Origin of the sequence: Heyndrickxia acidicola (assembly GCF_001636425.1) — a bacterium.
Lineage (GTDB): Bacteria > Bacillota > Bacilli > Bacillales > Bacillaceae_C > Bacillus_AE > Bacillus_AE acidicola.
In genome coordinates this window covers 1,702,310-1,817,652 of the sequence record NZ_KV440953.1, presented here as the reverse complement: position 1 = coordinate 1,817,652, position 115,343 = coordinate 1,702,310, and the positions used below count along the sequence as shown (strand labels likewise).

General features: G+C 40.0%; 103 protein-coding genes, 1 pseudogene and 1 other annotated feature (2 of these 105 running past the window's edge). Of the genes and pseudogenes, 100 read left to right on the top strand and 4 right to left on the bottom strand.

Annotation, left to right across the window (positions count from 1 at the left end):
* The 21 genes from A5N88_RS08515 to A5N88_RS08420 form a co-directional block, all read left to right on the top strand.
* Positions 1-526, top strand: partial view of a 2-dehydropantoate 2-reductase gene (locus A5N88_RS08515; protein ID WP_066264836.1) — the 3' portion only. It extends 371 nt beyond the left edge of the window; only the last 526 of its 897 coding nucleotides appear in the window; its start codon lies off the left edge, out of view; it ends in the stop codon at positions 524-526.
* A 402-nt stretch (positions 527-928) separates the two neighbouring features.
* Complete coding sequence (locus tag A5N88_RS25450) at positions 929-1,087, top strand: hypothetical protein (RefSeq protein WP_198160205.1); 159 nt, start codon at positions 929-931, stop codon at positions 1,085-1,087.
* A gap of 210 nt (positions 1,088-1,297) precedes the next feature.
* Positions 1,298-2,917 (top strand): bacillithiol biosynthesis cysteine-adding enzyme BshC, encoded by a 1,620-nt coding sequence (gene bshC / locus A5N88_RS08510; RefSeq protein ID WP_066264835.1) that lies wholly within the window; start codon positions 1,298-1,300, stop codon positions 2,915-2,917.
* 221 nt (positions 2,918-3,138) lie between these two features.
* On the top strand, positions 3,139-3,570 hold the full coding sequence (mraZ, locus tag A5N88_RS08505; RefSeq protein WP_066264834.1) for a division/cell wall cluster transcriptional repressor MraZ: 432 nt from the start codon (positions 3,139-3,141) through the stop codon (positions 3,568-3,570).
* 53 nt (positions 3,571-3,623) lie between these two features.
* Positions 3,624-4,565: a 16S rRNA (cytosine(1402)-N(4))-methyltransferase RsmH gene (gene rsmH, locus A5N88_RS08500; RefSeq protein WP_066264830.1), complete on the top strand. Its 942-nt coding sequence runs from the start codon at positions 3,624-3,626 to the stop codon at positions 4,563-4,565.
* A gap of 14 nt (positions 4,566-4,579) precedes the next feature.
* A complete protein-coding gene (gene ftsL / locus A5N88_RS08495) occupies positions 4,580-4,945 on the top strand; it encodes a cell division protein FtsL (protein WP_066264829.1) in 366 nt (121 codons plus the stop codon).
* Positions 4,942-7,134: a penicillin-binding protein gene (locus A5N88_RS08490; RefSeq protein ID WP_066264827.1), complete on the top strand. Its 2,193-nt coding sequence runs from the start codon at positions 4,942-4,944 to the stop codon at positions 7,132-7,134. Before ftsL ends, A5N88_RS08490 begins: the two co-directional genes overlap by 4 nt.
* A 284-nt stretch (positions 7,135-7,418) precedes the next feature.
* Positions 7,419-9,335: a stage V sporulation protein D gene (locus tag A5N88_RS08485; protein WP_066264825.1), complete on the top strand. Its 1,917-nt coding sequence runs from the start codon at positions 7,419-7,421 to the stop codon at positions 9,333-9,335.
* A 307-nt stretch (positions 9,336-9,642) separates the two neighbouring features.
* Positions 9,643-11,109 carry a UDP-N-acetylmuramoyl-L-alanyl-D-glutamate--2,6-diaminopimelate ligase gene (locus tag A5N88_RS08480; RefSeq protein ID WP_066264824.1) on the top strand — a complete coding sequence of 489 codons (1,467 nt, stop codon included), beginning with the start codon at positions 9,643-9,645 and terminating at the stop codon, positions 11,107-11,109.
* The gene (locus A5N88_RS08475) at positions 11,102-11,560 is read left to right on the top strand and encodes a hypothetical protein (RefSeq protein WP_066264820.1); all 459 of its coding nucleotides are present in this window, start codon (positions 11,102-11,104) and stop codon (positions 11,558-11,560) included. Before A5N88_RS08480 ends, A5N88_RS08475 begins: the two co-directional genes overlap by 8 nt.
* A 5-nt stretch (positions 11,561-11,565) precedes the next feature.
* Positions 11,566-12,540, top strand: coding sequence for a phospho-N-acetylmuramoyl-pentapeptide-transferase (mraY, locus tag A5N88_RS08470; RefSeq protein WP_066270373.1), 975 nt, complete (start codon positions 11,566-11,568; stop codon positions 12,538-12,540).
* The gene (murD, locus tag A5N88_RS08465; RefSeq protein ID WP_066264819.1) at positions 12,541-13,896 is read left to right on the top strand and encodes a UDP-N-acetylmuramoyl-L-alanine--D-glutamate ligase; all 1,356 of its coding nucleotides are present in this window, start codon (positions 12,541-12,543) and stop codon (positions 13,894-13,896) included.
* Positions 13,897-13,991: 95 nt separating this feature from the next.
* Positions 13,992-15,092, top strand: a complete 1,101-nt coding sequence (gene spoVE / locus A5N88_RS08460; protein ID WP_066264818.1) for a stage V sporulation protein E — start codon at positions 13,992-13,994, stop codon at positions 15,090-15,092.
* Positions 15,093-15,655: 563 nt separating this feature from the next.
* On the top strand, positions 15,656-16,762 hold the full coding sequence (murG, locus tag A5N88_RS08455) for an undecaprenyldiphospho-muramoylpentapeptide beta-N-acetylglucosaminyltransferase (RefSeq protein ID WP_066264817.1): 1,107 nt from the start codon (positions 15,656-15,658) through the stop codon (positions 16,760-16,762).
* 218 nt (positions 16,763-16,980) lie between these two features.
* Entirely contained in the window at positions 16,981-17,829 is an 849-nt protein-coding gene (locus tag A5N88_RS08450; RefSeq protein WP_066264815.1) for a cell division protein FtsQ/DivIB, read from the top strand.
* A 505-nt stretch (positions 17,830-18,334) separates the two neighbouring features.
* Positions 18,335-19,621: a cell division protein FtsA gene (gene ftsA, locus A5N88_RS08445; RefSeq protein ID WP_066264814.1), complete on the top strand. Its 1,287-nt coding sequence runs from the start codon at positions 18,335-18,337 to the stop codon at positions 19,619-19,621.
* Positions 19,622-19,753: 132 nt separating this feature from the next.
* Complete coding sequence (gene ftsZ / locus A5N88_RS08440) at positions 19,754-20,902, top strand: cell division protein FtsZ (RefSeq protein ID WP_066264813.1); 1,149 nt, start codon at positions 19,754-19,756, stop codon at positions 20,900-20,902.
* Positions 20,903-21,475: 573 nt separating this feature from the next.
* Positions 21,476-22,402 carry a sigma-E processing peptidase SpoIIGA gene (gene spoIIGA, locus A5N88_RS08435; RefSeq protein ID WP_066270371.1) on the top strand — a complete coding sequence of 309 codons (927 nt, stop codon included), beginning with the start codon at positions 21,476-21,478 and terminating at the stop codon, positions 22,400-22,402.
* A 62-nt stretch (positions 22,403-22,464) separates the two neighbouring features.
* Complete coding sequence (gene sigE / locus A5N88_RS08430) at positions 22,465-23,184, top strand: RNA polymerase sporulation sigma factor SigE (RefSeq protein WP_066264812.1); 720 nt, start codon at positions 22,465-22,467, stop codon at positions 23,182-23,184.
* A gap of 606 nt (positions 23,185-23,790) precedes the next feature.
* Complete coding sequence (sigG, locus tag A5N88_RS08425; RefSeq protein ID WP_066264808.1) at positions 23,791-24,567, top strand: RNA polymerase sporulation sigma factor SigG; 777 nt, start codon at positions 23,791-23,793, stop codon at positions 24,565-24,567.
* A gap of 299 nt (positions 24,568-24,866) precedes the next feature.
* On the top strand, positions 24,867-25,145 hold the full coding sequence (locus A5N88_RS08420) for a YlmC/YmxH family sporulation protein (protein ID WP_066270369.1): 279 nt from the start codon (positions 24,867-24,869) through the stop codon (positions 25,143-25,145).
* Positions 25,146-25,369: 224 nt separating this feature from the next.
* Here A5N88_RS08420 and A5N88_RS08415 read toward each other — a convergent pair whose 3' ends face one another.
* Positions 25,370-25,921 carry a 3D domain-containing protein gene (locus A5N88_RS08415; protein ID WP_066264807.1) on the bottom strand — a complete coding sequence of 184 codons (552 nt, stop codon included), beginning with the start codon at positions 25,919-25,921 and terminating at the stop codon, positions 25,370-25,372.
* 258 nt (positions 25,922-26,179) lie between these two features.
* Here A5N88_RS08415 and pgeF point away from each other — a divergent pair, with 258 nt between their 5' ends.
* From pgeF to pyrE, 19 genes are all read left to right on the top strand, one after another.
* Positions 26,180-27,007: a peptidoglycan editing factor PgeF gene (pgeF, locus tag A5N88_RS08410; RefSeq protein ID WP_066264806.1), complete on the top strand. Its 828-nt coding sequence runs from the start codon at positions 26,180-26,182 to the stop codon at positions 27,005-27,007.
* Positions 27,004-27,672, top strand: coding sequence for a YggS family pyridoxal phosphate-dependent enzyme (locus A5N88_RS08405; protein WP_066264805.1), 669 nt, complete (start codon positions 27,004-27,006; stop codon positions 27,670-27,672). Before pgeF ends, A5N88_RS08405 begins: the two co-directional genes overlap by 4 nt.
* Before the next feature lie 18 nt (positions 27,673-27,690).
* On the top strand, positions 27,691-28,164 hold the full coding sequence (locus A5N88_RS08400; protein WP_066264803.1) for a cell division protein SepF: 474 nt from the start codon (positions 27,691-27,693) through the stop codon (positions 28,162-28,164).
* A gap of 5 nt (positions 28,165-28,169) precedes the next feature.
* Complete coding sequence (locus tag A5N88_RS08395) at positions 28,170-28,427, top strand: YggT family protein (protein ID WP_066264802.1); 258 nt, start codon at positions 28,170-28,172, stop codon at positions 28,425-28,427.
* 182 nt (positions 28,428-28,609) lie between these two features.
* Positions 28,610-29,386: a YlmH family RNA-binding protein gene (locus A5N88_RS08390; RefSeq protein WP_066264800.1), complete on the top strand. Its 777-nt coding sequence runs from the start codon at positions 28,610-28,612 to the stop codon at positions 29,384-29,386.
* Between the two features lie 226 nt (positions 29,387-29,612).
* Positions 29,613-30,122, top strand: a complete 510-nt coding sequence (locus A5N88_RS08385) for a DivIVA domain-containing protein (protein WP_066264799.1) — start codon at positions 29,613-29,615, stop codon at positions 30,120-30,122.
* A 68-nt stretch (positions 30,123-30,190) separates the two neighbouring features.
* Positions 30,191-30,421 (top strand) — a binding site (T-box leader).
* Positions 30,422-30,578: 157 nt separating this feature from the next.
* On the top strand, positions 30,579-33,338 hold the full coding sequence (ileS, locus tag A5N88_RS08380) for an isoleucine--tRNA ligase (protein ID WP_066264798.1): 2,760 nt from the start codon (positions 30,579-30,581) through the stop codon (positions 33,336-33,338).
* Between the two features lie 162 nt (positions 33,339-33,500).
* Positions 33,501-33,782 carry a TraR/DksA family transcriptional regulator gene (locus A5N88_RS08375; RefSeq protein ID WP_066264797.1) on the top strand — a complete coding sequence of 94 codons (282 nt, stop codon included), beginning with the start codon at positions 33,501-33,503 and terminating at the stop codon, positions 33,780-33,782.
* A 967-nt stretch (positions 33,783-34,749) separates the two neighbouring features.
* Positions 34,750-35,259 carry a signal peptidase II gene (gene lspA, locus A5N88_RS08370; RefSeq protein ID WP_066264795.1) on the top strand — a complete coding sequence of 170 codons (510 nt, stop codon included), beginning with the start codon at positions 34,750-34,752 and terminating at the stop codon, positions 35,257-35,259.
* The gene (locus A5N88_RS08365; RefSeq protein WP_066264793.1) at positions 35,231-36,136 is read left to right on the top strand and encodes an RluA family pseudouridine synthase; all 906 of its coding nucleotides are present in this window, start codon (positions 35,231-35,233) and stop codon (positions 36,134-36,136) included. Before lspA ends, A5N88_RS08365 begins: the two co-directional genes overlap by 29 nt.
* Before the next feature lie 177 nt (positions 36,137-36,313).
* Positions 36,314-36,856, top strand: a complete 543-nt coding sequence (pyrR, locus tag A5N88_RS08360) for a bifunctional pyr operon transcriptional regulator/uracil phosphoribosyltransferase PyrR (RefSeq protein WP_066264792.1) — start codon at positions 36,314-36,316, stop codon at positions 36,854-36,856.
* Positions 36,857-37,167: 311 nt separating this feature from the next.
* Positions 37,168-38,052 (top strand): aspartate carbamoyltransferase catalytic subunit, encoded by an 885-nt coding sequence (locus A5N88_RS08355; protein ID WP_066264791.1) that lies wholly within the window; start codon positions 37,168-37,170, stop codon positions 38,050-38,052.
* Positions 38,053-38,067: 15 nt separating this feature from the next.
* Positions 38,068-39,354 carry a dihydroorotase gene (pyrC, locus tag A5N88_RS08350; protein ID WP_066264790.1) on the top strand — a complete coding sequence of 429 codons (1,287 nt, stop codon included), beginning with the start codon at positions 38,068-38,070 and terminating at the stop codon, positions 39,352-39,354.
* Positions 39,348-40,442 carry a carbamoyl phosphate synthase small subunit gene (locus A5N88_RS08345; RefSeq protein WP_066264789.1) on the top strand — a complete coding sequence of 365 codons (1,095 nt, stop codon included), beginning with the start codon at positions 39,348-39,350 and terminating at the stop codon, positions 40,440-40,442. The genes pyrC and A5N88_RS08345 overlap by 7 nt, the downstream gene beginning before the upstream one ends.
* A complete protein-coding gene (gene carB, locus A5N88_RS08340) occupies positions 40,435-43,647 on the top strand; it encodes a carbamoyl-phosphate synthase large subunit (protein ID WP_066264787.1) in 3,213 nt (1,070 codons plus the stop codon). Before A5N88_RS08345 ends, carB begins: the two co-directional genes overlap by 8 nt.
* The gene (locus tag A5N88_RS08335; RefSeq protein WP_066264786.1) at positions 43,644-44,417 is read left to right on the top strand and encodes a dihydroorotate dehydrogenase electron transfer subunit; all 774 of its coding nucleotides are present in this window, start codon (positions 43,644-43,646) and stop codon (positions 44,415-44,417) included. Before carB ends, A5N88_RS08335 begins: the two co-directional genes overlap by 4 nt.
* Entirely contained in the window at positions 44,414-45,355 is a 942-nt protein-coding gene (locus tag A5N88_RS08330) for a dihydroorotate dehydrogenase (RefSeq protein ID WP_066264784.1), read from the top strand. The genes A5N88_RS08335 and A5N88_RS08330 overlap by 4 nt, the downstream gene beginning before the upstream one ends.
* Positions 45,333-46,037: an orotidine-5'-phosphate decarboxylase gene (gene pyrF, locus A5N88_RS08325; protein ID WP_066270365.1), complete on the top strand. Its 705-nt coding sequence runs from the start codon at positions 45,333-45,335 to the stop codon at positions 46,035-46,037. Before A5N88_RS08330 ends, pyrF begins: the two co-directional genes overlap by 23 nt.
* A 3-nt stretch (positions 46,038-46,040) precedes the next feature.
* On the top strand, positions 46,041-46,676 hold the full coding sequence (gene pyrE / locus A5N88_RS08320) for an orotate phosphoribosyltransferase (RefSeq protein ID WP_066270367.1): 636 nt from the start codon (positions 46,041-46,043) through the stop codon (positions 46,674-46,676).
* An 86-nt stretch (positions 46,677-46,762) separates the two neighbouring features.
* Here the strand turns inward: pyrE and A5N88_RS08315 are convergent, their stop codons facing one another.
* Positions 46,763-48,469 carry an Rqc2 family fibronectin-binding protein gene (locus A5N88_RS08315; RefSeq protein ID WP_066264780.1) on the bottom strand — a complete coding sequence of 569 codons (1,707 nt, stop codon included), beginning with the start codon at positions 48,467-48,469 and terminating at the stop codon, positions 46,763-46,765.
* Between the two features lie 198 nt (positions 48,470-48,667).
* On the opposite strand from A5N88_RS08315, the gene A5N88_RS08310 reads away from it, so the two are divergent.
* The 17 genes from A5N88_RS08310 to spoVM all read left to right on the top strand — a co-directional run bounded on the left by A5N88_RS08310 (position 48,668) and on the right by spoVM (position 66,584).
* Complete coding sequence (locus A5N88_RS08310; protein ID WP_066264778.1) at positions 48,668-51,346, top strand: calcium-translocating P-type ATPase, SERCA-type; 2,679 nt, start codon at positions 48,668-48,670, stop codon at positions 51,344-51,346.
* A 98-nt stretch (positions 51,347-51,444) separates the two neighbouring features.
* Complete coding sequence (locus A5N88_RS08305) at positions 51,445-52,320, top strand: YicC/YloC family endoribonuclease (protein WP_066270360.1); 876 nt, start codon at positions 51,445-51,447, stop codon at positions 52,318-52,320.
* 57 nt (positions 52,321-52,377) lie between these two features.
* The gene (gene remA, locus A5N88_RS08300) at positions 52,378-52,641 is read left to right on the top strand and encodes an extracellular matrix/biofilm regulator RemA (RefSeq protein ID WP_066264776.1); all 264 of its coding nucleotides are present in this window, start codon (positions 52,378-52,380) and stop codon (positions 52,639-52,641) included.
* Positions 52,642-52,652: 11 nt separating this feature from the next.
* Positions 52,653-53,270 carry a guanylate kinase gene (gene gmk, locus A5N88_RS08295; RefSeq protein WP_066264774.1) on the top strand — a complete coding sequence of 206 codons (618 nt, stop codon included), beginning with the start codon at positions 52,653-52,655 and terminating at the stop codon, positions 53,268-53,270.
* On the top strand, positions 53,270-53,476 hold the full coding sequence (gene rpoZ, locus A5N88_RS08290; protein WP_066264772.1) for a DNA-directed RNA polymerase subunit omega: 207 nt from the start codon (positions 53,270-53,272) through the stop codon (positions 53,474-53,476). The genes gmk and rpoZ overlap by 1 nt, the downstream gene beginning before the upstream one ends.
* A gap of 117 nt (positions 53,477-53,593) precedes the next feature.
* Positions 53,594-54,802 (top strand): bifunctional phosphopantothenoylcysteine decarboxylase/phosphopantothenate--cysteine ligase CoaBC, encoded by a 1,209-nt coding sequence (gene coaBC / locus A5N88_RS08285; RefSeq protein ID WP_066264771.1) that lies wholly within the window; start codon positions 53,594-53,596, stop codon positions 54,800-54,802.
* Complete coding sequence (gene priA / locus A5N88_RS08280; RefSeq protein WP_066264769.1) at positions 54,799-57,204, top strand: primosomal protein N'; 2,406 nt, start codon at positions 54,799-54,801, stop codon at positions 57,202-57,204. Before coaBC ends, priA begins: the two co-directional genes overlap by 4 nt.
* Positions 57,205-57,242: 38 nt before the next feature.
* Positions 57,243-57,728: a peptide deformylase gene (gene def, locus A5N88_RS08275; protein ID WP_066264768.1), complete on the top strand. Its 486-nt coding sequence runs from the start codon at positions 57,243-57,245 to the stop codon at positions 57,726-57,728.
* Positions 57,725-58,681, top strand: a complete 957-nt coding sequence (gene fmt, locus A5N88_RS08270; protein ID WP_066264767.1) for a methionyl-tRNA formyltransferase — start codon at positions 57,725-57,727, stop codon at positions 58,679-58,681. The genes def and fmt overlap by 4 nt, the downstream gene beginning before the upstream one ends.
* A complete protein-coding gene (gene rsmB, locus A5N88_RS08265; protein WP_066264765.1) occupies positions 58,671-60,008 on the top strand; it encodes a 16S rRNA (cytosine(967)-C(5))-methyltransferase RsmB in 1,338 nt (445 codons plus the stop codon). Before fmt ends, rsmB begins: the two co-directional genes overlap by 11 nt.
* A 2-nt stretch (positions 60,009-60,010) precedes the next feature.
* Positions 60,011-61,105, top strand: coding sequence for a dual-specificity RNA methyltransferase RlmN (gene rlmN / locus A5N88_RS08260; protein ID WP_066264764.1), 1,095 nt, complete (start codon positions 60,011-60,013; stop codon positions 61,103-61,105).
* A 5-nt stretch (positions 61,106-61,110) separates the two neighbouring features.
* Positions 61,111-61,872, top strand: a complete 762-nt coding sequence (locus tag A5N88_RS08255) for a Stp1/IreP family PP2C-type Ser/Thr phosphatase (RefSeq protein ID WP_066264763.1) — start codon at positions 61,111-61,113, stop codon at positions 61,870-61,872.
* A complete protein-coding gene (pknB, locus tag A5N88_RS08250) occupies positions 61,866-63,839 on the top strand; it encodes a Stk1 family PASTA domain-containing Ser/Thr kinase (RefSeq protein ID WP_066264761.1) in 1,974 nt (657 codons plus the stop codon). The genes A5N88_RS08255 and pknB overlap by 7 nt, the downstream gene beginning before the upstream one ends.
* 21 nt (positions 63,840-63,860) lie before the next feature.
* Complete coding sequence (gene rsgA, locus A5N88_RS08245) at positions 63,861-64,742, top strand: ribosome small subunit-dependent GTPase A (protein WP_066264759.1); 882 nt, start codon at positions 63,861-63,863, stop codon at positions 64,740-64,742.
* Between the two features lie 2 nt (positions 64,743-64,744).
* Positions 64,745-65,404 (top strand): ribulose-phosphate 3-epimerase, encoded by a 660-nt coding sequence (gene rpe / locus A5N88_RS08240; protein WP_066264752.1) that lies wholly within the window; start codon positions 64,745-64,747, stop codon positions 65,402-65,404.
* Positions 65,405-65,653: 249 nt separating this feature from the next.
* Positions 65,654-66,304 (top strand): thiamine diphosphokinase, encoded by a 651-nt coding sequence (locus A5N88_RS08235; RefSeq protein WP_066264750.1) that lies wholly within the window; start codon positions 65,654-65,656, stop codon positions 66,302-66,304.
* A 199-nt stretch (positions 66,305-66,503) separates the two neighbouring features.
* Complete coding sequence (spoVM, locus tag A5N88_RS08230; protein WP_058002606.1) at positions 66,504-66,584, top strand: stage V sporulation protein SpoVM; 81 nt, start codon at positions 66,504-66,506, stop codon at positions 66,582-66,584.
* A gap of 352 nt (positions 66,585-66,936) precedes the next feature.
* Here the strand turns inward: spoVM and rpmB are convergent, their stop codons facing one another.
* Positions 66,937-67,125: a 50S ribosomal protein L28 gene (gene rpmB, locus A5N88_RS08225; protein WP_066264748.1), complete on the bottom strand. Its 189-nt coding sequence runs from the start codon at positions 67,123-67,125 to the stop codon at positions 66,937-66,939.
* Between the two features lie 225 nt (positions 67,126-67,350).
* Between rpmB and A5N88_RS08220 the strand changes: the two genes are divergently transcribed.
* The 24 genes from A5N88_RS08220 to rnhB all read left to right on the top strand — a co-directional run bounded on the left by A5N88_RS08220 (position 67,351) and on the right by rnhB (position 91,282).
* Positions 67,351-67,713, top strand: coding sequence for an Asp23/Gls24 family envelope stress response protein (locus A5N88_RS08220; protein WP_066264747.1), 363 nt, complete (start codon positions 67,351-67,353; stop codon positions 67,711-67,713).
* An 18-nt stretch (positions 67,714-67,731) separates the two neighbouring features.
* On the top strand, positions 67,732-69,408 hold the full coding sequence (locus A5N88_RS08215; protein ID WP_198160203.1) for a DAK2 domain-containing protein: 1,677 nt from the start codon (positions 67,732-67,734) through the stop codon (positions 69,406-69,408).
* A 194-nt stretch (positions 69,409-69,602) separates the two neighbouring features.
* Positions 69,603-70,265, top strand: coding sequence for an L-serine ammonia-lyase, iron-sulfur-dependent subunit beta (gene sdaAB / locus A5N88_RS08210; protein WP_066270355.1), 663 nt, complete (start codon positions 69,603-69,605; stop codon positions 70,263-70,265).
* Between the two features lie 105 nt (positions 70,266-70,370).
* Positions 70,371-71,249, top strand: coding sequence for an L-serine ammonia-lyase, iron-sulfur-dependent, subunit alpha (gene sdaAA, locus A5N88_RS08205; RefSeq protein WP_066264746.1), 879 nt, complete (start codon positions 70,371-70,373; stop codon positions 71,247-71,249).
* Positions 71,250-73,298 carry an ATP-dependent DNA helicase RecG gene (recG, locus tag A5N88_RS08200; RefSeq protein WP_066264745.1) on the top strand — a complete coding sequence of 683 codons (2,049 nt, stop codon included), beginning with the start codon at positions 71,250-71,252 and terminating at the stop codon, positions 73,296-73,298. It abuts the gene before it with no gap.
* A gap of 104 nt (positions 73,299-73,402) precedes the next feature.
* Positions 73,403-73,978 carry a transcription factor FapR gene (gene fapR / locus A5N88_RS08195; RefSeq protein WP_066264743.1) on the top strand — a complete coding sequence of 192 codons (576 nt, stop codon included), beginning with the start codon at positions 73,403-73,405 and terminating at the stop codon, positions 73,976-73,978.
* 121 nt (positions 73,979-74,099) lie between these two features.
* Positions 74,100-75,092: a phosphate acyltransferase PlsX gene (gene plsX, locus A5N88_RS08190; RefSeq protein WP_066264742.1), complete on the top strand. Its 993-nt coding sequence runs from the start codon at positions 74,100-74,102 to the stop codon at positions 75,090-75,092.
* Positions 75,093-75,106: 14 nt separating this feature from the next.
* Positions 75,107-76,048: an ACP S-malonyltransferase gene (gene fabD, locus A5N88_RS08185; protein ID WP_066264741.1), complete on the top strand. Its 942-nt coding sequence runs from the start codon at positions 75,107-75,109 to the stop codon at positions 76,046-76,048.
* Positions 76,049-76,052: 4 nt separating this feature from the next.
* Positions 76,053-76,796 (top strand): 3-oxoacyl-[acyl-carrier-protein] reductase, encoded by a 744-nt coding sequence (gene fabG, locus A5N88_RS08180; protein WP_066264740.1) that lies wholly within the window; start codon positions 76,053-76,055, stop codon positions 76,794-76,796.
* A gap of 520 nt (positions 76,797-77,316) precedes the next feature.
* A complete protein-coding gene (locus A5N88_RS08170) occupies positions 77,317-77,550 on the top strand; it encodes an acyl carrier protein (protein WP_066264735.1) in 234 nt (77 codons plus the stop codon).
* A gap of 187 nt (positions 77,551-77,737) precedes the next feature.
* Positions 77,738-78,478 carry a ribonuclease III gene (gene rnc / locus A5N88_RS08165; RefSeq protein WP_066264733.1) on the top strand — a complete coding sequence of 247 codons (741 nt, stop codon included), beginning with the start codon at positions 77,738-77,740 and terminating at the stop codon, positions 78,476-78,478.
* A 51-nt stretch (positions 78,479-78,529) separates the two neighbouring features.
* Positions 78,530-82,093, top strand: coding sequence for a chromosome segregation protein SMC (smc, locus tag A5N88_RS08160; RefSeq protein WP_066264732.1), 3,564 nt, complete (start codon positions 78,530-78,532; stop codon positions 82,091-82,093).
* Between the two features lie 61 nt (positions 82,094-82,154).
* Positions 82,155-83,144 carry a signal recognition particle-docking protein FtsY gene (ftsY, locus tag A5N88_RS08155; RefSeq protein WP_066264730.1) on the top strand — a complete coding sequence of 330 codons (990 nt, stop codon included), beginning with the start codon at positions 82,155-82,157 and terminating at the stop codon, positions 83,142-83,144.
* Between the two features lie 151 nt (positions 83,145-83,295).
* Entirely contained in the window at positions 83,296-83,625 is a 330-nt protein-coding gene (locus A5N88_RS08150) for a putative DNA-binding protein (RefSeq protein ID WP_066264729.1), read from the top strand.
* 15 nt (positions 83,626-83,640) lie between these two features.
* Positions 83,641-84,984: a signal recognition particle protein gene (gene ffh, locus A5N88_RS08145; protein WP_066264728.1), complete on the top strand. Its 1,344-nt coding sequence runs from the start codon at positions 83,641-83,643 to the stop codon at positions 84,982-84,984.
* 126 nt (positions 84,985-85,110) lie between these two features.
* Positions 85,111-85,383 (top strand): 30S ribosomal protein S16, encoded by a 273-nt coding sequence (gene rpsP / locus A5N88_RS08140; RefSeq protein ID WP_066264727.1) that lies wholly within the window; start codon positions 85,111-85,113, stop codon positions 85,381-85,383.
* A gap of 12 nt (positions 85,384-85,395) precedes the next feature.
* Complete coding sequence (locus A5N88_RS08135) at positions 85,396-85,629, top strand: KH domain-containing protein (RefSeq protein ID WP_066264726.1); 234 nt, start codon at positions 85,396-85,398, stop codon at positions 85,627-85,629.
* A gap of 353 nt (positions 85,630-85,982) precedes the next feature.
* Positions 85,983-86,369 (top strand): YlqD family protein, encoded by a 387-nt coding sequence (locus A5N88_RS08130; protein WP_066264724.1) that lies wholly within the window; start codon positions 85,983-85,985, stop codon positions 86,367-86,369.
* Positions 86,370-86,380: 11 nt separating this feature from the next.
* Complete coding sequence (gene rimM / locus A5N88_RS08125) at positions 86,381-86,899, top strand: ribosome maturation factor RimM (RefSeq protein WP_066264721.1); 519 nt, start codon at positions 86,381-86,383, stop codon at positions 86,897-86,899.
* A complete protein-coding gene (gene trmD, locus A5N88_RS08120; protein WP_066264719.1) occupies positions 86,896-87,642 on the top strand; it encodes a tRNA (guanosine(37)-N1)-methyltransferase TrmD in 747 nt (248 codons plus the stop codon). The genes rimM and trmD overlap by 4 nt, the downstream gene beginning before the upstream one ends.
* A 129-nt stretch (positions 87,643-87,771) precedes the next feature.
* A complete protein-coding gene (gene rplS, locus A5N88_RS08115) occupies positions 87,772-88,116 on the top strand; it encodes a 50S ribosomal protein L19 (protein ID WP_066264717.1) in 345 nt (114 codons plus the stop codon).
* 923 nt (positions 88,117-89,039) lie between these two features.
* Entirely contained in the window at positions 89,040-89,579 is a 540-nt protein-coding gene (gene lepB, locus A5N88_RS08110; RefSeq protein WP_066264715.1) for a signal peptidase I, read from the top strand.
* A 20-nt stretch (positions 89,580-89,599) separates the two neighbouring features.
* Positions 89,600-90,469 carry a ribosome biogenesis GTPase YlqF gene (gene ylqF, locus A5N88_RS08105; RefSeq protein ID WP_066264714.1) on the top strand — a complete coding sequence of 290 codons (870 nt, stop codon included), beginning with the start codon at positions 89,600-89,602 and terminating at the stop codon, positions 90,467-90,469.
* A 45-nt stretch (positions 90,470-90,514) separates the two neighbouring features.
* Positions 90,515-91,282: a ribonuclease HII gene (gene rnhB / locus A5N88_RS08100; protein WP_066264712.1), complete on the top strand. Its 768-nt coding sequence runs from the start codon at positions 90,515-90,517 to the stop codon at positions 91,280-91,282.
* 814 nt (positions 91,283-92,096) lie between these two features.
* Here rnhB and A5N88_RS25790 read toward each other — a convergent pair.
* Positions 92,097-92,857, bottom strand: a pseudogene (locus A5N88_RS25790) (DUF2515 family protein).
* Positions 92,858-93,084: 227 nt separating this feature from the next.
* Between A5N88_RS25790 and shc the strand changes: the two are divergent.
* The 19 genes from shc to fliJ form a co-directional block, all read left to right on the top strand.
* Entirely contained in the window at positions 93,085-94,956 is a 1,872-nt protein-coding gene (shc, locus tag A5N88_RS08090; RefSeq protein WP_066264711.1) for a squalene--hopene cyclase, read from the top strand.
* A gap of 38 nt (positions 94,957-94,994) precedes the next feature.
* Positions 94,995-96,569 carry a hypothetical protein gene (locus A5N88_RS08085; RefSeq protein WP_066264709.1) on the top strand — a complete coding sequence of 525 codons (1,575 nt, stop codon included), beginning with the start codon at positions 94,995-94,997 and terminating at the stop codon, positions 96,567-96,569.
* Entirely contained in the window at positions 96,566-96,856 is a 291-nt protein-coding gene (locus A5N88_RS08080) for an EscU/YscU/HrcU family type III secretion system export apparatus switch protein (protein ID WP_066264708.1), read from the top strand. Before A5N88_RS08085 ends, A5N88_RS08080 begins: the two co-directional genes overlap by 4 nt.
* 574 nt (positions 96,857-97,430) lie before the next feature.
* The gene (sucC, locus tag A5N88_RS08075; protein WP_066264707.1) at positions 97,431-98,591 is read left to right on the top strand and encodes an ADP-forming succinate--CoA ligase subunit beta; all 1,161 of its coding nucleotides are present in this window, start codon (positions 97,431-97,433) and stop codon (positions 98,589-98,591) included.
* 57 nt (positions 98,592-98,648) lie between these two features.
* The gene (gene sucD, locus A5N88_RS08070) at positions 98,649-99,551 is read left to right on the top strand and encodes a succinate--CoA ligase subunit alpha (protein WP_066264706.1); all 903 of its coding nucleotides are present in this window, start codon (positions 98,649-98,651) and stop codon (positions 99,549-99,551) included.
* A 119-nt stretch (positions 99,552-99,670) separates the two neighbouring features.
* Complete coding sequence (gene dprA / locus A5N88_RS08065) at positions 99,671-100,543, top strand: DNA-processing protein DprA (RefSeq protein ID WP_066264704.1); 873 nt, start codon at positions 99,671-99,673, stop codon at positions 100,541-100,543.
* A gap of 906 nt (positions 100,544-101,449) precedes the next feature.
* A complete protein-coding gene (gene topA / locus A5N88_RS08060; RefSeq protein WP_066264700.1) occupies positions 101,450-103,525 on the top strand; it encodes a type I DNA topoisomerase in 2,076 nt (691 codons plus the stop codon).
* A gap of 604 nt (positions 103,526-104,129) precedes the next feature.
* Positions 104,130-105,032 carry a tyrosine recombinase XerC gene (xerC, locus tag A5N88_RS08055; RefSeq protein ID WP_066264696.1) on the top strand — a complete coding sequence of 301 codons (903 nt, stop codon included), beginning with the start codon at positions 104,130-104,132 and terminating at the stop codon, positions 105,030-105,032.
* 39 nt (positions 105,033-105,071) lie between these two features.
* A complete protein-coding gene (gene hslV / locus A5N88_RS08050; protein WP_066264694.1) occupies positions 105,072-105,614 on the top strand; it encodes an ATP-dependent protease subunit HslV in 543 nt (180 codons plus the stop codon).
* Positions 105,615-105,749: 135 nt separating this feature from the next.
* Positions 105,750-107,147 carry an ATP-dependent protease ATPase subunit HslU gene (hslU, locus tag A5N88_RS08045; protein WP_066270352.1) on the top strand — a complete coding sequence of 466 codons (1,398 nt, stop codon included), beginning with the start codon at positions 105,750-105,752 and terminating at the stop codon, positions 107,145-107,147.
* 268 nt (positions 107,148-107,415) lie between these two features.
* The gene (codY, locus tag A5N88_RS08040; RefSeq protein ID WP_066264692.1) at positions 107,416-108,195 is read left to right on the top strand and encodes a GTP-sensing pleiotropic transcriptional regulator CodY; all 780 of its coding nucleotides are present in this window, start codon (positions 107,416-107,418) and stop codon (positions 108,193-108,195) included.
* 780 nt (positions 108,196-108,975) lie between these two features.
* A complete protein-coding gene (flgB, locus tag A5N88_RS08035) occupies positions 108,976-109,368 on the top strand; it encodes a flagellar basal body rod protein FlgB (RefSeq protein ID WP_066264690.1) in 393 nt (130 codons plus the stop codon).
* A gap of 2 nt (positions 109,369-109,370) precedes the next feature.
* Positions 109,371-109,826 carry a flagellar basal body rod protein FlgC gene (flgC, locus tag A5N88_RS08030; RefSeq protein ID WP_066264689.1) on the top strand — a complete coding sequence of 152 codons (456 nt, stop codon included), beginning with the start codon at positions 109,371-109,373 and terminating at the stop codon, positions 109,824-109,826.
* A 17-nt stretch (positions 109,827-109,843) separates the two neighbouring features.
* Entirely contained in the window at positions 109,844-110,158 is a 315-nt protein-coding gene (gene fliE, locus A5N88_RS08025) for a flagellar hook-basal body complex protein FliE (RefSeq protein ID WP_066264685.1), read from the top strand.
* A 48-nt stretch (positions 110,159-110,206) separates the two neighbouring features.
* Positions 110,207-111,808: a flagellar basal-body MS-ring/collar protein FliF gene (gene fliF, locus A5N88_RS08020; RefSeq protein WP_066264684.1), complete on the top strand. Its 1,602-nt coding sequence runs from the start codon at positions 110,207-110,209 to the stop codon at positions 111,806-111,808.
* Positions 111,809-111,820: 12 nt separating this feature from the next.
* Positions 111,821-112,834, top strand: coding sequence for a flagellar motor switch protein FliG (gene fliG, locus A5N88_RS08015; RefSeq protein ID WP_066264682.1), 1,014 nt, complete (start codon positions 111,821-111,823; stop codon positions 112,832-112,834).
* A complete protein-coding gene (fliH, locus tag A5N88_RS08010) occupies positions 112,827-113,603 on the top strand; it encodes a flagellar assembly protein FliH (protein WP_066264681.1) in 777 nt (258 codons plus the stop codon). The genes fliG and fliH overlap by 8 nt, the downstream gene beginning before the upstream one ends.
* Complete coding sequence (fliI, locus tag A5N88_RS08005; RefSeq protein ID WP_066264680.1) at positions 113,590-114,900, top strand: flagellar protein export ATPase FliI; 1,311 nt, start codon at positions 113,590-113,592, stop codon at positions 114,898-114,900. The genes fliH and fliI overlap by 14 nt, the downstream gene beginning before the upstream one ends.
* An 11-nt stretch (positions 114,901-114,911) precedes the next feature.
* Positions 114,912-115,343 carry the 5' portion of a flagellar export protein FliJ gene (fliJ, locus tag A5N88_RS08000; RefSeq protein ID WP_066264679.1) on the top strand. Its footprint extends 18 nt past the window's final position, so 432 of the gene's 450 nt are visible here — the first part of the coding sequence; the start codon lies at positions 114,912-114,914; the stop codon falls past the right edge of the window.

Sequence of the window (115,343 nt, the reverse complement as noted above, 5' to 3'; positions counted from 1 at the left end):
ACATGGTGCCCTGAGAATGGCTCCGGCTGAAGTTTCACATAACGGAATTGGAAAAACCAATGTAGCTCTTTATAAAGGGAACAAAAAAACCCTTGAAGAATTACTTTCTATAGAACAGCGGAATTTCTGCTTTCATTTTGAACGTGATTTTAACACTATGCTTGTACGGAAGCTCCTTGTCAATGCACTTATAAATCCTTTGACAGCCATATTGAATGTACCAAATGGCGAACTCATTGCCAATAAGCATTATTATCATCTTTATTTGGAGTTATTTAATGAAATAGTGCCTGTATTTCCTGGAATTGACAAGAATGAAATGCTAAACGAAATCACAGCAATTTGCAAAAAAACAGCAAAAAACAGATCTTCCATGTTAAAAGACTTGGATCACCATACGGAAACTGAAATTGACAGTATTCTTGGATTTATACTCGAGAAAGCCGAGGCATTAAAGATCAAATTGCCAATTACCCTTGCCATTTATCAGATGGTAAAAGGCAAGGAAGAAGAAAAAGAAGTGTAGTTTCAGCGCTTTTAATCTAATCACTTTGGCCTTGATAATGGTCCTTGTGGTTTAACCCCACAATCTAATTGTTTCGCAATGTGCAAAATTCCTTCTCAGTTAACAGCAAGTAAGGTTTCCGATGCCCGCGGAAAGCGAGTGCCTGCAGCGGAAATCAACCAGCAGGAGAATTGGTGCACATCCGAAGTTACAGCCCAACCCAACGGTGATGGACATCCGAATTCAATCGAATTATAAGGCAGGAGATTTCTGAGGGATATTCATGTAGAAGAGAATGCGATTAGAAGTTTTACTAACCACCCGTGGAAAGAGAGAGCCCTGAAGTGAAAGTCAATCAACAGGAAGACTAGAACGCAACCAACAACTCATTACAGTCCAATGTAGATTTGAAACTTATGTTGATTGAAGCGAAAGGCACGAGGCTCCTGCGGGAAAAGCAGGCATAGGGAGACCCCGCAGGAGCTTGCGACGAGGAGGCTCCCGGCCGGCCGCGGAAAGCGAGTGCCTGCAGCGGAAATCAACCAGCAGGAGAATCAGTGCACATCCGAAGTTGCAGCCTAACCCAATATTTATGGATATCCAAAATTGTCAATCTATTTGTAAAAACTCCTGCTTAAAGTAAAAAATAGAAAAAGGCAATTATTCAAAGGGGTATCTGAACAAGGTTAAAAGACTCAGCCATTTAAAAAGCAATTATTTTTCTTTTTCCCCCTAAGAATGCTATACTCTAGGAGGTAAAATATCGTACTTCAAGAAAGGAAGAACCGTTTTATGGAACTGGAAAAGATTACAATTCCAGCAACAAACCGTTTTGCTTCCCTTTACATAGAACAAATGGAGCCTGTAAAGGATTTTTTTCATTATGACATAAAAAAAACCTCGGTTTTTAAAGAGAGATATGCGGACTTACAGGAGAGGCATTTTCCACGCGAAAGCCTTGCACGATGTATTGAAGAGTACATGAAAAGATATCCTTCTTCCGAGCAGATAAAAGCGTCATTAGATAAATTGAAGCAGGAAGATTCAGTTGTTGTTATTGGCGGACAGCAAGCAGGTTTATTGACAGGACCGCTCTATACGATACATAAATTAATTTCTGTATTAAAGCTGGCAGAGGAACAGGAGAAAGCGCTCCAGAAGCCAGTAGTCCCTGTTTTCTGGATTGCAGGGGAAGATCATGACTTTTTAGAAATAAATCATGTTTTTGTAGAGCATAACCGTTTGCTGAAAAAGTTCAGTTATTCTGAGGGGCCAATGGAAAAGAAAATGGTTTCGGATGTGATATTCGATCAAAACCAAATGAAAAAATGGCTTCATAAAGTTTTTGAACCATTCGGTGAAACACGATATACAAAGCAGGTTCTGGATTTTGCTGAGCAAGCTGCTGCTGCCTCCAAAACCATCGTTGATTTCTTTAATTTTATTATATTAAAGCTATTTAAGAAGTATGGTTTACTGGTCATTGATTCAGCAGATCCTTCGTTAAGGAAAATAGAAAAAGCATACTTTGAGGAGTTAATTCAAAAGCATGATCGTATTACACGGGCTGTATTGGATCAGCAGGAACAAATTCAAGCGTTTGAATTCCCACCTGCCATTGAATTATATGAGAATGCGGTTAATCTCTTCTATTATACTGGGAAAGAAAGACTTCTTTTGGAGTATGATTCACAGCACGAGGCTTTTAGGACAAAGAATGGAGACTATTCTTTTTCGAAGTCTGAAATTATTGACTCGTTAAATGATAGGCCTGAGGCTTTCAGCAATAATGTGGTGACTAGGCCTTTAATGCAGGAATGGCTGTTTCCTACACTTGCCTTTATTGCGGGGCCGGGTGAAATTTCCTACTGGGGTGAACTGAAGCTCGCTTTTGAAACGATGGGTTACAAGATGCCGCCCATTGTTCCGAGAATGAATATCAGTTTTGTGGAATCTTCTATTGAAAGAGATATCCGGCAGCTTGGACTATCCGTTCAGCAGGTAGTTCTAAAGGGAGTACAAGAGGAAAAGATTGATTTCTGGAACTCGATAAAGGACGTATCCATTGAACATATTCTGGAAGATATTAAAGCACATCTTGAAACCAGCTATGAAAAAATTGAGGAGAAAACCACTAAAGGCTTAAGTCCTCTAGTGAAAAAGAATCTTTCTTTCCATCTTGGCCAAATTGATTTCTTGCAAAGAAAATTTGACCAAAGCCTGCAAGAAAAGAATGATCTTTCGCTGGAAAGGTATGACAGAATTGAGCGTTCATTGCGCCCTCAAAATGGCCCTCAGGAGCGAACTTGGAATTTGTTCTACTATTTAAACAAGTATGGTCTTAACTTTATTGAGGATTTAATGGAATTGCCTTATGAATTTGACGGTAGCCATAAACTGATTCACATATAAATTTCATTTTTTAAAGGTCCGTTTCTCCGTCTATTAATCGGAGGGCGGGCTTTTTTTTGAGATAGAAATATTGTCTAGTGGAAATTGAAATACTTGAGTCAACAGACAAGAAAGCTTGATTTTAAAAGAAGGAATTAATTCCCGGAGAAAGAATATTAATTATAGGTGGTGAAAGGTGGGGGATTGTGGTACATTAATTATAGAAAGTGGGGGTAAGGGCCATGTTCATGGGGGAATATCAACATAACATCGATCCGAAGGGCCGTATTATCATACCGGCCAAGTTTCGCGAACTTCTTGGTGACAATTTTGTCATCACAAGAGGTCTTGACCGATGCTTATTTGGATACCCCATAGACGAATGGAAGCAAGTTGAAGAAAAGCTAAAAGCCCTCCCGTTAACCAAAAAAGATGCCCGTGCCTTTACACGTTTCTTTTTCTCTGGGGCTTCTGAATGTGAGTTGGATAAACAGGGGAGAATTAACATTCCCTCTCCGCTTGTCAGCTATGCGCAGCTAGAAAAAGAATGTGTTGTTTTAGGAGTTTCCAATCGAATTGAGATTTGGAGCAAGGATTTATGGGGAGACTACTTTGAAGAGTCTGAGGAATCCTTTGCCGAGATTGCTGAAAATATGATTGGCTTTGATATATAGACCAGAACATAAGCTATGGCATTCTTTCAATATCGATTGGAAAGGTGATGTAAATGTTTAATCATACTACTGTATTGCTCAAAGAAACGGTGGATGGACTAAATATCCGCCCGGATGGAATATATGTGGACTGTACCCTTGGAGGGGCAGGACATAGTGAATATATACTATCCCAACTATCAGCTGAAGGACAATTATTCGCGTTTGACCAGGATGATACCGCGATTGAGAATGCAAAAAAGCGGCTGTCGCCATTTGAAGCAAACGTAACATTCATTAAAAGCAATTTCCGCCATATTAAAGAGGAGCTTGAAAACAGAGGGATAACATCGGTTGATGGCGTTTTGTATGACTTAGGAGTTTCCTCTCCTCAACTGGATACACCAGAACGCGGTTTTAGCTATCACCACGATGCTCCACTGGACATGAGGATGGATATGCAGGGAGATTTAAGTGCTTATGATGTCGTGAACCACTGGCCATTTGAACAGCTTGTCCGCATCTTTTTCAAATATGGTGAAGAAAAATTCTCCAAGCAAATTGCCAGGAAAATAGAAGCGGCCCGCGAAAAAGCCCCGATTCAAACAACAGGTGAATTAGTTGAACTTATAAAGGAAGGAATTCCCGCTCCGGCAAGAAGGACAGGCGGACATCCTGCAAAAAGAGTCTTCCAGGCAATCAGAATAGCGGTAAATGATGAACTGGCCGCATTCGAGGAATCACTAAAAAATGCTATTGACATTTTATATCCGGCAGGCCGTATCAGTGTCATTACCTTTCATTCTCTGGAAGATCGTATTTGTAAGACGATCTTTAAAGAAGCGAGCAGCGGGCCTGATTTACCTCCAGGACTTCCGATAATACCTGATGAATATAAGCCTGTATTAAAGCTAGTTAATCGAAAGCCTATCGTACCAAGTGAAGAAGAACTTAATCTAAATAATCGTTCAAGATCAGCCAAGCTAAGAATAGCTGAAAAAATAAAATTAAGTTGAATGGAGGTAGAAAGATGAGTAACTTAGCAAGGAAACAACAGCTTCAGCACGATTTAGAACCCCAAAAACATATAGAAATTCAGTCAACCCCTCTACATAAGCGGGCACGCATAACACTTGGCGAAAAATTATTAGCAGCATTTTTTGCAGTCTTTGTTTGCTTTATGGCGGTTAAAATTATTTCCGCCCAGGCTGCCATCTATCAGGTCAATAAGAATGTACAGGACGCCCAGACAACAATACAAAACCAGCAGAAAGTGAATGAAGGTCTTCAAACACAAGTAAGTGACCTCAGCCGATACGATCGTATTGCCCAGAAAGCGAAAGAATTGGGTTTGAAATTAAATGAAAATAATATCAAGGTTGTTGACAAAAAATGAAGCAAAAAAGACCAAATATGAACAAAGGAGCAGCCGTTATTTTTGTGTTTTTCGGTCTGCTCTTTTTTGTATTGTTTGCGAGGATTTTCATCATTGAAATCACAGGGCAGGTAGATGGAAAAGTACTGGCAGCTAAAGCAGCTCAAAAATATTTACGATCTAACGTTATTGAGGCAAGCAGGGGGACAATTTATGACCGCAATGGGGATGTACTCGCTGAGGATGTCCCGTCCTACACACTCATTGCGATTCTCGACAAAAGGATGACTGTGGATCCTAAAAACCCAAAAAATGTAGTAGATCCCCGAATGACAGCAGCGAAGCTGTCGACTGTAATCAATATGCCTGAAGATCAAATTTACAATCTTTTAACGAAAAAAGGTGTTTTTCAGGTGGAATTCGGGAAAGCAGGGAAGAATCTTTCCTATGATATGATGACTAAAATAGAAGCCCTAAATTTGCCTGGCATCACGTTTATGCCTCCTGAGGCCCAGCGCTTCTATCCGAATGGCTCCTTTGCATCTCATGTAATAGGGTATGCACAATCAGTGGAGGATAGTAATGGCAAATCTAAACTCGTGGGTGAAATGGGTCTTGAAAAAAGCCTTGACAATCTGCTCCAAGGCTATAATGGACGGGTTCAATATGAAGGAGACATGTGGGGATATATCATTCCCGGCAGTAAAAAGAAAGTGGAAAAGCCCAAAAACGGCGATAATGTCTATTTAACGCTTGACGATAAGATTCAAAACTTTATAGAAGATGCCCTGGATAACGTTCAGCAGAAATATCATCCAGCAAAAATGATTGCAGTAGTTGCTGATCCGAAAACAGGTAAAATTCTGGGGATGGGACAAAGGCCGACATTTGATCCTGCGACCCGCGAAGGATTAAGCAATTCATGGCATAATGAAGCGGTGGAAACAACCTTTGAACCAGGTTCTACTATGAAAATCTTTACACTGTCTACAGCCGTTCAACAGGGTGTATTTAATCCAAATGAAAAGTACAATTCAGGGAAATTTTATGTAAAAGGGGTCCCAAATCCTATTAAAGACTATAACTTTGGAATTGGCTGGGGAAAGATAACCTATTTAGAAGGTTTGCAAAGATCTTCAAATGTGGCATTTTCTAGTTTGCTGGACAAGATTGGCCAGGACACATTCCTTAGCTACTTGCATCGTTTTCACTTTGGCCAGCCTACAGGGATTGATTTGCCAAATGAAGCATCCGGCCAAATATTGTACAAGTATCCAATTGAACGATATACAACAACATTTGGACAGGGAACATCGGTAACAGCTATGCAAATGGTTCAGGCAGCTACTGCTGTAGCAAATGATGGGAAAATGATGAAGCCATATATCATTGACAAAATTGTTGATCCGAATACCGGCAAAGTAAAACAAACTAAGCCAGAAGTGGTTGGCAATCCAATTAGTGCAGAAACGGCCAAAACGGTGAGAGGCTACCTGAGAGACGTAGTTGCCAAAAAGCCTGGGACGGGTATGGTATATGACATTCCCGGCTATCAGGTTATCGGGAAAACCGGAACTGCCCAGATGCCGAATCCAAATGGCGGAGGCTACTTAAAAGGCTGGAGCAACTATGTATTTTCCTTTTTAGGCATGGCTCCAGAGAATGATCCAAAACTGCTTGTGTATGTTGTTGTACAGCAGCCTCACTTAGATCAAAATACACTGGAGAGCGGATCAACTCCGGTAAAAATGATTTTCAATCCGGTAATGAAAAGCAGTCTTCAGTACTTGAATATAAAACCTGATAAAATGCAAACTGCAGCGGTAACCAAGATTCCGGACGCTTCTGGCCTTAACATAACAGACGCTGTAAATATGTTTAAAAAGGCAAAGCTAAATCCAATTGTACTTGGTAAAGGAAACACTGTTGTCAGCCAGAGCCCGAATGAGGGAGAACCTTTATTAGAAGGGGAAAAAGTATTTATAAAAACAGATGGTCAAGCATCAATGCCTGATATGACAGGGTGGTCAAAACGCGATGTTATTAGTGTTTCTGAAATGCTGGGCTTAAATCTCTCAATGAATGGGGAGGGATTTGCCATTAGTCAAAGTGTCTCTCCGAATTCCCCTGTTCAAGAAGGTGATCCTTTGGAAGTAAGCTTTCAAACGCCGGATGCAGAGTCTCAGTCAAACACAAATAAAAACAATTAATAGGAAAGAATGTTAAATGAGCATACTTTGCTTTTCATTTATAGCAATAAACAACAAGCCCTTCCAATGTGGAAGGGCTTGTTCTATTGAAAATCCTCTCTGCATATATTTTAATAGTGTTTTTTAGGGGGCTGTATGAGAGAAATAATTGCCATCAGAACGTTTCTGATTCAGTGGGGGAGTAAGGGAACAGTACTGTAACGAAGATGGATTTATTAGTGAAAATTGGAACAAGCTTAGCGTGAAAAGGGTGATTTGCAATTTTATGAAAGGGGATGACCCAAATGGTGAAACGGGTATCCAGTGTTACCGTAAGAAAAAGGCTGGTCGCGATATTGCTTGCAGGTCTGTTCGTTTTTGTCGTAATTGATGCCCGTCTGGGATATGTTCAGTTTGTATTAGGGGATATGCTGACTAATAAGGCGAAAAACTCATGGAGCAGGGAAATTCCATTTGAACCGCAAAGAGGTGAAATATTGGATCGTAATGGAATCCCTATTGCAGCAAATCAAAGTGCTCCAACCGTTTACGTTATTCCAAGACAAGTAAAAGACCCTGAAACGACAGCTCAAAAGCTTTCTAAGGTTTTAAATATATCAAAAGAAACCATTTATAAGCACCTTACTGTAAAAGCGTCAATTGAAAGAATCAAAGAAGCCAGGAAAATTACCAGTGATAAAGCAAACGAAATTAGAAACTTAAAACTAAAGGGTGTCTATATTGCTGAGGATTCAAAGAGATATTACCCTTTTGGGAGTTATTTATCGAATGTACTTGGTTTTACGGGTATTGATAATCAAGGACTTACTGGGCTTGAATATACGTATAACAAGGAGCTGGAAGGTGATGCAGGTTCGGTTCAATTTTATTCTGATGCAAAAGGTAAAAGAATGCCCAATATGTCGGATGATTACCAGCAGCCCACTGATGGACTTGATCTAAAACTCACGATTGATTCTAAGGTTCAAACGATTATTGAGAGGGAACTTGATAACGCTGAAAAAAGATACCATCCAGACGGCCTCATTGCGATTGCTATGAATCCCAATACCGGGGAAATCCTTGGTATGTCAAGCCGCCCAAATTTTGATCCAGCAAATTATCAAAATGTTCCTCAGGAGGTCTACAACCGGAATCTTCCTATTTGGAGTACGTATGAGCCGGGTTCCACTTTTAAGGTAATTACTCTGGCTGCAGCACTTCAAGAAGGAAAAGTAAATCTGGAAAAAGATCATTTTTATGATTCTGGTGCCGTAAAAGTTGGAGGAGCCACCCTCCATTGCTGGAAGAGAGGAGGGCATGGCAGCGAGACCTATCTTCAGGTAGTGCAGAATTCTTGTAACCCGGGATTTGTTGCATTAGGAGAAAAACTTGGTAAACAAACTTTATTTAAGTACATTCGAAATTTTGGATTTGGGCAAAAAACAGGAATTGATTTATCAGGAGAATCAACGGGAATACTCTTTAACTTGAATCGAGTGGGACCTGTTGAACAGGCAACTACTGCTTTTGGCCAAGGGGTATCGGTAACGCCGATTCAGCAGGTAGCGGCTGTATCCGCAGCCATTAATGGGGGGATATTGTACCAGCCATATATAGCTCAGGAGCTGGTGGATCCGGAAACAGGAGATGTTGTGATGAAAAAAACACCTGTTGCCAAAAGAAGGGTTATCTCAGAAAGCACTTCCAAGGAAGTAAGGTATGCCCTTGAAACAGTAGTAGCGCAGGGTACCGGTAAAAATGCTTTTGTTGAGCAGTATCGAATTGGAGGGAAGACTGGTACAGCACAAAAGGCAAAGAACGGAAGATATTTGGAAAATAACTATGTATTATCATTTATAGGCTTTGCCCCTGCTGATAATCCGCAGATTGTGGTTTATCTTGCAGTTGATAATCCAAAGAATACGGTACAATTCGGCGGCCAGGTGGCAGCTCCAATAGCAGGAAATATAATTGGTGACAGCCTTAGGGCTATGGGGGTACAGCCGCGAAAAAATCAAATTGAAAAAGAGTATACCTACCCTCAAACTCCGATGGTGAAAGTGCCAAATCTTGTTGGGCTTGATAAATCAGAGATAGCAAATGAATATTATAATTTGCAGCTTGATGTAAGCGGAGATGGAGATACGGTTGTCAGACAGGCTCCGGAGGCTGGAGTGAAGGTGGAGGAAGGATCTACCATTCGGGTATATATGAAATAATGCGGAGGGCGGCAACTTATCATTGCCGCCTTCTTGTTTAGGCAATGACTTTATTATATTTATTTTTGTACTGCTAACTGCTTGTTTTTAGCTGATTCGAGTGAAATGGCTGTTCCACTCGAATGAGCTAAGAAACAACAGAAGCCTTTATCAAAGTCTGGGCAGCAAAAAGTATTAAAAGCGTAATAGATTAATAAAAGATTTTCTTGTAAAATAGACATGGACTGTTTTTTTGTATCAGGTATAATGGTATCGGCAGTCGAATGAGTTATCATGTTCTGTTGATAGTATAGGAAGGATTGACAAGATGAAGTTACATACACTTTTAACCGCTTTGCCTTTTGTAAAAGTACCAGAGGCAAATCCAGAAATAGAAGGGATTTATCAGGATAACAGAAAAGTAACAAAAGGCAGCTTATTTATCTGTATTAAGGGACTGACGGTTGATGGACACAAGTTCGCTTCGGAAGCAGTCAAAAAGGGTGCTGCAGCCATTATCTCTGAGAAAGAACTTGATGTCGATGTACCCGTTATTGTCGTTAGAGATACAAAACGTGCAATGGCTGTCCTTGCTGATGCTTATTATCAACATCCAACAAAAAAGCTTCGTATGGTAGGTATAACGGGAACCAATGGAAAAACGACTACAAGCCATTTAATTGACCAAATTTTTCAGGATGCAGGTGAAAAAACCGGCCTTATTGGAACAATGTATATCAAGATTGATGAAGAAAAAATTGAAACAAAGAATACAACCCCGGACAGTCTGACGCTGCAGCAAACGTTCGGAAAAATGGTGAATAATGGAGTAGCTTCTGCTGTTATGGAAGTTTCTTCGCATGCACTTGACCAGGGCAGGGTGTATGGAATTGATTTTGATATTGCTGTTTTTACTAATCTTACACAGGATCATCTTGATTATCACCATACAATGGAAGAGTATTTATACGCAAAAAGCCTTTTGTTTTCTCAACTTGGCAATACCTATGAAGCAGCTAAGCCCAGATTTGCTGTAATAAATAATGATGATCCGGCTTCTTTAAAGCTGCAAAAAGTTACAGCAGCCCATGTACTCACGTATGGAATTGACCATGAGTCTGACTTTCAAGCGAAAGATATTAAAATGAGTGCAGATGGTACAGTATTTACTCTTATTTCGCCTGAGGGAGAATTTCCTGTAATCTTGCAGCTGATCGGGAAATTTAGCGTGTACAATGTTCTTGCTGCTATAACTGCCGGGTATGCTGCACGAATCCCATTAGAATCCATCATTCAATCACTTGAAAGTATTCCAGGAGTCCCGGGTAGATTTGAGTTAGTAAAGGGCGGCCAATCCTACCCTGTCATTGTGGATTATGCCCATACACCTGATAGTCTCCAAAATGTTCTGCAGACGGTTCGACAAATCGCTTCCAAGAGAATAATTGTTGTTGTTGGATGCGGCGGAGACAGGGACCGGACAAAGCGGCCGATCATGGCGCAAATTGCAGTAAAGCTTGCTACGGATGCTATTTTTACATCTGACAATCCTCGTACGGAAGATCCGATGGAGATATTAAGAGAAATGGAAACAGGCGTTAAAGGTGAAGAATACACCGTAATCCCTGACCGTAAGGAAGCGATTAAGCATGCAGTGCAGATGGCAAGTGATGGAGATGTTATTATTATTGCCGGAAAGGGCCATGAAACCTACCAAATTATTGGTCAAACCATCCATGACTTTGATGATCGCCTCGTTGCATTACAAGCAATAAAGGAGCGTAAGAATGCTTAAGTATAAAGAGCTTTATCCGTTAAATAAGGGTACAAGGGGACTGAATGACCCATCCCTTCAATTTAATCATGTTACAATTTTTTCAGATTCCAAGCAGCCGAAAGGATTGTTCATTCCATTAGAAGGCAGCGGGAAGCTGGATGAAGCAATTGAAAATGGAGCCATTGCTTCTCTTTGGAAGGAGGGCTTGGCGCTGCCCTCCTATACACCAAATGATTTTCCAATTATTTATGTAGAAGATACGGCTTATGCCTACTCCTCTATAGCAGCGCAATACATCCAAAAAGTGAAACAAAAAGAGTGTGATATTATGACTAAATTTGAATTTTATGCACCACAGCTTCTTAATAAATCTCCTTTTACATATGATATAGCTGTAGAAGAAATGGGACATGATTTATTGGCGGCACTTAATCTGTTTGCTGAAGGCAAAAGGAGGGGAATAAAATAATGGGAATGATAGAGAAAGTTACATTATTTACAATAATACTAGGATTCTTGCTGACAGCATTGCTTTCACCCATTTTTATTCCCTTTTTAAGAAGGCTGAAATTTGGGCAAAGTATAAGGGAGGAAGGGCCTAAGTCCCACCAAAAGAAAACCGGTACACCTACAATGGGCGGAATTGTCATTGTATTATCTATTATCATAGCTACCTTGGTCATGACGGGGAAGTTTGCTCAGCCAACCGTAAAAACTTATTTACTTTTATTGGTTACAGTTGGATTTGGCTTGCTGGGCTTTCTTGATGACTTTATAAAAGTGGTGTTAAAACGAAATTTAGGGCTGACATCGAAGCAAAAATTGCTGGGGCAAATTATCATCTCTGTTATTTTTTATTTGATCTATAGGCAGTATCATTTTTCTAATGCCATCACCATTCCTTTTGTGCACACCACTATTGACCTTGGCTGGTTCTATGTTGTGTTTATTATCTTTTGGCTGGTTGGCTTTTCAAATGCCGTTAACTTAACAGACGGCTTGGATGGATTGGTGTCCGGTACTTCGGCTATTGCATTCGGAGCTTTTGCTATTTTGGCATGGAGCCAATCTCAATATGATGTTTCTGTATTTTCTGTAGCAGTTGTTGGGTCAGTTTTAGGCTTCCTTGTTTTTAACGCTCATCCTGCAAAGGTGTTTATGGGTGATACTGGTTCCCTAGCACTGGGGGGAGCAATTGCGGCTATTGCCATTTTAACAAAGCTGGAAATACTTCTTATTATTATTGGCGGGGTTTTCGTCATTGAAACATTGTCTGTAATCATTCAAGTAATATCTTTTAAAACAACAGGAAAGCGTGTCTTTAAAATGAGCCCCCTCCACCATCATTATGAGTTAGTCGGCTGGTCTGAATGGCGGGTTGTCGTAACATTTTGGGCAGTTGGGTTATTATGCGCGATATTAGGAATCTATATTGAGGTGTGGATGTAAGTGAAAACGATAAATGAGTATAAGCATAAAAAGATCTTAGTATTGGGACTTGCAAAAAGCGGTGTAAGTGCAGCTGCGCTTTTGCATAAATTGGGAGCCTTTGTAACGGTAAATGACAAAAAGCCTCTGGGGGAAAATCCCGAGGCTCAGGGCTTGCTAGAACAGGGAATCAAGGTGATTTGCGGGTGCCATCCTATTGAACTTCTGGAAGAAGGATTCGAGCTGATTGTAAAGAATCCGGGTATTCCTTATACGAATCCTTTGGTTGAAGGAGCATTATTACGTGGGATTCCAGTTATAACCGAAGTGGAGCTTGCTTATAAAATTTCAGAGGCTGAGATGATAGGCATTACCGGTACGAACGGAAAAACGACAACCACTACCTTAATCTATGAAATATTGAAAGCTGATTCTGGTCTGAATCCTTTAATTGCAGGAAACATAGGGACAGTTGCTACAGAAGTGGCACAGATAGCAACAGAAGAAAATCAGATGGTTATTGAGCTATCATCTTTTCAGCTTATGGGAATCGAATCCTTCAGACCTCATATTGCCATTATTACGAACCTCTATGATGCACACTTGGATTATCATGGCACAAGACAAGAATATGCCAAGGCAAAATCGAATATTACGAAAAACCAAACGGAAGAAGATTTGCTGATCATCAATGCGGATCAACAGGAGCTTTTGGATCTGGTTTCTTTTACCAAAGCAAAGATCGTTCCTTTCTCTACAAAGAAATACTTGGAAAATGGCTGTTCTTTAAAGGATGGCTCTATCTCATTCCTTGGAGAAACATTAATCGAAAGAAAGGATATCGTATTGCCAGGAGATCATAATTTGGAAAATATTCTTGCAGCCGTTGCAGCATCCAAGCTGATCGGGGCAAGTGATGATGCGATTCGGAAGGTACTGACGACGTTTAAAGGAGTAAAGCACCGTACGCAGTTTGTAGATGTGATTGAAGGCAGGAAATTTTATAATGACTCTAAAGCCACTAACATCCTAGCCGCACAAAGTGCCCTAAATGCATTTCATGAACCTGTCATCCTGTTAGCAGGCGGACTTGACCGTGGAAATGGATTTGAAGAGCTAATTCCCTATATGAAAAATGTTAAAGGCATGATAACGTTTGGTCAAACAGCTGAAAAACTGGAAAAAGCAGGGCGTGAAGCGGGAATAGAATGGATTCAACGTGTCGATAATGTTGAAAAGGCAGTTACTGCAGCTTTTGATATTTCCATTCCTGGAGATGTCATCTTATTATCTCCTGCTTGTGCAAGCTGGGATCAATACAAATCTTTTGAGATTCGTGGTGATATTTTTATTGATGCCGTGCATAAGCTAAAGTAAGAGCTTGGACAAATGTTCTCCGTGCTTCATGATTCAACCCTCAGGCAGGAATAAAAGGAGACGGCTCTAATATTTCACTCTCGAGGTGTTGGACTTTGCCTTTGAAAAAATCGAACCCGGATTTTCTGCTTATTATTGTGACACTATCACTATTAGCAGTTGGACTCATTATGGTTTACAGTGCCAGTGCGATTTGGGCGGATTATAAGTTTGCTGACTCCTTCTATTTTGCCAAACGGCAGCTCCTTTTTGCCGGTATCGGTGTTGTCGCTATGTTTTTTATTATGAATGTGGACTATTGGACATGGCGGTCATGGGCAAAAATGCTTTTAATTATTTGTTTTGTTTTACTCGTCTTAGTGCTTATTCCGGGCGTAGGGCTTGTAAGGAACGGTTCAAGAAGCTGGATCGGTGTTGGAGCTTTTTCAATTCAGCCATCGGAATTTATTAAATTAGCGATGATTGCTTTTTTATCTAAATTCCTATCTGAGAATCAAAAATATATTACCTCCTTCCGAAAAGGTCTTATTCCGTCGCTTGGCTTAGTATTTATTGCTTTTGGGATGATCATGCTTCAGCCGGATCTTGGTACAGGCACGGTTATGCTGGGGACTTGTATTGTTATGATCTTCATTTCAGGTGCCCGGATTGCACACTTTGTCATGCTGGGATTGATGGGTGTAGCCGGTTTTGTAGGACTAGTTCTCTCCGCTCCATACCGTATGGAAAGGATTACTTCTTTCCTTGACCCATGGAAAGATCCGCTTGGGAGCGGATTTCAAATTATCCAATCACTTTATGCCATTGGGCCGGGAGGGCTATTTGGAATGGGACTTGGTGAGAGCAGGCAGAAGTTTTTCTACTTACCCGAGCCCCAAACAGATTTTATTTTTGCTATTTTATCTGAAGAACTGGGCTTTATTGGAGGGAGCTTTGTCCTTTTATTATTTGCCTTGATGCTTTGGAGAGGAATTAGGATTGCCCTTGGTGCTCCTGATCTGTATGGAAGTTTTTTAGCCGTAGGCATTATTTCTATGGTGGCCATTCAGGTTATGATTAATATTGGAGTGGTAACAGGCTTGATGCCCGTTACAGGGATTACGCTGCCTTTTTTAAGCTACGGAGGTTCATCGTTAACCCTCATGCTTTGTGCTGTAGGAGTATTGTTGAACATAAGCCGATATTCAAGACTTTAATTTTTTCAGGTTTAACAATCTAATCTCCGGGTAAAGTAATTATCGGACGAAAGTAGTTTATTAGCCTAAACATTGTAACAGAAGCCACGGTACAAAATAATTAAACAGCATAGTAAGCTGTGTAAAGGCTTGGCACTTAAGGTTTCTTTCCTTACCTTTTGAGCCGGCCTTATTTTATTGAGAGGCTTTGTTTGTATTTAAATAACTGCTCTTTTTTGTTCATTTATCTTTCAACTAAGCTGACAAGCAGAAAAGAGGGTCATTTTTCAAGAATGAACGAAAATACAACAGAGTTTTAAAAAGAATCTTTTCGCATACTTCGCTCCTAGATGCTTAAAAATCAGCGAATACAACGGTCTGACTGATTAGTGTGTTGAAAGTCATGGAAAAGAGAGAAAAATTATAATTGCTACAGTTCGTTTACATTCCTGTAATTATTCTTTTACTGCTGCCTCCAAGTGGTTTAGAATATAGTATTATAGAAGGTGATTAAAAAGATAGGTTGCATTTAAACATTTAAATGTATATAGATGTAGGTTTTGTATGATAACAGAGGTGAAATGATGAAGATAGTTGTAAGCGGCGGCGGAACAGGTGGACACATCTATCCTGCCTTGGCACTAATTAGAACAATAAAACAAAAACATCCCGATACAGAGTTCCTATATATTGGTACTGAGAAGGGCCTGGAATCGACATTAGTTACCAGGGAAAACATTCCTTTTAAAGCGATAGAAATTACAGGCTTTAAGCGGTCACTATCAGCAGAGAACTTTAAAACAATCACAAGATTTTTAAAGGGTGTAAGAGCTTGTAAAAAGATTTTGAAAGATTTCAAACCCGATGCAGTCATTGGAACAGGCGGTTATGTTTGCGGTCCGGTTGTTTATGCGGCAGCTAAATTAAAAATACCGTCTATCATCCATGAACAAAACAGCGTGCCGGGACTAACAAATAAGTTTTTAAGCAGATATGTGAATAAAGTAGCAATTTGTTTTGAATCAGCGAGACAGTTTTTTCCTGAAAAAAAAGTTGTGCTGACTGGCAATCCACGAGCATCTGAAGTATTGGGGAAAACAGACACAAGTGTTTTGAAAAGTTATAATTTGAGTGAAGGAAAGCCCACTGTGTTAATTTTTGGAGGGAGCAGGGGAGCAAGGCCGATAAATGAAGCTGTCATCAAGACGCTTGCACAATTCGCTCAAAAATCCTACCAAGTCCTTTATGTAACAGGTGATGTTCACTATGAAAATGTTAAGAAAGAAGCTTCGTTAATTGGTCAAAACCAAAATATTGCAGTGGTTCCCTTTATACATAATATGCCTGAAATTTTAAGGGCAGTGGAGTTGGTTGTTGCGAGGGCAGGGGCTACTACCATTGCTGAAATTACCGCTCTTGGCTTGCCGAGCATACTAATACCAAGTCCATATGTAACCAATAACCATCAGGAAAAGAACGCAAAATCACTGACTGAAAATGGCGCTGCTTCCATGCTTCTTGAAAAGGATCTAACTGGAAGTAAGCTTTTAGAGTCCATAGATGCCATCCTATTGGATAAGAATAAAGAAAATAAAATGAAGAATGCAGCTCAAAAGCTTGGAATTCCCGATGCTTCCGACCGTCTTTACAATGTGATGCGAGAATTATCCAGAACTAAGATGACGAAATAATTTCCAGGGAAACATTTTCAGATAAGATGTTTTTACGGTGTATCTTTAAAAAAGTATTTACAAAATCTACTCTAGGCTGTATAGAATAAAGAGAGATGTCTATAAGCCAGGCCTTTGATAAATAATGTGAGTTTTATTATTATATTATAATAATAAATTAACCATTCATGGGTATTAGTTTAATGGACGCATCATACCATCGGGAGGGAGAACGTCCAATGGAAAAAGGGAAAATAGTTTCTCTTGAAGACCGGATTCCGAAATTAAAGGAACAGCGTAAGCGCAAAACAAATAAAAGGCTTGTCCTTTTGCTTTCCATTTTTTTTATTTTAATATTAGTTATCATTTATTTTCAATCTCCTCTCAGCCGAGTTCATAATGTTACGGTTGAAGGAAATGCAGCTGTCTCATCCGCTGCAATTATAAAAAAGAGCGGAGTAACACAACAAACAAACATATGGAATCTTAATAAAACAAAGATAAAAGCAAATATACAAAAAATGCCTGAAATCAAATCTGCCAATATTTCAATACATCTGCCAAATAGCTTGGTAATTCATATTAAAGAATACAAAAAGATGGCATATGTATCGGATGGCAATCATTACTATCCAGTTCTGGAGGACGGTTCAATTTTAAAAGAATCAACGGGTTCCAAGCTAATGAACGCTCCAATTTTAACTGGATTTGAACAGAAAAAGTATTTGCAGGCAATGGTTGGACAACTTGAAAATCTGCCGGTTGAAATTATCAACTCTATTTCTGAAATTCAGTATACGCCTCAAAGCACGGACAGTTATCATATTACACTTTATATGAATGACGGCAATGAGGTCATAGCCACTATTCAGACTTTTGCTGATAAGATTGAAAATTACCCCTCCATAGTCAGTCAGTTGGATCCGAAGCAAAAGGGCATTATTGATTTAGAAGTAGGTTCATATTTCCAACCGTTCCCCAATAGCAGTAATGCGCAGAACAATACTGCCTCTGGAACAAACAGCAGTTCAGTTAAGAATAATAATGGTTCTGCTAAAAAAAATAGCGGAGCAGCGAAAAAGAAATAGTCTTTTAAATTGGGTCTGAGAGAGAAATAAGGACTATTTGCTAAGATTCGACTTTTTCTTACAATATTCCTATTAAATTTCCATTTTCTCTTAATATCCCTATTTACAAAATATTTATAAAACGAGTATATTTATAAGAGGTTCTTTTTTTAATATAATACTTGAAAAAAACTTTAGCTTTTCTAAGAATTCATATTAGTGTAGACTTAAATGAATAACTTTATAGTGAAATTGGTCTGCATTTAGTATGGAAAGTTATACATGAAACAGAGTACAATTTCCGTTGTATAGTAACTAGAAAAATCTGAAAAAAAATAGCTGTTTTAAAAGGGAATTTATCATTTTTGACGAATATTTCTATAGTAAATACCCTATAGGATAAATACATAGCTGATATAATTTCCTGGGACAGGAAGATATGTCGAAATACGTACGCAATATGGATGAATAAATCGAAAAATATTTGTGGTGAAAATAAAAGTGATCTAAAGGGAGGTGCCACTGTATGAGCAACAACGAAATATACGTCAGTCTTGACATCGGTACATCCACTGTTAAGGTGATTATTGGAGAAATGGTTAATGAAACCTTAAATATCATCGGAGTCGGGAATGTAAAATCTGAGGGTATCAAAAAGGGATCGATTGTTGACATAGATGAAACAGTGCATACAATTCGAAAGGCAGTAGAGCAAGCCGAGAGAATGATTGGCATGAATATTCAGGATGTCATTGTCGGTATCGCAGGAAACCATGTTATATTGCAATCCTGTCATGGTGTAGTGGCAGTATCCAGTGAAAACAGAGAAATTTCGGATGAAGATGTGGCAAGGGTAACAGACGCAGCCCAAGTAGTTTCAATTCCTCCTGAAAGGGAAATTATTAATGTCATCCCAAAACAATTCATTGTAGATGGGTTAGATGAAATAAGTGACCCTCGTGGCATGATTGGTGTTCGTCTTGAAATGGAAGGGACACTTGTCACGGGCTCCAAAACGATATTACATAACACCCTACGCTGCGTTGAAAGAGCTGGATTGAATATTACAGAAATTGCTTTGCAGCCTCTTGCAGCCGGAGCGATTGCCTTATCACAGGATGAACGCAACCTGGGGACAGTATTAATCGATATGGGCGGCGGTTCCACTACCTTGGCAGTGTTTGAACATGGTGAAATTAAAGCGACAACGGTTATGCCAGTGGGCGGAGATAATATCACAAAAGATTTATCGATCGTTCTTCGTACATCTACCGAGGATGCTGAACGTATTAAAGTGAAATATGGACATGCTTACAGCAATGATGCACTTGAAGATGAAGTTTTCAGTGTACCTATCATAGGCAGTGATCAGCATCAACAATTTAATCAGTTGGAGATTTCTGATATTATAGAAGCAAGAATGGAAGAAGTGTTCAGTTATGTTCTGCAAGAGCTTAAAAGGCTGAACATCGAAGATTTACCTGGAGGTATTGTATTGACAGGAGGCTCTGCCAATCTGCCGGGAGTGCTGGAATTGGCGCAAGCGGTCTTTCAAAATCGTGTGAGGATTGCGATACCTGATTATATTGGCGTTCGCGAACCCCAATACACAACGGCAGTAGGGTTGATAAAATATGCTTACAAGAATGCCAGATTACAAGGTCGAAATGTAAGTGCCTCACCAGTACAGATGGAAATGCCTGAAAAGAAACCAGTAAAAAAACCGCAACCAAAACAACAAAAAGAAGAAAAGCAACCAGATGAGAAACTTTCCGCAAAAATGAAGAAATTCTTTGGCTACTTTTTTGAGTAGATAAATGAGGTATCTTGGGTAACCAAAGAAATGAGATGCAGGAGATGGGTAATTCATTCTCCCGACCTCTAACATGGTACCGTTGCTGGTTAGTATCTTAGTGGAATATCGAAGAATTAGGAGGATTCTCTCATGTTGGAGTTTGATACAAATTTAGATTCTTTAGCGACTATTAAAGTTATTGGCGTAGGTGGCGGCGGTAATAATGCTGTTAACCGAATGATTGAACATGATGTTCAGGGTGTTGAATTTATCGCAGTAAATACAGATGCACAAGCTTTAAACCTATCTAAAGCAGAAATAAGAATGCAAATAGGAGCAAAGTTAACCAGAGGACTTGGAGCAGGTGCAAATCCAGAGGTAGGAAAAAAGGCCGCTGAAGAGAGCAAGGAACAGGTTGAAGAAGCTTTAAGAGGTGCTGACATGGTATTTGTCACTGCCGGAATGGGTGGAGGAACAGGTACAGGGGCTGCACCGGTCATTGCTAAAATTGCAAAGGACCTTGGGGCATTAACAGTTGGTGTAGTAACTCGCCCATTTACATTCGAAGGCCGAAAACGTGCTACACAGGCTGCCGGCGGTATTTCTGCAATGAAGGAAGCAGTTGATACATTAATTGTGATTCCTAATGACCGTTTATTGGAGATAGTGGATAAGAGCACTCCAATGCTTGAAGCGTTTAGAGAAGCAGACAATGTTCTGCGCCAGGGTGTCCAAGGGATTTCTGATTTAATTGCTACTCCTGGACTAATCAACCTTGATTTCGCTGATGTAAAAACCATTATGACGAATAAAGGTTCAGCATTAATGGGCATTGGTGTTGCGACAGGCGAAAATCGTGCAGCAGAAGCAGCTAAAAAGGCAATATCCTCTCCGTTGCTTGAAAAGTCCATTGATGGAGCGCAGGGTGTATTAATGAACATTACCGGCGGCGTTAATTTAAGTTTATATGAAGTTCAGGAGGCTGCTGATATTGTAGCATCTGCTTCTGACCAAGAAGTTAATATGATTTTTGGTTCAGTCATTAATGATAATCTTAAAGATGAAATTGTAGTGACAGTTATTGCTACCGGCTTTAACGAGGAAGTTTCTCAACAGCAGAAGCCTCAGCGTCCTGTTTTTGGACAATCTAAACCAAATGTAAGCCAAGGCATAAAACGCGAACCTAAACGTGAGGAAGCTCCTCAGGAACCTTCAAGACCGGTTAGTTCACAGCCTATGGAGGATGCGCTGGATATTCCTACATTCTTGCGTAACCGTAACAGAAACCGTAATCGCTAATAAAATCAATGATACTCTAATTAATAAAGAAGCAGGATCTCTCCATTTTAGGGGAAGATCCTGCTTTTTTTTAGGCTCTGTTAAAGGCTGTTTTCGCATAGATTGATGCTTTACGTAGAAAGAATAATTCCGTGAGTTGTCTGTTTTCTTGCATCTTTTCGTGAGCTCTTCCCAAATTTTAATACTGAACATATATTTTCAATGATATTTTTGGTCCAATAGCAACAAAATTTACAAAAAGAGCCTTGTTAAATAGCAATGTTGTTTGTAAATTTATGTTGATTGGAGCAGATAAGCGAAACTCTTGCTTAGAAAAGCGTGTTAGGGGAGACCCCCAGGAGCACGACGAGGCTTCCCTGCCATCAGCGATAACGAAATACCTGCAGCGTGCAGCGGAAATCAACAGGCAAGATTAACAGAGACAAACCTTTCAATAAATAGATTGACAAATTTCGAAACGATATATGAAAAGTTCTCCAATTTTACGCCCAGGAAATGACATACTTTTAAGGAGGATGTACGATATACTTTTTATAAATATTAGGAGGAATCATGCCGGGAAGGAGGAATGAATTGGTTGTTTACATGGATGTTATTTGGCTCTTAAATCTACTGGTCGATAGTATGCTGCTGTGGACTACCTCAATCATTTTGAAAAGAAAGGTTTCGTTGTGGCGTGTTCTTGCTGGGGGATTAGTAGGGTCTGTATTAATAATCTTGAGCATAACTCCTTTAGCTGTATATGCAGGCAGTCCTTTTGTAAAGCTGGGCTTTTCATTTTTGATGATTTTATCAGTATTTGGATTTAAGCGTCTAAAATACTTCTTTAGTAATCTCTTGACCTTTTATTTTGCGACATTTCTTCTGGGGGGAATATTGATTGGCACACATTATTTTTTGAATTTTAATCTTCAATTGAATTCCTCTATGTTTCTAGCGAGTATCAGAGGCTTTGGAGATCCTATTAGCTGGATATTTGTGATATTGGGTCTGCCGATTGCTTGGCATTTTTCCAAACAGAGAATTAACAGTTTCGAAATGGCAAAAATTCAATACGATCAAATTGTAAAAGTTCAGATTGAAATTAATGGTCTAAAATGTATTTTGCAGGGAATGGTGGACAGCGGAAACAATCTTTATGATCCTTTATCAAAAATGCCAGTTATGATTGTGTCAACAAGGAAAATTGAAGGCATGATGCCTGAGGATGTGTTAAAAATTACAGAGAATTCCGAAAGTGTTATGAATGGGACAGCATCGCTGCCTGCTGAATGGCATGAACGGATGAGATTTATCCCAGCACAATCTGTAGGAAAAAAACACCAGCTTTTGCTGGCATATAAACCTGATTCTATTGAGATTCAAACAAACCAGCAATGCTGGACTGTGAAAAAAGCACTTATATCATTTACTACTATGCAATTATCCAGTGATGATCAATTTCAATGCATTGTACATCCGAAAATGCTTACAGGCATTCCTAACAGCTCAGCCTCTTAAAAACATTTGCTATGTACTAATACTATACTCATATTCCCCGTAAATTAGAAGGAGGACAACGGATGAAAAATTTACGAATCAGGCTTTCGTATCTATGGTATAAAGTACTGGTCAAATTAGGCGTAAAAACGGATGAAATATATTATATAGGAGGAAGTGAAGCTCTACCTCCGCCATTATCCAAAGAAGAAGAAGAATTATTGCTGCAAAAGCTTCCTAATGGGGATCAGGCTGCGCGATCGTTATTAATTGAACGAAATTTAAGGCTGGTTGTGTATATTGCACGTAAATTTGAAAATACAGGCATAAATATTGAGGACCTGATTAGTATTGGCACCATTGGCTTAATAAAGGCCGTGAATACATTTAACCCCGAAAAAAAAATTAAGCTGGCAACATATGCTTCAAGATGTATAGAGAATGAGATTTTAATGTACCTAAGGAGGAATAATAAAGTACGCTCGGAGGTTAGCTTTGATGAGCCTTTAAATATTGACTGGGATGGAAATGAACTGCTGCTATCGGATGTATTGGGTACTGAAAACGACATTATTACCAAAGACCTGGAAGCAAATGTGGATAAGAAATTATTGTTTAACGCACTTCACCAGCTGTCTGCTAGAGAAAAACAAATTATGGAATTGAGGTTTGGTTTGCAGGGTGAAGAAGAAAAGACGCAAAAGGATGTAGCAGATATGCTGGGAATCTCACAGTCCTATATTTCCAGATTGGAAAAAAGAATTATTAAAAGGCTTAGAAAGGAATTTAATAAAATGATTTAATATTTTGTGGGAGACATCCATATAGTATGTCTTCCTTTTTTTTTTGAACAGGAAAAAAATTTTATTACGAGCTCGAAGCATCAAGCCAAACAGACCTCTGGTAATATTATTGCCCTATCGTTATGGAAGAAAGAACACATTTTTATGTGCCCTGGTGCAAGCATGGAGGTCTTTGTTTAAGTACACTATTGTTTTTTAGCTCATTCCTTTCTTTATTGTAAAATGAGCTAAAAACCGAGTAGTTATCAACATTGAAATTTAAAACAAATGGATTGGCTTTGTTACTGGACTCTGTTGCCTGATTATTGATTCAACACCAGTTGTTAATATGATAGATTTTGGTTCTATACACTTTTTTTCCGATTTCTCTTAATAGGAGCACGTTTTACCACGAGAGTAAAACTCATGTGGGGAATATAACAATCAATGTGTTAACCAATAAAAAAATATTTCTCATCATTTTTTCCATAAAACCCCTTTATTAAAACATTTTCACATAAACAAGCACGTTTTGAGAAGATGGTGAAGCAGGAACCTTATGCATAAATTTCCCACCCCAGGAGATACTTAATTTTGTACAGCAGCTCCTGTAAGGAGGGAAAAGACTTGAAGCGAAATAAAGTAGAAATTTGCGGAGTTGATACCTCAAAACTTCCCGTTTTAAAAAACGAAGAAATGAGGGAATTATTAAGGCAAATGCACGGAGGAGATTCATGGGCAAGGGAAAAGCTGGTGAATGGAAATCTGCGTCTTGTCTTGAGTGTCATTCAACGTTTTAATAACCGTGGTGAATATGTGGACGACCTATTTCAGGTTGGATGCATTGGTTTAATGAAATCAATTGACAACTTTGATTTAAGTCAAAATGTAAGATTTTCTACTTATGCAGTTCCAATGATAGTTGGTGAAATTCGCAGGTACTTAAGAGATAATAATCCAATACGGGTTTCACGATCACTTCGAGATATTGCCTACAAAGCTCTTCAAGTTCGGGAGCGGCTTATCAGTGAAACATCGAAGGAGCCGACAGCCGAAGAAATAGCAAAGGTACTGGATGTACCTCATGAAGAAATTGTTTTTGCCCTTGATGCGATTCAGGATCCTGTTTCGTTATTTGAGCCCATTTACAATGATGGTGGAGACCCCATATACGTGATGGATCAGTTAAGTGATGAAAGGAATAAGGATGTTAATTGGATCGAAGAGATTGCGCTTCAGGAGGGTTTAAGAAGGTTAAATGACCGTGAAAAATTAATAATACGGAAACGATTCTTTCAAGGTAAAACCCAAATGGAGGTAGCAGAGGAGATTGGTATTTCTCAGGCACAGGTATCAAGGTTGGAAAAAGCAGCAATCAAGCATATGAATAAAAATATACAATAGATAAGAGCTTCCTGTGAAAACAGGAAGCTTTTTTATTGAAGGTAAGCATAAAATTTTTTATTTAATAGGCTCTGTTAAAGCTGGAAGTGGATTGTACATCCATAATTGGAGCGGGTACCTTACAAGAGCTTACGAAAAGAGTCTCCACTACCGCCCGCGGAAAGCGAGTGCCTGTTACGAAAATCAACAGAGGGGTGCCCTCTTTTAAAAATTGAGCATGTCCTAACTTTTTTCATAAATAAATAGCAATTGCTGCATATATTTATTAGGGGGACGCAATCATGGAAAGAGGGATGGATATGGTTCGTATATCTGATTTTCAGGTTAAAGATGTTATTAGTGTGAGTGATGGGCGAAAACTGGGGAATATAAGCGATATTGATATTGATTTAGACACTGGGAAAATCGAAAACATTATAGTAGGTGGTTCAGGTAAAATATTGGGTTTTTTCGGCAAGGATGATGAGGCTGTTATCCCATGGGCCAGCATTGTTAAAATTGGAGCAGATGTTATCTTAGTACGAATGAGAGAGCAGAAATATACACAGCAGCAGCTCCAGGAGCCAAAAGAGCAATAATGTAGTCGAAATAATAATCATTCAAAAAGGTATTGGGTTTTTGTTTTCGAGTTTAAAAGAGGCATCAAATCAAAATGATTAAGATGCCCTGTCATGTTTTAAAGGGGTTGTTGTTAAAGGGACTTTGTTGTTTTTTAGCTCATTTCATTATTAGAAGTTAACATAGTCAAATAAAAAAACACCACGTAGGTGTTTTTTTATTTGAATTAGAAATTGGCTATTTATTAGTTATATACCTTAATGGTTACCGTTCTAGCACCCCATTGAAGAGCTTTTGACCTGCTTGATATAAAAAGATCAATTTTTTTTCCTTTAATGGCACAGCCTTTATCTCCTGCTATTGCAAGGCCATACCCTGGAACATATACCTTAGATCCTAATGGGATAATTTTTGGGTCAACTGAAATGACTTTTGCGTTTGGATGCTTCAATAAGTTAAATCCCGTTGATGTTACGCCGCTGCAGCCTTTGCAAGAAGCAGTATAGGCTGTGCTATTAACTGTTATGTATCGAAATGATTCCTTCGGCGAGCTCTGAGATGATGAAGATGAAGAAGAGGCAGAAGGATATAATTTAATCAGCTGGTTCACTTTAATCATGTCTGAGTTAAGGTGATTCCATTGTTTTAAATGGCTTATGGATACGTGGTATTTTTTGGAAATCTTTGAGAGAGAATCTCCGGATTTAACTTTATACACAGAAGCAGCGAAAGTCCCTTCAGATAATCCAAAAGAAAAGATTAATAGAGCAGCAATGGTCACTATTATTTTTTTCAATCGCGTTTTCTCCTTTTTTTATATAATGTAGGTACATCTTACCAATATAATGTGACAGGAATGTAACAAACACGTTCGAATTTCTTTACAATACTTTTACAACCGACATATTTCTTTAAACAGGGTTCTTTATAATTTGATAAATGAGGAAGAAATTGATAGTGGAAGATAGATTCATAGAATGAAAAACAACGAGTAATACTGGTATAATAAATGTACTAAAAGAACCGTTAATGGAGTTGGAAAGGGAGAGGGAAGATGCAGGAACCTTTTTTGAAACAAAAAGATGAATATTACATTATAAAAAGCTGGAATGATAGGAATAAAAAAGTGATAGCAGGTTTTACGACAAAGAACAATGGGGTAAGCAAATCATTTAATGGTACGTTGAATCTTGCTTTTCATGTGAAGGATAATCAGGAAGACGTTCAACAAAACAGGCACCATTTGGCAAGTGAATTGGGCTTTTCCATTGAGCAGTGGGTGAGTGCAGAACAAACACATGAAGTAAATATTAAAAAAATTGACGAAAGGGATAAATCGAAAGGGGCACTTGATTATGGCTCCAGTATTCCTCGAACGGACGGTTTTTATAGTGACAGTGAAGATATATTATTGACTATGTGCTATGCCGATTGTGTACCGATTTTTTATTTCTCGCCAAAGGCACAAAGGATTGGCGTTGTTCATGCTGGCTGGAAAGGCACCACAGACGGTATTGCGCAAAAAATGGCAGACATGTGGGCAGAAGAAGGCATTTCAAAAGAGGACATTTTGGCTGTGATTGGTCCAAGCATTTGCCAAAAATGCTATATAGTAGATGAAAAAGTAATAGATAAAGTTCAAAAATGGGTAATAGATTCTAAAGAAATGCCCTATAATGAAATTAGTACTGGACAATATGAACTGAATCTAAGAAAATTAAATCAAATTATCTTAGAAAATTCGGGAATTCCAGCAAGTAATATTTCAGTAACCGCATTATGTACAAGCTGTGACCAGGAAGAGTTTTTCTCTCACCGCCGCGATAAAGGCAATACAGGCAGAATGCTGGCTTTTATTGGGATGAAAGGAGAGTTGGCGTGAAGGTATTAGATAACCTCGCAGATATAGAAGAAAAGATTAGGATAGCCTGTGAGGCCTCAGGAAGGGATACAAAGGACGTAACCATTATTGCTGTTACAAAGTATGTAACCACTGAAAGAGCTTTGGAAGCTGTTGAAGCAGGCGTGCTGAATTTAGGTGAAAACCGGGATGATGGCCTCCTTGAAAAATGGAAAATCCTGAAGGATAGGCCAATCTGGCATTTTATTGGATCACTTCAAACAAAAAAGGTGAAAAATATAATTGATAAGGTTGCTTATATTCATTCTTTGGACCGAATATCTTTGGCACAGGAAATTGACAAAAGGGCTTCCGAGCCAGTAAATTGTTTTGTCCAGGTCAATGTATCGGGTGAAGAAACAAAACATGGAGTTAAACCTGATCAGGTGCTTAAGTTTATAAAGGAACTACAGAAGTTTGAAAAAATCAGGGTGATTGGCCTTATGACAATGGCTCCTTTGACCGACGACCAGACAGTCATCCGAAAATGCTTTAAGGAATTAAAGAAGCTGCAAAATGATATTCAGTCACTGCAATTACCGGCATCCCCTTGTACGGAGCTTTCCATGGGAATGTCAAATGATTACACAATTGCGATTGAAGAAGGAGCTACTTTTATTAGAATTGGAACGGCTTTGGTTGGCTAAAAATAGGAGGTGTGAAAAGTGGGATTAAAAACAAAGTTAAAAACCTTTTTCCTTCTTGATGAGGAAGAAAATGAAATTTTGGAAGAAGAAACGGTACAAAAGCAACCTGTTCAAGAGCCGATTAGGGAAACGATAAAAAGACAGCAGCCTGTAAATTCTTCACAGGCACCAAGGCAGAATGTTGTCAGCCTCCAAAGTGTACAAAAACAGAGTAAGGTTATTTTGGTAGAACCAAGAGTCTATGCTGAAGCACAGGAAATTGCGGACCATTTAAATAACCATCGCTCTGTGGTTGTAAATCTTCAAAGAATCCAGCATGACCAGGCATTAAGAATTGTTGATTTTCTAAGCGGCACGGTTTATGCAATAGGAGGAGATATCCAAAGAGTGGGAAGCAATATCTTCTTATGTACTCCTGACACAGTTGAAGTAACCGGAAATATTACTGAATTGCTCCAGGAAAATGATTTGCATGATTCGAGGTGGTCGTAAGCCAAATGGGAATGCTGCTGAGCCTAATAGTATATATTCTTCAAATATACTCATATGTATTGATCATCTACATTTTTATGTCATGGTTTAACCTTCGAAATACAACGGTAGGTGAATTTTTCGCCCGGATTTGCGAGCCATATCTTGAACCCTTCCGAAGGATTGTACCGCCAATTGGAATGATAGATATTTCACCAATTGTTGCATTTATCGTTTTGGATTTAGCGAGGAACGGAATCTATCAGCTATTTCAGTGGTTTTAAAAAAGGGCAGCTTTTAAAAGCGCCCTTTTCTTATTGAGCCAGTAAATTTTTATTGTAATCTTAAGCTAAGCGGAAAGCTGTGATATATACAGTTGGCGTGAATTAGCTTTAACAGTACGAAGTCCTTAAACAGACCTATACCTATACATTTACTATTTATTTTGTAAAGGAGAAGAAACCGGTTGGATACAATTTACCAGCATTTTAGACCAGATGAAAAAGAGTTTATAGATCAAGTGCTTAATTGGCGGCAGTCGGTGGAGAATACCTATTCTCCGAGGTTGACTGATTTTTTGGATCCTCGGCAGCAACTTATTGTTCATGCCCTTATAGGAAAGAATGATGACATAAAAATAAAAGAGCATGGCGGATATGAAAGTGCAGAGAGAAAAAGAGTCCTGCTTTTTCCGGATTATTATGTTCCAGAGGAAGAAGATTTCCAGCTCGCTTTAGTTGAAATAGATTATCCAAGTAAATTTGTGTCCATTGAACACCGGCAAATCCTTGGAACTCTCATGTCTATAGGGTTAAAGAGAGAAAAATACGGGGATATCTTGGTAGGGCAAGACAGGATTCAATTCTTTGCCGGAGAGGAGATATGCGAGTTTATTATCTCGGAAGTCCAGCAAATAGGAAAAGCTTCGGTTAAGCTTCTCAAAAAGTCTTTAGCAGAAAGGATAAATTCTCAAGAAGAGTGGATGGAAGTAAGTACTACGGCCAGTTCACTCCGTCTGGATGTTATTCTTTCAAGCATTTATAATATTTCCCGCCAAAAAGCGCAGGCATTGATCCAAAGAGGTCTCGTTAAAGTTAATTGGAAACAGGTGGAACAAACATCATTTACATGCGAAGAAGGAGATGTATTATCTGCAAGAGGCTATGGAAGAAGCCGAATTATTTCCATAGATGGCCAAACAAAAAAAGAAAAATGGCGATTGACTGCAGGCATCCTAAAATAATTTTGATTAAATTTGCAGGATATTCCCCAAAGCTGTCGAAATTCAGTATAATATAAATATGTGAAGAAAGTGTTATCGATAAAAAATTAATTAGCCATAATGCCTATTTTTACTTTCCCGTTTTTCTCTGTAAAAACTTCTGTAAATTAGGATGATTCAGTGCACATCCTTTTAAAGAGAAAAACAGGAGTGTAAGTATTTAAACTACTATTATGGAGGTGGCAATATGCCTTTAACGCCATTAGATATACATAATAAAGAATTCAGCAAGGGTTTTCGCGGTTATGATGAGGACCAGGTAAATGAATTTTTGGATCAAATTATAAAAGACTATGAATTGATGATTCGTGAAAAGAAGGAATTGGAAGAAAGGCTGGCTTCTTTAAATGAACGTCTTGGCCATTTTACTTCCATTGAAGAAACGCTGAATAAGTCCATTATTGTGGCTCAGGAAGCAGCAGAAGAAGTAAGAGGCAATGCTCAAAAGGAAGCAAAGCTTATCATTAGGGAAGCGGAAAAGAACGCTGACCGCATAGTGAATGAATCACTTTCCAAAGCCCGTAAAATTGCCTTGGATATTGAGGAATTGAAAAAACAATCAAAAGTGTTTCGTACCCGTTTTAAAATGCTTGTGGAAGCACAGCTTGATCTTCTTAAAAGTGATGACTGGGATACGCTTATGGAATTTGAGTTAGATGCTACAGAGTTTGATTTGGAAGAGGACGCGATTAAATAAAAAAAGAATCGGTCATTTAGGCTTGACGGGATAAAAACCTGTCACATATAATAATTTAAAATCATGATAATTAAACGATGACTGGGACAGTATATCTGTTTAATTCTTATATTAGCGAGCCGGTGATAGTGGAAGCCCGGCATAAGATAACAGCTGGAAGATCACCCATGAGTTCTTGACTTGAAAACCATTTGGTTAGTAGATAAAAGCGGGTCATTCTCGATATTGAATGATAAAGCGGACAATGACTATTCATTGTCTACCAGGGTGGTACCGCGGGAAACCTTCTCGTCCCTTTGTGGATGAGAAGGTTTTTTTTGTTTTTAGGGTAATAAAGAACATTCAGAAGCCTAATCAGTGCAGGAATGCATAAAGAAAATTTTGTCAATTATATGTAATGGCCTTATGATGATTCATTTTAACATAATTAGTTGTTTTATTTAGGAGGAGTAAAAGATGGAGTATAAAGATACCTTATTGATGCCTAAAACGGAATTTCCGATGCGAGGAAATCTTCCCAAAAGAGAACCTGAAATTCAGGAAAAATGGGAAAAGATGAATATTTACCAAAAAGTTCAGGAAAGAAATCAAGGAAAGCCATTGTTTATTTTGCATGACGGACCGCCTTATGCAAACGGTGATCTCCACATGGGCCATGCCTTAAACAAAACATTAAAGGACTTTATTGTAAGATATAAATCCATGACAGGCTTCAACGCACCGTATGTACCTGGCTGGGATACCCACGGCCTGCCAATTGAACAGGCATTAACTAATAAGGGTGTAAAACGAAAAGAAATGACAGTTGCTGAATTTCGAAAGCTATGTGCAGAATATGCCTATGAACAAGTTGATAACCAAAGGGCTTCCTTTAAAAGACTGGGAGTGCGCGGTGACTGGGAAAATCCGTATCTTACATTAAAGCCCGAATACGAGGCTCAACAAATTAAGGTTTTTGGAGAAATGGCAAGCAAAGGCTATATTTATAAAGGACTAAAGCCTGTATACTGGTCTCCATCCAGTGAATCAGCCCTTGCAGAGGCAGAAATTGAGTATCAGGATAAACGCTCAGCCTCCATTTATGTCGCCTTTAAAGTGAAAGATGGAAAAGGCGTGCTGGATAATGAAACAAAAATCATTATCTGGACTACTACACCTTGGACAATGCCTGCTAATTTAGGTATTTCAGTGCATCCAGATTTAAATTATGCCGTCGTTTTGGTCAATAATGAAAAATTTGTTGTGGCTGAAGCTCTTCTTGAAGAGGTTTCCAACGTACTTGAATGGGAGTCGCCAGAAGTGGTGAAAACTGTCAAAGGTCGCGATATGGAATATATTACAGCTGAACACCCTTTCTATGACCGCGAATCTTTAGTCATGCTTGGTGACCATGTTACAACTGAATCTGGAACAGGCTGTGTACATACAGCTCCTGGACATGGGGAAGATGACTTTATTGTTGGGAAAAAGTATGGCTTGGACGTTTTATGTCCCGTGGACGATAAAGGAAGAATGACAGCGGAGGCTCCAGGATTTGAAGGACTGTTCTATGATGAGGCTAATAAACCAATTACAGAAAAGCTTAAAGAGGTTGGCGCCCTTCTTAAACTGAATTTCTTTACCCACTCATATCCGCATGATTGGAGAACAAAGAAGCCGGTTATTTTCCGGGCAACTGCTCAATGGTTCGCCTCAATCGACGCTTTCCGTAATGAGCTTTTGGAGCAAATTAAAGAAGTGAAGTGGGTTCCATCTTGGGGAGAAACAAGATTATTTAATATGGTTCGTGACCGTGGGGATTGGTGTATCTCCCGCCAGAGAGCATGGGGTGTTCCAATTCCGGTATTCTATGCTGAAAATGGTGATGCCATTATTACAGAAGAAACAATCGAGCATGTTTCTGAATTATTCCGTGAGAATGGATCCAACGTTTGGTTTGAGCGTGAAGCAAAGGAGTTGCTTCCTGAAGGCTTTACCCATCCTGGAAGCCCGAATGGCCAATTCACTAAGGAAACAGACATTATGGATGTCTGGTTTGATTCAGGCTCTTCCCATCAGGGCGTGTTAGTTGAACGTGATGGACTTCAGCGTCCAGCAGATCTATATTTGGAGGGTTCTGACCAATATCGCGGCTGGTTTAACTCATCTCTTACAACCTCTGTTGCTGTTTCCGGCAAGGCACCGTATAAAGGAATTTTAAGCCACGGATTTGCACTCGATGGTGAAGGAAGAAAAATGAGTAAATCCTTAGGAAATGTTATTTTGCCTGGTAAAGTCATTAACCAAATGGGTGCCGAAATTGTTCGTTTATGGGTTGCATCAGTAGATTATCAAGCGGATGTTCGTGTATCTGATGCTATTCTTAAACAGGTTTCTGAAGTTTACAGAAAGATCCGTAATACTTTCCGTTTCTTGCTTGGCAACTTAAATGATTTCCAGCCTGATGCAAATAAGATCAGCTATGACCAGCTGCGCGAAGTAGATCAGTTCATGCTTGTAAAATTAAATCAATTAATCAAAACTGTTTGTACTTCCTATGAAAATTATGAATTCCCAAGCATTTATCATGCAATTAATAATTTCTGTACTCAAGATCTAAGTGCGTTCTATCTGGATTTTGCCAAAGACGTACTGTATATCGAAGCGGAAGATAATTATGAGCGCAGAGCGATGCAAACAGTCTTATATGAATGTTTAACAGTTCTTGCTAAATTATTATCACCTGTTCTTCCTCATACTGCTGATGAAGTGTGGGAATTCATTCCTGGAGTGGAAGGAGAAAGTGTTCAGCTGACGGATATGCCAGAGTACAAAGAGCTTCCGAATGCTTTAAAACTTGAAGAAAAATGGTCTAAATTCTTGGATCTTCGAGATGATGTATTAAAAGCATTAGAAGAAGCAAGAAATGCAAAAGTGATCGGAAAATCCCTGACTGCAAAAGTGACCTTGTATGTAAATAAAGAGATGAAGGAATTGCTGGAAAGCATTCATGAAAGTATGAACCAGCTCTTTATTGTCTCTGGTTTTGAAGTAAGAGGATCTAAGGGAGAAGCACCTGAAAATGCACTTGACCTTCAAAATGCTTCCATCGTAGTAGAAAAAGCAGAAGGTGAAACGTGTGAACGCTGCTGGATTGTTACACCGGAAGTGGGCAAAAATGAAAAGCACCCTACACTATGTCCGCGCTGTGCTGAAGTAGTGGAAAAAAATTATTAAAAGAAAAGCGTAAGCCGATTGCTAGTACAATATAAAGGAACCCCCAAAGGTAATTCTTTGGGGGTTTTGTATTATTTGTAACTTTTAGAAACAGTTACTCTTTAAACAATCCTAAAGATTGGGGATGATAAAATACAACAAACTGCATGGAGGGATAATGACATGAATGAGCAGCATGATGAACACTTTCGTTTTCTTCAAGCTTTAAAAGAAGAGTTAAGTGCATACGAGGCCCAAAATAAAAATATACAGCCCCTCATTCTGAAAGAACTGCAGGACATTGACAGTGCCTTATTAAAATTTCAGGAAGGAAGCTTTGGGATTTGCGAGATAAACGGAGATCCAATCCCGAGTTCCTGGCTGAAGAGTATCCCCACCATGAAAAATTCAGAAGAATGGAACCAGTTGCTTCAATATGGAAAGGTTACCATTCCTTTTAATTAATTATTAAGGCTCTTTTCGTAAATGTTTTTTCTATTGGGCACAGTAATATCAATATAAATATGTTCAATATTAAAACTTATGAAAAGCCTAAGTAAAGGTGCCACGAAGACAGACAACTCATGGAGTAATCCTTTATACGTAAAGCAAATCTATGTGAAAATAGCCGGTTACAATGTTGGTTTTAAACCTATGTAAAGGGGAGCAGAAAGCACGAGACTCCTGAGTGAAAAACTGGCCAAAGGGAGAGACCCCACAGGAGCTTGCAACAAGGAGGCTCTAGGCCGTCCGCGGAAAGCAGCGAATGCCTAAAGCGGGAACAATCAGCAGGATGGCCAGGCACTATTAATGTCTAGGTTAAAGAACAATGTAATATTGATAGTAAAGTTAAAAAAGAGCAGGGTGGGGAAAAGCGAATATTTGGCGTGGAAATAAACAGCAGGAAGAGCAGTGCACGCCCCATGTCTGTCTTAAACCCCAATATTTGAATTGAACCCAAAGTTGATTGAAGAGGAAGGCACGAGACTCCTGCGGGATCAGCAGGCCTTAGGAAGACCCCACAGGAGCTTGCGACGAGGAGGCTTCCGGCCGCCCGCGGAAAGCGAGTGCCTGCAGCGGAAATCAACCAGCAGGAAGAGCAGTGCACGCCCCATGTCTGTCTTAAACCCCAATATTTGATTGAAACCAAAGTTTATTGAAGAGGAAGGCACGAGACCCCTGAGGGATTAGCAGGCCTTTGGAAGACCCCACAGGAGCCTGCGGAAAGCATGTGCCTGCAGTGGAAATCAACCAGCAGGAACAGTAGTGCACTCCTCATGTCTTTGTTTCATCCAAAAAAGCGAGCAGCAATCAACAGAACCTTGCAGTGAATATTCCTAAATGGCGGAAATTATGCTAAAATGCAAAGGGTATAGAAAATACTGGACAGGTATAAGAAACCCTTGCCAGAATTAGCTAATCAAACTCGTACATGGGGGTATCCTTTGTGGTATATTTTTACCTGCTTGCTGCAGTCATTATTGCGGTTGACCAGATTACAAAGTGGTTGATAGTAAAAAATATGGAGCCAGGAGAAAGTATTAAAATTATCGAAAACTTTTTCTATATTACCTCTAGCCGTAACCAGGGGGCTGCCTGGGGGATATTGCAGGGGAAGATGTGGCTGTTTTATTTTATAACAGTTGTTGTCATAATTGGTCTAATTTATTTTCTTCAAAAGAATGCCAAAGGAAAACCTTTGCTTGGAATTAGCATGGCTTTTATGCTGGGAGGGGCTATTGGGAATTTTATAGATAGGATTGCCCGTAAAGAAGTGGTTGATTTTATCCATACTTATATATTTGGATATGATTTTCCAATATTCAATATTGCCGATTCCAGTTTAACAATAGGTGTTGTGCTTTTGTTAATTCTTATGCTGCTAGACGAACGGAAATCAAAGGAGAAATCATATGGAAATAAAGGAACACATCATTCTTGATACTGAGCGAAATGAGCGTCTTGACAAGGTGATAACCACTTTAAATGCGGAGTGGTCCCGGTCTCAAGTTCAGCAATGGATCAAGGAAGGAAATGTGACAGTGAATAATGCCCCCGTCAAGGCAAATTATAAATGCAATGAAAACGACAAAATTGTGATTCAAATACCGGAACCTGAATTATTAGATGTTGAACCGGAACAGATGGATTTAGATATATACTATGAGGATGCGGATGTTTTAGTTGTAAATAAGCCCAAGGGAATGGTTGTACATCCTGCTCCCGGCCATACACAGGGTACATTGGTTAATGGTCTAATGGGTCATTGTAAAGATCTCTCAGGGATCAACGGTGTACTAAGACCAGGGATTGTCCATAGGATCGACATGGACACCTCTGGATTATTAATGGTCGCTAAAAATGATTTGGCCCATGAAAGCCTGGTAGAACAGCTTGTGAATAAAACTGTTACAAGAAGATATAAAGCCCTTGTTCATGGCGTTATTCCGCATGATCATGGAACAATTGATGCCCCGCTTGGACGTGATCCTTTGGAACGGCAAAGAATGGCCGTTGTGGATAATGGTAAGCATGCTGTAACCCACTTTCAAGTGCTGGATCGTTTTAAACAATTTACTTTTGTCGAGTGTGTTTTGGAGACAGGAAGAACTCACCAAATACGCGTTCACATGAAATATATCGGTTATCCGCTAGTGGGGGATCCTAAATACGGCCCTAAAAAACCAATAACCGATGATGGACAAGCCCTGCATGCAGCAGTATTAGGCTTCAACCATCCGAGAACAAATGAATATCTTGAATTTGAAGCCCCGCTTCCAGAAGAATTTACTGATCTGATGGAACGTTTGAAAAAATAATCGTTGACAAAATGGGGATAGACATTTACACTATAAATTAATTAAATACCCTTTAACACAGTCCCGTGAGGCTGCAAAGGAATAATAGGTATTTGTTTTGTTTAACATGTATTTATGAGCCCTCTTGCATACTCACGAGAGGGCTTTTGTATTTTAAAAGTGAAGGGAAGAGTAATAATGCAAATGAAAGCCACTGTTCTAGATGAACAAGCTATACGCAGGGCTTTAACAAGGATTGCTCATGAAATTATAGAGCGTAACAAAGGAATAGAAAATTGTGTGCTTGTGGGTATTAAAACCCGTGGAATCCATCTAGCCAATCGATTGGCTGAACGAATCCAAAAGATAGAAGGTCAGGCAATCGATGTTGGCGAAATTGATATAACCCTGTACAGGGATGATCTATCAAAGAAAACCGTCAATGCAGAGCCTGAAGTAAAAGGCACTGATATTCCTGTTACGATTAAAGACCGGACAGTAATACTGGTTGATGATGTTCTTTATACAGGGCGTACGGTTCGAGCGGGGATGGATGCCTTAATGGATTTAGGAAGACCGGCACAAATTCAGCTTGCTGTCCTTGTTGACAGGGGACACAGGGAACTTCCAATCCGTGCAGATTTCATTGGTAAAAACATACCTACCTCCAGCTCTGAGAAAATTGTTGTGGAATTAACAGAGCAAGATCAATTAGATCAAGTAAGTATACACGAAAAATAACATATACGTCCTTTTAAAACAGTCCTGAGAGACTGGCAAAGGCGACCGGGAAAGCAAAGCTTTTCCTGATCAACCCTCTTTGCCTTTTTTATGGACAAAGAGGGTTTTTTTGCAAGGAAAAACTAAATAAAGCTACACCTTTTAAATAAAGTCCAGAGAGGCTTTCAAGGGTGATTTACAGTTGAAGAAAGCGAATGCTGGCTTCAGCCTGTTAACCAACACCCTAAAGCACTGGCAGGGTGTTTTTTTATGCCTATCTCTAGCGAATAAGCAAGACGCTTTCACTTTTCGTATGAAAGGAAGAAGTTTACATGAAGCATTTACTCTCCATATCACAATTAACCACAACCGAAATAACAGAAATACTTCATGATGCAGAAATGTTTGCCAAAGGAGACTGCCGGATTCAGAAGGGACTGGGATACGCGGCCAATCTATTTTTTGAACCGAGTACAAGAACAAAAAGCAGCTTTGAAATGGCAGAAAGAAAAATTGGGCTGGACATCATCCCTTTCGAAGCGAGTACTTCCAGTGTGCAAAAGGGGGAAACTCTTTACGATACTGTGAAAACTCTGGAAATGATAGGTGTAAATGTCGTAGTCATTCGGCATCCGCAAAATCATTTTTACCTCTCTTTAATGGAAAATATCCATATTCCCGTCATAAATGGCGGAGACGGAAGCGGCCAGCATCCTACACAATGTCTATTAGATCTTTTTACGATACAACAGGAATTTGGGGGATTCAAAGGATTGGAGGTAGCGATTGTTGGGGATATTTCCCATAGCCGTGTAGCAAGATCCAATCAGGAAGCATTAAATAGGCTCGGAGCAAAGGTCCTGTTTTCTGGCCCTCATGAATGGAGTGACCCATCATTTCAGGAAAATGGCCAATATATTGAACTGGACGAAGCGGTGGAAAGAGCGGATGTCGTCATGATGCTGAGGGTTCAGCATGAAAGGCATGGTGGATCAATCGGTTTCTCTCCGGATCAATATCATTTGAAATACGGATTAACAGCTGATAGGGAAAAGAGAATGAAAAAAAGCAGTATTATTATGCATCCCGCACCAGTTAATCGAAATGTGGAACTGGCTGATGAGCTGGTGGAATGTAAACGATCAAGAATCTTTAAGCAAATTCAAAATGGTGTGTTCACCAGGATGGCAGTCCTTAAAAGAGCGTTAGAATTTTAAAAGGCGGTGCAGATGATGGGATATCTTATAAAAAACGGCAATGTACATATGGAAAAAGGCGAAGCAATGCAGATGGATCTAAGGATTAAGGAAAATCTGATTGCAGAAATAGGGGGAAATTTACAACATGATGGAGAAATCATTATTGATGCTCAAGGCTATCTTGTATCACCAGGATTTCTCGATCTTCACTCCCATCTAAGAGAGCCGGGAGGAGAGCATAAAGAAACGATTGAAACGGGTACCAAGGCAGCAGCAAAGGGCGGTTTTACAACGATTGCATCCATGCCAAATACGAATCCTATATTGGATACTCCTGAGAAAATGGAGGATATGCAAAAGCGGATTAAAAAAACCGGGCTCGTACGAGTATTGCCCTACGCAGCGATTTCCACTGGACTTAAAGGTGGTGAGCTCACGGATTTCGAGGGCTTAAAAGCAAATGGAGCTTTCGCCTTTACAGACGATGGAGTAGGTGTTCAGAATGCGGGAATGATGTATGAAGCTATGAAAAGGGCCGCCGCACTGGATATGGCCGTCGTAGCCCATTGTGAAGATAACAGTCTGATATATGGCGGTGCCTTTCATGAAGGGGAGTTTTCAAGAGAACACACTGTGAAAGGAATTCCATCGATATGTGAAGCGGTTCAAATTGCCCGTGATGTCCTTTTAGCTGAAGCGGCGGGTTGCCATTATCATGTTTGTCACATTAGTTCAAAGGAATCCGTCAGGGTGGTGAGAGATGCAAAGAAAGCAGGTATCCGTGTAACAGCAGAGGTTACCCCGCATCATTTGCTTCTATGTGACCAAGACATACCTGGCCTTGACACGAACTATAAAATGAACCCGCCATTAAGATCAGAGGCTGACCGTAATGCCTTGATTGAAGGGCTGCTTGACGGAACGATTGACTTTATTGCGACAGACCATGCTCCACATAGCCAAGAAGAGAAGCAAAAGGGGATTTATGAATCTCCTTTTGGGATTGTGGGATTTGAAACAGCCTTTCCATTGTTATATACCCATTTTGTGGAAAAGGGTGTTTTTACCCTCGCTCAATTGCTTGAATGGATAACCGTAAAACCGGCCAGCGTATTCAGTCTTCCTTTTGGAAGATTGGAAGAAGGAAAGGCAGCAGATATCACGCTAGTGGATTTGAAGCATACGAAAGTGGTTGATTCTGAAAAATTTTTATCTAAAGGAAAAAATACCCCATTTAATGGATGGGAATGTAAGGGATGGCCTGCAGCAACGATAGTAAATGGAACATTGGTATGGAAAGAGGAGGGAGTTAAATGCTAAAGAAACAGCTGATACTTGAAGATGGGACAATTATGGTCGGTAAAGGTTTTGGAAGCGAAGATGCAACGGTGGGGGAAGTGGTATTTAACACAGGGATGACTGGATATCAGGAAACCATTACAGATCCTTCTTACTGCGGCCAGATTGTTACATTTACCTACCCTTTGATCGGAAATTATGGAGTTAACAGAGATGACTTTGAATCAGTCAATCCAGTTATTAAAGGTGTTGTAGTGAAAGAAGCGGCTGACTACCCAGTTAACTGGCGCAGCGAAATGAGTATTGATGAATATCTGAAGAAGAAAAACATACCGGGAATAGCTGGGATAGATACAAGAAAGCTGACAAGAATTATTCGCAGCTTTGGTACGTTAAAAGGGGCTATCTGCAGTATGGAAGAGGATGCTGAAGCGGTCATAAAAAAACTGAAAGCAGAAGCATTGCCAAATGACCAGGTACAGCAGGTTTCCATCCGGCAAGCCTATCCAAGTCCAGGAAGAGGACATCATATTGTATTGGTTGACTTTGGAGCAAAGCATGGCATTTTACGAGAATTGAATAAACGAAATTGTGATGTAACAGTAGTTCCATATAACACCACTGCAGAAACCATTTTAGCCATGAGACCGGATGGTGTCATGCTTTCCAATGGACCTGGCGACCCCAAGGATGTAAAGGAAGCGATTGTGATGGTTCAGCAATTAATTGGCAACACCCCGTTTTTTGGCATCTGTTTGGGTCACCAACTGTTTGCTTTGGCCTGCGGTGCTGACACCTATAAAATGAAATTTGGCCACCGGGGCTCAAACCATCCGGTACGAGATCTAAAGACTGGAAAGGTAGCCTTGACCTCTCAAAATCATGGCTATGCCGTAAGTGATGAATCTCTTGTAAATACTCCTTTAATTGTTACACAAAGGGCGTTAAATGATGGAACGATTGAAGGTCTTGAGCACAAAAATGCTCCAGCATTCACTGTACAGTATCATCCCGAAGCTTCTCCGGGACCAGAAGATACCAATTATCTTTTTGATGAATTTCTAAAAACCGTAGCGAAGTGGAAGGAAGGAGCACTGCATCATGCCTAAACGTAAAGACATCCAAAGTATTCTAGTAATTGGTTCAGGGCCGATCATCATCGGCCAGGCAGCTGAATTTGATTATGCAGGTACACAAGCCTGCCTTGCATTAAAAGAAGAGGGTTACAAAGTAATCTTAATCAATTCAAACCCTGCCACCATTATGACAGACACAGAAATAGCTGATGTGGTATACATAGAGCCCATCACATTGGAATTCGTATCAAGAATTATCCGTAAAGAACGACCAGATGCCATCCTGCCGACACTTGGCGGGCAAACCGGCCTAAATATGGCGATGGAATTGGCGGAATCAGGAATCTTAGAAGAGTGTGATGTGGAAATTCTCGGAACAAAACTAACAGCTATAGAACAAGCGGAAGACCGTGAAAAATTCCGTTCATTAATGAATGAGTTAAACGAACCAGTGCCTGATAGTGAGATTATTCATTCCTTAGAGGAAGCCAAAACGTTTGCTGGGCAAATTGGTTTTCCAATCATTGTACGTCCAGCCTATACGCTTGGCGGTACAGGCGGGGGAATTTGTGAAAATGAAGAGGAATTGAATGAGATTGTGGCGAGCGGACTAAAGAACAGCCCTGTCCATCAATGCCTGCTTGAAAGAAGCATCGCAGGTTTTAAGGAAATTGAATATGAAGTGATGAGGGATGCAAATGACAATGCTATAGTCGTCTGCAATATGGAAAACATTGATCCAGTTGGTGTTCATACTGGGGATTCGATTGTGGCAGCACCTAGTCAAACATTAAGTGACCGGGAATACCATATGCTCAGAAATGTATCTCTTAAAATTATTCGCGCCTTAAAAATCGAAGGTGGCTGCAATGTCCAGCTGGCTCTTGATCCCGATAGCTTTGAATATTTTATTATCGAGGTTAATCCAAGGGTAAGCCGGTCTTCAGCATTAGCATCAAAAGCTACAGGCTATCCAATTGCCAAGCTTGCTGCGAAAATTGCGGTAGGGCTGTCACTGGATGAGATGATTAATCCTGTTACAGGAAAGACGTATGCTTGCTTTGAACCTGCTCTCGACTACGTGGTCACAAAAATCCCGCGCTTTCCATTTGATAAATTCCAATCCGCTAAAAGGGTGCTTGGAACTCAAATGAAAGCAACAGGAGAAGTAATGGCGATAGGAAGAAGCTTTGAGGAGTCACTGCTAAAGGCGGTAAGATCCCTGGAGAATGACCTGACTCATATAGAGCTTGATGAGATTAAATCCATGGAAGATTCTTTAATTGAGAAAAGAATCCGCAAAGCGGGGGATGAAAGATTATTTTATCTGGCAGAGGCGCTTAGAAGAGGGGTATCCATCCAGACCATTCACGAGTGGAGCCGCATTGACTTATTTTTCCTTCGTAAAATTGAAAAAATTATTCAGTTTGAGAGCCTAGTAAAAGATCATCCATTTGAAAAGGAAATAGGCCATGAAGCCAAGCAAATGGGATTTTCGGACCACTCACTGGCAAAGCTTTGGAACGCTAAAGAACAAGCGATTTACAGCTGGCGTAAACAGCAGGGAATCATTCCAGTATTTAAAATGGTAGACACGTGTGCTGCGGAATTTGAATCAAACACACCTTATTTCTACAGTACGTATGAAGAAGAAAATGAATCCATTCGTACCGGACGAAAAAAAGTGATTGTTCTTGGATCCGGCCCTATCCGTATCGGACAGGGTGTAGAGTTTGATTACGCTACTGTCCATTCCGTTAAGGCCATTCAGGAAGCCGGCTATGAAGCTATTATCATTAATAATAACCCTGAGACCGTTTCGACCGACTTCAGTATTTCGGATAAGTTATATTTTGAACCTCTTACAACAGAAGATGTTATGCACATTATTGATCTGGAGCAGCCTGAAGGAGTGGTCGTTCAATTTGGAGGTCAAACAGCTATTAATCTAGCAGCCTCATTAGCGGATCGCGGAGTTACCATATTAGGCACATCACTGGAAAGTGTCGATAGAGCAGAAAATCGTGAGAAATTTGAAGCAGCGCTTCAGCAAATCCAAATTCCTCAGCCATTAGGGAAAACGGCGTACTCCATTCAGGAAGCAGTAAAAATTGCAGAAGAGATCGGGTACCCTGTATTGGTCAGACCTTCCTATGTTTTAGGCGGGAGAGCAATGGAAATCGTGTATAAGGAAGAAGAGCTTGTTCATTATGTAAACAATGCTGTGAAAATTAATCCTGGGCATCCCGTTTTAATCGACCGCTACTTGGTTGGCAAGGAATTTGAGGTAGACGCAGTCTCTGACGGCGAGGAGGTTTTGATTCCAGGAATCATTGAGCATATTGAGAAGGCCGGGGTCCACTCTGGTGACTCTATTGCAGTGTATCCAGCACAAAGCATATCAGAGAGCGTGAAAGCAAAAATAGCAGATTATACGGCTAAGCTTGCGAAAGAGCTTCAGATAATCGGATTATTAAACATCCAATTCGTCCTGTCAAATGATGAACTATATGTTATCGAAGTAAACCCGAGGTCAAGCAGAACCGTTCCATTTATTAGCAAAATTACGAATATCCCGATGGCAAACCTGGCTACGAAAGTGATATTGGGATCTAAAATAAAAGAGCTGGGATATGGAAATGGACTGGTGAAAGAAAAAACCGGCGTTTACGTAAAGGTTCCTGTGTTCTCATTCGCAAAGCTGCGCAGGGTTGATATTACTCTCGGACCTGAAATGAAATCAACAGGCGAGGTCATGGGAAAAGATATAACGCTTGAAAAGGCATTGTACAAAGGGTTGGTTGCGGCAGGAACAAAAGTGAAAAATGAAGGGATTGTCCTGTTCACTGTGGCCGATAAGGATAAAGCGGAAGCGCTGGAGCTTGCACGGAGATTCTCAAATATCGGCTACTCGCTTATGGCTACAAGCGGTACTGCTGCCTTCATGGGAAAGGAAGGATTAAAAGTCGAGGTCATTAATAAAATTGGCACTGGCGGGGAAACACTTGTTGATGTAATCCGGGAAGGCAAGGCACAATTAATTATCAACACGCTGACAAAAGGAAAGCTTCCTGAAAGAGACGGTTTCAGAATCCGCAGAGAATCAGTAGAGAACGGCATTCCTTGCTTAACATCGCTGGATACGGCTGAAGCCATTTTACGAGTATTGGAGTCTATGAGCTTCTCATCAGAAGCAATGCCGAAGGATACAAAGGAAAGAGAGGCTGTGTCCCTATGATTATCCAGGAGAATATGGAGGTGGTTTCCCAACAAGCCATTGCTGAAAATATTTATGAGCTTAAAATGAAGGGGCATTTAGTCCGTTCCATCAGCCGGCCTGGCCAATTCGTCCATATCAGGGTTGGAGAAGAGCCGTTATTAAGAAGGCCGATCAGTATTGCAGAGTACAATAAAGCTGAAAATCTGCTAACTGTTCTTTATCGTGCAGAAGGAAAAGGAACCAAAAAAATTTCTGAAAAACAGCCAAGTGACCTAGTCGATGTACTAGGTCCGCTTGGTAACGGTTTTCCAACAGAAGAAGGCATGGCTGGAGAAACGGCTTTGCTTGTGGGAGGGGGAATCGGAGTTCCTCCCCTCTATGAGCTTTCCAGGCAGCTGACAGAAAAAGGAGTCAATGTTATCCATGTACTTGGATTCGAAACGGCTGCTAAATCCTTTTACACCGAAAAGTTCGAGGAGCTAGGACCTGTATATATGGCCACAGTTGATGGATCCAAAGGACAAAAGGGATTTGTCACGGAGATTTTAGACAAAGTTGGCATGGACTTTGATGTATTGTTTTCTTGCGGCCCTATCCCCATGCTAATGGCCCTGGAAGAGAGGTATGCCGGAAGGAGGGCATATATATCGCTTGAAGAACGGATGGGCTGTGGAATAGGAGCCTGCTTCGCGTGTGTATGCCATGTGAAAGAGGATCCTGCTGGATTCAAGTATAAGAAGGTATGCAGCGATGGCCCTGTTTTTCCAATCGGGGAGGTGGTTTTATGAAACGATTAAACATAGAATTACCAGGCTTATCCTTGAAAAATCCCGTTATGCCGGCTTCAGGCTGTTTCGGTTTTGGAAAGGAATACAGCCAGTTTTATAGTTTAAGTGAGCTTGGTGCCATTATGATAAAGGCAACAACCAGCGAACCGAGGTTTGGCAATGCAACACCTCGCGTAGCCGAAACATCCTCAGGTATGTTGAATGCCATTGGGCTGCAAAATCCCGGCTTGGCATCTGTCATGGAAAATGAATTGCCTTGGCTGTCTCAATACGATGTGCCCATTATCGCGAATGTAGCCGGCTCTGTGACAGAAGATTATGTTCATGTTGCCGAAAGGATTTCTAAGGCACCGAATGTCAGGGCTCTTGAGCTGAATATCTCATGCCCGAATGTAAAAACAGGCGGCATTGCTTTTGGCACAATACCTGAAGTAGCAGCAGAACTTACCCGAAAAGTGAAAGAGGTTTCCAGTGTACCGGTTTATGTAAAGCTTTCACCAAATGTATCAAATATTGTAGAAATGGCAAAAGCGGTCGAGAATGCCGGGGCAGATGGGTTAACCATGATCAATACACTCATTGGAATGAGATTGGATTACAAAACAGGGAAACCCCTTTTAGCAAACAGGACAGGAGGATTATCCGGTCCTTCTATTAAACCGGTAGCAATTAGGATGGTTTACGAAGTAAGCCAGCACGTAGATATTCCTATTATTGGCATGGGAGGCATTCAGACTGCTGAAGATATTATCGAATTTTTTTATGCAGGGGCAAGTGCTGTTGCAGTAGGAACCGCCAACTTTGTGGATCCTTTCATTTGTAAGAAGCTAATTGATGAACTCCCGGCAAAGCTTGACAAGTTAGGGATTGACCACATTTCGGATTTAAAAGGAAGGAGTTGGAAGTTCTTTGAAAATGAAGCCCATTATAGCTCTTGATTTTCCTGACTTAAAGAGAACAAAAGCCTTTTTAGACCAATTTGAAACAGAGTCGTTATACGTAAAAGTGGGAATGGAATTATTTTATCAAACTGGGCCGGCTGTAATAGAAGCGATAAAAGAAAAAGGCCATCAGCTTTTTCTTGATTTAAAGCTTCATGACATTCCAAGCACAGTATACCAAGCAATGAAGGGGCTGGCTGGTTTAGAAGTAGATATGGTAAATGTCCACGCGGCAGGCGGAAGGAACATGATGACCTCTGCATTGGAAGGCCTGGAGGCAGGGACACCGGCAGGAAGAAACAGGTCAAATCTTATAGCGGTTACGCAGCTTACCAGTGTTTCGGAAAGGGACATGCAGCGTGATCAGCTTATTCCTGTTTCACTGGAGGAATCCGTGCTTCACTATGCAAGGCAAAGCTTTGAATCTGGTTTGGATGGAGTTGTTTGCTCGGCATTCGAAGCCGGTAAGGTAAGTGAAGTGACCCGGGGGGATTTTATTAAGGTTACACCAGGGATTAGACTTCACGGAGACGCGCAAGATGACCAGAAACGTGTCATGACTCCGGAACAAGCTTTTTTAATGGGATCAACAGCAATTGTTGTGGGAAGGTCCATAACGAAAGCGAATGATTCCGTAGCAGCCTATTACAAAGTAAAAGAAGCATGGGAGGGAAATTAAATGATAGAGAAAAAAATAGCAGAAAAGCTCCTTGAGATTGAGGCGGTTTTTTTAAGTCCAAAAACCCCGTTTACATGGTCCTCTGGATTAAAATCTCCCATTTACTGTGACAATCGATTGACACTTTCATATCCCGAAATCAGAAAGGAAATTGCTAAAGGGCTGACAAGCCTAATAAACGAACAATTCCCTGAGGCAGACCTCATCGCAGGTACAGCAACAGCCGGTATTCCTCATGCCGCGTGGGTAAGTGATCAAATGAATTTGCCGATGTGCTATGTACGGTCCAAAGCAAAAGCGCATGGAAAAGGAAATCAAGTGGAAGGCAAAGTGGAATCTGGACAAAAGGTTGTTGTAGTAGAGGACTTGATTTCAACAGGCGGCAGTGTAATCACTTGTGTGAATGCTTTACGTGAAGCAGGCTGTGAAGTGCTTGGAGTGGTATCGATTTTTACATATGGATTGAACAAGGGAAAAGAGCTGTTGAAAAAATCAGATATTCATGCCGTTTCCTTAACGAATTACAGTATCCTGATCGAAACGGCTCTCGAAAAGAAACTGATTGAGGAAAGTGATATGGGTGTTTTAAAAGCATGGGTAGAGAACCCTGAAGAATGGAGTGCTATTACACACGGATAAAAAGATACACTGCTGGCAGGCGTGTGTATAGAAATAGGCTTAGCCAATGAGTTGGCTAAGCCTTTATTTAATAGTTGATTTTATCGTTAAGTATTCTTCATGGACAGTACCTGCTCGACATCGGGAGTAACAAACAATGTCTGCTGGTTTTCATAAATGACGAATCCCGGTTTTGCCCCATTCGGTTTTTTTACATACCTAGCTCGAGTGTAATCAACCGGTACAGAGCTTGAATTTTTGGACTTACTGAAATATGCTGCTAAATTGGCTGCTTCGGCAAGCGTTTCTTGGCTTGGGTCCTTACTTCGGATGACAACATGAGAGCCGGGAATATCTTTTGTATGGAGCCAGATTTCGTCCCGGTTTGCTACCTTGTTAGTCAAGTAGTCGTTTTGTTTATTGTTTTTGCCGACTAGAATTTCAGTACCATCGGAAGAAATATATTTTTCAAGCGAAATTTTTTGCTGCTTTTGCTTTTGGCCTCGTTTGTGTTTCATTCGCAAATAGCCCTCTTCGGCCAATTCCTGGCGGATCTCTTCAATATCCTTAGGTGAGGCAGAGTCCAGTTGCTGCAGCAGGTTTTCAAAATAAAGGATTTCTCCTCTTGCTTTTTCAATTTGCTCCTGGACAATGACAATCGCTGTTTTCGCTTTTTGATAGCGGGAAAAATAGGCTTGAGCGTTTTCAGAAGGGCTTTTACGCGGATCGAGCTCAATCATAACCATCCCGCCTTGATCATCATAGTAGTTTTGGACTTCAATTTTTTCCATTCCCCGCTTAGCCATATGCATGTTGGCCGTTAATAGTTCACCATACAGCTGAAATCTATCTGCATTGTTTGCATCCATAAGGGTTTCTTTCAGCTTTTCGATTTTTAACTCGTTTTTTTCCTTTTCATTTTTAATCAATCGTTCCAGATCATGGCCCTGCTGTTTAACACGATCCCGTTCTGCTTTACCAAAATAGAAACGATCAAGCAGCTCTCCAAGTGTATGGAATAATATTTCTTCTCCCTTAAGATGAGTAACTGGAATCATATAAAAGGCTTCTTTAGTATCGGTCTTTATTAATGTAGGTTGATATTCTTCCAATTTTATACCAGACATAATCTGAACAAAGCTCTCAGGAAGCGTTGATGAATTTGGCAGTCCGGATTGATAGATGATTTCTTTTGCAACTAGCGGCGAAATACCTGCAAAGTGCTCAACAATTTGTTTATCTATTTTACCGCTGTTAAAATCGATGGCCTGGAGAAGTTCCTCTTTATTGGATTCTAAAGGGTTCTTTTTCCCCTGTTCAGGCGGCAGCTTGTAATCTGCTCCTGGAAGGACCGTGCGGAAACTGTTAACAGCAGAAGTAACATGCTTTACACTGTCCAGTATTACATTTTTTTCTTTATCGACTAATACAATATTGCTGTGGCGTCCCATGATTTCAACAAAAAGCTGTTTATAGGATATATCGCCAATCTCATTTCTGCCTTTAATATCAAACACAATAATACGATCCAGCCCGATTTGCCGGACGTCCTCGAGAATATAACCCTCCAGGTGCTTTCTTAGCAGCATGCAAAACATTGGAGGTTCATTTGGGTTTTCGTGAGCCTCAGATGTCAGTTGAATCCTTGCATAGCTTGGGTGAGCAGAAATTAACATTTTATGATTTCTTCCGTTCGCACGTACACTCATAATGATTTCATTTTTATACGGCTGGTGGATTTTGTTGATCCTTCCACCTTTTAATATTGAAAGCTCTTTTACCATCGCTTTTGTAAATAATCCATCGAAAGACATAATTACCTTCTCCTACTGATATTAATCTCAATTTATGTTTCTTTAACTAAATGTAAATGCCATTACTTGCTGCTTATTTCAATATCATGTCTATATGTCCACGGTTTTTATTATAAATTATAACATTTTTTTGTACGAGTCTGAATATCTTGCTATTAGTAGGACAACTATGGCAGCGGTAAGGGGAGAGTAGTTTATATGATGTACCATGAAATGAAGGAAACAGACGTAGTAAGTGCATTGAATACAAACACTCAGCAGGGGCTTATAAGTGAAGATGTAGAGAAGCGCAGAGAGAAGTTTGGATGGAATGAGCTTGAAGAAGGGGAAAAGCAATCTGCTCTTGTGCTGTTTCTTAGTCAGTTTAAAGACTTTATGGTGTTGGTATTATTAGGTGCGACTTTAATCTCTGGACTTTTAGGGGAGTACATTGATGCGATAGCCATTATAGCCATTGTCCTTATTAATGGCTTTCTTGGGTTTTTTCAGGAAAGAAAAGCAGAAAAATCACTGAATGCCTTAAGAGAGCTTTCAGCACCCCAGGTAACCGTTCTTCGGGATGGCGTATGGGTGAAAGTCCCTTCCAAGGAAGTCGTTGTCGGAGATATTGTGAGATTTTCAAGTGGAGACCGGATTGGGGCGGACATGCGGATCCTACAGGCCAATAATTTAGAAATTGAGGAATCTGCCTTAACTGGTGAGTCAGTGCCATCTGTTAAACATTCCAATGCCATTGAACAGGAAAATGCTACTCTCGGAGATTTAAGTAATATGGCTTTTATGGGAACCATGGTGACGAGAGGAAACGGAATCGGGGCTGTAACTGGCATTGGCATGAAAACAGCGATGGGTGAAATAGCAGATATGATACAAAACGCGGAGTCCATTACCACTCCATTACAGCGCAAATTGGAACAGCTTGGAAAAATCCTCATTGTTGTCGCATTGCTCCTAACTTTACTAGTGGTAGTAGCAGGTGTCGTGCATGGCCACGATGTTTATACGATGTTTCTTGCGGGTGTTTCACTTGCTGTAGCGGCAATTCCCGAAGGACTTCCGGCAATTGTGACCGTGGCTCTATCCTTAGGCGTACAAAGAATGATAAGGAAAAATGCCATTGTAAGAAAGCTTCCGGCCGTTGAAACGCTCGGCTGTGCATCAGTTATCTGCTCAGATAAAACAGGAACTATGACACAAAATAAAATGACGGTTACCCATCTATGGAGCGGAGGAAGAACCTGGACTGTTACGGGAACGGGATATCAGCCGGAAGGAGCTTTTCTGGAAGGGGACAAGGAATTAAATCCCCGTAATGAAAAAAGCTTATACCAGCTGTTAACGTTTGGTCTTTTATGCAACCATGCAGAACTAAAGCTTAAGGATGAAGAGTTCATCATAGATGGTGATCCCACTGAAGGAGCTCTGCTGGTATCGGCTATGAAAGCAGGACTGGAAAGAGAAGCTTTACTTTCACAATTTACGATTGAAAAGGAATTTCCATTTGATTCTACAAGAAAAATGATGAGTGTGATTGTAAAAGATAAATATGGTAAGCGTTTTGTCATTACAAAAGGTGCACCGGATGTTCTGGTCGGGATAAGTGAATCTATTTTATGGGACGGCAGGCAGCAGTATTTTGGCGGAGATGTCTTATCTAAAGTCCAGGAGTCCATTGATGAGTTGGCGTCAAAAGCCCTGCGCACAATCGCCATTGCGTTCAAACCCCTTAAAGAAGAGCAGTCCTGCAGCAGGGAAGAAGAGGCTGAGCGGGATTTGACCTTCATTGGGCTTCAGGGAATGATTGACCCGCCGCGCACTGAAGTGAAACAAGCTATACAGGAATGTAAAGAAGCAGGAATAAAGACCGTCATGATAACAGGAGACCATCTTATTACAGCTAAAGCTATTGCTAAGCAGCTGGGTATCCTTCATGGAAAGTCAAAAGTAATGGATGGGAAGACGTTAAATGATTTAACATTAGATCAGCTTGAAAACGTAGTTGAGGATGTATCGGTTTTTGCGAGGGTTTCTCCAGAGCACAAGCTTAAAATAGTGAAAGCACTTCAAAACCGAGGGCATATTGTCGCCATGACAGGTGATGGAATTAATGATGCTCCAGCGATTAAATCAGCAGATATTGGAATTTCAATGGGAATAACCGGTACGGATGTGGCAAAAGAGGCTTCTTCTTTAATCCTTTTGGATGATAATTTTGCCACCATTAAGGCTGCAATTAAAGAAGGAAGAAATATCTATGAAAATATCCGCAAGTTTGTCCGTTATCTTTTGGCTTCAAATGTAGGAGAAATTCTTGTTATGCTGTTTGCCATGCTGCTCTCCCTGCCATTGCCGATTGTACCTATTCAAATTTTATGGGTTAATTTGGTCACGGATGGATTGCCAGCGATGGCACTGGGGCTTGATCAGCCTGAAGAAAACGTAATGAAGCGGAAGCCGCGTCATCCAAAAGAGGGCGTTTTTGCAAGAGGTTTAGGCTGGAAAGTGGTTTCAAGGGGATTTTTAATCGGGCTGATTACGCTTGTTTCCTTTATGACCATTTATTATCAAAATAATGAACCATTGGCTTATGCCCAAACAGTGGCCTTTGCCACTTTGGTCCTTGCTCAGCTTATCCATGTTTTTGATTGCCGCAGTGAGCATTCTATCCTGGCAAGGAATCCTTTTGGAAATATGTATTTGGTGCTGGCTGTCCTCTCATCCATCCTTTTGATGCTGGTCGTCATTTACCTGCCTGGGCTGCAAGCGATTTTTCATACAATGCCGATTAAGCCAAAAGATTGGCTATTGATAATAAGCCTAAGCGCTATACCAACATTTTTACTTGCAGGCACATATTATATAAGAAAAAAAGCATGATTTATGTTATAATGTGATATAATGCAAAAGGTAATAGGGATGTCTCTATTACCTTTTTAATATGACAATTTCCTCAAGTTCGATAGGAAGTGATAATGTTGGTTATTAGCATGACTGGATTTGGGAGAAGCTATAAAACGTCTTCTGCGGGCACTGCTACAGTTGAAATAAAATCGGTGAATCACCGGTTTTGCGAGTTTGTTGTTAAAACTCCGAGGCAGCTGCTGAAGGCAGAAGAAAAAATCAAGAAAACACTAAGCCAGTACATAAAAAGAGGACGAGTGGAAGTTTTCATTTCTTTAAATAGTGAAGGCTTAACAAAAAAGTCACTTCAAATTGATTGGTCTCTTTTAGAGAATTATTATCAGTTTATTCTTGACGTTAAAAATAAATATGATATTGCAGCATCTATTGATTTTAAGGAACTGTTAAACCTGCCTGATATAGTTGCCGTTGAGGAAAAAGAAGAAGGAAATGAAGAACTTGAGAAGCTGCTTTTGCAAGCGGTGGAAGAAGCAGCCGTGCAGCTTAAAAATATGCGTTCGATTGAAGGCGCAGAGCTTCATAAAGACCTGGTCTTACACTTGAAAAAGTTTCAGGAAACGGTTGTTGAGCTTAAGCTCTTTGTTCCTAATATTGTTAAACAATATCGTGACCGATTGGAGAAAAGAATTAGGGAATATGCTGATGGCTTACTGGATGAAGCCCGTATCATGACAGAGATTGCTATATATGCAGACAAGGCTGACATCAACGAGGAACTGACAAGACTTGAAAGTCATATCTCTCAATTCGGTCAGACGATCGAGCTTCAGGATCCTATCGGGCGCAAACTCGATTTTCTGCTTCAAGAAATGAATCGCGAGGTTAATACAATCAGTTCGAAATCCAGCCACTCAAAAATCTCGTCAATGACAGTCGAGCTGAAGACTACGCTGGAAAAAATACGTGAACAGGCACAAAATATTGAATAATTGTTTATTCATGAATCAACACGGTCACAATAGAATATTGGTGTGTGGGGGAGTAACATGTCTATTAAGCTTATCAATATAGGGTTTGGAAACATCGTGTCCGCCAATCGGATTATTTCGATTGTCAGTCCTGAATCTGCTCCAATTAAGCGGTTGATCCAGGATGCGCGGGACAGGGGCAGTCTCATTGACGCTACTTACGGAAGAAGAACCCGCGCTGTTTTGATTATGGACAATGACCATGTTATTTTATCTGCTGTTCAGCCTGAAACGGTGGCGCATCGGCTTAGCAGCAAAGAAGAAAATGGTGATGAAGGGTAGGATTTTTACAGATGAAAGAAAAAGGGTTGTTAATTGTACTTTCCGGGCCATCCGGTGTAGGGAAAGGAACAGTACGTAAAGAAATTTTTTCACATGAGGATACTCAGTTCGAATATTCTATTTCCATGACTACCCGCAGCCCAAGGATAGGAGAAGTGGATGGGGTTGATTACTTTTTTAAATCAAGGGAAGAATTTGAGGATTTAATCAGTAAAGGAAAATTATTGGAGTATGCTGAGTACGTAGGCAATTACTATGGGACGCCTGTTGATTATGTCAGGCAGACATTGGAGGATGGCAAGGACGTCTTCCTTGAAATTGAAGTGCAAGGGGCAAAACAGGTCAGGGAGAAATTTCCTGATGGATTATTCATCTTTTTGGCACCTCCAAGCCTTTCAGAGCTGCAGACACGCATTGCTACAAGAGGCACGGAAACGGATGAGCTTATATTAAATCGTATGACTGAAGCAAGAAGAGAAATTGAATTAATGGAGTTATATGATTATGTTGTAGAAAATGATAAAGTTGAAAAGGCCTGTGAAAAAATCAAGGCAATTGTGCAGGCTGAGCACTGTAGAAGAGAGCGGGTTGAACCCAAATACAAACAAATGCTGGAGGTAGAGAAATAATGTTATATCCTTCTATTGATAAATTATTGACTGTAATTGATTCTAAATATTCCCTTGTTACGGTTGCAGCAAAAAGAGCGCGCAATATGCAGGAACATGCGAAAAAAGGAATGAATCATTACGTTTCCCAAAAATATGTAGGAAAAGCGCTTGAGGAAATTAATGGCGGGGTGCTAAAGGTTACATCCGGTCAGGAACAAGAGTAAGTTTTGTATAACAACCTAGAAATAGGTTGTTATTTTCTTTTATCCTGAGGAAAAATCCATCATAATGAAATAAATGAAACTTACAATACATTTAGCTGTTAGATGGGAGAGAGTAAAATGCAAGGAAAAAAGATTTTATTGTGCGTGACGGGCGGAATTGCCGTATATAAGGCTGTTGCTTTAACAAGTAAGCTTGTACAGGCAGGAGCCGTAGTAAAAGTGATTATGAGTGAGTCCGCTAGAAAGTTTGTGACGCCTCTTTCTTTCCAGGCTCTTTCGCGAAATGATGTTTATACAGACACTTTTGAAGAAAAGCATCCAGAAGTGATTTCACATATAGACTTGGCTGATTGGGCGGATTTGATTTTAATTGCACCAGCTACTGCGAACATTATTGGAAAACTGGCAAATGGCATATCAGATGATATGATCTCCACTACCCTCCTGGCTGCCACTGCACCAGTATGGGTTGCTCCTGCAATGAATGTACACATGTATGATCATCCTGCAGTGAAAAGAAATATATCGATTCTTGCTGGTTATGGCTATCAATTTGTTGAACCGAGTGAGGGATTTCTCGCTTGCGGATATGTAGGAAAAGGAAGATTGGAGGAACCAGAAAAAATTGTTTCATTAATGGAAGATTATTTTCATCCAAGTAAAAAGGAACTAGCAGGAAAAACGATCCTTATTTCAGCTGGCCCTACCATTGAGAGAATTGATCCAGTAAGATATCTAACGAATCGATCAACCGGTAAAATGGGATTTGCTCTCGCGGAAGAGGCTTCCAAGCTAGGAGCTGAAGTCTTGCTGGTTTCGGGTGTGACTACCCTTCCTGTTCCAAAGGGAGTCAGCCTCTATCCGATTGAGAGTGCAGAGGATATGTATAAAACCATAATGGAGCTATATCCAAAAGCGGATGCAGTAATAAAAAGTGCTGCGGTAGCAGATTACCGTCCTGTAGAGATATCAGACAAGAAGCTTAAGAAAAAGGATGGCGAGCTTGTTATTCAGTTTGAAAGAACCCAAGATATTTTGTTTGAACTTGGCCAAAAAGCAGACAAGCCATTTCTTGTCGGATTTGCTGCAGAAACGGATCATGTAGCAGAGTATGCCTCAGGAAAATTAAAAAGGAAAAATGCAGATATGATTGTGGCCAACGACGTGAGTGCTGAAGGAGCAGGCTTTGCTGGAGATACAAACATTGTTACCATTTTTAGACGTGATGGATCCATTAAAGAACTGCCCTTGCTAAGTAAACATGATACTGCCAAAGAAGTCCTTCTGGAAATTGCTGAAAGCTTGAAAGAAGGAAGAAAAGAATGAACATTGCAAGTGTAATTGTGGATGTTCCAGCCATGCGGACGGATAAAACATTTGACTATCTGATTCCTGAAAAATGGCTTGGAAGCATTCAGCCCGGCATGAGGGTAGCTGTACCATTCGGTCCCCGTTCCATCCAGGGCTTTGTGATAGGCATTAAACAAGATACTGAAGTGAATAAGCTTAAAAGTATAATTGAGCCCCTGGATCTTACCCCTGTCCTGAATGAGGAGCTTTTAAGGCTGGGTGACTGGCTTACAGAAGAAACGCTTTGTTTGGCTATTTCGGCATATCAGGCTATGCTCCCTGCTGCGATGAAAGCAAAGTACGAAAAGATGTTTCGCCGTCTTGAAAAGGATTCTTCATCCCCTCTGGCTGAACTTTTCCATGGAAAAGAAGAAATGACTTGGAAGGAAGCCGAGGAAAGGGAGCTTCTTCTGACACTTCAAAAGGAAGTGAAAAAGGGAAACGCAGAGGTTGTTTATATTGTGAAAAATAAGGCAAACAAGAAAACAGTCCGTGTATTGGAACCTGTGCTGCCTCATGACCACCTCAAAGAAATAGCAGATGGACTTCCCAAAAATGCAGTAAAGCAAAAAGAAATCCTCCAGTACTTCCTGCATTCAAACGATAAAAGGATTACAGCCAAGGAGCTTTCCGATTCTCTCGGAACGGCTTCTTCTGTCATTCGTGGATTGGTCCAAAAAGGTTTTTTGAGGGAAATAAATGAGGAGGTTTACAGAGATCCTTACGAACACCATACGTTTTATAAAACAGAGGCCCTGCCGCTTACCACGGATCAGCAAAAAGCCATAAAGCCTATTTTAGAGTCTATTGACAGTGAAATAAGTGAAACCTTTCTTTTATATGGCGTTACCGGAAGCGGAAAAACGGAAATCTATCTCCAATCGATACAAAAAGTGCTGAATGAGGGGAAAGAAGCCATTGTGCTTGTTCCTGAAATTTCTTTAACCCCCCAAATGGTCCACCGCTTTAAAAGCCGGTTTGGAAGTGATGTGGCGGTCCTGCACAGCGGTTTATCAGTGGGGGAAAAATATGATGAATGGCGCAAGATAGAAAGAAAAGAAGCAAGAGTGGTGGTCGGGGCCAGATCGGCTATATTTGCCCCTTTGGAGAATATAGGAATTATTATTATAGATGAAGAGCATGAAAACAGCTATAAACAAGAGGAAAACCCGCGGTACCATGCCAGGGATGTCGCGATTCACAGAAGCATTACCCACCAATGCCCGGTTATACTGGGTAGTGCTACTCCTTCTCTCGAAACCTTTGCCAGAGCCCAAAAAGGAATATATACACTTTTAACCCTACCGAAAAGAATGAATAACCAGTCCCTCCCCAAGGTATCCATCATTGACATGCGGGAGGAACTTCGAAGCGGAAACCGGTCAATGTTTTCAACAGATTTATTTGACAAACTTCAGGACCGATTAGAAAAAAAGGAACAAACTGTGCTTTTTCTTAATAAAAGAGGACATTCTTCCTTTGTTATGTGCAGGGATTGCGGATATGTGCTTCAATGCCCTGATTGCGATATTTCGCTGACATACCATCGCCACTCCAACCAAATGAAATGCCATTATTGCGGGTACGAATGCTACGTTCCAAACACATGTCCTGAATGTAACAGTGATCACATCCGATACTTTGGAACAGGCACGCAAAAAGTCGAAGAGGAGCTGGGAAAACTATTGCCGCAGGCTCGAGTTATCCGGATGGATGTCGACACAACAAGCCGAAAAGGTGCCCATGAAAAACTATTAACCCAGTTTGAAGAAGGAAAAGCCGATATTTTGCTCGGTACTCAAATGATAGCAAAAGGCTTGGATTTTCCTAACATCACCTTAGTAGGTGTTCTCAGTGCAGATACGATGCTTCATCTTCCTGATTTCCGATCTTCAGAGAAGACGTTTCAACTGCTTACCCAGGTAAGCGGGAGAGCAGGAAGGCATGATAAAGAGGGAGAAGTAATCATTCAAACCTATTCTCCTGAGCACTACAGTATAGAGCTTGCAGGATTGCATGATTATGACTCTTTTTATCATAGAGAAATGCAAATGAGGAAGCTTGGATCCTATCCTCCTTTTTATTTCATGGCATTGGTTACTGTTTCACATGAAGATCTAACCAAAACCCTTGGTGTCACAGATAAAATCACGAAATTCATCCAAAAGCGTTTGAGCAGCCAGGCAGTCATTTTAGGGCCAGTTGCTTCACCAATCTCGCGGATCAAGAATAGATATCGATATCAATGTCTGATAAAATACAAACGGGAACCAGAATTACCCTCTGCTTTAAAGGCTGTGCTGGAGCATTTTCAGCAAAACAAGAATTCTGAAGGATTAACCATTTCGGTTGATGTCAATCCTTATATGATGATGTAATGAAAGAAAACCTATTTGAGTGAAAAGAGGGAATTTAAGTGGCTATACTGCCCATTGTAAAATATCCGGACAGTATTCTTGAGAAAGAATGCAAGCCGGTTACGCAATTTGATAAAAAGCTTAAAACATTAGTAAATGATATGTATGAAACCATGCTTGCTGCAGATGGAGTTGGACTTGCGGCACCTCAAATTGGTGTTGGCCAGCAAATTGCTGTAGTTGATATAGGAGAGGATATTGGCAGGCTGGATCTTATCAATCCTGTCATATTGAAAACCTCCGGAGAACAAACCGATGTAGAAGGATGCCTTAGCTTTCCAGGTTTATACGGAACCGTTTCCCGTCCTTATTATGTGAAGGTACAAGCCCAGGATGTGAAAGGCAGGACTTTTATAGTAGAAGCGGAAGACTATCTGGCCAGAGCTATTCAGCATGAAATCGATCATTTACATGGTATTTTATTTACTTCTCTTGTACTGAAATATATTAAGGAAGAAGATATAGAAGGGTTTGACAGCGAATGACAAAGATTGTTTTTATGGGGACACCTGATTTCTCCGTTCCAGTATTACAGAAACTAATAGAAGATGGATATGAAGTCATTGCGGCTGTCACACAGCCAGATCGTCCTGTGGGCCGCAAGAGAATCATGACTCCTCCTCCTGTAAAAGAAGAAGCTGTAAAAAGAGGGATACCTGTTTATCAGCCGGAAAAATTAAGGAAATCCGAGGAACTCAAGGAAATTATTGCACTTGGAGCAGATTTGATTGTAACGGCGGCATACGGCCAAATTCTTCCAAAAGAATTATTGGACGCACCTGCTCTTGGCTGTATCAACGTGCATGCATCCCTGCTCCCAGAGCTTAGAGGTGGGGCGCCGGTCCATTATGCGATCATGCAGGGTAAAGAAAAAACGGGAATTACCATTATGTACATGGTGGAAAAATTAGATGCAGGTAATATAATCAGTCAGGTGGAGGTTCCAATTGAAGAAGAGGACCATGTCGGGATTCTCTTTGAAAAATTAAGCATCGCCGGTGCAGAGCTTTTATCCAGAACATTGCCTGACATCATTAGTAGAAAAAATCAGTCGATTCCACAGGATGAAGAAAAAGCAACGTTTGCTTCTAATATAAAAAGAGAACAGGAGAAAATTGATTGGACGAAATCCGGAGAGGAAATCTATAATCATATCCGTGGACTACACCCATGGCCTGTAGCCTATACAACGTTAGGTGGTAGTACGCTGAAAGTTTGGTGGGGAGAAAAGTATGCCCTGTCCAGCCAGAAGGAACCTGGTGTGGTAACCCAGATCATGAAGGATGGGTTTATCGTGTCAACAGGAAATGGAACCGGCATAAAAATTACGGACCTCCAGCCGGCCGGAAAAAAAAGAATGACTGCAGAACAATTCTTAAATGGTACAGGTGCCGGACTGACAGCCGGTACTAAGCTGGGTGATATGGATGGCCAATAAAATAATGAATGTAAGAGAAGCGGCTCTTGAGGTAATACAGGCTGTTGAAAAAAATCAGTCATACAGTAATCTGCTTTTAAATCATGTAATTGAAACCTCCCGTCTGTCAAGCCCTGATAAAGGCTTGCTGACAGAAATTACCTATGGAACTTTGCAAAGAAAATATACCCTTGATTATTTTTTAAAGCCATTTTTGAAAAAGAAAGTGGAAAGCTGGGTACAAAATTTATTACGCCTATCTCTTTACCAGATGATATACTTAGATAAAATTCCTGATCGTGCCGTTTTATTTGAAGCAGTAGAAATAGCTAAAAAACGCGGGCATAGGGGAATTTCCGGAATGGTAAATGGCGTTTTAAGGGCTGTCCAAAGAGAAGGGGTACGTTCTCTTGATTTAATCAAGGATCCAGTTGAAAGACTTTCGATTGAGACAAGCCATCCATTATGGATGGTAAAAAGATGGACATCGCAGTTTGGTTTCGAAAAGACGAAGAAAATGTGTGAAGCCAATCTCCTTGCGCCTTTGCAAACTGCAAGGGTCAATTTAACCAGGACAACACGTGAAGAAGCTCTTGAGCTGCTTACGGAGGAAGGTTACCAGGTTCAAGGGAGTGTTTTCATTCCGGAAGCAATTCAATCTCTTAAAGGCAATCTTGCCCATTCACAAGCATTTAAAAATGGGTTAATCACAATTCAGGATGAAAGCTCCATGATGGTTGCTTATGCTTTAAATATTTTACCGGGACAGCATATACTTGATTGCTGTGCTGCCCCTGGCGGAAAAACGGCTCATATTGCTGAAAAGCTGAATAAAACTGGCGATGTGACAGCTCTTGATTTACATGAACATAAAGTTAAACTCATACAGGAAAATGCATCCCGTTTAGGGTTGGATAACATAAATGCAATGGCTTTAGACAGCCGGAAGGCAGGGGAGTGCTTTAAAGAAAACTCCTTTGACCGCGTTTTAGTAGACGCACCATGCTCAGGCCTTGGAGTATTGAGAAGAAAGCCTGATATAAAATATCGGAAAAGCTTAGAGGATATGGAACAGCTTCAAAAGATTCAGCAGGAAATCCTGCACCAGGCAGCAAAACTGCTGAAAGAAAACGGCTTGATGGTTTACAGTACCTGTACAGTTGATAAACTGGAAAATGAAAGTACTGTAGAGGCATTTCTTGATAAACACGAGGACTTTGAGCTTTATTCATTAAATGTTCCTGAACCAATCAAACCATTTGTCAAACAAAACATGCTTCAAATCTTCCCTCAGGATTTTGGAGGAGACGGATTTTTCATAGCATGCTTTAGAAAGAAGGGTAATTAACAATGGAAGAAACAAAAGTAACAAAAAGAAAGAAAGTAAATGAACAACCGGCTATTTCCTCTATCTATTCTTTGAGTCTGGATGAGCTGAAGCAATGGCTGACCGAGAATGGGGAAAAAAGCTTTAGAGCCGCTCAAATTTATGATTGGCTTTATCAAAAAAGAGCAACAAGCTTTGATGACATGAGCAATTTATCCAAGCAGCTGCGAGATAAATTAAATAATAGTTTTACTATTACGACGTTAAATACCATTATCCAGCAAACATCAGCCGACGGAACGATGAAGTTTTTGTTTGAGCTTCATGACGGTTATTCTATTGAAACAGTTTTAATGAGGCATGAATATGGTAATTCTATATGTGTAACTACACAAGTAGGCTGCAGAATTGGCTGTACTTTCTGTGCTTCTACCTTAGGCGGGCTTAAAAGGCATCTGCAGGCTGGAGAAATTGTTGCACAGGTTGTAAAGGTACAGCAGGCACTGGATGAATTAAATGAACGTGTGAGCTCTATTGTTGTAATGGGAATTGGCGAGCCTTTCGACAACTATGACCAGCTTATGAAATTTTTGCGCATTGTAAACAGCAAGGATGCATTAAATATTGGAGCGCGCCATATTACAGTATCAACTAGTGGAATTGTACCAAAAATTTATACATTTGCAGATGAAGATATTCAAATTAACTTTGCGATATCTCTTCATGCACCCAATTCAGAGCTTCGCTCAAAATTAATGCCGATTAACAGGGCATACAAACTGCCTGATTTAATTGAAGCAGTAAAATATTATAATGAAAAAACAGGCAGACGCGTTACTTTTGAATATGGTTTGTTTGGAAATGTAAACGACCAGGTAGAGCATGCTGAAGAGCTTGCAAGGTTAATAAAAGACTTGAAATGCCATGTGAATTTAATTCCGGTAAATTATGTACCGGAGCGCGACTATGTACGTACACCTAAGAGCCAAATCTTCAAATTTGAAAAAACCCTCAAAGAACGGGGCGTAAACGTTACGATCAGACGGGAGCAGGGATCCGATATTGATGCTGCCTGCGGACAGCTCCGTGCGAAGGAACGCAAAGAAGAAACGAGGTGACGTCTATGGAGTCTGTTTTTAAAACAGACATCGGAAAAGTTCGTCAGCATAATGAGGACAGCGGCGGAATTTTCACCAGTAAAAAGGGTGACCGGCTTGCCATTGTAGCAGATGGCATGGGCGGTCACAATGCTGGCGATGTTGCAAGTGAGATGACAGTGAAATTATTTAAAGATCGCTTTGAAAACACAGAGGAAATGCAGAGTCCTGAACAAGCTGAAAATTGGCTGAAAGATAAAATCTCTGAAATTAATCAGGCTGTTTACCTGCATGCACAAAATCATAAAGAGTGTGAAGGGATGGGAACAACGGTTGTTGCGGCAGTTTGTACCGATCATTTCACGACCATTGCCAATATAGGTGACAGCCGTTGTTATATTCTAAATGAAAATGGATTTAAACAGCTCACAGATGATCATACTTTAGTGAACGAACTAGTTAAAACGGGACAGATCACAAAAGAAGATGCCGAGCATCATCCCAGAAAAAATCTTATTTTAAAAGCGCTTGGAACAGAAGACAGCATTCGAGCTGATTTCCTTACGATTATCCATGAAGAAGGAGATTATCTTTTGCTTTGTTCAGATGGGCTTTCTAATAAGGTATCAGAGCAATCCATGCAGAAAATCCTGTTAGAGGAAATGCCCCTTTCGGAAAAGGCCGATAAATTGATTACAATGGCCAACCAAAATGGCGGGGAAGATAATATAACGCTTATCATCATTCAATTTGCTCCGAATAATGAAAGCGGGTGTAATGAATGCTGATTGGCAGACGTGTAAATGACCGCTATAAGATTCTTAGAATGATTGGCGGCGGCGGAATGGCAAAGGTTTACCTTGCCAGAGACATGATTTTGGACAGGGATGTTGCGGTAAAGATTCTGCGCTTAGATTTTGCAAATGAACCGGAATTTATTCATCGTTTTCAAAGAGAAGCCCAATCTGCTACAAGCCTGGTTCATCCTAATATCGTAAGTGTATACGATGTTGGAGAAGAAGATGACATATACTACATTGTAATGGAATACGTAGAAGGGATGACTTTAAAGCAATACATACAACAGCATTACCCTATTTCAGTTGAAAAATCCTTGGATATTATGGGACAGCTTGCTTCAGCTATTTCACATGCCCACCATAATCACATTATCCATCGGGATATAAAGCCGCATAACATTTTGCTGGACCACAGCGGCAATGTAAAAATCACTGATTTTGGGATAGCGATGGCACTAACTTCTACTTCAATTACCCAAACCAATTCTGTTCTTGGTTCAGTCCATTATTTATCTCCTGAACAGGCGCGTGGAGGTATGGCTACAAGAAAATCGGATATTTACTCACTCGGAATCGTTATGTTCGAATTATTGACAGGCAGACTCCCTTTTTCTGGCGAATCTGCAGTTGCAATCGCTCTAAAACATTTGCAAACAGAAACTCCTTCTCCAAAAAGATGGAATTCAAGCATTCCTCAAAGTGTGGAGAACATAATTTTAAAATCAACTGCCAAAGATCCTTTCATGAGGTATGATTCAGTTGAAGAAATGGCAGAAGACATACATACTGCCCTTGATCCGGAACGCATTAATGAAAACAAGTTTGAGATCCCTGCTGATGATGAGGTGACAAAAGCAGTCCCTATTATAACTGGCTCACTTGAAGGCTCGGATAAGGATGCAACACTCGTACATTCAAAGGCTGAAATGAACGAGTCAAATAAGAACTTCCCCCATGATCAGAATGGGAAGGATAAAAAGAAAAAACGGCGGAAATGGCCCTGGGTTTTACTTATCATCCTTTTGCTGTTTCTTATCGCGGGTGTTTTGGGAGCAGTTCTGGTTCCAAAAATGATGAGTCCAAAGTCAGTTGCCGTTCCTGATGTTGCAAACGATAGTTTAAAAGATGCTATGACATCTATTGTTTCCTCAGGTCTTAAGGTCGGTGATACGATTAATGCACCTAATAATAGCGTTGATAACGGACACGTTATAAAAACCGACCCCGCATCAGGTTCGTCGGTTAGTGATGGTACTTCCGTTGATCTGTATGTCAGTACTGGTAAAGAAAAAACGGAGCTGTCGGATTATACCGGGAGGTCGTATGATGATATTGTCAATCTCCTGAAACCCTTGAATTTTAAAAGTATTAATGAAAATGAAACAACAGATGATGCACCGGCAGGAACCATCATCTCCCAAACACCAGCTGCAGGTCAAGAGGTAGTTCCTGGAGATACTGATTTGACTTTTACCGTCAGCAAGGGGCCTGAAAAAATTCCTGTGGCTGATTTAAGCGACTATACGGCTAAAGATTTAAGTGATTATTCACAGTCAACAGGTCTGTTAATTAATATGACTGCGGAGGAAAATTCCGATACAGTAAAAGAGGGCCATGTGATTTCTCAGGATCCAAAAGCAGGTACTCAGCTTGAAAAGGGAGATACTGTTCAAGTAGTGATGTCTAAAGGTCCTAAGGAACTGCCGCCTAAAACAGTTGATAAGGAAATTACCATTCCTTATGAGCCTACTAAACAGGGGGAGCCTCAGGAAGTCCAAATTTTTATAGAAGATATGAACAATGATATTTCTGAACCGTATGAGACGTTTCAAATCACCAGCACGACGACTAAAAAATTGCAGCTTACAGTAGAACAAGGAAAAAAAGCGTATTATAAGGTGATGAGGGATAACACGGTTATTGCCGGAGAAACGGTAAATTATCCTGACAGCTAAAAATTTTAGAGGAGTGAACCAATGCCGGAAGGAAAAATAATTAAAGCACTGAGCGGATTTTACTACGTTTTGGATAACGAAAAAGTTATACAATGCAGAGGCAGAGGTGTTTTTAGAAAAAATAAAATTACCCCCTTGGTCGGAGATTACGTTGTTTACCAGGCTGATAACGATCGTGAGGGTTATTTGATGGAAATAAAGGAGAGAACGAATGAACTCGTACGTCCTCCGATAGCCAATGTAGATCAGGCCATTCTCGTTTTTTCTGCAAAAGAACCTGATTTCAGCACCTCTTTGCTTGACCGTTTTTTAGTCATAGTAGAATCTAATAATATTGAGCCGATTATATGCATTTCCAAATTGGATCTCCTAACCGAAGAAGAAAAAGCAGATTTAGAGAAAAAAGCAAGGGATTATGAGATAATAGGATACCAGGTGGTTCGGACATCAGCAAAAACAGATGCAGGAATGAAGGATATCCTGCCTTTGCTAAAAGGTATGACAAGCGTGGTGGCAGGGCAATCCGGTGTTGGGAAATCGTCAATGCTGAATGCGTTAAATACAAATCTTCAGTTGAAGACAAGCATGATTTCCTCTCATTTAGGAAGAGGAAAGCATACCACTAGGCATGTAGAGTTAATTGAGGTTGCGGATGGCCTGGTTGCGGACACACCTGGTTTCAGCGCACTTGAACTCGATTCTCTAGAAGCTGATCAACTGGGAGACTGTTTCCCAGAGATGGTAAAAAGGAGCTCAGAATGCAAGTTTCGCGGATGCCTCCATTTAAACGAACCCAAGTGTGCTGTGAAGGCAGCAGTTGAAGGCGGAGAGATTCCAGATTATCGATATGAACATTATTTACAATTCCTTCAAGAAATTAAAGACAGAAAGCCGAGGTATTAAAAATGGTGAAAATTGCACCTTCTATTCTTTCAGCCGATTTTGCAAAACTGGCAGAAGAAATTAAAGACGTAGAAAAAGGCGGAGCGGATTATATCCATGTAGATGTGATGGATGGCCATTTTGTTCCTAATATTACAATTGGTTCCCTTGTTGTGGAAGCAATTCGCCCGGTGACAGATCTTCCGCTTGATGTCCATCTAATGGTGGAAAATCCGGATCCGCATATTGAAGTATTTGCAAAAGCCGGTGCAGACTATTTATCTGTTCATGCTGAAGCATGTACGCATTTGCATAGAACGATTCAACTGATACGTTCACATGGTGTGAAAGCAGGAGTGGTGCTTAATCCTGCCACTCCAGTCGAAATGATTAAGCATGTCATTCAGGATGTAGATTTGGTTTTATTAATGACTGTTAATCCTGGCTTTGGGGGACAAGCTTTTATTGATTCGGTTGTCCCTAAAATAGCAGAGGTTAAAGCCTTGGCTGATGAAAAAGGACTTTCCATTGAAATTGAAGTAGATGGAGGAATCAACGCTGAAACAGCAAGAATTTGTACAGAAGCGGGCGCGAATGTCCTGGTTGCGGGCTCTGCCATTTACGGGCAAAAAGACCGAGGGGCAGCCATTCAAACGATTCGCAATGGTGCAATGAACAAATAATGCATTGTATAGGCGGCTGGCGATATGTGCCAGCCTCTTTTTTCATTCTGTCAGGCTCCTTTCGTAAACTTTGTTGCTATTGGACACAAAAATATCATTTTTTATATATTTAGTATAAAAACGTGTGAACAGCACACGAAAAGATGCCACGAAGACAGACAAAACACGGAATAATCCTTTGTACGTGAAACAACAATCTATGTGAAAACAGCTTTCTGTTATATATTAATTACTGGGCAGGTGCTTTAATTGACAGATATCCATATCATAGCGGGCGGTCCCGAACAATATTTGCCTGATTTAACACGTTTCCAGCGAAATAATGTCATTTGGGTTGGAGTTGACAGAGGTGTTCTGCACTTAATTTCTGCAGGTATTGAGCCGGAAATGGCTTTTGGGGATTTTGATTCAGTGTCAGATGAGGAGCGCATGCTGATTTCTGCTAAATGTAATCGAATAAAACAATATAAGCCTGAAAAAGACGAGACCGATTTGGAGCTGGCCCTGGATTGGGCAATTCAACAAAATTCATCCTGTATACGGATCTTTGCTGCAACCGGGGGCCGTGCTGACCATTATTTTGCAAATGTGCTGCTTTTAACAAGGCAAAATGTCTTATCTTCTCATGTACAAATTAGTATTATTGACAAACAAAATCAAATTGCAGCATATGTACCTGGAGAGTATTCTATTTCCCTTATGCCCGATAGAAAGTATCTTTCGTTTATACCCATTTCCTCAAGGGTTGAGGGGCTGACTTTGAAGGGATTTAAATACCCACTGGAAAATAAACAAATTACAAGGGGTACTTCTCTGTGCATAAGTAATGAACTAATTCAAGATTCAGGTACTTTTTCTTTTTCAAAAGGCATATTATTGATGGTAAGAAGTCAAGATTAAATTAGCAGACGCCTATTTTTCATTTAATGTGCTCTCTCTCCATTGGGGATGAATATAATGGATTGAAAGAAATATAGGCTGCTGATGTTCATTTATTTTCATTTCATTCTATGCAAGCCCTGCTAATGGCTCGTTTTGCTTGAATATGATACCAAGCAAAGGAGTTGAGTAGTTTTTAGATTGATGAGGAGGGAAATTAATGAAATTTTATACCATTAAATTGCCTAAATTCCTGGGTGGAATTGTACGTGCTATGCTGGGGACATTCAAAAAAGAATAGTGAAACTGATGCTTTAAAGCACCCGATTGGGTGCTTTTATTTTGCAACAGAATGAATAAAATTTTACTTTAAATAAGGCTTTGTTAAACGACACTGTTGTTTTTTGGCTCATTCGTATGAAACGTTCCTTTCTTTACTGTAACCTTTCAGCACAGCTGAAAGGTTACAGTAAAGAAAGGAACGAAAAAACGAGCAGTTATCAACATTGAAATTTAACACAGCTTTAAATAAAGTTTTACCAAATTAGTCTCTGTATAGCTTTAGCGCCTATCGGCTAGTGGATATTAATATCAGCTATGTATGAATACAAGCAAAAAAAGCATCCACTTAAATGGATACTTTTTCCCGATTATTATACACGTTCAACTTTACCCGATTTTAAAGCTCTTGCAGAAACCCAGACACGCTTAGGCTTACCGTCTACAAGAATGCGAACTTTTTGAAGGTTTGCTCCCCAAGTACGCTTGTTAGCGTTCATCGCGTGGGAACGAGAATTACCTGAACGAGTTTTACGGCCAGTAATTACGCATTGTTTTGGCATTTAAGTTTCCCTCCTCGCCTATGAAGTTGAAATATCCGTTGTTTCATTACTTCACATTTTCATCATTAAAGATACCTTAATAATTTATCATACAACCTTTTAGAATGCAATACTTCAATAGCTATTTGGCAATTGTTTAGATTCTCTTTTAAAAAAATTGGTATTATAGTAAAATGACGATAGCTAGTCAGAATTCCGTATTATAGCGGTAAGGGGGAACGGAAAATGTCCATTGAAATGAAAACAACTTATGGTCAAATCGATATATCAAATGATGTAATTGCCACTATTGCCGGCGGTGCAGCTGTTGATTGCTATGGCATTGTGGGGATGGCTTCAAAAAGCCAGATTAAAGACGGGATAACCGACATTTTACGTAAAGAAAATTTCTCTCGGGGTGTCATTGTTCGCCAGGAAAACGATGAAGTCCATATCGATATGTATATTATTGTGGGGTATGGAACGAAGATATCTGAAATAGCTCATAATGTTCAATCAAAGGTGAAATACACTTTGGATAAGACCATTGGTTTATCTGTTGAATCAATAAATATCTACGTTCAAGGAGTTCGTGTAACGAACCCCTAGTTAAGGAGGAAATCATTCGTGGTTATGACATCATTAGATGGAAAACGATTCGCCGAAATGGTGATTAAAGGTGCCAATAACCTGTCGGCCAATGCAAAAACGGTAGATGCCCTTAATGTTTTTCCCGTTCCGGATGGCGATACTGGGACAAACATGAATTTAACCATGACTTCAGGTGCGAAAGAAGTCCAAAAAAATGTTCAGGAACACATTGGCGCTGTAGCGCTTTCGCTGTCAAAAGGATTATTAATGGGGGCACGGGGCAACTCGGGTGTTATCCTATCGCAGATCTTCAGAGGATTTGCGAAAGCAATTGAAACGAAGTCTTCCATCTCAAGCATCGAATTTGCATCTGCGTATGAATCAGGTGTAGAAACTGCCTATAAGGCTGTTATGAAACCGGTAGAGGGAACGATTTTGACAGTTGCTAAGGATTCAGCCAAAAAAGGAGTTCAGGAATCTAAAAAGCAGTCCGACATTGTGTCCCTTATGGAACTGATTGTGAAAGAAGCCAATGCTTCATTGAATAGAACACCAGATTTATTGCCTGTTTTAAAAGAAGTGGGTGTAGTCGATAGCGGTGGGCAGGGACTTGTTTATATTTTAGAGGGATTTTTAGCTGAATTAAAGGGGACGGCCCTTTCGGATTCAGCATATCAAATGCCTAAAATGGATGAGCTTGTCAATGCCGAACATCATAAAAACGTCCAGGGCTTTATGAAAACGGAAGATATTAAATTCGGTTACTGTACCGAATTCATGGTGAAATTTGAAAAAGAAAAATTAAAAGGTAATTCTTTTAATGAAGAAAGCTTCCGTAACGACCTAAGTCAATACGGTGACTCCTTATTGGTCATTTCGGATGATGAACTTGCAAAAGTTCATATTCATTCTGAAGAACCTGGCAAAGTGCTTACCTATGGGCAGCAGTATGGCAGTCTTATCAATATGAAAATTGAAAACATGAGGCAGCAGCATACTAATATTGTGGGTGAAACCCATAACCAGCTTGAGGAACAGCCTTCCAGTAAAAAAGAACAGGAATATGGCATCGTAACCGTAACAATGGGCCAGGGAGTAGCTGAGCTTTTTAAAAGCATTGGAGCTGACGTGGTCATTGAAGGCGGTCAAACGATGAATCCAAGCACAGAAAATATTGTGAATGCTATCGAAAAGACCAATGCCAAGAAAGTAATTGTTTTGCCTAACAATAAAAATATTATTATGGCGGCAGAACAGGCAGCTGAAGTGTCCAGCAAAGATGTGATCGTGATTCCGTCCAAAACGGTTCCTCAGGGGATGTCTGCCATGCTTGCCTTTAATCCGCAAAGCTCCTTTGAAGTGAATAATGAAGCAATGAATGAAGCCTTGGGAAAGGTGAAATCCGGTCAGGTTACGTACGCTGTGCGTGAAACAACAATAGACGGAATTGCCATTTCCAAGGGCGATTATATGGGGATTCAAGAGGGGAAAATTGTTTGTACAAATCTTGATTTAATCACCGTTTCTCAGGAATTATTGCAAAAAATGCTTGATGAGGACACCGAAATATTGACTATTTTATACGGGGAAGGCGTTACAAGTGAGCAAGTGAAAACCCTTCAGGGCTTTATAAGTGAACAATATGAAGATGTTGAAATTGAAATTCATGACGGAAAACAGCCGTTGTATTCATTCATTTTTGCGGTTGAATAACGAAAAGCGAAAAGCGCCTGGTTATCGGCGACCAGCATAAGACGAGCCGGCAAGGAAGCATTGACTTGTTTCCATCCAAAGCCGCCAGAACAAAAAAAGGAATAGAAGGGGAAGCCCTTCTATTTCATTTGCAATTAAACTTGCATATAATAGAAGGGGTAAGCCTTGCTCTGAAGAAAAAGGGAGTGGGAAAAATGAAATATAAAAGTGTATTTGACATCATTGGTCCAGTTATGATTGGCCCGTCGAGTTCACATACTGCAGGTGCAGCAAGAATTGGCCGTGTTGCTCGAAATTTATTTGGAAGGCAGCCTGCTTGGGCAAAGATTTCTTTATATGGGTCATTTGCCAAAACGTACAAAGGCCATGGAACAGATGTAGCGATAACAGGCGGTTTACTGGACTTTGATACTTTTGATGAACGAATAATATCTGCCTTGGATATTGCAAAAGATCAAGGCATGGATATTGTCTTTATTGAAGAAGATGCGGTACCTGAGCATCCAAATACAGCCAAAATAATAATTGGGGACGAAGATGGAGAAATGGAGCTTGTGGGAATATCCATTGGCGGCGGAAAAATCGAGATTACCGAACTGAATGGATTTCAGTTAAGGCTTTCTGGTCACCATCCTGCCATTCTTGTCGTTCATAATGATCGTTTTGGGGCAATTGCCGCCGTATCTAATGTTCTATCAAAATATGAATTAAACATAGGGCATATGGAAGTATCACGTAAGGAAAAAGGACAGATGGCGTTAATGACGATAGAAGTTGATCAAAATATAGACGAAGTCGTTTTACAGGAGATACAAAAACTGCCTAATATCATTCAGGTGGCTCGGGTTGTTGATTAATTTCGGTCAAGCCAATATGCCAGTCTATACAAAATAAGTTTTTTGCTGAAGTGTTATAATGATAGCGCTTTCTCAGCTTGATTTCAAAAGGAGGTTCTGTCAGCCGTGTTTCGCAACGTAGCTGAATTAATTGCATTAGCTGAAAGTCAAAATAAAAAAATATCCGATATTATGATTGAACAGGAAGTAGAATTTACGGGGAAAACTAAAGAAGAGATTCTCAGCAGGATGGATGAAAATTTAAGGGTAATGGAAGAAGCAGTTGAAAAAGGGTTGCAGGGAGTCAGGTCCCACTCAGGTCTAACGGGCGGAGATGCCGTCTTAATGCAGCGATATATTGAAAAAGGGAATTTCCTGTCAGGAGAAACCATATTGGATGCTGTCAGTAAAGCAGTGGCAACGAATGAAGTAAATGCTGCAATGGGAACCATTTGTGCAACCCCGACCGCGGGATCTGCAGGGGTCGTTCCAGGCACATTATTTGCGGTGAAGAAAAAACTGAATCCTACTCGCGAGCAAATGATTCATTTTCTTTTTACATCTGGCGCATTTGGATTCGTAGTGGCAAACAACGCCTCTATCTCCGGAGCTGCCGGAGGCTGCCAGGCAGAGGTTGGATCAGCAGCTGGCATGGCTGCCGCAGCCATTGTTGAAATGGCAGGCGGCACACCCTCTCAATGTGCAGAAGCCATGGCTATTACACTAAAGAATATGCTCGGTCTTGTATGTGATCCCGTTGCTGGACTGGTAGAAGTACCATGTGTGAAAAGAAACGCAATGGGAGCAGCAAATGCAATGGTTGCTGCAGATATGGCGCTTGCCGGCATCACTAGCAGAATTCCTTGTGATGAAGTTATTGATGCGATGTTTAAAATTGGCCAAAGCATGCCTTCTGCCTTAAGAGAAACTGCTCAAGGAGGGTTGGCGGACACTCCGACAGGTCGCAGGCTTGAAGCAAAGATCTTCGGTATGCCGCTGAAGTAAGTGGAAAAGAATTTAAATGTACCCGTCACTCTGCTCAAAGGAATAGGACAGGAAGCGGAAGCGAATCTCGCAGTCATGGGTATTTACACGATTGGGGATTTATTGGATCATTTCCCTTATCGATATGAAGACTATCGTTTGCGTGATTTAATGGATGTAAAGCACGATGAAAAAATAACAGTGGAGGGGAAGGTTCAAAGCGAGCCTTCTCTTGTCTTTTATAGTAAAAAGCGATCGCGTCTGACGGTTCGCCTTTTGGTTGGAAGGCATCTAATTAAGGCGATGTTTTTTAACCAGCCATACTTAAAGAAAAAAATGAATATTAATGATTTCCTTACAGTTACAGGGAAATGGGATCAGCACAGGCAGACCATTACAGCCCAGGAAGCTACTGTAGGGCCGTATACAAAACCTGCTGAATTTGAACCGGTTTATTCTGTTAAAGGCAGCCTATCAGTAAAGAATCTAAGGCGTTACATTAAAACTGCCTTTGAAACGTATGGTAATCAAATCGAAGAAACGCTCCCTGAGGATTTGCAGGAAAAATATAAGTTAGTCGATCGCCAGCAGGCGGTAAGAATTATGCATTTTCCAGCTTCACAGGATGAAGTGAAGCATGCCCGGAGACGATTCGTCTATGAAGAGTTTTTATCTTTTCAGCTGAAAATGCAGGCGTTGAGGAAATTTGAAAGGGAAAATTCAAAGGGAATCCCACAAAAGTATAATTTAAAAAAAGTGAAAGCATTTATAGCTTCATTGCCTTTTCCATTAACAAATGCACAGAAGCGGGTTGTAAATGAAATTTCGGCAGACTTAAAATCTCCCTTTCGCATGAATCGTCTTTTGCAGGGGGATGTAGGATCAGGAAAAACAGTAGTGGCTGCCATTGCGTTATACTCAACCATTACCGCGGGATATCAAGGAGCTTTAATGGTTCCTACAGAAATCCTTGCAGAGCAGCATGCAGACTCGCTTGATCACCTTTTATCGCCCCAGGGCGTCAATGTAGCTCTATTAACCAGCTCTGTAAAGGGAAAAGCAAGAAAAGAACTCCTATCCCGACTTAAAAGTGGAGAAATTGATCTCCTAATCGGCACACATGCCTTAATACAGGACGATGTTGAATTTCAAAAGCTTGGCCTTGTCATTACCGATGAACAGCATCGGTTTGGAGTAAATCAGAGAAGGATATTGAGAGAGAAGGCGCAAAATCCTGATGTTCTCTTCATGACAGCAACCCCGATTCCTAGAACACTTGCGATAACAGCTTTTGGGGAAATGGACGTTTCGATTATTGATGAGATGCCTGCTGGACGCAAAATAATAGAGACCTATTGGGTAAAGCAGGAAATGCTTGAACGGGTTCTAGGGTTTGTGGAAAAAGAACTTTCTCAAGGAAGACAAGCCTATGTAATTTGCCCTCTGATAGAGGAATCGGACAAATTGGATGTGCAAAATGCCATTGATGTACACGATATGCTGGCTATCCATTATTCTGGAAGATATCAGGTAGGTTTAATGCATGGAAGATTACGGAATGATGAAAAAGAGGAAGTAATGAAATCCTTTAGCCAAAATCATACTCATATCCTAGTTTCAACAACCGTTGTTGAAGTGGGAGTAAACGTTCCAAATGCAACCATAATGGTAATCTATGATGCCGAGCGTTTCGGTCTGTCACAGCTCCACCAGCTAAGGGGGAGGGTTGGCAGGGGAAGTGATCAGTCTTACTGTATTTTGATGGCAGATCCGAAAACTGATGTTGGAAAAGAAAGAATGAAAATTATGACAGAGACAAACGATGGGTTTGTTTTAAGTGAAAAGGACCTCGAACTTAGAGGGCCGGGAGATTTTTTTGGGAAAAAGCAAAGCGGAATGCCTGAGTTTAAAGTGGCGGATATTATCCATGATTATCGAGCGCTTGAAATAGCTCGCCAAGATGCTGCTGTTCTTATTAACCAGGAGGATTTTTGGGGAAATCCGAAATATTCCGCTTTAAGGAAATCGATTGAGGAATCCGGAGTATTAAGTGGTGAAAAGCTAGATTAATAGAGAGAAGAAGGTGGGAAATCCGTTCACTCCTTGCATTCTTCTCTTTCCTTTTATATACTACTGTTAGTACCAAGTCCTAATATTTCGGATGGTGTTTTTTTGTGAGAATTCAAAAAAAAGAACGGCAGTATCATTTGCAAGAAAAAATAAAGAAAAATCCTTTTATTACAGATGAGGAGCTTGCTGAACATTTCAATGTAAGTGTTCAAACGATTCGCTTGGACCGCATGGAGCTATCGATACCTGAGCTGCGGGAGCGAATCAAGAATGTAGCGGAAAAGAGATTCGACGATGAAGTCAGGGCTCTCCCTATTGAGGAAGTGATAGGAGAGGTAATTGATATTGAATTGGACGAAAGTGCAATTTCCATTTTCGATGTAAAAAAAGAGCACGTATTTAAGCGGAATTCAATTGCCCGGGGGCACCATCTATTTGCTCAAGCAAACTCTCTTGCAGTAGCAGTTATCAATGATGAATTGGCTTTAACGGCAAAAGCGAACATCCATTTTACCAGACCAGTTAAAGAAGGTGAGCGGGTCATCGCTAAAGCGAAGGTACTTAAGCCAAATCCGGATCATGGGCGCTCCATAGTTGAAGTGATCAGTCATGTAGGCAAGGACATGGTTTTTAAGGGTGATTTTGAAATGTATCGGAATAGTAAAGCGGAAGAAGAATAATCCTCATACAGCGATCTCTCTAAGCCAAACAGGAAGATATTATTTCAAGAAGACGCTCCAATGGCTTTAAGGTGATGGGGCTTCCAAACTGCCTGTACCACATATGAAGAGGATGATAAAAATGAAAATAGCTATAGATGCTATGGGAGGGGACCATGCTCCCAAAGAAATTGTATTGGGTGTCAATAAAGCGATAAAGGCATTTAATGATATTGAAGTAACCCTATATGGGGATCAGCACCAAATCAAGCAATATTTAGTAGAGGATCCCAGGGTTAAAATTATACATACAGAAGAAGTAATAGAAGCGACCGATGAGCCGGTACGTGCAGTGCGAAGAAAGAAAAATTCCTCCATGGTATTAATGGCACAATCCGTTGCGGATGGCGTATCTGATGCTTGTATCTCTGCAGGCAATACAGGAGCTTTGATGGCAGCGGGCTTGTTTGTCGTAGGCCGTATTGAGGGGATTGAAAGGCCTGCTTTGTCTTCGGTTTTCCCTACAATGGATGTGCAAGGAGTAGTCATGCTGGATCTCGGAGCGAATGCAGACGCGAAGGCAGAGCATCTTGTTCAGTATGCTATTATGGGTTCAATTTTCGCGGAGAAAGTCCGTGGAATTGAAAATCCCAAAGTGGGACTTTTAAATATTGGAACTGAGGAGAAAAAAGGGAATGAATTAACGAAAAAAACCTTTGAACTCCTAAAAGAAGCAGATATTAATTTTATTGGAAATGTTGAATCAAGGGATATTCTAAAAAGGCCTGCGGATGTCATTGTAACAGATGGATTTACAGGTAACATGGTATTAAAAACGATTGAAGGTACAGCCTCCTCCCTGTTTTCCATGATTAAAAAGGTCTTAATGAGCAATTTAAAAACAAAGATTGCTGCAGGAATGATTAAATCTGACCTACAAGGACTCAAAGGGCTCATGGATTATACGGAATATGGCGGTTCGGGGCTGTTTGGCCTCAAGGCGCCAGTTATTAAAGCGCATGGTTCTTCGAATGCTAATGCAATTTACCATTCAGTGCGTCAGGCGCGTGACATGGTTAATCACCAAGTAGTAGATAAAATTAAAAATGCTGTATCTAAAAACGAAATGGAATGAAGGAGGAATTTACTATGGGGAAAATAGCATTTGTTTTTCCGGGACAAGGATCACAGACAGTTGGGATGGGCCAATCCATTGCAGAGGCAAGCCCAGAGGCAAAAGGGATTTTTGAAAAAGCTGACAGCCGTCTGGGGTACTCATTATCCAATATCACCTTTAATGGCCCTCAGGAAGAATTAACGCTAACAACAAATGCACAGCCGGCTCTTTTAACTACAAGTATTGCAATCCTTAAGGTTTTTTCGGAGTCAGGTATTCAAGCAGATTATACTGCAGGCCATAGTCTTGGGGAATATACTGCTCTTGTTGCTTCAGAAGCTATCAAGTTTGAAGATGCAGTATATGCCGTCCATAAGCGGGGACAGTACATGGAAGAGGCGGTTCCAAATGGAGAAGGCACAATGGCGGCAATACTAGGAATGGACAGAGAAGCTCTCCAGGAAGTAACACAGCAGATTTCTGAACAGGGACATCCGGTTCAGCTCGCTAATTTAAATTGTCCTGGACAAATTGTTATTTCCGGTGCAAGAAAGGGTGTAGAGCTTGCATGTGAACTGGCTAAGGAAAAAGGCGCAAAAAGAGCTCTTCCGCTGCAGGTGAGCGGGCCTTTCCATTCAGAACTTATGAAGCCAGCTGCTGAAAAATTCAAAGCAGAGCTTGCGTCCATACAAATTCAGGATGCAGAAATTCCAGTCATTGCAAATGTTACGGCAGATATTTTGACAAATGCAAAAGAGATTAGTGAAAAACTGATAGAACAACTTTATTCTCCTGTTCTGTGGGAGGATTCTGTCAAAAAGATGATTGAACTGGGAGTCGATACTTTTGTCGAAGTAGGTCCTGGAAAAGTTCTTTCCGGACTAGTGAAAAAAGTGGACAGATCAGTCAATACTTATGCCGTGCAGGATTTAGACAGCTGTAAGGAAGTCATTAAAGCGATTAAAGGGGAATAAACTCATGAAACTAGAAGGAAAAGTAGCCATCGTGACAGGAGCATCCAGAGGAATAGGGCGTGAAATTGCGATTCAATTTGCAAGAGAAGGTGCGGACGTTGTCGTGAATTTCGCCGGAAGCGAAGCAAAGGCGAACGAGGTTGTTCAGGAAATTATGGAGCTTGGCCGCCAGGCGATTGCTGTCCAATGCAATGTTGGTAATGCTGAAGATGTCCAAAATATGATCAAAGAAACGATTGACCATTTTGGCAAGGTCGATATTCTGGTGAATAATGCAGGCATTACGAGAGATAATTTGTTAATGAGAATGAAGGAAGACGAATGGGATGATGTCATCAATACGAATTTAAAGGGCGTCTTCCTATGCACTAAGGCCGTTACACGCCAGATGATGAAGCAACGATCCGGCAAGATTATTAATGTGGCGTCCATTGTTGCGATCAGCGGTAATCCTGGACAAGCCAACTATGTTGCAGCAAAATCGGGTGTTATTGGATTAACTAAAACAACCGCTAAGGAACTTTCTACTCGTGGAATTACCGTAAATGCCATAGCGCCAGGTTTTATTACAACAGATATGACAGGAGAACTGACAGAAGAAATTCAATCAGAAATGCTAAAGCAAATACCTCTGGGCCGCTTTGGCAATCCAGAAGATGTAGCAAAAGTAGCGGTATTCCTGGCGTCTAATGATGCCAATTATATGACAGGACAAACGTTGCATGTTGACGGCGGAATGGTGATGTAAGGGTAACGTCTTATGCTTGTCGCCGATAAGCAGGCACTTTCCGCTTTTCGCTATGTCCAGCTCCAAGTGCCATCGGCTCGAGGTCATAAGCCAAGCCGTCAGAGAAGTTAAAGAGCGAACCTCTCAGCCGCCTTGACTTATGCTTGTCGCCGATAAGCAGGCACTTTCCGCTTTTCGCTATGTCCAGCTCCAAGTGCCATCGGCTCGAGGTCATAAGCCAAGCCGTCAGAGAAGTTAAAGAGCGAACCTCTCAGCCGCCTTGACTTATGCTTGTCGCCGATAAGCAGGCACTTTCCGCTTTTCGTTATGTCCAGCTCCAAGTGCCATCGGCTCGAGGTCATAAGCCAAGCCGTCAGAGAGGTTAAAGAGCGAACCTCTTCAGCCGCCTTGACTTATGCTTGTCGCCGATAAGCAGGCACTTTCCGCTTTTCGCTAAATAAATAGAAAAGTTTGAGTATGCAAGTTTCGCTTTATTATTTTAAGGAAATCCTCTATAATGGCTTGAGGGGAGGTGAACCAAATGGCAGAAGTATTAGAACGTGTAACAAAAATCATTGTTGACCGTCTTGGTGTAGAAGAGTCTAAGGTAACTTTAGAAGCGAATTTTAAGGATGACCTTGGGGCAGATTCCCTTGACGTAGTTGAACTTGTCATGGAATTAGAAGATGAGTTTGATATGGAGATTTCAGACGATGATGCTGAAAAAATCGCTACAGTGGGAGACGCTGTGAATTACATACAAAGTAAGCAATAATCGTTCAGGTTTTCAATGTCCCGTTTATTTTAAACGGGGCTTTTTATATGTTTTTAAAAGGAAATTACATCAAGCGCATGATCTTTTGCAAGATGCCTTTGCACTTGACCGGTTTTTTATATAAAATTTAAATGTACTTTTTTATATTGTTTTTTATAATGAATATTATTAGCAAGGTGGAGGTTTCATGCGTAAAACAAACAAACTCTTTGAGAGAAAGACTGTCGCCAGGACAGATGAAAAATTTAAAATCTTTCAAGAAAGGATTGGCTATACATTTACAAATACAAAGCTTTTGAAACAGGCTTTTACGCATTCATCATATGTGAATGAGCATCGCAAAAAACCCTATGAAGATAATGAACGTCTTGAATTCCTTGGAGATGCAGTTCTAGAATTGACTGTTTCTCAATTCCTTTATAAAAAATATCCTTTAATGAGTGAGGGAGAACTGACAAAACTTCGAGCAGCCATTGTTTGCGAGCCTTCATTAGTGACATTTGCAAACGAACTGAAGTTTGGAGATGTCGTCATGCTGGGCAAAGGGGAAGAAATGACAGGAGGAAGAATGCGTCCTGCTTTGTTGGCGGATGTTTTCGAGGCCTTTATTGGGGCGTTATTCCTGGATCAAGGGTTAGATACCGTAATAGGGTTTTTGGAAAAAGTCGTTTTTCCAAAAGTAGATGCTGGTGCTTTTTCTCATGTGATGGATTTTAAAAGTCAATTGCAAGAGTTTGTACAAAAAGATGGTGCAGGCATGCTTGAATATGTGGTACTGCACGAAAGAGGACCTGCTCATAGCCGGGAATTTGTATCACGTGTTACATTAAACGGCCTAGAACTGGGCGAAGGAGCCGGCAGGTCTAAGAAAGAAGCAGAGCAGCATGCAGCCCAGATAGCCTTAAGCAAACTGAAAGAGAAACAATAATAGTATAAATAAAAAACGGTCCTGGCAGGACAGATGAAAGGAGGAGCACGGATGTTCCTCAAACGCTTAGACATTATTGGGTTTAAATCCTTTGCTGAAAGAATTTCTGTCGACTTTGTAACAGGAGTAACAGCGGTGGTAGGGCCTAATGGTAGCGGGAAAAGCAATATTATTGATGCAGTCAGATGGGTACTTGGTGAACAATCAGCAAAATCTCTTCGCGGAGGAAAAATGGAAGATATTATCTTCGCGGGGAGCGATTCCAGAAAAGCACTGAATTTTGCAGAAGTAACCCTTACTCTGGATAATGAAGACCACAAACTGCCTATTGAATACAATGAGGTAAGCGTATCCCGCCGTGTATACCGTTCAGGAGAGAGTGAGTTTTCAATCAATAAGCAGTCTTGCAGGTTGAAGGATATTGTCGACCTTTTTATGGATTCAGGATTAGGACGTGAAGCTTTTTCTATTATAAGCCAAGGGAAAGTAGAACAAATTCTAAATAGCAAAGCAGAAGAACGGAGAACAATCTTCGAAGAAGCAGCCGGCGTTTTGAAATATAAAAACCGTAAAAAGAAAGCCGAGTATAAGCTGAATGAAACACAGGACAATCTTAACCGTGTAAATGATATTCTTTTCGAGCTTGAAGGACAGGTTGAACCCTTAAAAATACAGGCATCCATAGCAAAGGATTACTTAGAGAAAAAAGAAGATCTTAAAGCGTTTGAAGTCGCTTTAACCGTTCGTGAAATCAAAGATCTGCATGCATCATGGGAAAGTTTGAAACAGCAGTTTGAGCTTCATCAAAGACAAGAGGCAGCAATTTCAATAGAACTTCACAAAGAAGAGACACGCTTAGAAGGAATGAGGAGTGATTTAGCTGCCCATGACGAATCAATTAATGATCTCCAAAGTGTACTGCTTACTGCAACGGAAGAGCTGGAAAAGCTGGAAGGACGCAAAGAAGTTCTAAAAGAACGGAAAAAAAATGCAACACACAATAAAGACCAGCTAGTAAAGAATATTGAAGAATTAACTGAAAAACTGAACAGGCTCGGCAATCAAAAAGAAAAACTTGCCCTGGAATCAGACAGCAATCAACAAGAAGCAGACGCCCTAAGGACCAGCCTGAGAGATAAAAACAGTCAAATTCAAAGCTTCGACATTAACATTGAGGACGCAATTGAATCTTTAAAAAGCGATTATATTGAATGGTTAAACAAACAGGCTTCAGGTAAAAATGAGCTTCATTATCTAGAGCAGCAATTAAACCAGCAGGCTGTTAAGACTGATAAGCTGGAAGCTGAAAATAAAAAATATATAGAACAACGAGTTTTTATCCAAAAGCAAAAGCAGGAGGCTGTACAGCTGCTGGAGACTTTGGACAAACAGCTGGAAGAGCATATTTCATCCTACAGGGAAAAACAAAGAAAGCTAGAAAATATTAAAAATCAATATCAAAAACAAGAAACGATTTTATACCAGGCCTATCAATACTTGCAGAAGGCTAAGTCACGAAAAGAAACACTTGAAGAAATGGAAGATGACTATACAGGCTTTTTCCAAGGAGTAAGGGAAGTCCTTAAGGCCAGAAATCTAAAGCTGCAGGGAATTGTAGGGGCAGTTGCTGAATTAATACAGGTTCCAAAGGAATATGAGCTTGCAATTGATACTGCACTGGGAAGCGCGATGCAGCATATTGTGGTACGGACCGAAGAGGATGGCAGGAAAGCGATACAATATCTTAAGGCCAATCGTTTTGGACGAGCAACATTTCTGCCGTTAAATATTATGAAGAGCAAGTTTATCCCAGCTAATCAGCTGGATGCTGTTCAAAAACATCCTGCCTATGTTGGGATAGCTGCGGAATTATTAAGTATTTCACCTGATTACCAGAACATTGCAGGCAGCCTTTTAGGGAATGTGGTGATTACGAAGGATCTTCAAGGAGCTAATGTGATTGCTAAAATTCTTCAATATCGCTACAGGCTTGTGACACTAGATGGAGATGTAGTAAATCCCGGCGGATCCATGACTGGAGGAACGGTAAAACAATCAGGCAGCTCATTGTTAAGCAGAAAAGGCGAGTTGGAGGACTTAAAGGAAAAGCTTGCCTCCATGGAAGAAAAGACCTCGCAGCTTGAGCAGCAAGTCAAAATGCTGAAAAAAGATTGTTCTGATTTTGAAGCCTCTCTGGAGGAGATGCGGCTTGCAGGGGAAGAACTTCGTTTTAAACAGCAGGAGCAAAAATCGGAACTAAGACAAATAGAATTAGCCGAAAAGAACTTGAATGAAAGGCTGATGATTTATGACATGGATCGCACAGAGTCAAAAACAGCCTCTAATACCGTTCAGGCAAGAATGGCGGAAATCAATGAAGCTCTTAAGAAAAGCGCAGCTAAAATAAAGGAACTTGAAAGGGAAATTGATAAGCTGACACGAAGAAAGAACAGTGAAAATATTTCCAAGGAAAACCTTCAGGCAGAAATAAGTGATTTAAAAGCAAGGCTTGCCGTTAAGAACGAACAGCTGGTTTCGAGCCGTGATCAGCTTAAAAGAATAGAAACTGAATGTGAAGATACACTTAAAAAGAAGCTTCTATTTGAGGATGAGCTCAATTGGCTGAATAGTGAAGTTAGCACAAATCATTCAGGTGAAGAAGAACTGTCATTGGCAGCTGAAAGAAAGCTTTTGGATAAACAGGAAACCGCGAATCTGATATCCATCCGAAGAAATGAAAGGCTGAAATTGCAGAGTCAGCTCGAGGATGCTGAGCTCGATTTAAAGGAATTAAAAAGGCAGCATAAGGGCTTAGTGGAAGTGGTAAAGGACGAGGAAGTAAAAATCAACCGTTTGGACGTTGAATTGGAAAATCGTTTAAATCGCCTTCATGAAGAATATATGCTGACATTTGAAGCGGCTAATGAGTCATTTCCACTCGAGATTCCTCTGGAGGATGCAAGGAAACATGTGAAGCTGATTAAGCTTGCCATTGAGGAACTGGGGACAGTCAATCTCGGTGCTATTGAGGAATATGAGAGGGTATCCCAGCGCTATGAATTTTTAAGAGAGCAGCAAACGGATCTTCAGGAAGCAAAGGATACTCTTTTCCAAATCATAGACGAGATGGATGAGGAAATGAAACGGAGATTTCAAGAGACATTCATGTCGATCCGTTATCATTTTGAACCGACTTTTAAATCATTATTTGGCGGCGGAAGGGCTGAATTGAAGCTGACCAGTCCTGATGATCTTTTAAGTACAGGGATTGACATTGTTGCCCAGCCGCCGGGGAAAAAACTGCAAAACCTGAGCCTATTATCCGGAGGAGAACGGGCTTTAACGGCCATTGCTTTGCTATTCTCCATTCTAAAAGTTCGTCCTGTTCCGTTTTGTATCCTTGACGAGGTGGAAGCGGCACTTGATGAAGCAAACGTATACCGATTCAGTAAATATCTTAAGCAATTTAGTGAGGAAACGCAGTTTATAGTGATCACTCACCGAAAAGGTACAATGGAAGAAGCAGATGTTTTGTATGGGGTAACCATGCAAGAATCAGGTGTTTCCAAGCTGGTTTCGGTAAGGCTGGAAGACACAAAGGAACTCGTTGGATAAATCAATAAAGTTCTAATTGCTGGATTATTGGATAGTAAATGATTAGTTGGGATGTGTAGACATGAGTTTTTTAAAAAAGTTGAAGGATAAATTTACTCAATCAGCTGATTCTGTATCAGATAAATTTAAAGAGGGTCTTACAAAAACAAGGGACAATTTCAGCACTAAAGTTAACGATCTGGTTGCACGCTATCGTAAAGTAGATGAGGATTTTTTTGAAGAACTTGAGGAAATCCTCATTCAGGCGGATGTTGGCTTTAATACAGTCATGGAATTGATTGAAGAATTAAAAATGGAAGTGAAAAGGAAGAACATCAAGGAAACAGCCGATGTACAATCCGTTATTTCTGAAAAGCTCGTTGAAATTTATGAAAACGGACAGGACACATCAAGTACTCTTAATATCCAGGACAACGGATTAACTGTAGTTCTGTTTGTAGGTGTCAATGGCGTGGGAAAAACAACGACAATTGGAAAGCTGGCACACAAGTTTAAAACAGAAGGCAAAAAAGTACTTTTGGCTGCTGGGGATACCTTCAGAGCAGGAGCGATTGATCAATTAGAAGTATGGGGCGACCGTGTCGGTGTGGAGGTCATTAAGCAGGGAGAAGGCTCTGATCCGGCGGCAGTAATGTATGATGCCATTCAGGCAGCCAAAGCCCGTAAAGCGGATATCCTCTTATGCGATACAGCCGGCCGTCTTCAAAATAAAGTGAACTTAATGAACGAATTGGAAAAGGTCAAGCGTGTTATTGAAAGGGAAATACCTGGTGCACCTCATGAAGTGCTGCTGGTATTGGATGCGACTACAGGCCAAAATGCTTTGATACAGGCGAAGACCTTTAAAGAAGTCACAAATGTTTCAGGTATTGTTCTGACCAAGCTTGATGGAACAGCTAAGGGAGGAATTGTATTGGCAATTCGCAACGAGCTCGAAATACCTGTAAAATTTGTTGGCTTAGGGGAGAAGATGGACGATCTTCAGGAGTTTGATGCAGAGAAATATGTCTATGGCCTTTTTTCCAACTTGATTGAAACAGCAGAAGAATAATAGGAATGTAACTAGAGGGCTTTTTGGAGATAGCCCTCTTCTATTTTTGCTGGGCAAAGTAGATAATACGCAATAGATATTCTTGACAATGCTTAAAAAACTGTGTATTCTTCATATGTAAAGGTTTTTCACTTAACAAGGGGGAAAAGACGTGTTAGAGAAAACAACGAGAATAAACTATCTCTATGATTTTTATCAATCTTTGTTGACTCCTAAGCAGCGCAGTTATATGTCCCTCTACTATTTAGATGATTTTTCGCTTGGTGAAATTGCCGAAGAATATGAAATTAGCCGGCAAGCTGTTTTTGATAATATTAAAAGAACAGAGGCCATGCTGGAAGAATATGAAGAGAAGCTCTTGCTCTTTCAAAAATTTCAAGATCGCTCAAAGCTCTATAAAGAAATTAGAAGCCTTATAAATGAAGGGCAGCAGTCCGGGCAATTGAACTCTTTAATTGATAAACTTGAGAATTTAGATTAGGGGGGCGGCACATAAATGGCATTTGAAGGATTAGCCGACCGACTGCAAAATACGATACAGAAAATTCGCGGCAAAGGGAAAGTTACTGAATCTGATGTAAAAGAGATGATGAGGGAAGTTCGCCTAGCCTTATTGGAAGCGGACGTTAACTTCAAAGTCGTAAAGGAATTTGTTAAAAAGGTTAGTGAGCGGTCCGTTGGCCAGGAGGTCATGAAAAGCCTGACCCCAGGACAGCAGGTAATAAAAGTGGTAAAAGAAGAACTGACAGAACTTATGGGCGGTGAGCAAAGTCAAATTGCCGTCTCAAAAAGGCCGCCAACCGTCATTATGATGGCAGGGCTGCAGGGTGCAGGGAAAACGACCACTACTGGCAAACTCGCAAATTTATTACGCAAAAAGTATAACCGCAGTCCTATGCTGGTTGCAGCTGATATCTATCGTCCTGCGGCTATAAAGCAGTTGGAAACACTCGGAAAACAATTGAATATGCCTGTTTTTTCACTGGGAGATCAGGTAAGCCCTGTGGAAATTGTCAGGCAGGCTTTAGAACAAGCCAAGGAAAACCACAATGATTATGTCCTGGTGGATACTGCCGGACGTCTGCACATTGATGGAGAGCTTATGAACGAGCTTAAAGAGATCAAGGATCTTGCAAATCCAGATGAGATTTTCCTAGTGGTAGACTCCATGACAGGTCAGGATGCTGTCAATGTTGCACAGAGCTTTAATGAACAGCTGGAGATTACGGGTGTCATTTTAACGAAGCTTGATGGTGATACCCGCGGCGGTGCGGCATTGTCTATCAGAAGTGTTACGCAAAAGCCAATTAAGTTTGTTGGTATGGGCGAAAAGCTCGATGCTCTGGAGCCCTTTCATCCTGAACGAATGGCTTCCCGTATTCTTGGTATGGGAGACATGCTCACACTTATTGAGAAGGCTCAAGCTAGTGTTGATGAAGAAAAAGCCAGAGAGCTTGAGAAAAAAATGCGTACGATGTCCTTTACATTTGATGATTTCCTTGATCAGCTTGGACAGGTGCGTAAAATGGGTCCTCTTGAGGATATCATTAAAATGCTCCCAGGTGCTAACCGCATGAAAGGATTGGATAATCTTCAGGTGGATGAGAAGAAAATCGGCCACGTTGAAGCGATTATTAAATCCATGACCAAAGCTGAGAAAGAAAACCCTGAAATTATTAATGCGGGAAGAAAGAAACGGATTGCTAGAGGCAGCGGTACTAATGTACAGGAAGTAAACCGTCTTCTTAAGCAATTTGAAGAAATGAAAAAAATGATGAAGCAAATGACGAATATGCAGCAAAAAGGGAAGAAAAAAGGCTTTAAATTTCCGTTTATGTAATGATTTTCTATCTTTTGTTCCATTATTTTTGAATAAAAATGAAGTGTTAAGAAAAAACACTTTACAAACCTTATACTTTTTTGATAACATACTATCTTGTGTAAAACTATTCGGAGGTGCTTTTAAATGGCAGTAAAAATTCGTTTAAAACGTATGGGAGCTAAAAAAACTCCTTTCTATCGTATCGTAGTAGCAGATTCTCGTTCTCCTCGTGATGGACGTTTCATTGAAACAGTAGGAACTTACAATCCGGTTGCTCAACCAGCTGAAGTGAAAATTGATGAGCAATTAGCACTTAAATGGCTTCAAACTGGTGCGAAACCATCTGACACAGTTCGCAACCTATTCTCAAAACAAGGCATCATGGAAAAATTCCACAATTTAAAAAACAATAAGTAATAAGAGGAAGCTATGCGAGAGCTAATCTTGTCGATTGTAAAACCCTTAGTCGACTTTCCGGATGATGTACAACTTGAAACCTTTGAAGAAGAGAATCAAGTGACGTATAAACTTTCTGTAAACAGAGAGGATATTGGCAAAGTCATTGGCAAAAGGGGCCGTGTAGCCAAAGCGATTCGGACTGTTGTTTATGCCGCAGCAGGAGCAAAACATCATAAGAAAATTTACTTGGAAATAAACGAGTAGAAAGCATAGCTGCACAAGGGAGGATGAATGCCTCCCTTTTATTATATTTTGGCGCTGTTTAATCTTCATGTTGAAGTGGATCCAATAGTGATTGAATCTGACGTTACGCCTAATTAGAAAAGGCGGGTACTGTAAACGGTAAGGCGGCTCCCAATTCGTTCGCTACAAATAGTCTGCAGGTGAAGCTAACAGAGCCTAAAATAGGCGTGGGTAACACCCTATGGATACATAGAGAGACAGCAGAGGGGAAATACATATAAGGGAAGGTTTGAAAAAGCCTGGACCAAAATAAGGGTTCAGCATCCCTTATCTTAAATAAGTTCCGCAGTGAGTTGAGATGAAGGAGAGGAAATATGAAAATTCTTCAATCTGTCGCCGTTAAACAAATCTTGACCGAGAAAAGCAAAGGGAAATTGCTTGCTTCCTATGAAAATAATAGGCTTTCTTTACAAAAAGAATGTGAACAGCTGCGTTTTGAGTGTAAGAAAATGGAGCATACAAAGAAATTTTCCTCACCAAGCTTAAAAATACATTTCGAGAAAGAAATTAATACAAGACAGGAAAAAATTAAACTTCTGGATTTTCAAATTGAGCAATTGAACATATTGCCTCTCGGCAGTGAACTGAAGGAACAGGAAATTCAAGCATTAGTGGATGTTAAGGTTGGGGACCATTGGGAAGAAATAAAGAATAAGAGAGAAATTATTATTACAGACGGGGTTATTACAGAATTACGCTAGAGGTGATTGATTTGGAACAATGGTTTAATGTAGGGAAAATTGTCAACACACATGGATTAGCTGGAGAAGTAAGGGTTATCTCAAGGACAGACTTTGCTGAACAAAGATATCAGAAGGGGAATAAGATATATTTATTTTCACCTGCAGGCAAAGAACCCATTGAATTAACAATAAAAACTCATAGGCAGCATAAGAATTTCGATTTACTTTCTTTTGAAGGTTATAACAGCATTAATGATGTTGAAAAATGGAAGGATTCTCTTCTGAAAGTGAACCAATCTCAGCTTGGTGATTTAGATGAAGGAGAGTTTTATTTTCATGAGATTGTTGGCTGCAGTGTCTTTACCGTTTCTGGTGAGAAGGTGGGGGAAGTAAAAGAAATACTAACTCCAGGAGCAAATGATGTTTGGGTAGTAAAAGGAGAGAATAAATCCGAATACCTGATTCCTTACATCCGAGATATTGTGAAGGAAGTCAATGTTCAGGAGAAAAAGATTGTGATTGAACCGATGGAAGGCCTTTTATCATGAAGATTGATGTCTTAACATTGTTTCCAGAAATGTTTGAAGGGGTTTTTGGTTCGTCTATTTTAAAAAAGGCAAGGGAAAAAGGTTCTGCTGAATACAATGTGGTCAATTTTCGCGATTTTGCAGATAATAAACATCAAACAGTTGATGATTATCCGTATGGCGGAGGAGCCGGGATGGTATTAAAGCCGCAGCCCATATTTGACGCAGTAGAGCATCTCTCTGGAAAAGCAGTTAAAAAGCCGAGGGTAATTCTGCTTTGTCCGCAAGGAGAAGTTTTTACACAGAAAAAGGCAGAAGAATTCGTAAAGGAAGATCATTTGATTTTTGTCTGCGGCCATTATGAAGGCTATGATGAGCGCATCAGGGAACATGTTGTGACAGATGAAATTTCTATAGGGGATTTTGTCTTAACTGGGGGCGAATTAGGAGCTATGGTTATGGTCGACAGTATCGTCAGACTGCTTCCTGGTGTCCTGGGGAATGAAGACTCTCCTGTTTTGGACTCTTTCTCATCTGGTTTGCTGGAACATCCTCATTATACCCGTCCTGCAGATTTCAGAGGGTATAAGGTGCCCGATGTCCTGATCTCAGGAAATCATTCGAAAATAGAAGAATGGCGTGAACAGGAGTCACTTCGAAGAACTGTAACCAGACGTCCTGATTTATTAAATGATTATTCATTATCTGACCGACAAAAAAAGTGGCTGAAAGAATGGGGATATGAAATTCCGGTAAAAAGGTGATTGCATCCCTTGTTGTAATATGGTAAGATTGTATTTGTGGTTTGCGTTAAACGTAAATCCGCGCTAAAACGATGTTCCGCTACATATAATTTTATTTGTAAGAGCATCTGTTGGAAGGAGTTGAAAACGATGCACAATTTAATTGAAGAAATTACAAAAGAACAACTTCGCAGTGATGTTCCTGCATTCCGTCCTGGTGATACAGTTCGCGTACACGTTAAAGTAATCGAGGGTACTCGTGAACGTATCCAGTTGTTTGAAGGTGTTGTAATTAAACGCCGTGGCGGAGGAATCAGTGAAACTTTCACAGTTCGTAAAGTTTCTTATGGTGTTGGTGTTGAACGTACATTCCCTGTTCACACTCCTAAGATTGCGAACCTTGAAGTAGTGCGTCGCGGTAAAGTTCGTCGTGCGAAACTTTACTACCTACGTAACCTACGTGGTAAAGCCGCTCGTATCAAAGAAATTCGATAATCAACCGCTAATTAAAAGAGTCGTCCTGTCAATGGGGCGTCTCTTTTTTATTTCAGGATAAAAAGTTGATTGAAGGCACAGCGAAAGAGAACAGAGACGAGGATGCCTCCCAATTGTCCGCGGAAAGCGAGTGCCTGAAGTGAAAATCAACCAGCAGTAATGACTAGGGTACTCCCGCATCTTAGGAAAAATCTTAATTTAGAAATGATCTAAAGTTAATTGTTCGGAAAGCAGGAGCTGGAGTGAAAATCGTTCAGCAGGAAGATCTGTGTACTCCCCATGTCTTTCTGAAACTCTATTATTGAACTAAACCCAATGTTGATTGAAGCGTAAGACATGAGACTCCTGCGGGATCAGCTGGCCTTAGGGAGGCCCCCCAGAAGTTTGTTATGTTGAGACTCCCGGCTGCCCGCGGAAAGCGAGTGCCTGAAGCGAAAATCAACCAGCAAGAAAACCAGTGCCTTGCTAAAGAAATTACTATTGCTAAATAGTGAAGGCTGCGATAAAATTAATAGCAAAGTGCAGTTGAACATTTTTATTCCGTAAGTAGAAGATCATATCTGTCATGAAGCCGCTTCATTAATAGAATCAAACAGAAGAATGGCAATATAGTCGTTTTTATTTTTTACATACAGAAATTGTGTTAAACAGGATACCTGCTCTGAAATTTGGGCTATTTGCTGCAGCTAAGGAATGGAACGTTTAAAAAAGGGGCTTCTCATCAAGCTCCTTTTTCTGCTTGTCGAGAAGGTTCTTAAAAACTTTTTCTCAGAATGTGATAAAAAAGCTGAATAGAAAGGCGGATAAGCCACCTTTCCTGAATATGGACAGAGACATTTGAATTGGTTAACATAAATTCAATATGGTTATAAAGTAACTATTAGTTCTGTTTCCGATGGATTAATAAAGTAGGCGGTGGAAAAATGGAGAAGAAAAAAAGTGAATTATGGGATTGGATTAAGGCAATTCTAATAGCGGTAGTTCTGGCTGCATTGATAAGAGGTTTCATTTTTTCTCCGATCGTAGTGGATGGAATGTCCATGATGCCAACCTTACATAATGGTGACAGAATGATTGTTAATAAGTTTGGTACCCCTAAGCGCTTTGATATTGTTATTTTTCATGCTCCTGAAGGTAAGGATTACATAAAAAGAGTAATTGGACTACCTGGCGACAAACTGGAATACAAAAATGACACACTATATATCAATGGAAAAACATATAAAGAACCTTACTTAAATCAATATAAAAAACGATTAGCAGGGGGCCCTTTAACAGAAGATTTCACGCTAAAAGATATTATTGGGAGAGACACTGTTCCAAAAGGAGAAATTTTTGTGATGGGCGATAATAGACGGTTTAGCAAAGACAGCCGCTATATAGGGGCTGTTCCATTAACAAAAGTTGTTGGGGAAACTCGTTTAATTTATTGGCCGTTTGATCATTTTGGCCTTGCTAAATAAAGAAGCTGGAGTTGAAATAAATGACAATACAGTGGTTTCCGGGCCATATGGCGAAAGCACGCAGAGAAGTAACGGAAAAATTGAAGCTAGTGGATATTATTTTTGAATTGGTGGATGCCAGAATCCCAGTATCTTCTGCCAATCCAATGCTGGATGAAATTATTCATCAAAAGCCCCGTTTAAAGTTATTAAATAAAGCGGATATGGCAGACAAAGAAATAACAAAAGAATGGATCAGCCATTTTTCTTCTGAGGGTCAAAAAGCACTTGCTATTAATTCTCAGGAAGGCATAGGACTTCAGCAAATAGTGAAGGCAGCTGAAGAAGTGTTAAAGCCAAAGTTTGACCGTTTAAAGGCAAAGGGTGTAAAGCCTCGTGCGATAAGGGCAATGATTATCGGAATTCCGAACGTAGGGAAGTCTACATTAATTAATCGCCTTGCGAAAAAGAATATTGCTAAAACGGGAAATACTCCCGGGATCACGAGATCACAACAATGGATTAAAGTTGGCAAGGAATTAGAGCTTTTGGATACTCCCGGAATTCTTTGGCCAAAATTTGATGATCAGGAGATTGGATACAAACTAGCATTAACAGGAGCAATAAAGGATACTATTTTGAATCTCCATGACATCTCTATTTATGGTTTGAAATTCCTTGAAAAGCACTATCCAGGCCGGTTAATGGAAAGGTACAATGTAGGTGAGATTCCGGAGGATATTGTAGAAATTTTTGATATCATCGGGGAGCTTCGCGGGAGCTTAAGGGCGAAAGGCGAAGTGAATTACGATAAGGTAGCGGAGCTGGTAGTGAGAGATATCCGCTCATTAAAGCTTGGCCCATTATCCTTCGATATTCCAGGCGAAGAGGAGATTCCGCCAGAGGAATAGACTTACCGGCATTGGAAAGTGAAATACGTGTTACAGAGGATTGAAATGAAAAACTATACAATTAATGAAATTCATAACTATTTAAATACCACTGATACAATAGAAGAGCCTTTGATGGAGAAGCTGGCGCAGGATTCTCGAAAAGGTGTACAAACTCTTCTCAGGCAATGGCAGAGTAAACAAGACCGCAAGCTAAAGCTTCATGGCCGATTCATTCAAATGCTTCAATATGAAAAGGCGCTTATGAAACAGGGCTATCGTTCTATTGCAGGAATCGATGAGGTGGGCCGCGGCCCCTTGGCTGGCCCTGTTGTAGCAGCTGCTGTCGTACTGCCAGAGAATTTTTACTTGCCTGGTGTGAATGATTCGAAAAAATTAAGTGAAAAAAAACGGAATGAATTCTATGGTAGGATTATGGAAGAAGCCACTGCTGTTGGCATTGGAATCATTTCTTCGGAGGAAATTGACAGGATAAATATTTATCAGGCTTCCAAAAAAGCTATGATTACAAGCCTGCAATCACTTTCTTTAGAGCCGGACCATTTATTAATTGATGCCATGGAGCTGGAGTTACCGATTGCTCAAACATCACTGATCAAAGGTGATGAAAAGAGTGTTTCCATTGCATGTGCGTCCATTGTGGCGAAAGTCACCCGTGACCGGTTGATGTCAGAGTATGCTTTGGAGTTTCCTGAATATCAATTTCATCAGAATATGGGCTATGGAACAAAAGACCATTTAGAAGCCTTACAAAAGTTTGGTCCTAGCAGCATTCATCGCCGTTCATTTGCTCCAGTAAAGGAACTTGTATAAAGCATGCGACAATCCAAATAAAAAAAGGGTGACTCAAAAAGCTGGACTATGCCGCTGAATGGAGTCACCCTTTTTTACTACTGAATAAAAAAAGAGAAAAAGGTAGGGAGATTTTTCTAGTTAGTTTTATAATAGGCTCCCCTGAAAATCACTTTATACGAGTTTAAAAATCAAGCCAAACCGACCTACGGTAATCATTATTGCCTTATCGATATGGAAGAAAGAACATATTATAGGCCTCTAGAAAATCGATGTTGATCTTACACTTATATTGATTACTTGAAGTGTACAGGCAGGACAAACAGCGGTACGCATATAGGAGTATTACCCACTGTTCGTTTTCAACCTGGAGGAAAAAAGATGCAGTTTCCAAGGTCATCTAATATCATTGGACCTTTTGGGACAGCCTTTTATTATTTGGAAAACTATTACTTTTGGTGTATCCTCCGTTTTTCTCTGTCCAGCTCCGAGCGCCATCGGCTCGAGGTCTAAGCCAAACTGCCCAAGAGGTTAAAAAGCGAACCTCTAGGGCATTTCGTCTTATGCTGGTCGCCGATAATCAGGCGCCCTCCGCTTTTCTATCTAAATATTATTTCCTTTGTTTCTGTGAACATTTGGATTTGTTCGAGGGATTTGCAATAGATAGACTGCCTATTTTTTTTCATATAATGTTGGTTTCATGATTAAATAATCAACGGTTCTCCGGTTTTTAAACCAGTCACCCAGTTCGGCTTTTTCATGGGAGATTTCTTTCCAGGCAGCCTGCAGCGTTGGCCTGTAGATACGGGAGGCTCCTTTGGCCAGAAAACAGTCTTTAACCTTTAATGCTGGCTCTTTCCCAGGCGGCAGTCAGCTGAGGCCAATAGTCACTGAGCGAGCCGGAATGCGGGTGAGCTTTTGCCCACGATAGGACATTTTCCAGGGATGACTCCTGGTGAAATAGAGAGTAATATAACTCAATACAGAGGTTTATACGGTCTTTTAAAGAAGAAAAATGGTCCACTGTCCTGCCAAACAAAGTGGGATTGATTTTTGGGGAGGCAGAATAAAGAGGAAAAAGAATGTGATTGAGCTTCAGTGGTTCCTGTGCATGAAAAGTAAAGGAATGAATGACTTTTTTATACATTTGATTCTGGATCAGCCTTGACTCCAAATAACTTTGCTCATTTACAATGGTAGCAATGGCAAGTGAAATAGTGTTACTGTAAATAAAGATTTGTTTCCACATAATTTCCATAAAAATAGAAATCTGTAAAGGTCCAAATAGGTGAAAAAGCGCTTTTTTTGTTTAAGACTATAATGAAAAATTAAAAGCTGTGGATAGACATCCTGGAATATCAGCCAATTCCCCCTCTTTAAAAATTGAAAATAGTCCTTCTGCTCACGTTGGCTAAATAGTTGAGGCAGCCATTCTCCCTTTAAGTCTGTCATATTCCATCCTGCATTTCTCGAAACCATGTGGGCCAGCAATGCCCAATGAATATCCGGGTGTTCTAAATAAAAATCCAAATAGGCTTTTGTCCTAGTAAGGTTATTCACATTCTTTTCGATCGTCTTATCTTGTATCTCTTGCATCAGCTTCCTCTAGGATAAGGATAGATCCTTTGAGGACAGCCGCCTCGCAGGCTGTTTTCCAATGTGCTTGAGTTCTTTTACAGCTCCTGAAAGATCATGATATTTGTATTTGCTTTTTTTTAAAAAAGTTTTTAACCATGGGAGTTCCATTTTGAAAAATCCTTTCTTTGTAGCATTCATTCTTTTTTTAGGAATAGGTATGTAGGAGAAAGAGAGGAGAGAGGTACATGAAACAGCAAGTGCAAAATGAGATAAATCGTCTGGTCTCTATCCTGCACAACAGCCAGCTGCCTGATGGTTCATGGGAGTATCCCTTTGAGACAGGGGTTATAACAGATTGCTATATGATTATATTATTACGAAGTTTAAAAATTCATGATGAAGAACTGATTTTGGGTCTTGTAAGAAGGATTAAAAGTAAACAGTACAGAGATGGCTCCTGGAGGCTTTTCAGGGATGAAGCACCAGGAAACCTTTCATTAACAATCGATGCCTATTATGCTCTTCTTTATTCCGGTTATGAAAAAGGAAATGAAAAAGTACTGAAAGAAGCTGAGCGATTTATCAAAAGCAATGGGGGAATTGAAAAAGCGGGTATTCTGACAAAGCTTTTGTTGCTTATAACAGGGCAGATGAAATGGCCGGCTTATCTTAAAATCCCAATTGAGCTAATTTTAATTCCAAAATTCTTTCCGCTGAACTTTTATAGCCTTTCTGTTTTTGGAAGAAGCAATCTTGCGCCTATTCTTTTAATAGCGGATCAAAAATTTTCGCTAAAAACAGAAAACACCCCTGACCTTTCCAATCTTTTTATTAATAATGAACGAAAAAATCATGCGTTTGTTCGTGAAGCAGCAAATTGGAGTTCAGTATTGGATGAAATTAAAGGGATCGTTGAACAGCTTGCTGGAATACCAGAAGAGCTTCATGAACAGGCTCAAAGAAAATTAAAAGATTATATTTTTCAAAGAATAGAGTATGATGGAACCTTGCTTAGTTATTTCAGTGCTACATTTTTCATGATCTTTGCATTGTTGGCGACTGGCTCCAAACAAACAGACCCTGAGATTGCCAAAGCGGTGAACGGATTGAAAGCGATGGTATACACAATTGATGGTGCCCAGCATTGCCAATATACAACCGTACATGTATGGAATACTTCCCTCATTAGTTATGCACTGCAGGAAGCGGGTGTACATCCTTCCCACCATTCGATTCGCCGTGCAAACCGTTTTTTGCTTTCAAAGCAGCATACCAGATATGGAGATTGGTCTATTCATAATGTTTCTGGAAAACCAGGCGGATGGGGCTTTTCAAATAGTAATACTATCAATCCGGATGTGGATGATTCTACTGCCACATTGAGAGCGATACGCACGTATGCAGCCTCTGATTCAGCTAACAGACACTCATGGGAAAAAGGGATTTCATGGGTTATTTCCATGCAAAATGATGACGGAGGGTGGCCAGCATTTGAAAGGAATGCAGACAATCCTTTATTTTCTATGATTCCGGGTGGAGATACCTTTTTAATTGACCCATCCTCTGTAGACCTGACAGCCCGTACGCTGGAGTTCTTTGGGAGCTGTACTCATGCAGATATGGAGAAGCGTGCTTTTAAAAGGGCTATTCAATGGCTTCTTCGCCGCCAGGAAAACAATGGCTCCTGGAACAGCAGATGGGGAATTAACTATATTTACGGGACTTGGGCTGCGTTAACAGGTTTGAATTCTGCAGGGTATCAAAATCTCTCAGCTGTTAAAAAAGCTGTTCAATGGCTTTCCTCTATACAAAATCCAGACGGAGGATGGGGAGAATCGTGCAACAGTGATATTCAAGGCGAATATATTCCTCTTCAAGCAAGCACTCTGACACACACAGCATGGGCCTTGGATGGTCTAATAGCTGTGTCTGACCACATTACTCCTGAGATAAGCAAAGGAGTAAACTTTTTGCTGAAAAATGCCGATATAGATAATTGGACAGAGGATTACCCGAAGGGCCAGGGTGCAGCAGGCCTTTTTTATATTCATTATCATAGCTACAGGTATATATGGCCGCTTCTGGCATTGTCGCATTACAGCCAAAAATGGTTGTGATATCAGTAGAAGAAAAGCAAAGGAAGGAGGGAGAAAGAATGCTGACTGTACCAATACAGCAATTGGCTGGTATACAGGCTGCTAAAATGGACAGTGGTGTTCCATTTAAGCAGGGACAAATATTTTTTGGCAGTATTCAAAAAATATTTCCTAATCAAACAGCGGTCGTTCAGGCGGGAAACCATCCCCTCATCGCTAAACTCGAAGCTCCATTAATTAGCGGCAAGGGTTATTGGTTTGAAGTTTCACTAAACGAAGGAGAAGTCTACTTAAAAGTAGTGCCTAATAATAGCCTGGAGGGAAATGATTCTGGAGCTTTATTAAAACAGCTATCCCTCCCTCAGGAGAAGGCTTTTAAGCAAGTGGCTGCCTATATGCAAAAGGAACAAATTCCACTTTCAAAAGAAGAGGTAATAAAGGCTGCAGCCTTTTTGAAAGAGGCCCCTGATTCCGCCTTGGGGCTTAAAACAATACAGCTTATGGCTTCAAAACAATTTCCTTTTTCAAAAGCAATCTTTCAATCCTTAGTGAAAGCGGAGGATTCGCAAAAAACCCAAACCCTTATACAGCTCTTAAAAGGGGAGATAATAAAAGAAACCCCAAATAAAACAATTCAATCATTGCTATCGGTTGTAGACTCTTTGGATGGAGAAGAGAAGAACCGTATTATTCAGGAAATGCCGCAAGCTCTTTTAAAATATTCCTCCAATCAAGCCAGTCAATTTCAATCCATTTCCGAGAACATTCTAAACAAATTAGGACTGAATGGTACGGATACAAATAGTGCCAGTGAACCGAAGGCGACAGTAGGGAGCGTAATATTGAAGAAAGAGCCGGCAGCTGAGCCGCAACCAGTTGATATAAAAAAGCAAGTGGAAGAAAAGCTCCAAAATGTTTTAAAGGGTGAGGGAGATTCGAAAAATATTTTTTCTTCTGAGGAGCAGCTTTTTCTTAAAAAACTCGCGGATCAGCTTGAACAATCCCCCCATGGAAGCCGTATTGCAATGCAACTAAAAGGGATACTGGGAAAAATGGGTCTTTTTTATGAAGCTGATATTCAAAAATTAAACAATCAGGAAGATCATGTAATTAAATCGCTAAAGCCTTTACTTGTAAAATATTTGGAGGAGCCGGACCATCCGTCTGATACGAAAGAAATTGCTGATTTACTAATATCAAAAATGAACAGCCAGCAGCTGTTATCCTCCGATACAGGTCCTATTCTGCAGGCTGTATTTCAGCTGCCTTTTCAAATCGGAAACCATTTTACAGATATAACCATGCAATGGTCAGGTAAAAGAAAAGAAAACGGAGAACTGGACGCTGATTTTTGCCAGATTCTTTTTTACTTAGATTTGGAGCATTTGAAAGAAACCATTGTGGATATGAAAGTACAAAACCGTGTGGTATCTGTAACAATACTAAATACTTTTCCGAGGGCAGAAGATTTGTCTTTAGATCTTACTCCTCTATTAAAAAAACAGCTTGAAAATCAAGGGTATACTCTTTCTGCAGTCAGCTTCAGACAGCAGGCAGAAACCTCTGCAGGAAAAAATCCTGTCTGGTCAACCACCACCAACACACCCTACGCAGGAGTCGATATAAAAATATGATAAAAAAAGAGCAATATATTTCAAAAAAAGCAGTTGCTCTTCATTATCAGCCAGACCACCAGGATGCACCTGTTGTAATAGCAAAAGGAAGAGGAATGACAGCAGAAAACATTATTGCAAAGGCACAAGAAAATCAGATACCGATTCAAGAAGACAAGAGCTTAGTGCAGGTACTCAGCCAGCTAAATATTAATCAGGCAATTCCGGAAGAATTGTATGGTGCTGTGGCTGAGGTATTTGCTTTTATATATAGACTGGACAAAAAAGCGGGAAGCAATGCTGATTAGCAGGCTCCTTGTTTGTCTTTATAACTTGCTTTGTAAAAGGACACTGTTGTTTTTTAGCTCATTCGTGTGAAACGGCTTTTTCACACGCCTTTCAGCATAGCTGAAGGTTCCTTTCTTTACTGTAAAATGAGCTAAAAAACGAGCAGTTATCAATATTTAATTAGTAATCTGCTAAATATGTTAAAAATAAAAAACAATAAACTCAGTTTATAAATTTTTTTATTATGTTCTGCTTTTTTCGTTCAGTATAGAATTTATCAGTGGATTTTCTTATCGTTTAAACCGGTATATTTTACTTTTTCACTTTAAGAAAGCTTGGTTTGGAAAGGATGATTCCGTTTACATACTAAGTGTGAAAAACAGTGAATTAAAAGAAATTTCTGGAAATGGAAATTATCCCAGTAAAACCATTAAAGTCGCATAAATGTAAAAATAAACTATAAAAATAACAATTTTCATCAAAAAATTACAAAACTAAAATAATATTTTAATCAGAAAGGTAGACATATTTTCTACCATTTATTACAATGAAAGCGCAGTAATTTTTTATGAAGAGTTTGATAGGAGGATGAATATGAATATCCATGAGTATCAAGGTAAAGAAATCCTCAGAAAATACGGGGTAGCAGTGCCAAATGGGAAAGTTGCTTTTACAGTGGAAGAAGCGGTGGAAGCAGCCAAAGAACTAGGCACTGATGTATGCGTTGTCAAAGCGCAAATCCACGCAGGCGGACGCGGTAAAGCCGGCGGTGTAAAAGTGGCTAAAAGTGTAGAAGATGTTCGTACATATGCACAGGAATTGCTGGGAAAAACCCTTGTTACACATCAAACAGGCCCGGAAGGTAAAGAGATTAAGCGTCTTCTTATCGAAGAAGGGTGCAATATTCAGAAAGAATACTATGTTGGTCTTGTTTTAGACCGCGCTACATCTCGCGTTGTGCTAATGGCTTCAGAAGAAGGCGGTACAGAAATTGAAGAAGTAGCTGAAAAAACTCCTGAAAAAATCTTTAAAGAAACAATCGACCCGGTAGTTGGCTTAACTGCATTCCAGGCAAGAAGAATTGCATTCAATATTAATATTCCGGCAGCTCTTGTTAACCAGGCTGTAAAATTCATGCTGGGATTGTATAAAGTTTTTGTTGAAAAAGACTGTTCCATTGCGGAAATTAACCCGCTTGTCGTTACAGGCGAAGGTACGGTAATGGCACTTGATGCTAAATTAAACTTCGATTCCAATGGTCTTTACCGCCAAAAGGATATTGTAGAGTACAGAGATCTTGATGAAGAGGATCAAAAAGAAATTGAAGCATCCAAATATGACCTTAGCTACATTTCCCTTGATGGAAATATTGGCTGTATGGTAAATGGTGCTGGACTTGCAATGGCCACTATGGACATTATCAAGTACTACGGAGGAGACCCTGCTAACTTCCTGGATGTTGGGGGCGGTGCTACAGCTGAGAAGGTTACAGAAGCCTTTAAAATCATCCTTTCTGATCAAAATGTTAAAGGAATCTTTGTTAACATTTTCGGAGGAATTATGAAGTGCGACGTAATTGCGACTGGCGTTGTGGAAGCTACTAAACAAGTTGGTTTGGAAATCCCTCTTGTTGTTCGCCTTGAAGGAACGAACGTTGACTTAGGAAAGAAAATCCTAAATGAATCAGGATTGAATATCATTGCGGCTGAGTCCATGGCTGATGGCGCGCAAAAAATTGTTGAGCTAGTGGGCTGATCATTTTTGGCATGAAGGTAAATTATTTGTCTGATATTAGAAAGGCAGGGGAACAGAATGAGCGTTTTTGTTAATAAAGACACGAAAGTCATTGTACAAGGTATTACGGGTAAAACAGCCCTTTTCCATACGAAACAAATGTTGGAATATGGAACAAAAATAGTAGGCGGTACTTCTCCTGGTAAAGGTGGTACTGAGGTTGAAGGTGTTCCTGTTTTCAATACAGTTGAAGAAGCTGTTAAAGCAACAGGCGCAAATGCTTCCGTTATCTACGTTCCAGCTCCTTTTGCTGCTGACGCCATCATGGAAGCAGTAGATGCTGAACTGGATCTGACTATTTGTATAACTGAGCACATTCCAGTATTGGATATGGTAAAAGTAAAACGTTATATGGAGGGCAAGAAAACCCGCTTAGTGGGCCCTAACTGTCCTGGTGTCATTACTCCTGGTGAGTGCAAAATTGGAATTATGCCTGGATATATCCATACAAAAGGCCATGTAGGTGTTGTTTCCCGTTCGGGAACCCTTACATATGAGGCTGTTAACCAGCTTTCTGAAGAAGGCGTTGGACAATCTACAGCAGTTGGTATTGGTGGAGACCCTGTTAACGGAACAAACTTCATCGATGTCTTAAAAGCATTTAACGAGGATCCTGAAACCGAAGCGGTTATTATGATTGGTGAAATCGGCGGTACTGCTGAGGAAGAAGCAGCTCTTTGGATCAAAGAAAACATGAAGAAGCCGGTTGTTGGCTTTATTGGCGGAGTAACAGCACCTCCTGGAAAGCGTATGGGTCATGCCGGCGCTATCATCTCCGGAGGAAAAGGTACTGCGGATGAAAAAATCCGTGTTATGAATGAGTGCGGCATCAAGGTTGCTGAAACTCCTTCTGTACTTGGTGAAACAATGATTAGTGTGCTGAAAGAAAAAGGACTTTACGAAAAATGTAAAACAAACTAATACTTTTTAGAAATAGTCCCTCGGGTGCTGAGGGACTGTTTTATATATTCATTTAAGCTTTAACTCTATTAAAGGTCAAAAAATCAATAGACCAGGCTTTAAATACAAGGGGGGGTTATATGGACGATTTAAGACTCAAAATTCTGCATCTTTCTCAATGCAGGGGTACGACACCAAAAGGAGTTCTTCGACTTTTACAAACAAATGCTGGGTTATCTGACCTTTATACCTTATCCAAGACCTCGCTCGCTTCCATTATGCATATGAATGCTTTGAATGCAGAAGCCTTTTATAAGGACCTTCATACCATTTCCATCCACTCGAAAATTCAATTCTATGAAAATGCCGGAATATCTTTCAAGGTGATAACAGATCCAGACTATCCTCCTCTATTAAGGCAAATTTATAATCCTCCATTTGTTCTTTATACAATGGGACATACCGATTTGTTTCGTATGCCATCCATCGCTGTTGTAGGCTCAAGGAAAGCAACTATATACGCTCAAAATGCGATTAAACAGCTTATTCCTCCCTTACTAGAAAAAGGCTGTTCCATCACCAGCGGGCTTGCAAAAGGTGTCGACACAATGGCACACAACATGGCAATGGCCGCAGGCGGAAAAACGATTGCTGTGCTTGGCAGCGGATTTTTTTCTGTTTATCCAAAGGAGAATACTTATCTTGCAGAGAATATGAAAAGAAATCATTTAATAGTATCAGAATATCCACCTGAAGTACCGGCGAAAAAATGGCACTTTCCTATGCGCAACCGTATCATCAGCGGGTTGTGCAGAGGGACATTGGTCATTCAGGCTGAAAAGCAAAGCGGATCTTTAATTACGGCAGATCTTGCCCTTCACGAAGGAAGAGAGGTTTTTGCTGTACCCGGAAGTATATTGGATCCCTTATCAGATGGCACAAACCACCTTATTCAGCAGGGGGCAAAGCTGGTGATGACAGGCAGTGATATTCTGGAAGAACTGAAATTTTAAAGGCTTATTGGTGATTATTATCATAAAAAGGTTGCATTTTTGAATAAACTATTATACATTTTGCATCATAAGAAAAATGAAATGTTGATGCCGTAAAAAACGAATTTTAAATTGGTTATAGCGTGGCCGCTCATCTTTTCACAACATATAAACCTCTTAATCGAATACTTTTTTGAATAGATTCCGGTACATGGTTTTCATGCGTATCTTTTCGGTTCTGTACGCGTTACTTTACGTAAAGTAATGAAAAGTCTGCGTTTTGACTTGATTTTCTCCACAATTTTCTTACAGGAAAAGTTTACAAGGCTCTTTTCGTAAACTTTATTGCTATTTGACAAAAAAATAATTAAAAATTCAGGTGCAGTATTAAAGCTTGTGAATAGCTTACGAAAGGATGCCGCGAAGACAGACGACACATGGAATAACCCTTTGTACGTAAAGCAATAATCTATGCGAAAACAGCCAAATGAAAAGGGTATATTCAAACAATATACTGGGATTTATTAATAAATTAAGGTATATTGAAAACGATTACCTGAAATAATGAAATGAACTTATATGCTAAAAAGACTTTATTCTTCTATTAATAATGTTTTTAATAGGATTAGAATGCTAAATGGCAATGGGAATTAATATTTTTTGTTTTTTAAAAGGCACTTTTCGTAAACTTTATTGCTATTTGATATTCTTTAATGACTAATACAATACCCATTTATCCAATGGAAGAAAAGTGATATCCTTGCGAAAACAACTTTTATAAAAAATGATTTTCGTTGACAAATAACAAAATCACGACTAGTATTTACTTTTGATTTTAAGAATATATGAAAGTGGACCTATTGATTCCTCATTTTGAGCAGTCAAGGGTGCTGGAGAAAATTTTAAAACCTCTGGGGAGGCCTATGAATGTCAGACTACTTAGTAATTGTTGAATCGCCGGCAAAGGCGAAAACGATTGAAAGATATCTTGGAAAAAAATATAAAGTAAAAGCTTCAATGGGGCATGTAAGAGATCTTCCTAAAAGCCAAATGGGAGTAGATCCTGAACAAAATTTCGAACCTAAATATATTACAATCAGGGGAAAAGGCCCTGTGTTAAAAGACTTGAAAACTGCTGCCAAAAAAGCAAAGAAAATCTATCTGGCAGCTGACCCGGATCGCGAAGGGGAAGCAATAGCATGGCATTTAGCCCATACATTAGATGTGGACATCCATTCGGATTGCCGTGTTGTGTTTAATGAAATAACAAAGGATGCCATTAAGGAATCGTTTAAGCATCCGCGGCCAATTAATATGGATCTTGTTGATGCCCAGCAGGCCAGACGCATTTTGGACCGGCTGGTAGGATATAATATAAGCCCGCTGTTATGGAAAAAGGTTAAAAAAGGCCTGAGTGCAGGCAGGGTCCAATCTGTAGCTGTGAAGATCATAATAGACAGAGAAAATGAGATCAAAGATTTTGTACCGGAAGAATATTGGACTATTGGAGCAGAGTTTCTGAAGGGTCAGGAGAAATTTCAAGCTTCGTTTTATGGAGTAAAGGGAAAGAAAATGGAGCTTTCATCCGAGGAAGATGTTAAGACTGTTTTAAAGCAGGTCAAGGGAAAGGAATTCGACATTTCTTCTGTTACCAAAAAAGAAAAGAAACGCAATCCCGCTCTTCCTTTTATTACTTCTTCCCTTCAACAGGAAGCGGCTCGCAAGCTAAACTTCCGTGCCAAAAAAACCATGATGCTTGCACAGCAGCTTTATGAAGGAATTGAAATCGGCAAAGAAGGAACAGTCGGTTTAATTACTTATATGAGAACAGACTCCACTCGTATTTCCGAAGTTGCTCAAGCGGAAGCCTCAGCTTATATTGAAGAGCATTTCGGCAAGGAATTTGTCAGAAATGAACAAAGAAAAGAGAAAAAACAAACGAATGCCCAGGATGCCCATGAGGGTGTAAGGCCGACCAGCGCGAATAGAGAACCGAATTCAATCAAGGGATACCTCTCAAGGGATCAATTCCGATTATATAAGTTAATATGGGATCGTTTTATTGCAAGCCAAATGGCATCTGCTGTACTGGATACGATGAGTGTAGATATAACCAATGGTGATGTCCTGTTTCGAGCCAATGGTTCTAAAGTGAAATTCCCCGGATTTATGAAGGTGTATGTTGAAGGGTCAGATGATAATTTAGAAGAAAAAGATAATATGCTGCCTGAATTGGAAAAAGGAGACAAAGTTAAGGCGGAACAAATTGATCCTAAACAGCACTTTACACAGCCGCCTCCGCGATATACCGAGGCCAGGCTTGTACGCATGCTCGAGGAGCTGGGAATAGGAAGGCCATCTACTTATGCCCCTACACTGGATACCATTCAAAAAAGGGGATATGTTGCTTTAGACAATAAACGTTTTATCCCAACAGAGCTTGGTGAAATTGTACTTGAGCTTATAAGTGAATTTTTCCCGGAAATTCTGGATGTTGCTTTTACAGCAAAAATGGAACAGGATCTGGATGAAGTGGAAGATGGCAAAAACGCCTGGGTAAAAGTCATAGATGATTTCTATAAAGGTTTTGAAGTAAGGCTTAAAAAAGCAGAAACCGAAATGGAAAAAGTTGAAATCAAGGATGAATTTGCCGGTGAAGATTGTGAGATATGCGGCAGTCCGATGGTTTTTAAAATGGGAAGGTATGGGAAATTTATGGCCTGCAGCAATTTCCCGGATTGCCGTAATACAAAGCCAATTGTCAAAGAAATAGGTGTTAAATGTCCAAAATGTCAGGAAGGCAATATTATAGAAAGAAAATCAAAGAAAAAAAGGGTATTCTATGGCTGTGACCGTTATCCTGAATGTGATTTCTTATCCTGGGACAAACCAATTGAAAGAAAATGTCCTAAATGTAATCATATACTGGTCGAAAAAAAGCTGAAAAAAGGCACTCAGGTTCAGTGTATCCATTGTGATTATAAGGAAGAAACGGTGAACTAATCTTTAGTGATCTGTTAAGAGTGAGAGCCCCTCACTCTTTTTCCTTTCAAATAAAAAAATATGGATAAACCTGTTAACACGCTTGAGAAGTATTTTCCTTTTCATATTTCATTATGTATTGTAAAATGCATAAGGGACAAAATGTATTAAAAAGAGATAAAGGCTGTATCAACAGAAAAACGGAAGGATAATGCGAGCTATTAACAATTTTGGGTGGCTAACCCTGAATTGACAAGCTTGGCATATTTCTTAAATGGTTCATAGCTTAACATTCGCCAGAATAAAGAATCCTGCACAACACCAAAATGTGCAATTAGTTAGCTTCGCCATATCGCTGGGGAAGAATATTTATATTTCTATTTAGGATTGCTCTGATGATTGGAGCGGTAAGCAATAACAATCTATATGTAGAAAGACTTTCTGCCATTGCAAAAGCTAAATCGTTTCTTCGTTTCCAGTGAAAATAATACATGAAAACTAAAGATTTTTACCGCCTGATTATCAACTATTAGAAACAATTCAAAACTTTAAGAAAAATTTGTAAGATTGATTGCAAGGGCTACTGAATTGTGATACTATTTAGTAGCCCTTGTGAGGTGTTAAAATGGATCTATTTGGAAAAACTTGTCTACATTCTTTTATCGAATACATTCAAATTGAGAAAAATTACTCTGAGTATACGATTCAATATTATCAGGAAGACATTGAGCATTTATTTTTATTTATGAATGAACAAAATCTTCATTCCCTTAAAGATGTCGAATACTTTGATGCCAGACTTTATCTGACTCAATTATTTGAAAAAGAATACAGCAGGGCTACTTTGGCCAGGAAAATATCCAGTCTTCGAAGCTTCTATAAATTTCTCATGCGCGAGCAAATTGTGGATGATAATCCTTTTGCTCTTCTTTCGCAGCCCAAAAAGCACTTGCGGGTGCCTAAATTTTTTTATGAAGAAGAAATGGAAAAATTATTTGATGTGTGCAGCGGAACTAGTGAGATAGACCAGCGTAATAAAGCATTGCTCGAAATATTATATGCTACGGGTATTCGGGTCAGTGAATGTGCAAATATTACACTTAAAGATATAGATCTTGACTTCGATACGATCCTTGTAAAAGGCAAAGGCAGAAAAGAACGCATTGTTATTTTTGGTTCTTTTGCGAATGAGGCATTAAAAACCTACATAAATGAGTCCAGACAAAGGCTAATGAATAAGGCGCATGATCATCCGTATCTTTTTGTTAATTACCGTGGAACTCCTATAACGGTAAGGGGTATCCGTCATATCTTAAACACTATGATTGAAAAGGCGGCACTAACAGGTAAAATGCACCCCCACATGCTGAGGCATACATTTGCTACCCATTTGCTGAATAACGGTGCTGATTTAAGAACTGTTCAAGAACTGCTGGGGCATGCAAATCTTTCCTCAACTCAGGTGTATACGCATGTAACAAAGGAACATTTAAGGAAGACCTATTTGTCGCATCATCCAAGAGCATAGATATTCCTGTTTAAATTAGTATTGAAGGGATTGAAGAGAATGGGCGATTTTCATGCTACTACGATTTTTGCCGTCCAACATGATGGGAAATGTGCAATGTCAGGGGATGGCCAGGTTACGTTCGGAAATGCAGTTGTAATGAAGCATACGGCTAAAAAGGTAAGAAAACTTTTTAACGGAAAGGTACTTGCCGGTTTTGCAGGGTCAGTGGCAGATGCATTTACTTTATCCGAAATGTTTGAAGGGAAGCTTCAGGAGTATAATGGGAATTTAACGAGGGCGGCTGTTGAACTTGCAAAACAATGGAGAAGTGATAAAATCCTTCGCAAGCTTGAAGCGATGTTAATTGTCATGGATGAAAACAGCCTGCTGCTCATTTCGGGTACAGGAGAAGTCATTGAACCCGATGACGGCATTTTAGCTATCGGTTCCGGCGGCAATTATGCTTTGTCTGCTGGAAGGGCATTAAAGCAATTTGCAGGTGATAAGCTTTCTGCAAAGGAGATTGCTGAAGCAGCTTTGAAAATTGCCTCAGATATATGTGTTTATACCAACTCCAATATTATCGTGGAAGAGCTTTAAAAGCTTCTGAATGCGATGGTGAAGTTAATAGACATTTACTTTCTAAAACCGTGAACATGCGTTTTTAATTGCCTTAAAAAATAAGCTGAACAATAAGGAGTGAGCAGCTTGTCATCATTTAAGCCAAATAAATATATGAACTTAACACCAAGACAAATTGTTGAGCGTTTAGATCAATATATTATCGGTCAGAAAGATGCAAAACGTGCTGTTGCAGTCGCATTAAGGAATCGTTATCGGCGTAGCTTGCTAGACGAGCAATTGCGTGAAGAGGTAATTCCTAAAAATATTCTGATGATTGGTCCAACAGGTGTTGGTAAGACGGAAATTGCCAGGAGAATTGCCAAGCTGGTTGGTGCTCCATTTGTTAAAATAGAAGCAACGAAGTTTACAGAAGTTGGATATGTCGGCCGCGATGTGGAATCCATGATCCGCGACTTAGTAGAAACGTCCGTCCGTCTCGTAAAAGAAGAGAGAATTTCGGATGTCAAAGAGCGGGCAGAAGAAAGTGCAAACCAGCTGCTTGTGGAATTGCTCGTTCCAGGCAAAAAGAAAGCTAACTACAAAAATCCTTTTGAAATGCTATTTGGAAATAACAACAATTCTTCTCCTGTTGAAGAAGATGAAGATATTTCCGAGGATGCTTCAAAAAAGGAACTGAAGAAAAGCCTTCTTGAAAAACTAAAAAATGGCGAATTAGAAGACGAAATGGTCAGCATCGAAGTGGAAGAAGCTCCTCCATCCATGTTTGATATGCTTCAGGGCTCCGGAATGGAACAAATGGGCATGAACATGCAGGATGTTTTAGGAGGCTTAATGCCTAAGAAAAAGAAAAAAAGAAAACTTCCTGTAAAAGAAGCACGTAAGGTTCTAACGAATGTAGAGGCTCAGAAACTTATTGATATGGATGAGGTTACGCAGGAAGCGGTCTATCGGGCAGAACAAACAGGAATCGTCTTCATAGATGAAATCGACAAGATTGTCAGCAAAAGCGGCAATTCGTCTTCCGCAGAAGTTTCACGAGAAGGTGTTCAGCGTGACATACTGCCAATAGTTGAAGGGTCTACGGTTGTAACAAAATATGGGTCAGTCAAAACAGATTATATTCTATTTATTGCAGCCGGTGCATTTCATATGGCAAAGCCTTCTGAGTTAATTCCTGAACTGCAGGGCAGATTCCCAATCAGAGTGGAGTTGGCGAAATTATCTGTAAATGACTTTTATAAAATTCTCATAGAACCGGATAATGCTTTAATTAAACAATATATTGCATTATTGGAGACGGAAGGTATACAAATTGAATTTTCTGACGAAGCTATAACCAGAATCGCAGAAATGGCGTATGAAGTAAACCAGAATACAGATAACATTGGGGCAAGACGCTTACACACCATATTAGAGAAATTGCTTGAAGATTTATCTTTCGAGGCGCCTGATATTACAATGGAGAAGATCACAATAACTCCTCAGTATGTCGATGAGAAGCTTGGTGCCATTTCAAAGAACAAAGATTTAAGCCAATTTATCTTATAGTGTGCACTCGAATGAATGCCTGCGCTTTGCGGTTCGCTTTTCGGCGATTTGCATGGTAAGAATAAACGGAACAAATTTTCGTTCCACTGAAGAAATGGCAGTTGTTTAGGATATGACCTAAAGGGTACAACAGAGATAAGCATAGCATTATCAGTGAAGATGGTGACCTTTTTGCATTATTTGCTTTAGTTACAATAACCGAAAACAACTCCTTTACAAAATAATCGAAATTTAGATGAGACAAACGTGTCCATTAGGAGGAAGCAAGATGAATTTATTAGACAAAACCAGAAAAATTAATGCGATGCTGCAAAAAGCAGCGGGAAAACCAGTTAACTTTAAAGAAATGGCTCAAACATTAAGTGATGTAATTGAAGCAAATATCTTTGTTGTGAGCAGAAGAGGGAAGCTTTTGGGTTTTGCCATCAACCAGCAGATTGAAAATGACCGTATGAAGAAAATGCTTGAAGATCGTCAGTTCCCTGAAGAGTATACAAATAGTCTATTTAATATTAATGTAACTTCTTCAAATCTTGGAGTAGAAAGTGAATATACAGCTTTCCCAGTTGAAAATAAAGACCTTTTCACGAGCGGCCTTACAACGATTGTGCCGATCATTGGCGGTGGTGAAAGATTGGGAACATTAATCCTTGCCCGTTTAAACGAAAAATTCCATGATGATGATCTAATCCTTGCAGAATATGGTGCAACAGTTGTTGGGATGGAAATTCTTCGTGAAAAAGCTGAGGAAATAGAAGAAGAAGCAAGAAGCAAAGCGGTTGTACAAATGGCAATCAGCTCACTTTCTTACAGTGAACTAGAAGCAATCGAACACATCTTTGAAGAGCTTAATGGCAAGGAAGGCTTATTAGTAGCATCAAAAATCGCTGACAGGGTTGGAATTACCCGTTCGGTTATCGTCAATGCCTTAAGAAAGCTTGAAAGTGCCGGAGTAATTGAATCCCGTTCCCTTGGTATGAAAGGAACCTATATCAAAGTTTTAAATGATAAGTTCCTATTCGAATTGGAAAAACTTAAATCAAACTAATATTATAAGTATTAATAAGTAATCTTTATCTTTCAAATAGACGGATGAAATATATCTACTTGAAGAAATGGACTACAGCCAGTTCTCGACATTTTTTCGGGAACTGGTTCATTTTTATTAATTATATATTTACTTTTTTAGTGAATTAATCCTATGCTATATTGCTTTATAAGCGTAGCTTTTTAGGTGGAATTCTCTATACTGTGAGCAGTACAGCACCCCTCATCGAAAATCTCCTGTCATCACTTCTCCTTCGTAAATCTAATAACATTTTTCCTTTCCTTAATTACTTTAAAAAGGAATAACACCCCATTAATATAATCATTTCTTCTTTTATTTTTTAATTACCACTGAATCCTACTACCGCATCTATTAAAACTATACCCTTGTTGTTCCTTTCCCGCTTATATTTATGAATCCTTAAAAAAGAGAAAGAATAAGGTGTTTTAACCTATGACAGATTAAGTTGAATGTGGTTTAAGCATATTAAATTAAACATACTTATTTTATTTTAGTTATGTAAATGAGTAATTTATAAGCAGCAGAACGATCGGTAGTGGGCAGCTAATCATAGTTAGATAAATGAGTAGAAATGCAGGAATAAATGTATAAGCATGGCATTATAGGAAATATTAATATGTTTTATGGGGATAAAGACCTGAATTGTTATCAGAAATTAAAAAGTACATAGACAATATATATGGAAGAGTTGTAAAATAATAATGATTTTGTCACAAAAAAAGGAAATTTGTCATAAAAAATGGTTAAGGGGATAGTGGAGTGGATATTTTTTCAAGTACTTTTTCATCTTTAGAAAATGCAATTGGGTATGCTTCACAAAAACAAAAGGTTATATCTGACAATATAGCCAATGTTGATACGCCTAACTACAAAGCTAAAGATGTTAGTTTTCAAAATGCATTATCCGATGCTGTTAATTCCCAGTTTACAACGAAGATTACTGACCCAAGGGATTTTTCTTTTGATACAAGCGCTCAGCCTTATGCTGTTACTACTCAGCAAAATGTTGATTACAATAGTAATGGCAATAGTGTGGATATTGATAAAGAAATGTCTGATATGGCTACAAATCAAATTTACTATAACACTCTGGTCAGCCGTATGAGTGATGAATTTCAGACACTTCAAATGGTCATTAAAGGAGGAAGTTAATCATGTCGCTTTTTAGCAGTATGGATATATCAGCATCGGCATTAACAGCACAGCGGTTACGAATGGATGTTATATCCTCTAATATGGCAAATCAGGATACTACTAGAAGTCAGCTGATAAATGGAAAATGGCAGCCGTACCAGAGGGAAGAAGTTGTTTTGGAACCTAAATCCTCTTCGTCATCCTTTTCTTCTTTTTTGGATTCAGCAATGAATCAATCCGATGCATCTGGGGGTGTTCAGGTAGCAAAAATCATTAAAGATCCAACACCTTTCAAAATGGAATACGACCCCACAAATCCAGACGCTAACAAAAATGGCTATGTAGAACTTCCAAATGTAGATCCTACCAAGGAAATGGTAGATTTAATGAGCACCACCCGATCATATGAAGCCAATGTAACAGCTTTTAATGCAAATAAAGACATGATGATGAAGGCTTTAGATATTGGTAAATAAATAGGAGGCCGACTAAAATGGCTGTTCAAAATATTACTTCGATTGCTGCTAATCTTTTAAGTCCGTTGCAAACAAATAATATTCCATCAAATAATAATTCTACTGTAAACACCCAGAATTTTAGCGATCTTTTCAAGAATGCTCTCAATAATGTGAATCAAACACAAGTAGACTCAGATAACCTGACACAGCAGTTTGCAAATGGAGACAACGTAGATATTAATCAGGTCATGATTGCTGCTCAAAAAGCAAGTGTAACATTACAGGCCACCCTGGAAGTTAGAAATAAAGTAGTCGATGCTTATCAACAAATGATGAACATGCAGGTTTAACCTCTACTAAGGGAATGAACCAGAAATATTTTATCCCGGAGGCTTGGAATGATAGAAAGACTTAAAGCAAACTTTATAAAAATAGTAGATTACTGGAAAAGCAGGACGAAAAAGCAGAAAACTATTTCAATTTCCTTATTTTTATTTCTGTTCCTCCTGATTGGAGGGTTCACCTATTTCTCAACCAGGACCACAATGGTTCCGTTATACAGCAATCTTAAGCCTGATGAAGCGGGTCAAATAAAGCAGACCTTGGATTCGCAAGGAACGAAGTCCTTATTGACAGATGGCGGACAAACCATCGAAGTTCCTGAACAGGATGTGAATGCGTTAAAAGTACAGCTTGCTGCAAATGGGATTCCCAAATCAGGGAGTATTGATTATTCCTTCTTTAGCCAGAATGCCAGTTTTGGAATGACGGATAATCAATTTAATGTTCTTAAGCTTGATGCAATGCAAACGGAGCTGTCGAATTTAATTGAACAAATTGACGGTGTTTCACAGGCGAAAGTTATGATTAACATGCCGGATAAAGGTGTTTTTGTAAATGATCAGACACAGCAGGCGTCAGCTTCTATTGTTTTGACGTTGAAACCAGGAGTGGACCTTGATCAAAAACAGATTAATTCGTTGTACCATCTTGTATCAAAAAGCGTTCCAAATCTTCCCACTGATAATATCGTCATAATGAATCAAAATTTTGAGTATTACGATTTAAATAATAGCGATAATTCTGTAAGCAATGAATTTACACAGCAAATGAATGCGAGACATGAAATAGAACGTGATATTCAAAGGCAAGTCCAGAGTATGCTGGGCACTATGATGGGATATGACAAGGTGGTTGCAAGTGTCACTGCCGATATAGATTTCACCCAGGAAAAACAAGATGAAAACATTGTTACCCCTGTTGATCAAAAAAATATGAAGGGAATTGCGGTCAGCGCCCAAAAAATAACCGAAACATTTACAGGTAACGGAAGTGCTGCAGCAGGTGGAGTTCCCACTTCAGGATCTTCAACTGATACAACGACCAGTTCTTATGTTTCCGGTGGTAATAATTCTAATGGCAATTACGAGAAGATTCAGGATACCGTTAACTATGATGTGAATAAAATTCACAGGCAGATTGTGGAAAGCCCCTATAAAATAAGGGATTTAGGTATTCAGGTTATGGTAGAACCGCCAAATCCAAAAGATCCGCAATCACTGCCTGCTTCAAGGGTAAACGATATAAAGAATATATTATCAACGATTGTATCGACATCGATTGATAAGTCAGAAGGAACGAATTTATCCAATTCAGCTGTTCAAAGTAAGATTGCTGTATCTGTTGAACCATTTAATGGAAAACTCACAACCTCTACTAGCACTTCAAGCGGTATTCCCTGGTGGATATATGCAGTTGGAGGGGGACTACTTTTAATTATTGGTCTTTTAGTGTTCTTTTTACTACGCTCTCGAAGAAAAACAAATTTGGAAGATTACGATTTAGAACAAGTGGTTGACCGAGAAACATTTAATATACCGGATATTAATATCGAACAGGAAACTGAAACGACTATGAGGAAAAAACAGCTGGAGCGAATGGCTAAAGAAAAGCCGGATGAGTTTGCTAAGCTCTTAAGAACGTGGATATCAGAGGAGTAAGGAGGATCAGAAATGGCAATCAAAGAAAAGGGTATAACCGGAAAACAAAAAGCTGCAGTCCTTCTCATCTCTCTTGGTCCAGATGTATCTGCCTCTATTTATAAACATCTTACGGAAGAAGAAATTGAAAAATTAACACTTGAAATTTCAGCAGTAAAAAAGGTTGACTCCGATACAAAAGAAGATATTCTTGATGAATTTCATAATTTAGCCTTGGCCCAGGATTATATCTCACAGGGCGGTATTGGTTATGCAAAGACGGTTCTTGAAAAAGCGCTAGGAGTTGATCAAGCAGCAACCATTATTAATCGATTAACTTCATCGCTTCAAGTAAGGCCATTTGATTTTGCGAGAAGAGCGGAAGCTGGACAAATTTTAAACTTTATTCAGAATGAGCATCCTCAAACAATTGCCTTGATATTATCTTATTTAGATCCTGAAAAAGCTGGACAAATTCTTTCTGAGCTTCCTCAGGATGTACAGGCCGATATTGCCAGGAGAATCGCCTTAATGGAAGGGACTTCTCCTGAGATTATCAATGAAGTCGAGTCTATCCTAGAAAGAAAATTATCCTCAACTGTTACTCAAGACTTTACACAGGCTGGAGGAATTGAAGCAGTTGTGGAAGTGCTAAATGGGGTAGACCGCGCTACAGAAAAAACGATATTGGATGCACTTGAAATACAGGATCCTGAACTAGCTGAGGAAATAAAGAAAAGAATGTTTGTATTTGAAGACATTGTCACACTTGATAACCGCTCTATTCAAAGAGTTATTAGAGAGTGTGAAAATGAAGATCTTCTATTATCCCTCAAAGTATCAGGGGAAGAAGTCAAAGAAATTGTCTTTAAAAATATGTCCAGCCGAATGGTAGAAACTTTAAAAGAAGAAATGGAATACATGGGACCAGTCAGGTTAAAAGATGTAGAAGAAGCCCAGTCTAGAATTGTCTCAATTATAAGAAGACTAGAAGATAGTGGAGAAATTATCATTGCACGCGGCGGAGGGGATGACATTATTGTCTAGAATTATAAAATCCCAGTATGGCCTGCAAAAAAAACCTGCTAGAGTCATTCATGTAAAGAATGTACTAGGTGGTCATGAACAAGATGATTATGATGAAGGCATCCACAAGGAAGAGGTAGTAAAACGGGAACTTTTGGAAAAATATAAGAGTGAAGCAAGTCTTGTGATAAGCGAAGCTGAAGAAGAGGCCCAAATCATTCGTTTGCAGATTTCTAAAGAACGGGAACAATGGGAAGAAGAAAAGCTGCAATGGATTGAACAGGCTAAAAACATGGGGTATGAGGAAGGGTTAATGCTTGGAAGAAAGCATGGACAAGAAGAGTATAAGCAGATTTTAGTCCAGGCAAACCAAATTGTTGAACAATCCAAGGAAGAGTTTGTAAAAAAGCTTGAACAATCAGAAAAAGTTGTTCTAGATCTTGGGATAAAGGCAGCTGAAAAAATCCTGCTTGCTTCGCTTGATCAAAACGAGGAATTGTACTTATCAATTGTAAAACAGCTAGTAAAAGAAGCAAAAGAATTTAAAGCGGTACAAATTCACATACATCCATCCAGGTACGAGTTGATTGCTTCCTATAAAAAAGAAATTGATGCCCTTCTATTAAACAATGCAAATTGCTATATTTATGCAAATGAAGATTTAAGCGAAACTCAATGTATTTTAGAGTCCAATAATGGAAGAATAGATGCCAGCATAGACAGCCAATTAATAGAAATGAAGAAAAAGCTTCTCGAATTACTTGAGGTTGAACATCATGGGAATAACTAATCTGATTAGCCAAATAAGGACAATCGATACTTTTAAGCGATATGGGAAAGTCAAAAGAGTAGTAGGGTTAATGATTGAATCAATGGGACCCGCGAGCTCGATTGGTGAAATTTGTTTTATTCACATAAAAAGAAAAATGACAGGCCAAAAAGTTTTATGTGAAGTAGTAGGGTTTAAAGAAGAAAATGTAATCTTGATGCCGTACACAGATGTCCAGGATATTTCACCAGGTGATTTGGTTGAGGCAACATCACAGCCATTAGAAATAAAAGTCGGCACTTCTTTAATTGGATCCATTGTTGATTCGCTGGGGCATCCAATGGATGGAACTGGGCTATTGCCTGGACTCGTCTCAGTTCCGGTTGACCAAGCGCCTCCCAATCCATTAGAACGCCCGCCGATTCATGAACCCATTGAGGTTGGAGTGAGAGCTATAGACAGCCTTTTAACAATTGGGAAAGGTCAGAGGGTAGGGATTTTTGCCGGAAGCGGTGTTGGAAAGAGTACATTGCTCGGAATGATTGCAAGGAACACGAACGCGGATCTTAATGTCATTGCGTTAATTGGCGAGAGGGGCCGTGAAGTAAGGGAATTTATAGAACGTGATTTGGGTCCAGAGGGTTTACGGAAATCAATCATTGTTGCAGCAACCTCTGATCAGCCTGCACTTATGAGGATTAAAGGTGCGTATACGGCAACCGCAATAGCTGAGTACTTTAGAGACCAGGGACACAATGTGATGTTTATGATGGACTCTGTGACTCGTGTAGCAATGGCACAAAGAGAAATAGGATTAGCAACTGGAGAACCCCCGGCAACAAAAGGCTATACGCCTTCAGTCTTTTCCATCCTTCCAAAGCTGCTTGAAAGGACAGGGACAAATCATATAGGCAGTATTACAGGGATTTATACGGTTCTTGTAGATGGCGACGATATGAATGAGCCAATAGCTGACACGGTTCGTGGAATATTGGATGGACATTTTGTTTTAGATCGTACACTCGCAAATAAAGGACAGTATCCTGCGATTAATGTATTGAAAAGTGTCAGCCGTTTAATGAATCATCTGGCTAGTGGGGAGCACAAGCTTGCTGCAGAACGGGTTAGAGAAATGCTGAGCACCTATTTAAATTCAGAAGACTTGATAAATATAGGGGCATACAAGCAGGGAGCATCAAAAGAGATTGATGAGGCCATCAAAAGATATCCGGAAATTCTCTCCTTTTTAAAGCAGAAAACAGAAGAAAAAATTTCTTTTCATGATAGTGTCCAGGATATTATGAATCTCGCGAAATAAGGTGGGCGAATATGAAGTTTCAATTTAAGCTTGAAAAGATACTGGCGTTAAGAGAGAGAGAAAAAGAAGAAGCGATATCAAATTATCAAAAATCTGTAAAATCTTTTGAAGAAATTGCTCTTGAATTATATAAATTGCTCAAAAAGAAAGAAGATCTTATGAAATTTCAAGAAGATCAGTTGATGGCTGGGCTGGCAGTACAGGAAATAAGGCATTATCAAAACTTTATTAATAATTTGGAGCTATCAATCAACCATTTGCAGGAACTGGTTGTGAATGCAAGGACAAGGATGAATTGGTTCCAGCAGTTATTAAATGAGAAAAATATCGAAGTGAAAAAATACGAAACCATGAAAGAAGAAAGCCTTAAGCAATTTTTAGAACAGCTTAAGCGGGCTGAAAACAAAGAAATGGATGAGATATCAACACTTCAATTTATTCGT

Coding starts and splice junctions, on each gene's coding strand:
- A5N88_RS08355 (WP_066264791.1), top strand. CDS start 37,168: ATGAAGCATTTACTCTCCATATCACAATTAACCACAACCGAAATAACA.
- mraZ (WP_066264834.1), top strand. CDS start 3,139: ATGTTCATGGGGGAATATCAACATAACATCGATCCGAAGGGCCGTATT.
- shc (WP_066264711.1), top strand. CDS start 93,085: ATGAAACAGCAAGTGCAAAATGAGATAAATCGTCTGGTCTCTATCCTG.
- hslU (WP_066270352.1), top strand. CDS start 105,750: ATGAACTTAACACCAAGACAAATTGTTGAGCGTTTAGATCAATATATT.
- fliI (WP_066264680.1), top strand. CDS start 113,590: ATGGGAATAACTAATCTGATTAGCCAAATAAGGACAATCGATACTTTT.
- ylqF (WP_066264714.1), top strand. CDS start 89,600: ATGACAATACAGTGGTTTCCGGGCCATATGGCGAAAGCACGCAGAGAA.
- fabD (WP_066264741.1), top strand. CDS start 75,107: ATGGGGAAAATAGCATTTGTTTTTCCGGGACAAGGATCACAGACAGTT.
- hslV (WP_066264694.1), top strand. CDS start 105,072: ATGGGCGATTTTCATGCTACTACGATTTTTGCCGTCCAACATGATGGG.
- ftsZ (WP_066264813.1), top strand. CDS start 19,754: ATGTTGGAGTTTGATACAAATTTAGATTCTTTAGCGACTATTAAAGTT.
- lepB (WP_066264715.1), top strand. CDS start 89,040: ATGGAGAAGAAAAAAAGTGAATTATGGGATTGGATTAAGGCAATTCTA.
- sdaAB (WP_066270355.1), top strand. CDS start 69,603: ATGAAATATAAAAGTGTATTTGACATCATTGGTCCAGTTATGATTGGC.
- spoVM (WP_058002606.1), top strand. CDS start 66,504: ATGAAATTTTATACCATTAAATTGCCTAAATTCCTGGGTGGAATTGTA.
- ileS (WP_066264798.1), top strand. CDS start 30,579: ATGGAGTATAAAGATACCTTATTGATGCCTAAAACGGAATTTCCGATG.
- pyrF (WP_066270365.1), top strand. CDS start 45,333: ATGAAGCCCATTATAGCTCTTGATTTTCCTGACTTAAAGAGAACAAAA.
- A5N88_RS08135 (WP_066264726.1), top strand. CDS start 85,396: ATGCGAGAGCTAATCTTGTCGATTGTAAAACCCTTAGTCGACTTTCCG.
- mraY (WP_066270373.1), top strand. CDS start 11,566: ATGATAGAGAAAGTTACATTATTTACAATAATACTAGGATTCTTGCTG.
- rpoZ (WP_066264772.1), top strand. CDS start 53,270: ATGTTATATCCTTCTATTGATAAATTATTGACTGTAATTGATTCTAAA.
- A5N88_RS08475 (WP_066264820.1), top strand. CDS start 11,102: ATGCTTAAGTATAAAGAGCTTTATCCGTTAAATAAGGGTACAAGGGGA.
- codY (WP_066264692.1), top strand. CDS start 107,416: ATGAATTTATTAGACAAAACCAGAAAAATTAATGCGATGCTGCAAAAA.
- sigE (WP_066264812.1), top strand. CDS start 22,465: ATGAAAAATTTACGAATCAGGCTTTCGTATCTATGGTATAAAGTACTG.
- rnc (WP_066264733.1), top strand. CDS start 77,738: ATGCGTAAAACAAACAAACTCTTTGAGAGAAAGACTGTCGCCAGGACA.
- rpmB (WP_066264748.1), bottom strand. CDS start 67,125: ATGCCAAAACAATGCGTAATTACTGGCCGTAAAACTCGTTCAGGTAAT.
- trmD (WP_066264719.1), top strand. CDS start 86,896: ATGAAGATTGATGTCTTAACATTGTTTCCAGAAATGTTTGAAGGGGTT.
- dprA (WP_066264704.1), top strand. CDS start 99,671: ATGGACGATTTAAGACTCAAAATTCTGCATCTTTCTCAATGCAGGGGT.
- A5N88_RS08255 (WP_066264763.1), top strand. CDS start 61,111: ATGGAGTCTGTTTTTAAAACAGACATCGGAAAAGTTCGTCAGCATAAT.
- flgC (WP_066264689.1), top strand. CDS start 109,371: ATGTCGCTTTTTAGCAGTATGGATATATCAGCATCGGCATTAACAGCA.
- sucD (WP_066264706.1), top strand. CDS start 98,649: ATGAGCGTTTTTGTTAATAAAGACACGAAAGTCATTGTACAAGGTATT.
- rpsP (WP_066264727.1), top strand. CDS start 85,111: ATGGCAGTAAAAATTCGTTTAAAACGTATGGGAGCTAAAAAAACTCCT.
- rplS (WP_066264717.1), top strand. CDS start 87,772: ATGCACAATTTAATTGAAGAAATTACAAAAGAACAACTTCGCAGTGAT.
- carB (WP_066264787.1), top strand. CDS start 40,435: ATGCCTAAACGTAAAGACATCCAAAGTATTCTAGTAATTGGTTCAGGG.
- gmk (WP_066264774.1), top strand. CDS start 52,653: ATGAAAGAAAAAGGGTTGTTAATTGTACTTTCCGGGCCATCCGGTGTA.
- A5N88_RS08485 (WP_066264825.1), top strand. CDS start 7,419: ATGGTGAAACGGGTATCCAGTGTTACCGTAAGAAAAAGGCTGGTCGCG.
- plsX (WP_066264742.1), top strand. CDS start 74,100: ATGAAAATAGCTATAGATGCTATGGGAGGGGACCATGCTCCCAAAGAA.
- A5N88_RS08220 (WP_066264747.1), top strand. CDS start 67,351: ATGTCCATTGAAATGAAAACAACTTATGGTCAAATCGATATATCAAAT.
- rlmN (WP_066264764.1), top strand. CDS start 60,011: ATGGAAGAAACAAAAGTAACAAAAAGAAAGAAAGTAAATGAACAACCG.
- A5N88_RS08385 (WP_066264799.1), top strand. CDS start 29,613: ATGCCTTTAACGCCATTAGATATACATAATAAAGAATTCAGCAAGGGT.
- remA (WP_066264776.1), top strand. CDS start 52,378: ATGTCTATTAAGCTTATCAATATAGGGTTTGGAAACATCGTGTCCGCC.
- A5N88_RS08365 (WP_066264793.1), top strand. CDS start 35,231: ATGGAAATAAAGGAACACATCATTCTTGATACTGAGCGAAATGAGCGT.
- priA (WP_066264769.1), top strand. CDS start 54,799: ATGAACATTGCAAGTGTAATTGTGGATGTTCCAGCCATGCGGACGGAT.
- A5N88_RS08330 (WP_066264784.1), top strand. CDS start 44,414: ATGAAACGATTAAACATAGAATTACCAGGCTTATCCTTGAAAAATCCC.
- A5N88_RS08395 (WP_066264802.1), top strand. CDS start 28,170: ATGGGAATGCTGCTGAGCCTAATAGTATATATTCTTCAAATATACTCA.
- ffh (WP_066264728.1), top strand. CDS start 83,641: ATGGCATTTGAAGGATTAGCCGACCGACTGCAAAATACGATACAGAAA.
- A5N88_RS08450 (WP_066264815.1), top strand. CDS start 16,981: ATGGAAAAAGGGAAAATAGTTTCTCTTGAAGACCGGATTCCGAAATTA.
- fliF (WP_066264684.1), top strand. CDS start 110,207: ATGATAGAAAGACTTAAAGCAAACTTTATAAAAATAGTAGATTACTGG.
- pgeF (WP_066264806.1), top strand. CDS start 26,180: ATGCAGGAACCTTTTTTGAAACAAAAAGATGAATATTACATTATAAAA.
- fliE (WP_066264685.1), top strand. CDS start 109,844: ATGGCTGTTCAAAATATTACTTCGATTGCTGCTAATCTTTTAAGTCCG.
- smc (WP_066264732.1), top strand. CDS start 78,530: ATGTTCCTCAAACGCTTAGACATTATTGGGTTTAAATCCTTTGCTGAA.
- A5N88_RS08315 (WP_066264780.1), bottom strand. CDS start 48,469: ATGTCTTTCGATGGATTATTTACAAAAGCGATGGTAAAAGAGCTTTCA.
- rsgA (WP_066264759.1), top strand. CDS start 63,861: ATGCCGGAAGGAAAAATAATTAAAGCACTGAGCGGATTTTACTACGTT.
- ftsY (WP_066264730.1), top strand. CDS start 82,155: ATGAGTTTTTTAAAAAAGTTGAAGGATAAATTTACTCAATCAGCTGAT.
- fmt (WP_066264767.1), top strand. CDS start 57,725: ATGACAAAGATTGTTTTTATGGGGACACCTGATTTCTCCGTTCCAGTA.
- A5N88_RS08130 (WP_066264724.1), top strand. CDS start 85,983: ATGAAAATTCTTCAATCTGTCGCCGTTAAACAAATCTTGACCGAGAAA.
- A5N88_RS08085 (WP_066264709.1), top strand. CDS start 94,995: ATGCTGACTGTACCAATACAGCAATTGGCTGGTATACAGGCTGCTAAA.
- A5N88_RS08420 (WP_066270369.1), top strand. CDS start 24,867: ATGGTTCGTATATCTGATTTTCAGGTTAAAGATGTTATTAGTGTGAGT.
- A5N88_RS08480 (WP_066264824.1), top strand. CDS start 9,643: ATGAAGTTACATACACTTTTAACCGCTTTGCCTTTTGTAAAAGTACCA.
- pknB (WP_066264761.1), top strand. CDS start 61,866: ATGCTGATTGGCAGACGTGTAAATGACCGCTATAAGATTCTTAGAATG.
- fliG (WP_066264682.1), top strand. CDS start 111,821: ATGGCAATCAAAGAAAAGGGTATAACCGGAAAACAAAAAGCTGCAGTC.
- ftsL (WP_066264829.1), top strand. CDS start 4,580: ATGAGTAACTTAGCAAGGAAACAACAGCTTCAGCACGATTTAGAACCC.
- A5N88_RS08335 (WP_066264786.1), top strand. CDS start 43,644: ATGATTATCCAGGAGAATATGGAGGTGGTTTCCCAACAAGCCATTGCT.
- topA (WP_066264700.1), top strand. CDS start 101,450: ATGTCAGACTACTTAGTAATTGTTGAATCGCCGGCAAAGGCGAAAACG.
- rsmH (WP_066264830.1), top strand. CDS start 3,624: ATGTTTAATCATACTACTGTATTGCTCAAAGAAACGGTGGATGGACTA.
- pyrR (WP_066264792.1), top strand. CDS start 36,314: ATGCAAATGAAAGCCACTGTTCTAGATGAACAAGCTATACGCAGGGCT.
- A5N88_RS08490 (WP_066264827.1), top strand. CDS start 4,942: ATGAAGCAAAAAAGACCAAATATGAACAAAGGAGCAGCCGTTATTTTT.
- A5N88_RS08345 (WP_066264789.1), top strand. CDS start 39,348: ATGCTAAAGAAACAGCTGATACTTGAAGATGGGACAATTATGGTCGGT.
- bshC (WP_066264835.1), top strand. CDS start 1,298: ATGGAACTGGAAAAGATTACAATTCCAGCAACAAACCGTTTTGCTTCC.
- lspA (WP_066264795.1), top strand. CDS start 34,750: ATGGGGGTATCCTTTGTGGTATATTTTTACCTGCTTGCTGCAGTCATT.
- A5N88_RS08170 (WP_066264735.1), top strand. CDS start 77,317: ATGGCAGAAGTATTAGAACGTGTAACAAAAATCATTGTTGACCGTCTT.
- rpe (WP_066264752.1), top strand. CDS start 64,745: ATGGTGAAAATTGCACCTTCTATTCTTTCAGCCGATTTTGCAAAACTG.
- murG (WP_066264817.1), top strand. CDS start 15,656: ATGAAGATAGTTGTAAGCGGCGGCGGAACAGGTGGACACATCTATCCT.
- A5N88_RS08080 (WP_066264708.1), top strand. CDS start 96,566: ATGATAAAAAAAGAGCAATATATTTCAAAAAAAGCAGTTGCTCTTCAT.
- ftsA (WP_066264814.1), top strand. CDS start 18,335: ATGAGCAACAACGAAATATACGTCAGTCTTGACATCGGTACATCCACT.
- rnhB (WP_066264712.1), top strand. CDS start 90,515: ATGAAAAACTATACAATTAATGAAATTCATAACTATTTAAATACCACT.
- coaBC (WP_066264771.1), top strand. CDS start 53,594: ATGCAAGGAAAAAAGATTTTATTGTGCGTGACGGGCGGAATTGCCGTA.
- rsmB (WP_066264765.1), top strand. CDS start 58,671: ATGGCCAATAAAATAATGAATGTAAGAGAAGCGGCTCTTGAGGTAATA.
- A5N88_RS08375 (WP_066264797.1), top strand. CDS start 33,501: ATGAATGAGCAGCATGATGAACACTTTCGTTTTCTTCAAGCTTTAAAA.
- A5N88_RS08310 (WP_066264778.1), top strand. CDS start 48,668: ATGATGTACCATGAAATGAAGGAAACAGACGTAGTAAGTGCATTGAAT.
- sucC (WP_066264707.1), top strand. CDS start 97,431: ATGAATATCCATGAGTATCAAGGTAAAGAAATCCTCAGAAAATACGGG.
- xerC (WP_066264696.1), top strand. CDS start 104,130: ATGGATCTATTTGGAAAAACTTGTCTACATTCTTTTATCGAATACATT.
- fabG (WP_066264740.1), top strand. CDS start 76,053: ATGAAACTAGAAGGAAAAGTAGCCATCGTGACAGGAGCATCCAGAGGA.
- pyrC (WP_066264790.1), top strand. CDS start 38,068: ATGGGATATCTTATAAAAAACGGCAATGTACATATGGAAAAAGGCGAA.